The 114,483-nt window shown below is 59.3% G+C and carries 110 protein-coding genes (2 of these 110 running past the window's edge); 79 read left to right on the plus strand and 31 right to left on the minus strand.

The genetic code is table 11. The annotated features are described in order from the left end of the window. Positions 1–490 carry the 3' end of a cobalamin-independent methionine synthase II family protein gene (locus QP802_RS00510; protein ID WP_256008080.1) on the plus strand. It extends 719 nt beyond the left edge of the window, so only the last 490 of its 1,209 coding nucleotides appear in the window; its start codon lies off the left edge, out of view; its stop codon occupies positions 488–490. Positions 491–570: 80 nt separating this feature from the next. Here the strand turns inward: QP802_RS00510 and QP802_RS00515 are convergent, their stop codons facing one another. Then, positions 571–945, minus strand: a complete 375-nt coding sequence (locus tag QP802_RS00515; RefSeq protein WP_256008081.1) for a hypothetical protein — start codon at positions 943–945, stop codon at positions 571–573. 36 nt (positions 946–981) lie between these two features. Continuing rightward, complete coding sequence (locus QP802_RS00520) at positions 982–1,428, minus strand: hypothetical protein (protein WP_284817419.1); 447 nt, start codon at positions 1,426–1,428, stop codon at positions 982–984. Positions 1,429–1,622: 194 nt separating this feature from the next. On the opposite strand from QP802_RS00520, the gene ilvA reads away from it, so the two are divergent. Next, positions 1,623–2,912: a threonine ammonia-lyase IlvA gene (gene ilvA / locus QP802_RS00525; protein ID WP_284817420.1), complete on the plus strand. Its 1,290-nt coding sequence runs from the start codon at positions 1,623–1,625 to the stop codon at positions 2,910–2,912. Here the strand turns inward: ilvA and treZ are convergent. Continuing rightward, complete coding sequence (gene treZ / locus QP802_RS00530; protein ID WP_284817421.1) at positions 2,896–4,680, minus strand: malto-oligosyltrehalose trehalohydrolase; 1,785 nt, start codon at positions 4,678–4,680, stop codon at positions 2,896–2,898. The two genes, ilvA and treZ, sit on opposite strands and share 17 nt — an antisense overlap. A gap of 57 nt (positions 4,681–4,737) precedes the next feature. On the opposite strand from treZ, the gene QP802_RS00535 reads away from it, so the two are divergent. Genes QP802_RS00535 through QP802_RS00545 form a run of 3 tightly spaced genes read left to right on the plus strand, consistent with a single transcriptional unit; the run spans position 4,738 to position 6,022 of the window. After that, positions 4,738–5,382 carry an IMPACT family protein gene (locus tag QP802_RS00535; protein ID WP_070362239.1) on the plus strand — a complete coding sequence of 215 codons (645 nt, stop codon included), beginning with the start codon at positions 4,738–4,740 and terminating at the stop codon, positions 5,380–5,382. Between the two features lie 10 nt (positions 5,383–5,392). Beyond that, the gene (locus QP802_RS00540) at positions 5,393–5,626 is read left to right on the plus strand and encodes a hypothetical protein (protein ID WP_284817422.1); all 234 of its coding nucleotides are present in this window, start codon (positions 5,393–5,395) and stop codon (positions 5,624–5,626) included. 9 nt (positions 5,627–5,635) lie between these two features. Beyond that, positions 5,636–6,022 (plus strand): RNA-binding S4 domain-containing protein, encoded by a 387-nt coding sequence (locus QP802_RS00545; RefSeq protein ID WP_071572478.1) that lies wholly within the window; start codon positions 5,636–5,638, stop codon positions 6,020–6,022. Here QP802_RS00545 and QP802_RS00550 read toward each other — a convergent pair. From QP802_RS00550 to QP802_RS00575, 6 genes are all read right to left on the minus strand, one after another. Further along, complete coding sequence (locus QP802_RS00550; protein WP_284817423.1) at positions 6,019–7,056, minus strand: GTP pyrophosphokinase; 1,038 nt, start codon at positions 7,054–7,056, stop codon at positions 6,019–6,021. The two genes, QP802_RS00545 and QP802_RS00550, sit on opposite strands and share 4 nt — an antisense overlap. A gap of 25 nt (positions 7,057–7,081) precedes the next feature. Further along, positions 7,082–9,589, minus strand: coding sequence for a malto-oligosyltrehalose synthase (gene treY, locus QP802_RS00555; RefSeq protein ID WP_284817424.1), 2,508 nt, complete (start codon positions 9,587–9,589; stop codon positions 7,082–7,084). Positions 9,590–9,636: 47 nt separating this feature from the next. Next, on the minus strand, positions 9,637–10,050 hold the full coding sequence (locus QP802_RS00560; protein ID WP_252930768.1) for a hypothetical protein: 414 nt from the start codon (positions 10,048–10,050) through the stop codon (positions 9,637–9,639). A 227-nt stretch (positions 10,051–10,277) separates the two neighbouring features. Then, positions 10,278–11,681 (minus strand): exonuclease domain-containing protein, encoded by a 1,404-nt coding sequence (locus QP802_RS00565; protein WP_256005158.1) that lies wholly within the window; start codon positions 11,679–11,681, stop codon positions 10,278–10,280. 93 nt (positions 11,682–11,774) lie between these two features. Next, a complete protein-coding gene (gene glgX / locus QP802_RS00570; RefSeq protein WP_256005156.1) occupies positions 11,775–13,958 on the minus strand; it encodes a glycogen debranching protein GlgX in 2,184 nt (727 codons plus the stop codon). Between the two features lie 64 nt (positions 13,959–14,022). Then, entirely contained in the window at positions 14,023–14,592 is a 570-nt protein-coding gene (locus tag QP802_RS00575) for a TetR/AcrR family transcriptional regulator (protein WP_070363475.1), read from the minus strand. Between the two features lie 194 nt (positions 14,593–14,786). On the opposite strand from QP802_RS00575, the gene QP802_RS00580 reads away from it, so the two are divergent. The 16 genes from QP802_RS00580 to pyk all read left to right on the plus strand — a co-directional run bounded on the left by QP802_RS00580 (position 14,787) and on the right by pyk (position 28,160). Further along, complete coding sequence (locus tag QP802_RS00580) at positions 14,787–15,476, plus strand: hypothetical protein (protein ID WP_070362246.1); 690 nt, start codon at positions 14,787–14,789, stop codon at positions 15,474–15,476. Continuing rightward, the gene (locus QP802_RS00585; RefSeq protein WP_284817425.1) at positions 15,467–16,000 is read left to right on the plus strand and encodes a hypothetical protein; all 534 of its coding nucleotides are present in this window, start codon (positions 15,467–15,469) and stop codon (positions 15,998–16,000) included. Before QP802_RS00580 ends, QP802_RS00585 begins: the two co-directional genes overlap by 10 nt. Positions 16,001–16,132: 132 nt before the next feature. Beyond that, positions 16,133–17,446 (plus strand): histidinol dehydrogenase, encoded by a 1,314-nt coding sequence (hisD, locus tag QP802_RS00590; protein WP_070478832.1) that lies wholly within the window; start codon positions 16,133–16,135, stop codon positions 17,444–17,446. A gap of 2 nt (positions 17,447–17,448) precedes the next feature. Then, on the plus strand, positions 17,449–18,579 hold the full coding sequence (locus tag QP802_RS00595) for a histidinol-phosphate transaminase (RefSeq protein WP_284817426.1): 1,131 nt from the start codon (positions 17,449–17,451) through the stop codon (positions 18,577–18,579). Beyond that, positions 18,569–19,171 carry an imidazoleglycerol-phosphate dehydratase HisB gene (gene hisB, locus QP802_RS00600; RefSeq protein WP_284817427.1) on the plus strand — a complete coding sequence of 201 codons (603 nt, stop codon included), beginning with the start codon at positions 18,569–18,571 and terminating at the stop codon, positions 19,169–19,171. The genes QP802_RS00595 and hisB overlap by 11 nt, the downstream gene beginning before the upstream one ends. Continuing rightward, positions 19,172–19,348, plus strand: a complete 177-nt coding sequence (locus QP802_RS00605) for a hypothetical protein (protein WP_168156151.1) — start codon at positions 19,172–19,174, stop codon at positions 19,346–19,348. Positions 19,349–19,424: 76 nt separating this feature from the next. Continuing rightward, positions 19,425–20,651, plus strand: coding sequence for an MFS transporter (locus QP802_RS00610; protein ID WP_083290931.1), 1,227 nt, complete (start codon positions 19,425–19,427; stop codon positions 20,649–20,651). An 11-nt stretch (positions 20,652–20,662) separates the two neighbouring features. Next, positions 20,663–21,316, plus strand: a complete 654-nt coding sequence (gene hisH, locus QP802_RS00615) for an imidazole glycerol phosphate synthase subunit HisH (RefSeq protein WP_256005147.1) — start codon at positions 20,663–20,665, stop codon at positions 21,314–21,316. A gap of 44 nt (positions 21,317–21,360) precedes the next feature. Then, positions 21,361–22,110, plus strand: a complete 750-nt coding sequence (gene priA, locus QP802_RS00620; protein ID WP_284817518.1) for a bifunctional 1-(5-phosphoribosyl)-5-((5-phosphoribosylamino)methylideneamino)imidazole-4-carboxamide isomerase/phosphoribosylanthranilate isomerase PriA — start codon at positions 21,361–21,363, stop codon at positions 22,108–22,110. A gap of 5 nt (positions 22,111–22,115) precedes the next feature. Further along, positions 22,116–22,940, plus strand: coding sequence for an inositol monophosphatase family protein (locus QP802_RS00625; protein ID WP_071572489.1), 825 nt, complete (start codon positions 22,116–22,118; stop codon positions 22,938–22,940). Positions 22,941–23,010: 70 nt separating this feature from the next. Then, entirely contained in the window at positions 23,011–23,784 is a 774-nt protein-coding gene (gene hisF / locus QP802_RS00630; RefSeq protein ID WP_070362253.1) for an imidazole glycerol phosphate synthase subunit HisF, read from the plus strand. Further along, positions 23,784–24,152: a phosphoribosyl-AMP cyclohydrolase gene (hisI, locus tag QP802_RS00635; RefSeq protein ID WP_070362254.1), complete on the plus strand. Its 369-nt coding sequence runs from the start codon at positions 23,784–23,786 to the stop codon at positions 24,150–24,152. The genes hisF and hisI overlap by 1 nt, the downstream gene beginning before the upstream one ends. Beyond that, a complete protein-coding gene (locus tag QP802_RS00640; RefSeq protein ID WP_070362255.1) occupies positions 24,153–24,797 on the plus strand; it encodes a TIGR02234 family membrane protein in 645 nt (214 codons plus the stop codon). 103 nt (positions 24,798–24,900) lie between these two features. Continuing rightward, a complete protein-coding gene (locus QP802_RS00645) occupies positions 24,901–25,695 on the plus strand; it encodes a hypothetical protein (protein WP_070362256.1) in 795 nt (264 codons plus the stop codon). A gap of 18 nt (positions 25,696–25,713) precedes the next feature. Next, entirely contained in the window at positions 25,714–26,604 is an 891-nt protein-coding gene (gene lgt, locus QP802_RS00650) for a prolipoprotein diacylglyceryl transferase (RefSeq protein ID WP_256000302.1), read from the plus strand. Between the two features lie 110 nt (positions 26,605–26,714). Further along, a complete protein-coding gene (gene pyk / locus QP802_RS00655; protein WP_070478976.1) occupies positions 26,715–28,160 on the plus strand; it encodes a pyruvate kinase in 1,446 nt (481 codons plus the stop codon). 142 nt (positions 28,161–28,302) lie between these two features. Here pyk and QP802_RS00660 read toward each other — a convergent pair whose 3' ends face one another. The 3 genes from QP802_RS00660 to QP802_RS00670 all read right to left on the minus strand — a co-directional run bounded on the left by QP802_RS00660 (position 28,303) and on the right by QP802_RS00670 (position 33,441). Then, positions 28,303–30,699: a glycogen/starch/alpha-glucan phosphorylase gene (locus QP802_RS00660; protein ID WP_284817428.1), complete on the minus strand. Its 2,397-nt coding sequence runs from the start codon at positions 30,697–30,699 to the stop codon at positions 28,303–28,305. 65 nt (positions 30,700–30,764) lie between these two features. Beyond that, positions 30,765–32,021 (minus strand): amidohydrolase, encoded by a 1,257-nt coding sequence (locus tag QP802_RS00665; RefSeq protein WP_070362259.1) that lies wholly within the window; start codon positions 32,019–32,021, stop codon positions 30,765–30,767. Between the two features lie 97 nt (positions 32,022–32,118). Beyond that, the gene (locus tag QP802_RS00670) at positions 32,119–33,441 is read right to left on the minus strand and encodes a DUF4921 family protein (RefSeq protein WP_284817429.1); all 1,323 of its coding nucleotides are present in this window, start codon (positions 33,439–33,441) and stop codon (positions 32,119–32,121) included. A gap of 39 nt (positions 33,442–33,480) precedes the next feature. On the opposite strand from QP802_RS00670, the gene QP802_RS00675 reads away from it, so the two are divergent. After that, the gene (locus QP802_RS00675) at positions 33,481–33,879 is read left to right on the plus strand and encodes a hypothetical protein (RefSeq protein WP_070362260.1); all 399 of its coding nucleotides are present in this window, start codon (positions 33,481–33,483) and stop codon (positions 33,877–33,879) included. Here QP802_RS00675 and QP802_RS00680 read toward each other — a convergent pair. Beyond that, positions 33,849–34,973: a glycerate kinase family protein gene (locus QP802_RS00680; RefSeq protein WP_284817430.1), complete on the minus strand. Its 1,125-nt coding sequence runs from the start codon at positions 34,971–34,973 to the stop codon at positions 33,849–33,851. The two genes, QP802_RS00675 and QP802_RS00680, sit on opposite strands and share 31 nt — an antisense overlap. A gap of 74 nt (positions 34,974–35,047) precedes the next feature. On the opposite strand from QP802_RS00680, the gene QP802_RS00685 reads away from it, so the two are divergent. From QP802_RS00685 to smc, 7 genes are all read left to right on the plus strand, one after another. Continuing rightward, positions 35,048–35,779, plus strand: a complete 732-nt coding sequence (locus QP802_RS00685; protein ID WP_070363481.1) for a DivIVA domain-containing protein — start codon at positions 35,048–35,050, stop codon at positions 35,777–35,779. Positions 35,780–35,842: 63 nt separating this feature from the next. Next, complete coding sequence (locus QP802_RS00690; RefSeq protein WP_070362261.1) at positions 35,843–36,379, plus strand: YceD family protein; 537 nt, start codon at positions 35,843–35,845, stop codon at positions 36,377–36,379. Beyond that, positions 36,376–37,161, plus strand: a complete 786-nt coding sequence (gene rnc / locus QP802_RS00695; protein ID WP_284817431.1) for a ribonuclease III — start codon at positions 36,376–36,378, stop codon at positions 37,159–37,161. Before QP802_RS00690 ends, rnc begins: the two co-directional genes overlap by 4 nt. A gap of 3 nt (positions 37,162–37,164) precedes the next feature. Beyond that, positions 37,165–38,001, plus strand: a complete 837-nt coding sequence (gene mutM, locus QP802_RS00700; RefSeq protein WP_284817432.1) for a bifunctional DNA-formamidopyrimidine glycosylase/DNA-(apurinic or apyrimidinic site) lyase — start codon at positions 37,165–37,167, stop codon at positions 37,999–38,001. A gap of 28 nt (positions 38,002–38,029) precedes the next feature. Continuing rightward, positions 38,030–39,565 carry an alanine/glycine:cation symporter family protein gene (locus QP802_RS00705; RefSeq protein WP_256005139.1) on the plus strand — a complete coding sequence of 512 codons (1,536 nt, stop codon included), beginning with the start codon at positions 38,030–38,032 and terminating at the stop codon, positions 39,563–39,565. Positions 39,566–39,568: 3 nt separating this feature from the next. Further along, the gene (locus QP802_RS00710) at positions 39,569–39,853 is read left to right on the plus strand and encodes an acylphosphatase (protein ID WP_071572497.1); all 285 of its coding nucleotides are present in this window, start codon (positions 39,569–39,571) and stop codon (positions 39,851–39,853) included. Between the two features lie 10 nt (positions 39,854–39,863). Further along, positions 39,864–43,328: a chromosome segregation protein SMC gene (gene smc / locus QP802_RS00715; RefSeq protein ID WP_284817433.1), complete on the plus strand. Its 3,465-nt coding sequence runs from the start codon at positions 39,864–39,866 to the stop codon at positions 43,326–43,328. A gap of 15 nt (positions 43,329–43,343) precedes the next feature. Here the strand turns inward: smc and QP802_RS00720 are convergent, their stop codons facing one another. After that, positions 43,344–43,868, minus strand: a complete 525-nt coding sequence (locus QP802_RS00720) for an META domain-containing protein (RefSeq protein WP_070362267.1) — start codon at positions 43,866–43,868, stop codon at positions 43,344–43,346. Positions 43,869–43,946: 78 nt separating this feature from the next. On the opposite strand from QP802_RS00720, the gene ftsY reads away from it, so the two are divergent. Together ftsY and ffh are read left to right on the plus strand one after the other, a co-directional pair. Then, a complete protein-coding gene (ftsY, locus tag QP802_RS00725) occupies positions 43,947–45,530 on the plus strand; it encodes a signal recognition particle-docking protein FtsY (protein ID WP_284817434.1) in 1,584 nt (527 codons plus the stop codon). Positions 45,531–45,625: 95 nt separating this feature from the next. Continuing rightward, positions 45,626–47,227: a signal recognition particle protein gene (gene ffh, locus QP802_RS00730; protein ID WP_256059558.1), complete on the plus strand. Its 1,602-nt coding sequence runs from the start codon at positions 45,626–45,628 to the stop codon at positions 47,225–47,227. Positions 47,228–47,291: 64 nt separating this feature from the next. Here the strand turns inward: ffh and QP802_RS00735 are convergent, their stop codons facing one another. Further along, positions 47,292–49,457, minus strand: coding sequence for an acyltransferase family protein (locus QP802_RS00735; protein WP_284817435.1), 2,166 nt, complete (start codon positions 49,455–49,457; stop codon positions 47,292–47,294). 359 nt (positions 49,458–49,816) lie between these two features. Here QP802_RS00735 and rpsP point away from each other — a divergent pair, with 359 nt between their 5' ends. From rpsP to QP802_RS00795, 12 genes are all read left to right on the plus strand, one after another. Beyond that, positions 49,817–50,311 carry a 30S ribosomal protein S16 gene (gene rpsP / locus QP802_RS00740; protein WP_284817436.1) on the plus strand — a complete coding sequence of 165 codons (495 nt, stop codon included), beginning with the start codon at positions 49,817–49,819 and terminating at the stop codon, positions 50,309–50,311. Positions 50,312–50,400: 89 nt separating this feature from the next. Next, positions 50,401–50,913, plus strand: a complete 513-nt coding sequence (gene rimM / locus QP802_RS00745; protein ID WP_350338457.1) for a ribosome maturation factor RimM — start codon at positions 50,401–50,403, stop codon at positions 50,911–50,913. Then, positions 50,906–52,093 (plus strand): tRNA (guanosine(37)-N1)-methyltransferase TrmD, encoded by a 1,188-nt coding sequence (gene trmD / locus QP802_RS00750; RefSeq protein ID WP_284817437.1) that lies wholly within the window; start codon positions 50,906–50,908, stop codon positions 52,091–52,093. Before rimM ends, trmD begins: the two co-directional genes overlap by 8 nt. A gap of 17 nt (positions 52,094–52,110) precedes the next feature. Next, positions 52,111–54,411, plus strand: coding sequence for a Tex family protein (locus tag QP802_RS00755; protein WP_284817438.1), 2,301 nt, complete (start codon positions 52,111–52,113; stop codon positions 54,409–54,411). A 114-nt stretch (positions 54,412–54,525) separates the two neighbouring features. Beyond that, the gene (gene rplS / locus QP802_RS00760; RefSeq protein WP_070362274.1) at positions 54,526–54,873 is read left to right on the plus strand and encodes a 50S ribosomal protein L19; all 348 of its coding nucleotides are present in this window, start codon (positions 54,526–54,528) and stop codon (positions 54,871–54,873) included. A gap of 119 nt (positions 54,874–54,992) precedes the next feature. Then, on the plus strand, positions 54,993–55,682 hold the full coding sequence (gene lepB / locus QP802_RS00765) for a signal peptidase I (RefSeq protein ID WP_083290932.1): 690 nt from the start codon (positions 54,993–54,995) through the stop codon (positions 55,680–55,682). Between the two features lie 25 nt (positions 55,683–55,707). After that, positions 55,708–56,352, plus strand: a complete 645-nt coding sequence (locus QP802_RS00770; RefSeq protein WP_284817439.1) for a ribonuclease HII — start codon at positions 55,708–55,710, stop codon at positions 56,350–56,352. Continuing rightward, positions 56,349–56,657: a DUF2469 domain-containing protein gene (locus QP802_RS00775; protein ID WP_070362276.1), complete on the plus strand. Its 309-nt coding sequence runs from the start codon at positions 56,349–56,351 to the stop codon at positions 56,655–56,657. The genes QP802_RS00770 and QP802_RS00775 overlap by 4 nt, the downstream gene beginning before the upstream one ends. Positions 56,658–56,802: 145 nt before the next feature. Further along, positions 56,803–57,177, plus strand: coding sequence for a YraN family protein (locus tag QP802_RS00780; protein WP_083329535.1), 375 nt, complete (start codon positions 56,803–56,805; stop codon positions 57,175–57,177). Next, a complete protein-coding gene (locus QP802_RS00785; RefSeq protein ID WP_284817440.1) occupies positions 57,164–58,720 on the plus strand; it encodes a YifB family Mg chelatase-like AAA ATPase in 1,557 nt (518 codons plus the stop codon). The genes QP802_RS00780 and QP802_RS00785 overlap by 14 nt, the downstream gene beginning before the upstream one ends. Then, complete coding sequence (locus QP802_RS00790) at positions 58,717–59,901, plus strand: DNA-processing protein DprA (RefSeq protein ID WP_284817441.1); 1,185 nt, start codon at positions 58,717–58,719, stop codon at positions 59,899–59,901. The genes QP802_RS00785 and QP802_RS00790 overlap by 4 nt, the downstream gene beginning before the upstream one ends. Before the next feature lie 21 nt (positions 59,902–59,922). Beyond that, positions 59,923–60,828: a tyrosine recombinase XerC gene (locus QP802_RS00795; protein ID WP_070478864.1), complete on the plus strand. Its 906-nt coding sequence runs from the start codon at positions 59,923–59,925 to the stop codon at positions 60,826–60,828. Between the two features lie 4 nt (positions 60,829–60,832). Here the strand turns inward: QP802_RS00795 and QP802_RS00800 are convergent, their stop codons facing one another. Continuing rightward, positions 60,833–61,330, minus strand: coding sequence for a M23 family metallopeptidase (locus tag QP802_RS00800; RefSeq protein WP_070362280.1), 498 nt, complete (start codon positions 61,328–61,330; stop codon positions 60,833–60,835). A gap of 302 nt (positions 61,331–61,632) precedes the next feature. Between QP802_RS00800 and rpsB the strand changes: the two genes are divergently transcribed. From rpsB to pyrH, 3 genes are all read left to right on the plus strand, one after another. Next, positions 61,633–62,547: a 30S ribosomal protein S2 gene (rpsB, locus tag QP802_RS00805; protein WP_070362281.1), complete on the plus strand. Its 915-nt coding sequence runs from the start codon at positions 61,633–61,635 to the stop codon at positions 62,545–62,547. 167 nt (positions 62,548–62,714) lie between these two features. After that, positions 62,715–63,533: a translation elongation factor Ts gene (tsf, locus tag QP802_RS00810; protein WP_070362282.1), complete on the plus strand. Its 819-nt coding sequence runs from the start codon at positions 62,715–62,717 to the stop codon at positions 63,531–63,533. Between the two features lie 200 nt (positions 63,534–63,733). Beyond that, positions 63,734–64,417 (plus strand): UMP kinase, encoded by a 684-nt coding sequence (gene pyrH / locus QP802_RS00815; protein WP_070362283.1) that lies wholly within the window; start codon positions 63,734–63,736, stop codon positions 64,415–64,417. A 3-nt stretch (positions 64,418–64,420) separates the two neighbouring features. Here the strand turns inward: pyrH and QP802_RS00820 are convergent, their stop codons facing one another. Next, on the minus strand, positions 64,421–65,512 hold the full coding sequence (locus tag QP802_RS00820) for an amidase family protein (RefSeq protein WP_252930797.1): 1,092 nt from the start codon (positions 65,510–65,512) through the stop codon (positions 64,421–64,423). Positions 65,513–65,649: 137 nt separating this feature from the next. Here QP802_RS00820 and frr point away from each other — a divergent pair, with 137 nt between their 5' ends. From frr to rlmN, 3 genes are read left to right on the plus strand one after another with little or no spacing between them, the layout of a single operon-like run. Beyond that, positions 65,650–66,207: a ribosome recycling factor gene (gene frr, locus QP802_RS00825; RefSeq protein ID WP_070362284.1), complete on the plus strand. Its 558-nt coding sequence runs from the start codon at positions 65,650–65,652 to the stop codon at positions 66,205–66,207. A gap of 12 nt (positions 66,208–66,219) precedes the next feature. Continuing rightward, entirely contained in the window at positions 66,220–67,149 is a 930-nt protein-coding gene (locus QP802_RS00830; RefSeq protein ID WP_083433144.1) for a phosphatidate cytidylyltransferase, read from the plus strand. Between the two features lie 20 nt (positions 67,150–67,169). After that, the gene (gene rlmN, locus QP802_RS00835) at positions 67,170–68,267 is read left to right on the plus strand and encodes a dual-specificity RNA methyltransferase RlmN (RefSeq protein ID WP_070478868.1); all 1,098 of its coding nucleotides are present in this window, start codon (positions 67,170–67,172) and stop codon (positions 68,265–68,267) included. Between the two features lie 93 nt (positions 68,268–68,360). Here the strand turns inward: rlmN and QP802_RS00840 are convergent, their stop codons facing one another. Next, the gene (locus tag QP802_RS00840; RefSeq protein ID WP_070362286.1) at positions 68,361–68,801 is read right to left on the minus strand and encodes a DUF2631 domain-containing protein; all 441 of its coding nucleotides are present in this window, start codon (positions 68,799–68,801) and stop codon (positions 68,361–68,363) included. Between the two features lie 327 nt (positions 68,802–69,128). Between QP802_RS00840 and dxr the strand changes: the two genes are divergently transcribed. The 5 genes from dxr (at position 69,129) to map (ending at position 75,534) form a co-directional block, all read left to right on the plus strand. After that, positions 69,129–70,292 (plus strand): 1-deoxy-D-xylulose-5-phosphate reductoisomerase, encoded by a 1,164-nt coding sequence (gene dxr, locus QP802_RS00845; RefSeq protein WP_070362287.1) that lies wholly within the window; start codon positions 69,129–69,131, stop codon positions 70,290–70,292. A 27-nt stretch (positions 70,293–70,319) separates the two neighbouring features. Next, the gene (locus QP802_RS00850) at positions 70,320–71,528 is read left to right on the plus strand and encodes a M50 family metallopeptidase (protein WP_284817443.1); all 1,209 of its coding nucleotides are present in this window, start codon (positions 70,320–70,322) and stop codon (positions 71,526–71,528) included. 20 nt (positions 71,529–71,548) lie between these two features. Continuing rightward, the gene (gene ispG / locus QP802_RS00855) at positions 71,549–72,712 is read left to right on the plus strand and encodes a flavodoxin-dependent (E)-4-hydroxy-3-methylbut-2-enyl-diphosphate synthase (protein ID WP_070362289.1); all 1,164 of its coding nucleotides are present in this window, start codon (positions 71,549–71,551) and stop codon (positions 72,710–72,712) included. Positions 72,713–72,775: 63 nt separating this feature from the next. Then, positions 72,776–74,599 (plus strand): penicillin-binding transpeptidase domain-containing protein, encoded by a 1,824-nt coding sequence (locus QP802_RS00860; RefSeq protein WP_256059545.1) that lies wholly within the window; start codon positions 72,776–72,778, stop codon positions 74,597–74,599. Between the two features lie 35 nt (positions 74,600–74,634). Further along, positions 74,635–75,534 carry a type I methionyl aminopeptidase gene (map, locus tag QP802_RS00865; protein WP_256059544.1) on the plus strand — a complete coding sequence of 300 codons (900 nt, stop codon included), beginning with the start codon at positions 74,635–74,637 and terminating at the stop codon, positions 75,532–75,534. 130 nt (positions 75,535–75,664) lie between these two features. Here map and QP802_RS00870 read toward each other — a convergent pair whose 3' ends face one another. The 4 genes from QP802_RS00870 to QP802_RS00885 all read right to left on the minus strand — a co-directional run bounded on the left by QP802_RS00870 (position 75,665) and on the right by QP802_RS00885 (position 79,322). Continuing rightward, positions 75,665–76,111 carry a hypothetical protein gene (locus tag QP802_RS00870; RefSeq protein ID WP_284817444.1) on the minus strand — a complete coding sequence of 149 codons (447 nt, stop codon included), beginning with the start codon at positions 76,109–76,111 and terminating at the stop codon, positions 75,665–75,667. 53 nt (positions 76,112–76,164) lie between these two features. Continuing rightward, entirely contained in the window at positions 76,165–76,557 is a 393-nt protein-coding gene (locus QP802_RS00875; RefSeq protein WP_070362292.1) for a hypothetical protein, read from the minus strand. A 344-nt stretch (positions 76,558–76,901) separates the two neighbouring features. Next, positions 76,902–78,314: a mycothione reductase gene (mtr, locus tag QP802_RS00880; RefSeq protein ID WP_284817445.1), complete on the minus strand. Its 1,413-nt coding sequence runs from the start codon at positions 78,312–78,314 to the stop codon at positions 76,902–76,904. 3 nt (positions 78,315–78,317) lie between these two features. Further along, positions 78,318–79,322, minus strand: a complete 1,005-nt coding sequence (locus QP802_RS00885; protein ID WP_256059541.1) for an alpha/beta hydrolase — start codon at positions 79,320–79,322, stop codon at positions 78,318–78,320. A 258-nt stretch (positions 79,323–79,580) separates the two neighbouring features. On the opposite strand from QP802_RS00885, the gene mqo reads away from it, so the two are divergent. Further along, positions 79,581–81,077 carry a malate dehydrogenase (quinone) gene (gene mqo / locus QP802_RS00890; protein WP_070478879.1) on the plus strand — a complete coding sequence of 499 codons (1,497 nt, stop codon included), beginning with the start codon at positions 79,581–79,583 and terminating at the stop codon, positions 81,075–81,077. A 57-nt stretch (positions 81,078–81,134) separates the two neighbouring features. Here mqo and QP802_RS00895 read toward each other — a convergent pair whose 3' ends face one another. After that, complete coding sequence (locus QP802_RS00895) at positions 81,135–82,343, minus strand: protein adenylyltransferase SelO family protein (protein WP_284817446.1); 1,209 nt, start codon at positions 82,341–82,343, stop codon at positions 81,135–81,137. 87 nt (positions 82,344–82,430) lie between these two features. Here QP802_RS00895 and QP802_RS00900 point away from each other — a divergent pair, with 87 nt between their 5' ends. Continuing rightward, positions 82,431–83,399 carry a class I SAM-dependent methyltransferase gene (locus QP802_RS00900; RefSeq protein ID WP_071572522.1) on the plus strand — a complete coding sequence of 323 codons (969 nt, stop codon included), beginning with the start codon at positions 82,431–82,433 and terminating at the stop codon, positions 83,397–83,399. On the opposite strand, the gene QP802_RS00905 is transcribed toward QP802_RS00900, so the two are convergent. From QP802_RS00905 to QP802_RS00915, 3 genes are read right to left on the minus strand one after another with little or no spacing between them, the layout of a single operon-like run. Next, complete coding sequence (locus QP802_RS00905; protein ID WP_284817447.1) at positions 83,374–84,063, minus strand: thermonuclease family protein; 690 nt, start codon at positions 84,061–84,063, stop codon at positions 83,374–83,376. The genes QP802_RS00900 and QP802_RS00905 overlap by 26 nt on opposite strands. Further along, positions 84,060–84,785, minus strand: coding sequence for a DUF1648 domain-containing protein (locus QP802_RS00910; RefSeq protein ID WP_256041694.1), 726 nt, complete (start codon positions 84,783–84,785; stop codon positions 84,060–84,062). The genes QP802_RS00905 and QP802_RS00910 overlap by 4 nt, the downstream gene beginning before the upstream one ends. After that, a complete protein-coding gene (locus tag QP802_RS00915; protein WP_284817448.1) occupies positions 84,786–85,508 on the minus strand; it encodes a YaaA family protein in 723 nt (240 codons plus the stop codon). A gap of 30 nt (positions 85,509–85,538) precedes the next feature. Here QP802_RS00915 and QP802_RS00920 point away from each other — a divergent pair, with 30 nt between their 5' ends. Continuing rightward, the gene (locus tag QP802_RS00920; RefSeq protein WP_284817449.1) at positions 85,539–87,320 is read left to right on the plus strand and encodes a proline--tRNA ligase; all 1,782 of its coding nucleotides are present in this window, start codon (positions 85,539–85,541) and stop codon (positions 87,318–87,320) included. A gap of 20 nt (positions 87,321–87,340) precedes the next feature. Here QP802_RS00920 and QP802_RS00925 read toward each other — a convergent pair whose 3' ends face one another. Further along, positions 87,341–88,156 carry a DUF4439 domain-containing protein gene (locus tag QP802_RS00925; protein WP_284817450.1) on the minus strand — a complete coding sequence of 272 codons (816 nt, stop codon included), beginning with the start codon at positions 88,154–88,156 and terminating at the stop codon, positions 87,341–87,343. Between the two features lie 42 nt (positions 88,157–88,198). Between QP802_RS00925 and rimP the strand changes: the two genes are divergently transcribed. The 9 genes from rimP to QP802_RS00970 all read left to right on the plus strand — a co-directional run bounded on the left by rimP (position 88,199) and on the right by QP802_RS00970 (position 97,433). After that, positions 88,199–88,750 carry a ribosome maturation factor RimP gene (gene rimP, locus QP802_RS00930; RefSeq protein ID WP_256041698.1) on the plus strand — a complete coding sequence of 184 codons (552 nt, stop codon included), beginning with the start codon at positions 88,199–88,201 and terminating at the stop codon, positions 88,748–88,750. 19 nt (positions 88,751–88,769) lie between these two features. Next, the gene (nusA, locus tag QP802_RS00935; RefSeq protein WP_070478894.1) at positions 88,770–89,774 is read left to right on the plus strand and encodes a transcription termination factor NusA; all 1,005 of its coding nucleotides are present in this window, start codon (positions 88,770–88,772) and stop codon (positions 89,772–89,774) included. A 155-nt stretch (positions 89,775–89,929) separates the two neighbouring features. Further along, on the plus strand, positions 89,930–90,244 hold the full coding sequence (locus tag QP802_RS00940; RefSeq protein ID WP_071572529.1) for a YlxR family protein: 315 nt from the start codon (positions 89,930–89,932) through the stop codon (positions 90,242–90,244). 106 nt (positions 90,245–90,350) lie between these two features. After that, the gene (infB, locus tag QP802_RS00945) at positions 90,351–93,080 is read left to right on the plus strand and encodes a translation initiation factor IF-2 (protein WP_284817451.1); all 2,730 of its coding nucleotides are present in this window, start codon (positions 90,351–90,353) and stop codon (positions 93,078–93,080) included. Between the two features lie 136 nt (positions 93,081–93,216). Next, positions 93,217–93,651 (plus strand): 30S ribosome-binding factor RbfA, encoded by a 435-nt coding sequence (gene rbfA, locus QP802_RS00950; RefSeq protein WP_070478897.1) that lies wholly within the window; start codon positions 93,217–93,219, stop codon positions 93,649–93,651. 5 nt (positions 93,652–93,656) lie between these two features. Then, positions 93,657–94,643, plus strand: a complete 987-nt coding sequence (locus QP802_RS00955) for a DHH family phosphoesterase (RefSeq protein WP_284817452.1) — start codon at positions 93,657–93,659, stop codon at positions 94,641–94,643. A gap of 12 nt (positions 94,644–94,655) precedes the next feature. Further along, the gene (locus QP802_RS00960) at positions 94,656–95,969 is read left to right on the plus strand and encodes an MATE family efflux transporter (RefSeq protein ID WP_070478901.1); all 1,314 of its coding nucleotides are present in this window, start codon (positions 94,656–94,658) and stop codon (positions 95,967–95,969) included. Between the two features lie 7 nt (positions 95,970–95,976). Continuing rightward, the gene (locus tag QP802_RS00965) at positions 95,977–96,780 is read left to right on the plus strand and encodes a metallophosphoesterase family protein (RefSeq protein WP_256059533.1); all 804 of its coding nucleotides are present in this window, start codon (positions 95,977–95,979) and stop codon (positions 96,778–96,780) included. Continuing rightward, positions 96,780–97,433 (plus strand): 4'-phosphopantetheinyl transferase family protein, encoded by a 654-nt coding sequence (locus tag QP802_RS00970; protein WP_071572532.1) that lies wholly within the window; start codon positions 96,780–96,782, stop codon positions 97,431–97,433. The genes QP802_RS00965 and QP802_RS00970 overlap by 1 nt, the downstream gene beginning before the upstream one ends. Before the next feature lie 31 nt (positions 97,434–97,464). Here QP802_RS00970 and truB read toward each other — a convergent pair whose 3' ends face one another. Next, positions 97,465–98,358, minus strand: coding sequence for a tRNA pseudouridine(55) synthase TruB (gene truB / locus QP802_RS00975; protein ID WP_070362310.1), 894 nt, complete (start codon positions 98,356–98,358; stop codon positions 97,465–97,467). 30 nt (positions 98,359–98,388) lie between these two features. On the opposite strand from truB, the gene QP802_RS00980 reads away from it, so the two are divergent. The 4 genes from QP802_RS00980 (at position 98,389) to QP802_RS00995 (ending at position 103,198) form a co-directional block, all read left to right on the plus strand. Further along, the gene (locus QP802_RS00980) at positions 98,389–99,381 is read left to right on the plus strand and encodes a bifunctional riboflavin kinase/FAD synthetase (RefSeq protein WP_284817453.1); all 993 of its coding nucleotides are present in this window, start codon (positions 98,389–98,391) and stop codon (positions 99,379–99,381) included. Between the two features lie 38 nt (positions 99,382–99,419). After that, positions 99,420–100,373: a nucleoside hydrolase gene (locus tag QP802_RS00985; RefSeq protein WP_218161309.1), complete on the plus strand. Its 954-nt coding sequence runs from the start codon at positions 99,420–99,422 to the stop codon at positions 100,371–100,373. Between the two features lie 99 nt (positions 100,374–100,472). Then, positions 100,473–100,742, plus strand: coding sequence for a 30S ribosomal protein S15 (gene rpsO, locus QP802_RS00990; RefSeq protein WP_070362312.1), 270 nt, complete (start codon positions 100,473–100,475; stop codon positions 100,740–100,742). A gap of 137 nt (positions 100,743–100,879) precedes the next feature. Then, positions 100,880–103,198, plus strand: coding sequence for a polyribonucleotide nucleotidyltransferase (locus QP802_RS00995; protein WP_070362313.1), 2,319 nt, complete (start codon positions 100,880–100,882; stop codon positions 103,196–103,198). A gap of 60 nt (positions 103,199–103,258) precedes the next feature. Here the strand turns inward: QP802_RS00995 and QP802_RS01000 are convergent, their stop codons facing one another. Beyond that, a complete protein-coding gene (locus tag QP802_RS01000; RefSeq protein ID WP_284817454.1) occupies positions 103,259–103,873 on the minus strand; it encodes an AMIN-like domain-containing (lipo)protein in 615 nt (204 codons plus the stop codon). A gap of 96 nt (positions 103,874–103,969) precedes the next feature. On the opposite strand from QP802_RS01000, the gene dapB reads away from it, so the two are divergent. From dapB to QP802_RS01025, 5 genes are read left to right on the plus strand one after another with little or no spacing between them, the layout of a single operon-like run. Continuing rightward, positions 103,970–104,716, plus strand: a complete 747-nt coding sequence (gene dapB / locus QP802_RS01005) for a 4-hydroxy-tetrahydrodipicolinate reductase (protein ID WP_284817455.1) — start codon at positions 103,970–103,972, stop codon at positions 104,714–104,716. A 36-nt stretch (positions 104,717–104,752) separates the two neighbouring features. Then, positions 104,753–105,472 carry an FAD-dependent thymidylate synthase gene (thyX, locus tag QP802_RS01010; protein WP_255365761.1) on the plus strand — a complete coding sequence of 240 codons (720 nt, stop codon included), beginning with the start codon at positions 104,753–104,755 and terminating at the stop codon, positions 105,470–105,472. A 45-nt stretch (positions 105,473–105,517) separates the two neighbouring features. Next, complete coding sequence (gene dapA / locus QP802_RS01015; protein ID WP_256008109.1) at positions 105,518–106,426, plus strand: 4-hydroxy-tetrahydrodipicolinate synthase; 909 nt, start codon at positions 105,518–105,520, stop codon at positions 106,424–106,426. Between the two features lie 2 nt (positions 106,427–106,428). After that, the gene (locus tag QP802_RS01020; RefSeq protein WP_284817456.1) at positions 106,429–108,441 is read left to right on the plus strand and encodes a ribonuclease J; all 2,013 of its coding nucleotides are present in this window, start codon (positions 106,429–106,431) and stop codon (positions 108,439–108,441) included. 53 nt (positions 108,442–108,494) lie between these two features. After that, the gene (locus QP802_RS01025) at positions 108,495–109,121 is read left to right on the plus strand and encodes a TIGR03085 family metal-binding protein (protein WP_252930816.1); all 627 of its coding nucleotides are present in this window, start codon (positions 108,495–108,497) and stop codon (positions 109,119–109,121) included. Positions 109,122–109,287: 166 nt separating this feature from the next. On the opposite strand, the gene QP802_RS01030 is transcribed toward QP802_RS01025, so the two are convergent. After that, on the minus strand, positions 109,288–109,434 hold the full coding sequence (locus QP802_RS01030; protein ID WP_246814942.1) for a hypothetical protein: 147 nt from the start codon (positions 109,432–109,434) through the stop codon (positions 109,288–109,290). 34 nt (positions 109,435–109,468) lie between these two features. On the opposite strand from QP802_RS01030, the gene QP802_RS01035 reads away from it, so the two are divergent. Beyond that, a complete protein-coding gene (locus tag QP802_RS01035; protein ID WP_256059531.1) occupies positions 109,469–112,219 on the plus strand; it encodes a DNA translocase FtsK in 2,751 nt (916 codons plus the stop codon). A gap of 179 nt (positions 112,220–112,398) precedes the next feature. Continuing rightward, entirely contained in the window at positions 112,399–113,568 is a 1,170-nt protein-coding gene (locus QP802_RS01040; protein WP_284817457.1) for a TerC family protein, read from the plus strand. A 12-nt stretch (positions 113,569–113,580) separates the two neighbouring features. Here the strand turns inward: QP802_RS01040 and QP802_RS01045 are convergent, their stop codons facing one another. Beyond that, positions 113,581–113,868: a YciI family protein gene (locus QP802_RS01045; RefSeq protein ID WP_256020327.1), complete on the minus strand. Its 288-nt coding sequence runs from the start codon at positions 113,866–113,868 to the stop codon at positions 113,581–113,583. 45 nt (positions 113,869–113,913) lie between these two features. On the opposite strand from QP802_RS01045, the gene pgsA reads away from it, so the two are divergent. Together pgsA and QP802_RS01055 are read left to right on the plus strand one after the other, a co-directional pair. Then, on the plus strand, positions 113,914–114,450 hold the full coding sequence (gene pgsA, locus QP802_RS01050) for a CDP-diacylglycerol--glycerol-3-phosphate 3-phosphatidyltransferase (RefSeq protein ID WP_255366188.1): 537 nt from the start codon (positions 113,914–113,916) through the stop codon (positions 114,448–114,450). Continuing rightward, positions 114,450–114,483, plus strand: partial view of a CinA family protein gene (locus QP802_RS01055; RefSeq protein WP_070976737.1) — the start only. Its footprint extends 533 nt past the window's final position; the window shows 34 of its 567 coding nt (coding positions 1–34); it begins with the start codon at positions 114,450–114,452; its stop codon lies beyond the right edge, outside the window. Before pgsA ends, QP802_RS01055 begins: the two co-directional genes overlap by 1 nt.

A 114,483-nucleotide genomic window follows, 5' to 3' on the forward strand; every position in this document is an offset into this window, starting at 1 on the left:
CGAGCCGACCCTGGAAGACTACCGTGCGTGGCTGCGTATTCGTATCGACGCCATCAATGAGTCCATCCGCGACTTGCCGAAGGAACTGACTCGCCTGCACATTTGCTGGGGTTCGTGGCACGGCCCGCACGTTACCGACGTACCGTTCGGCGACATTATCGAGGAGATCCTGCGGGCAGAGGTTGGCGGCTTTTCCTTCGAGGGGGCATCGCCGCGTCACGCGCATGAGTGGCGCGTTTGGCAGGACCACGCGTTGCCAGAGGGCAGCGTTATTTACCCGGGTGTCATTTCGCACAGCACGAACGCTGTCGAGCACCCACAATTGGTTGCGGATAGGATCGTTCAGTTCGCCGAGGTCGTCGGCCCAGAAAACGTTATCGCTTCGGCAGACTGCGGCTTGGGTGGGCGCCTGAACCACCAGATCGCCTGGGCGAAGCTGGAATCACTGGTGAAGGGCGCGGAGATTGCATCACGTCAGCTCTTCGGCTAATCGGAAGTAGCAGAAGCGCTAAGGCCGGTGCCCACCTCGGAAAGAGATGGGCACCGGCCTTAGCGTTACTTGCTACGCAGCTACTTAAGCATGGACTTCAGTTTGTCCTGCGCTCCAGGGATAACCTTGATCGCCGCGGTGATCATCTGAATCAGCCCGACAAAGAGTGCGATGCCAGCCGAGATATAGCTGAAAATCTCGCGAGTTTCATCGGTCATGATGCCTTTGTTGATCGCTTCGGAGCTTGGGCCTTCAGCTTTTCGTGGCTCCGTGGTCTTTGGTACTGGCGAAGCGGTAACCGTCACGGTCACAGCAGGTGCTGTTTCTGTGGCAGTAACACGTGATTGCGTGGTCGGCGTGTCTTGCTTCTCTTGTGCCATCAGTGGGCTTGCCGTGAGGCAAGCACCACCGAGGGCGGTAGTAATGGCAAGAGCGACCAGTGAGCGTGTATTCACGTTCAACTCCCTGTTTGTCTGAAGTAGTGGTGAAGCTTAGAACACCTTCGGCACGTGGACGTGGCCGAGACCCAGGTGGAACTGCGCATTCGCCATGTCGATGAGCTTGTTGAGGCCAGTCGGGTCAGACAGGACGATCAAACCAGTGGTCAGGACAGCCGCGAGGATACCTGCGAAAGCACCGAGGGCGTGGCCCTTGGAGCTGCCGGACGTCTTCGTATTGTTGTTGGTGTTGGTGTCAGGATTCTTGCTGTTGTCGCCTGGCTTTTCGGTCTCGCCTGGCTTCTCCTCGTCCTTCTTGTCGGACTCCTTGCCGGTGTCAGGGGTTTCCTGGGTGTTCTGATCCTTGGTGTCACCAGGGGTCTGCTCGGCGGTTGGAGCCGTGGTGTCCTTCGCTGGGGCGTTCTCCTCTGCGAACGCAGGGGCGACGGTCAACGAGATTGCGGTTGCGGCGGCAACGGCAACGGTGGAAATGCGCTTCATGAAATCTCCTGAAGTTGTTTGAAAGGATAGGAATTCGAGGCGAAACCACAGCAATGTCAATGAAATGCTACGGTCTCCACGAATTGTTGCTAGAAAATCTAGCAGATAATTGACGCTTTTAATAGTTAGAACGCCTGGACTGGCTACGGCAAAGTATCACCTAGACGTGGTGCAGCGGTATACACTTTGCTGTTATGAGTGAACAGGAACAGCCAGCTTTCCACGCGGTACACGCCGCAGACGTTCAAGCAGCGCAGTCGAAGATTTCTGCGGTGATTGAGCCGACACCGTTGCAGTACTGCCCCCGTTTGTCGCAGCAGTACGGTGCCGAGATTTTCCTCAAGCGGGAAGATTTGCAAGACGTTCGTTCCTACAAGATTCGCGGTGCGTATTACAGCATCTCACGGCTCAGTGACGAGGCGCGTGCAGCCGGCGTCGTTGCGGCGTCAGCGGGCAACCACGCTCAGGGTGTGGCCTACGCATGTCGGGCGTTGGGGATCCAGGGCAAGATTTTTGTGCCGAAGCCAACGCCGAAGCAGAAGCGAGACCGAATCCTGGTGCACGGTGGCGAAAACATCGAGTTGGTCGTCGTGGGGGATACGTTTGACGCCGCTGCGGAGGCCGCCCGCAAGGACGCTGCTGAGCGCGGTGCAACCATGGTTGAGCCTTTTGACGCCCGTGATACCGTCATCGGGCAGGGGACAGTTGCGGCGGAGATCGTGTCGCAGTTGTCAGTTATGGGCCGCGAGCTGGACATCATCTTCGTGCCAGTCGGCGGGGGAGGCTTGCTGGCTGGCGTGCTTTCCTACGTGTCCGACATGGTGCCTGGCACTGCGGTCGTAGGCGTTGAGCCCGAGGGCGCACCGTCGCTTGAGGCCGCCCTGGAGGCTGGTCACCCTGTGACGCTCAACGAAATTGAGTCCTTTGTGGACGGCGCTGCTGTGAAGCGCACCGGCGATTTCCCGTTCGCTGTTATTGAGGAAAACCTTGCTCGCACGCACCTGCTGCGTTGCAAAGAAGGCGCGGTGTGCACGTCGATGCTGGAGCTGTACCAAAACGAGGGCATCATCGCGGAGCCTGCGGGCGCGCTGTCTGTGGCGGCACTATCGCAGATGAAGCTGCAGCCGGGCAGCACGGTGGTGTGCATCATCTCTGGTGGCAACAACGACGTGTTGCGCTACGCAGAGGTCATGGAGCGTTCGCTTGTGCACCGCGGACTGAAGCACTACTTTTTGGTGAACTTCCCTCAGGAGCCAGGGCAGCTGCGCACGTTCCTTACCGACATCCTCGGCCCCAACGATGACATCGCGCTGTTCGAATATTTGAAGAAGAACAACAAGGAAACCGGCGCCGCGCTCGTCGGCCTGGAGCTGTCTTGCGCGAGTGATCTTGAGCCGTTGCTTGAGCGGATGGAGGCGTCGGTCATTGATTGCCGACGCCTCCTCCCAGGCACACCAGAGTATGACTTTATTGTGTCGGCATAACCAGGGCGAATGCCCACGGTTCTAAGCGGGTTTCGTCGGCGGAGACCTCGGCGCCACCGAAGGTGTACAGCAGGGTTCCGCCCACTGGGGCGACGGTGCCCTCCGACCCAAAGTTTGCCACCAGCACTGCCTGGTCACCCATGGTTAGCCACGCGTCGTCTGCGCCCTGGGCTGGGCCGTGATCTACGGTCAGCTGGCGGAGGTCGTCGCGCGCCATCGGGTACTGCTTGCGCAGCTCGATGAGTTTCTTGTACGCGCTGAGGATCTCGAGCTGCTCCTCGTCGAAGTTCCAGTCGAGCTTCGCGGAGGTAAACGTTTCCTCCGCGGCAGGATCCGGGACGGCTGAGGAGTCCCACCCCATGCGGGCGAACTCGTTCATGCGCCCCTGGCGGGTCATTTCCAGGAGCTGTGGATCGCTGTGCGAGACAAAGAATGGGAACGGCGTGCGTGCACCGAACTCTTCGCCCATGAAAAGCATCGGGCTGAATGGAGATAAGAGTACGACGGCCGCCTTGAGTACCTGCTTGCGCGCACTGAGATACTGCGACGGGCGGTCACCCTTCGCACGGTTTCCGGTCTGGTCGTGGTCGGTGGTGTAGGTGACCATCTGCCACGGTGCGACGCGGTCAAGGTCGAGCGCCTTGCCGTGGGTACGCTGGCGGTACACGGAGTAGTCCTCGCGGAAGCGGTATCCGTTGCGCAGTGTATCCGCCAGGATTTCGAGCGTGCCATAGTCGGCGTAGTACCCGGCACGCTCGCCGGTGACGAGTGTGTGGATCCCGTGGTGGACGTCGTCTAGCCAGTGGGCGTCGAGTCCGTAGCCGCCGCGTTCTGGGGATTCGAGGAGCCGGGGGTTGTTTTGCTCGGACTCCGCGATGATGGTGCGGGGGATACCAGTGGTGTGTTCGACTTCGTTGGCGACGTTCTTGATTTCTTCCATGATGGAGAACGCCAGGCGGTCGTCGTAGGTCTGCACCGCGTCCAGTCGCAGGCCGTCGACGTGGAACTCGTCGAGCCATTGGCGCACGGCGTCGAGTACATATGCGCGGACCTCATCCGAGTGGGCACCGGACAGGTTGATCACGTCACCCCAGTCGGTGTGCCCTGCGGTTGTGTACGGACCGAAGTTGCCGTTGTAGTTACCTTCGGGGCCGAAGTGGTTGTACACCACGTCGAGGATGACGGCGATACCGCGGGCGTGAGCAGCGTCGATAAGGGTCTTGAGGCCCTCGGGGCCGCCGTACGATTCCTGCACGGCGAACCAGTCCACGCCGTCGTAGCCCCAGTTGCGGGCACCCGCGAAGGGCTGCACCGGCAGCAACTCGATGGAGTTGACGCCAAGTTCGGCAAGGTAATCAAGCTTTTCGACGGCCCCCTCGAATGTCCCCTGTGGCGTGAAGGTGCCCACGTGGAGCTCGTAGAGGACTTGGTCGCGAAGTGCGATGCCTTCCCACGAATCATCCGTCCAATCGAACGTGCTGCTGGTCACCTCTGATGGGCCGTGGACGCCCTCGGGCTGGAAGCGCGAACGAGGGTCGGGTAGTGGCTGTGACCACTCGCCGTCACGAAGCAAGGAGAAGCTGTAGCGCGCACCAATTTCGGGTTGGGCGACTTCGCGCGGAACCACCCACCAGTCCCGGCGGGTCTCGTCACGCTGCATCTCGAGCGTGCGGGGCCCTTCGCTGTCGTGGAGGTGCAGGCGCGCGCCGTGCGCGTTCGGAGCCCACACCCCAAATTGTTGGGGCATCGGAGTGTGCTTGCTAGACATACCACCAACTGTATGGAAGTACCATAACCGTCGCAATGGATTTAGAGTGGAAGCACTATGCGCACATCGTACGAACTGCCCGCCGCCGGTGACATCACCACTCACGAGATCGAGATCAAACGATCCCGATTCATCACTTGGATTGGCCGCACCCAGTCTGAAGCCGAGGCGCGGGCCCTGATCCAGCAGGCCCGTGAGACCTACCCCGATGCACGTCACCATTGCTCCGCATATATTCTGCACGTCGACGACGCCCTGCCCGTCGAACGCTCATCCGACGATGGGGAGCCCTCCGGCACCGCAGGCAAACCGATGCTCGATATGCTGCACGGCTCCGAAATGCTTGACCTCACCGCTGTCGTGATCCGATATTTCGGTGGTATCAAGCTGGGTGCAGGAGGGCTGGTTCACGCCTACTCTGACTCGGTTGGGCAGACGCTTCCACTGGTACCGCGGGTGCTGCGTAGTACAAAGGAACTCGTGCGCGTCGATCTGCCGCACGCGGAGGCAGGTCGCATTGAGGCCGAGCTGCGCAACGCAGGCTTTGACATTGTCAACGTCGAGTACGGTGCCGCCGCCACGTACACGCTGGCGCACGACCCCGGACAACGCGAAGCACTCGACGCGCAACTCGCAGCGAGCACCCAGGGCCGAGCGGAGGCAGAAGAAGCAGGCCGCCAATGGATTGAATCTGCACGCTAAACTGTGAACCATGACTATGCAGCCTCGTCCATCGAATCCGATTGAATCCCGCAAGCAAGCGGTACGCCGTTACTCCAAGAACGCAGTCGTGTGGGCCGGCGGTGGCCTCGGCGCTGGTGTAGCGCTCGGCCTGATTGCCGGTTCGTGGCAACTGTTTATCGTGTGCCTTGTCATTGGCGTGGTTGGTGGCTATATCAACTGGAGCAAGGTGCAAAGGATCGTAAACCATCACGACAGCTACTAAACAAGCACGATGACTAGCCCAAATACCACCGCGACGAGGATCGACGTCTGGCTCTGGGCTGTCCGCATCTTTAAGACGCGCTCGTTGTCCGCGGAGGCGGTTCGCGCCGGACACGCCAAGCTCAATGGCAAAGCAGTCAAGCCCTCAGCACAAGTCGTGCCAGGGGATCGGCTCAAGGTGTGGAAGGACCACCGCTACCTTGACCTGGAAGTCACCCAGACGCTGCAGAAGCGCGCCGGAGCGAAAATCGCCACGACCTGCTATGTAGACCATTCGCCACCTCCTGTGACATCGGAGGTGTTTGGTGCGCTGCCCGTACGGGATCGTGGGGCAGGCCGGCCGACGAAGAAAGAGCGCAGGCAGCTCGACCGCCTGCGGGGACGCAACAGCTTCTAGGCGTTGTCGCCCGAGTGTGTTTGCGGGGCACCGCCCTCACGGAGTTGGGTGAGCCTGCGTGTAAGTTTGCGTTTGCGTAGTAATGGCCGGTTTCCGCTTTCCCACGTGCGGTTGATGTGCTCCTGTCCGTACTTGTTCAGCAGGAGGTCGTCGACAAGCCTGACTTGGCCTGGGGTGAACCGCGTCTGCAGCGTGTTCTGCACGGCTTCGATGTCTGCCGGGTTCGCTAACTCCGCGAGAGCAGAGACTGTTTCGATGCCGTCGGCGCTGAGTAGCTCGTGCAAGAATCTGTAATCGTCAACGCGGGACAGGGGAAACGACGCCCCAAGGATCACGGTGAGCACGCCGGGGAGCGTCTCTGGTGTCAATGCCGCTGCGGTATCGGGAGCGCTCGGGCTCTGTTTTTGCGGGTTGGACAGCTCTGCGATTTGGTCGAACTGCTGATCCGCAAGCTCGATAAGCCCGGCTGCGAGCGTGAACGCGCGATCAATTTGTGGGTCCAGCTCGCCGTGAGAGCGCTTATATCGCACATCGTGCTCGAACTCCGCCCACGCGTGCTGTAGCACCGTCCGTACTTGCACCTCGAAGACTTGCCCGCGGTAGTGTTCGAGCTCCTCGTTATGCTCACCTACCTGGAGTACCAGGTGGTGCGAGCCGTATCCGAACGTGCCCGACACCCTCGTCTCCTGTGCCTTGTCCACGCTTCGGAGCACATCGAATTGATCCGCCAGAAGGCGCAGCACCGCCGGTATTTCGGTGGAATGCATCACGGTGATGCGGGCCCCGATGAGGTCACGGATGTCGTTCCACGGGTCCGGGTACACAATCTTTCCACCACGACGCTTCTTAGCTTTTTCTTTCAGCGAAGGCCAGCTTTTGATGCGGACATCGACGCGGTCAAAGTTGATACCGGCGTCGATCATGAGCTCGTGGAGCGCATGACGAAACTCCTCGGCAACCCCTTCGTGTTGCCGCAGCCACGCGAAGTAGGTGTTGCCGAGTTGCGCGATTGTGTCATTGTGCTTCGTGTTCATCGGCACAACAGTGTACCCACCGTTGCTATTCGACGGCCTCTCGACGCTCCAACAGCGCAGTAGGAAGGTACTCGAGCAGGACACCGACCGGGACAGTGCCGTGAAACTCTCTACCGGTGAACCGCTCGAACCAGGAGCCCTGCGGCAGCGTCAGTGTGGTGTCCTCCCAGCCACCCCGGCGCGCAAGTTCAAGGGGCTTTCGGGTTGCAACCGCAATCACACCAATCTCGGCCGTATCCCGGTGCTCACGAGCGAATCCAACAAAGTGCTGCTGGGATGGGCCGACCGCAAACACCGCGCGGTGCTTCCCCTCGGTAAACAAGGTCGGCGTGGTCTTTCGTGCCGTAAGGCATTCACGGATGACCAGCTGCTTTGCGGCGTCTACAGACTCGGACAGGCCGGGCCAGGACCGGCCCGGCGAACCGGCTTGCTCGCAGCCCAAGAAGTCACCCAGATTGAACTGCGGTTGCTGCCGTGCATCGAGATACCGGTGCAGCGTTTGCGTGCGTGCGGTGTAGTCGATGAAGCTGCGGTTGTCCGGGTCTACGAGTGTGGGTTCGAAAAACTCCATGCCCTGATAAGTATCGGGGACACCTGCGCCAGCCAATTGGAGCACCTTGCGTCCCAGTGATACCGCGACGGCCCCCTCGTGGAGAGTCGCCACGAAGTCCGAAATCAGCGAAGTCGCAGGGCCTGCCAATACCGCATTCACCCAATCCAGTACCTGCTGCTCGTACCCTTCATCGGGGTCGAACCAGCTGGTATGAAGAGCGGCCTCGCGGATCGCCTTCAGCGCATAGTCACGCAACCGTTGCGAAAGCGTCTCTGTCACAACCCCATCCGCGGGCCAAATCCCCACGATGTTCTGCAGTAAGAAATGCGCCGTGGCGTGGTCTGGCGGAGGCAACAGCGCTGTCGTCGTGTTCACTAACTCCGCAAACGCGTTTGGTACTTCGGCGATCTCCAGCATCCGCGCGCGGGTATCTTCGGAGCGCTTCGTATCGTGGGTGCTCAGCGTCGTCATTGTTTGTGGCCACAGCTCAGCACGCTCTTGCTGCAACAAGTGGAACTCTGCCGCACCAACCCCGAAACGGCCAGGAGCGCCTCCTACTTCCTGCAGCGCCACCAACCGGTTCGCCCTATAGAACAACGTGTCCTCGACGCCCTTTGCCATGACTGCGCCACACACCTGCGCAAAGCGGGTGCTTGCCTCACCTTCAGCGAGCAGGGCAGCCGCGATGAGGTCGAGGGCGTCGCGCCGGGAAGGGAAGCGCTGCGCCATATCGGCAACGACCGTCGCGGTAATCCTGGACAGTGATCGGTAATCGGCGCGGTAGACGGGGATGGCTGCGACTAATGCAATAACGGTGTCAACGAGGATTTCGTCAGAGACGGCGGAGCCGGCCGTCGAAAAGTTATCGCGCCGAATAGCGCGCGTGAGACGGCGAACCTCCGCCTGAAGCTCGTGCGTTGCCACCTCACGCTTGAGCTGTAGCGCCGCGGCATCAAGCGCCGCCTGATCCCACGTGGAGCCCGATTGGCGCAGTGCGAGCATACTGAGTGTATCCTCGGCCGTCTGGTTGACGAAGATGCCGTCGAGCTCGCGAAGCGCGTCGTAGCCAGTTGTGCCGTTGACGCGCAGGCGTGGGTCGAGCGGCTCGTCGGCCTCCAAGATCTTCTCGACGACCAGCCAGCGATCGGGACCAACAACATCACGAAGCCGTGACAAGTACCCGAAAGGATCCGTGAGTCCATCCGGGTGGTCGACGCGGACGCCGTCAATCAGATCCTCAGCCACAAGCTGGCGGATGATCGCATGCGTGTGTTCAAAGACCGCGGGGTCCTCTTGTCGGATGCCCGCAAGCCCGTTGACAGAGAAGAATCGGCGATAAGAAATGATGCCGTCGCGCCAAAACATCAGCTTGTAGGACTGACGCTCGTAGACCTCCTTCGGATCGTCGTCGAGGGAAGAGCAGGTGCCTGGCTTGAGTGGGAATACGTTGTCGTAGTAGGCCAGCACGATGCCGCTTTCGGGGTTGTCCTGATCTAAATAGCGCAGCGTGAGAGCATCTTCGTCGTGTTCCTTCCCGAAGATCGGCAGGCCGAGCTTCCCGCCCGCCCCGTTGTCAGCGTGCCAATCGATATCGAAGTAGCGCTCGTACTCAGAGTCGCGACCATGCTTGAGAACGTCCCACCACCAGCTATTGAGCTGCGGGGAAGCGACACCCAGGTGGTTCGGCACGATATCGATTATCACGCCAAGGTTGAGTTTTCTGGCTGCCTCCACGAAGCGCCGGAAGCCTGCTAGTCCACCCAGTTCCGGGTTGACCACAGTCGGGTCAGTGACGTCATAGTTGTGATTCGATGTCGGCAGTGCCTGCAAGATAGGAGAGAGGTACACATGGGAAATACCGAGTGACTCCAAATAGGGCAGACACTGCGCTGCCTGGTCGAAGCCGAACGCGCGACCCGACGGATCGGCTTGTGGGCCACGCAGCTGGAGACGGTAGGTTGATGTAATTGGGGCTTGCAATACGTCCTCCTTGAAGTTACCAGCCACCCTAGTAGCTCAAGACGCACTTAGCTGCGGACGCGAGAATCACAAGAGAGAGGGAAGCCAACCGAATAGCGCATGACGTGCTCCGGATTGGCGAACGCCAGAACTTCCTCCAAGGTGGCGTCGAAGACGAAGAGTTCTTGCTGATCGCGGGAATAGAACAGCAATTCGTTGTGCGGCATGAGTACGCGATCAACGTGAGCATAGAGCGTCGAGAAGAGTTGCGGGTGAGCGAGCCAAGACGCCGCATACCCAGCAGAGCTTTGCACCTGAACTCCCTTCGGTGCTCCGAACCCTAGCGAATTTTCCGCTGGCAGGTAGTCCAAGATCACTCGGCCCTCGAGAAGATCGGTGCTCAGCATGCGCGCAGCTGAGTTCCACGCCTGGTGGACCGTCAAGCCCATCGCGCCAATGGACTGGTGCGTCAGGCCCTCCACCGAATCTGAGTCAAAGACGCACACCAACCCGGGCGCCAAACTGATGTAAGCGGTCGAAGCCCCGAAACCTGGCGTGAGCCACGCACGCGAAGAACTCGACGTGACTTCACAACGTCGGGCCAGACGGGGGAAAATGGGTACAAGCATTGAAGGGGCGCACGGAGCGGGCATATGAGTAGTCATATGTACTTAGACCGTTCAAACCCGCCGATGGTTCCCAAAAAGTTTTAAAACGGTGGCTGCTCGTTCAACCCCAAGGCGTCCAACAACTTGTCGGCCTTCCAGAGTGCTATGTCTTGGCCCTGCTCAATAAGCTGCCGAGCGCGTTTTTCCTTCGAGGTCATTGACCCCCATTCGCCAACAACGAGGATGGTGGTCTTCTTCGTCACGTTCTTGCCCACCTGGCCACCCTGAGCAGCAATGCCTTGCCACAGCGCACCCTTATCAAATGGAGAAAACTCACCGGTCAGCGTGACGTGCTGCCCAAACAATGGCGAGGAAGCATCAGCATCGAGCGCCGGTTCTGGCACCGTGTCCGGGGTTGCCACCGCTTGCCACGGAGCTGGCTTGCGACCCTTGCTCTGCTTCGGCGTGCTCTTTCTAGAGGGGCCCGCTTGGTTGCTTCCAGCAGGTGCAGGAACTGCAGCGGCAGCTGCCTGCATGCCTCCCTTGGCGATGCTTTCTGCTTGCAGTGCACGCCCCGCGCCGGATCGGTCCCTGAGCACTGGAGTCACCCGATGAGAATCGATCGAGCCCAAAGTGAAGCCAGCGTCATGGACAAACCCAACAAGTGAACCCTGGTAGTGCGCCCGACGGGCCAGGCCAACCATGATGCCCGCACAGGCTGCAGCATCCGCGCAGGCGTCGTGGTGCTGCTCCAGCGGCACGCCGAAGTGAGACGCCAAGGTGGGCAACTTGTGGTTCTCAACATCAAGGTCGCACGAGCGCGCCTGCGCCAACGAGCATGCGAAGAGCAACTGTGGCGCATCAATCCCGACTGCACCAGCAGCTTGAAACAGTGCAGTGCTATCAAAATGCGCATTGTGAGCCACAAGGGGGAGGGAACCAGCGAACTCGACAAGTTGCGCAATACAGTCAGCCACACTTGGTGCGTCTGCCACGTCCTCCCGACGAATCCCATGAATAGCGACGTTGTGGGGGTCAAACTCGGCCCACTGCTCCGGAGGCATACACAACCAAGAAACGCGGTCAGTTTCTACACCATCAATGACTTTCACTGCACCGATCTGACAGATAGAACCCCACCTCTGGTTGGCAGTTTCCACATCAAACGCAACGAAATCAAAGCCAGGAAAACCGCTTGAACCGCTTCGCTGCGCGTCCTGCGTCGGGGCGTCGCCACGCTGTGCAGCAGAAATAGCATCCTCGAGCTCGCGCATCGCAGCGCCCGCGCCAGGCGCAAAAACAACGTTTACAACGATGTCGCTACACGTGATACTGACGGTGCCCGTGCTCCAGTCATCGCCTTCGGTCAAGTCAACCTTTGTGATTGCCTCTATCGGAATGCGCGTGGGCTCGCTGGAGCCAGCCAGCGCCGCCTCCAAGGGGGTTGGGGTGACGACCAGCTCCGTATTCGAAACACTCAACGTCGCACGGCTAGCAGTAATCACAGCGTATGGCTCCAATCAAAAATCCGGTAGGCGGGTAGCACACATACTACTCACCCACCGGACATGAAACTGACGGCGGTCAAGCCCCTGGAGTTAGGCGTCCTCGCGAACCGGGGCACCTACCTGCTTCAGCACAACGGTAGAGCGCGCCGGGACGACTGTGGTCTCCGAGGCGCCGATTGTCAGCGTGCTCGCCGGGTAGCCAAGTTGCTCAGTTGTATCGATGAGCACCTCCCAGCTTGATCCGAACTCCTGTGGCAGAAGCGTGAATTCGATGTCTTCGTAGTGGGCGTTGAACATCAGAATGAACGAATCATCTCGCACACGCTGACCGCGAGCATCCGGCTCGGCGATAGCGTCGCCGTTGAAGTACACCATCAAGGCCTTGCCGAAGGCGAAGTCCCAGTCGGACTGCGTCATGAGTTCGCCGGAAGGAACTAGCCAAGCAATCTCGCGGTCGACCACATCCGCGCCAAGCGCACCGCCTTCCAAGAACCGACGCCTGCGGAAGACCGGGTGAGCCTTGCGGATCGCGATCAGGCGCTTTGTGAATTCGTGCAGCTGCTCGCTGTCGTCGAGCTGTGTCCAGTCCATCCACGCAATCTCGTTGTCCTGGCAATAGACGTTGTTGTTGCCACCCTGGGTACGTGCCAGCTCGTCTCCATGAGAGATCATGGGCGTGCCTTGGGAGAGCAGGAGCGTCGTCAAGAAGTTGCGACGCTGCTGGGCGCGCAACTGATTCACCTCGGGGTCATCCGTCGGGCCCTCGACGCCACAGTTCCAGGAACGGTTATGGCTTTCACCGTCGCGATTGTCTTCGCCGTTCGCTTCGTTGTGCTTGTGGTTGTAGGAAACCAAGTCATTGAGCGTGAAGCCGTCGTGTGCAGTGATGAAATTAATTGACGCAGTCGGGCGGCGATCGTTGTGCTGGTACAGGTCCGAAGAACCGGTCAGCCGCGATGCGAACTCACCAAGTGTCGCTGGTTCACCACGCCAGAAGTCGCGCATTGTGTCGCGGTACTTACCATTCCACTCGCTCCACAGCGCAGGGAAGTTACCAACTTGGTAGCCGCCCTCGCCGACATCCCACGGCTCGGCGATCAGCTTGACCTGGGATACAACCGGGTCCTGCTGGACCAGGTCGAAGAACGTTGCCAGACGATCGACGTCAGAGAACTCACGCGCAAGGGTCGAAGCTAGATCGAAACGGAAACCATCGACGTGCATCTCGGTGACCCAGTAACGCAAAGAGTCCATGATGAGCTGCAGCGAGTGAGGGTCGCGCACGTTGAAGGAGTTTCCGGTGCCTGTGTAGTCCATGTAGTGGGACTTGTCGTTGTTCACGAGGCGGTAATAGGCCTCATTGTCGATGCCGCGGAAAGCAATGGTGGGGCCGAGGTGGTTGCCTTCAGCAGTGTGGTTGTACACGACGTCAAGGATGACCTCCATGCCTGCTTCGTGGTACGCCCGCACCATGCCCTTGAACTCGGCGACGGCGTCGCTCGGCTGTGCAGCAGCTGCGTAGTTGTTCTCGGGGGCAAAGAAGCCAAAGGTGTTGTAACCCCAGTAGTTACGCAGACCAAGGTCGCGCAGACGCCCATCCTGCAAGAACTGGTGGACAGGCAGGAGCTCGACAGACGTCACACCCAGATCCTTGAGGTAATTGACCACTGCTGGGTGTGCCATGCCTGCGTAGGTGCCGCGGAGGTTTTCGGGTACGTCAGGGTGCGTCTGGGTCATGCCTTTGACGTGGCATTCGTAGATGACGGTTTCCTCATCCGGGATGCGTGGTGCGCGGTCATCGCCCCAGTCGAAGAACGGGTTGATGACGACAGAGAGCATCGTATGGCCCAGCGAGTCTTCTTCGTTGCGGCCCGTTCCGGGAGCGTCTGCGTTGATGTCATAGGAAAACAGCGAAGAATGCTGTGAGAACTCGCCGTCGAAAGCGCGCGCGTAGGGGTCGACGAGCAACTTGTTCGCGTCGCAGCGCTTGCCGTTCGCTGGATCCCACGGACCATGGACGCGGTAGCCGTAGCGCTGTCCAGGTGTAATTCCTGGAAGGTAGGCGTGCCACACGTGGTTGTCTACCTCTTCAAGTTCGATGCGAGTTTCGGCGCCTTCGTCGTCGATAAGGCAAAGTTCAACCTTCTCCGCAACTCCTGAAAAGAGCGTGAAGTTTGTTCCGGCACCGTCATAGGTAGAACCTAGCGGGTATGGGGAACCAGGCCACACGACGATATCGTTCGCGGGCTTTGGGGAAGTAGAGCTTTGAATCATAAGGAATCACCATAGTGCACCCCCCGGGGGTTCCCGCATTGCGAAACCCTCACCAGCCTGGCAATCAGCAGCCCGCTTGCAGCCCCCGAATGATGAGATCGACGGAAAATGCGAACGAGTCGTCCCTCTCAATGGTCTGTGATTGTGGCAACGTTTCGCTTGCATTCGTAGCCGCTACCAGCTGGGATTCAGTTTGCTGGACGAGGGCACTGCCAAGGATCAGGTGTAGGAGAGCATCGGCGGTTGCGCGGAGCTGAGGTGTCGACGCCCCTTCGACTTCCATAGCCAATGATGTGATGAAAAAGCGCTGGAGTTGGGAGTGTATCGGAGACTCCGGATTGCCTACCGCTGTGACCGTCACCTCAGCACCATCTCGAATGCTGAGCAGGCAGTTACGGAGCATTCTGGCTGCTTCACTCGTGGATGTGGCTGGTGAGGAGGAGGTTGTGAGGGGCGCAACGATGTGCTCTGCCAGGCGAGCCACAAGGTCCTGTTTGCTTGCCACATGCCAATACAGCGCTGACGGTGCGACGTCGAGCTCCTTGGCGATCCTGCGCATTGACACATCGGCTAAGCCATATGACCTGAGTAAATCCATCGCAGTGATCGTGATCTGATCCACGGACAGGTGCATGTGTGCCCATGTTACCTGTCTCACGGTGGAGAGGGGGTGGACGTTTACAACGAGTTCACAGAGAGTGTTCAGATACTTTGTACCGGAGCGTAATTGGGCCAGCAGAAACGAGTGGTTAAAATTGGCATCAACGATTTTTAACGTAACAGGCCGGGTACAACCGTTGTGCTGGTCGCTGTAAGGAGAGATACGTCGTGAGGATTTCCACCACTGGTTCCAAGGTTGCTGCAGCTGCCGTTGTTGCATTGGCAATGTCATTGACTGCGTGTGGCTCTGATGACGAGACCGCGGGCGGCGGACTGTCCACCGCTGCCAGCGCTCCGAATTCGGCGGCTTCTGAGAAAGATAAGGCCGAGAATTCGGCGAAGGAAGAGCCGAAGAAGGACGAAAAGGGCGAGAAGAAGTCCGACGACAAAAAGCAGACGGAGGCACAAGGGGAGCCCGGTGCGATCCCAACGATTGCGAATCCGTTTGAGGACGGAGAGTTCGCTGTTCCAACCTTCGAGCCAATCGAGGGCGGTAAAGAAGGCACCGAAGAGCAGCGCAAGGAAATGGAGGAAGTGGTTCGCAAGGTGACGAACCCGGAGTCCTTCGAAAAGTGGACGCGCGTCATCTTGGATAACTCCTGTAAGAAGATCACCGAACCCGCACTGGAAGAGATGGAGCGCCAAGGCGTTTCCCTCGAGGTGATTGAGCAGGCTGCCCGTATGCAGGAAGAGGCCGGTCAGGCGATTGAGATCCCGAAGACCGAAATTTCCCTGAGCGACGTCCGCGTTGATGGCAACCATGCTTCGGCGACAGTGAAGTCGAATAACTCCGAGGGCGAAAAGACCCAGACCCAGCTCTTCACGCACGAAGACGGTCGCTGGAAGCTGTGCAACTAGCACAGCAGCTCGACTCCAGGCCGCGCGCCACGATCCACGCTGGCGCCGGCCTGCTTTTCGCTGGGCTTGTCAGCGGTGTAATCGGTGGGGCAGCGTGGGCGTGGTTGCGTCCCCCGATAGTGACCGTTGTGTCGGATGGATCGTTCATGATCGATGAAACGGAAACGATCCAGAATGCGCAGTTTGCTGGACTCGGCTGGCTAGCGGTGGTGTTGTTGGTAGTCGGGTTGGTTGTCGGTGTTGCGGGTCGAGCGCGTCGAGGCGGGGGCCAGCTCGCATGGTTTGTCTGGCAGCTCATCGTTGCCGCGCTCGCCGGATACGTTGTATTGGCGGTTGGCGGAATGGTCTCGGGCTGGCTCACAGCTTTGCCTGAGCATGCAGACGGCTTCCAGGACGGTCAACGCTTAAGCGTGTTTCCGATAGTTGCCCCGGGAGTGGCGTTGTGCCTTGCGCCATTCGCCACAGGGCTCGTCGCGTGGTCGAGGATGGTGATCCGCGCAGTCGACACCCCCGAAATAGTGTGAACTACCTTATTCCCTTGGTGAAAGCTCTGGGGTGACGCCTTTTTTGGCCTGAACAGCTTTTTCGCGCCTGTCGGAGAATACAATGGCTGCGGTACGTATTGTGCTCATTTGTTGAATCTGGGAGACACGAAAATGCTGAGAGTTACCGACCTCCGGGGGACAACCCCAACGACCGCCGAACTTCGCAGGGCACTGCCACGTGGTGGCGTTGATGTCCATGCCGTGCTTCCCGCAGTTACGCCGATCGTTGAAGAGGTTCGCGTAGGCGGTGCCGAAAAGGCACTCGAATACGGAGAGAAGTTCGACGGGATCCGTCCAGCATCCGTGCGGGTGCCGTCGGAGGTGATCAAAGAGGCCGTCGACAAGCTTGATCCTGCGCTGCGCTCCGCGCTTGAAGTCGCGATCGAGCGGATTCGCAAGGTACACGCTGAACAGAAGCCGCAGCCACACACTACGACGCTTGCGAATGGCGCAACTGTCACCGAGACATTTATTCCTGTTTCGCGCGTGGGACTTTATGTTCCAGGTGGAAAGGCAGTGTACCCCTCGAGCGTGCTCATGAACGTGATTCCTGCGCAGGAGGCGGGGACGGACAGCATGGTGGTCTGCACTCCTCCTCAGGAGGAGTTCGGCGGCTGGCCGCACCCAACGACGCTCGCCGCGTGCGCGCTGCTCGGCGTCGATGAAGTGTGGGCAGTCGGTGGAGCCCAGGCGATTGCATTGCTGGCGTACGGCGATGATGCCCACGGCCTGGAACCAGTTGATATGGTGACCGGACCGGGGAACATCTACGTTGCTGCCGCGAAGCGCGTAGTCAACGGCACGGTGGGCATTGACGCGGAGGCCGGCCCAAGCGAGATCGCGGTTATCGCCGATGATAGCGCGAATGCGGAATACGTGGCGCTCGATCTGATTTCGCAGGCAGAGCACGACGAGCAAGCAGCTAGTGTGCTTATCACCGACTCAGAGGCCCTGGCGCAGGAAGTCGGCCAACTCGTTGAGCAGCGCTCGAAGGAAACGCTCAACGCTGAGCGTGCCTCTACTGCGCTGGGCGGTAAGCAGTCCGGCATCATCCTGGTCGACGATATTGAGAAGGCTGTCGCAGTCGCAGACGTTTACGCAGCAGAGCACCTGGAGGTGCACACGCGCGATGCTCGCGCGGTTGCGGAGCGAGTTCGAAACGCGGGCGCAATTTTCGTCGGGCCATACTCACCGGTCCCACTCGGTGACTATGCGGCTGGCTCGAACCACGTCTTGCCGACATCCGGGACGGCGCGCTTCAACCCCGGCCTGTCCACCCTGACGTTCCTGAAGCCTGTCAATCTCATCGAGTACGACAAGGCAGCGTTGGCGGAAATTGCTGAGGACATCATGGTGCTGGCTGCGGAAGAGCAGCTTCCTGCACACGGTGAATCCATTAAGGCACGAGGAAACGGAGCTAAGTAAGTATGTCTACTGATCCTTCGACGATCGCGAAGGGCGTCACGCTCGAATCGCTACCACTTCGCGACGAGCTGCAAGGAAAGAACCCATACGGCGCCCCACAGTTGAAAGTGCCTGTCGCGCTGAACACCAACGAGAATCCGTACCCGCCCTCTGAGGCGTTGATTCAGGACCTGGTTGCCGAGGTTGAAGCAGCGGCACGGTCGCTCAACCGCTACCCAGAGCGCGACGCCGTGTTGCTTCGGGAAGACTTGGCCGCATACGTGTCGAAGCAGACGGGCGTCCAGGTCAGCAAAGACAACATTTGGGCCGCAAACGGTTCGAACGAGATTTTGCAGCAGCTGTTGCAAGCTTTCGGTGGCCCCGGACGCAGTGCCATGGGGTTCGTGCCTAGCTACTCGATGCACCCAATCCTTGCGGCGGGCACGCAAACCGAGTTTATCCCGATTGATCGCAACGAATCTTTCGATATCGATGTGCAGCAGGCCGTGCAGGCCGTCGAAAAGCACGCGCCGGACGTTATCTTTATCACTACGCCGAACAATCCAACTGGCGGTGAGACTGCACTCGAAGACATCGAAAAGATTGTTCAGGCTGCACCTGGCATCGTGATTATTGACGAGGCGTACGCTGAGTTCTCGGATTCCCCGTCCGCAACGACGCTGCTGGCAACGTATCCAGAGAAGCTCGTTGTGTCGCGCACGATGTCGAAGGCGTTCGATTTCGCAGGCGCGCGCCTAGGGTACTTCGTTGCAGCACCGGCGTTTATCGACGCCGTCATGCTGGTTCGCTTGCCGTACCACCTCTCGGTGCTCTCGCAGGTTGCCGCACGCGTGGCGCTGAAGCACGCCGGGGACACGCTCGCGACGGTTGACAAGTTGGCGCAGGAGCGCGTGCGCGTGCAAGCAGCACTGGAAGAGATGGGCTACAAGGTTGTGCCGAGCTCGTCGAGTTTCATCTTCTTCGGCCCGTTTGGCGACGCCACTTCGACCCATGCAGCGTGGCAGCAGTTCCTCGACTGTGGCGTACTCATTCGTGACGTTGGCGTCGCAGGTCACCTGCGAGTGACGGTTGGACTTGATAGCGAAAACGATGCCTTCCTAGAGGCAGCAAGAAAGGTACTTCATGGCGAATAGGGTAGGGACCGCACACAGGAAGACGTCTGAATCCGACATCACTGTGTCCATCAATCTCGACGGCACAGGCGTGACTGACATTGACACCGGATTGCCGTTTTTCGATCACATGCTCACCGCATTCGGGGCGCACGGCGCTTTCGATCTCACGGTGAAGGCGAAAGGCGACACGGAGATCGATGCCCACCACACGGTGGAAGACACCGCCATCACGCTCGGGTGGGCCCTGCTGGATGCGATCGGGGACAAGCGTGGCATCCGCCGCTTTGGCTCGATGCTGTTGCCGATGGACGAAACGCTCGTTGAGGCAGTTGTAGACCTGTCTGGGCGTCCGTACTTTGTGATGAACGGTGAGCCGGAGCATATGGATTGGCAGGTCATCGGCGGACACTACGCTACGGTGATAAACCGCCATTTCTTTGAGACGCTTGCGTACAACTCCCGAATGACCTTGCACGTGAATGTGCGCTATGGTCGCGATCCGCACCACATTACGGAAGCCGAATTCAAGGCTGTGGCCCGCAGTTTGCGAGCTGCAGTGGATGCAGACCCAAAGATTACGGGTGTGCCGTCGACAAAGGGTGCGTTATAGGTGGGAGGCATTCCAGCAAGTATGGGGGTGCTTGGCCTCTTCGTGTTGGCGGGTGTGCTCGCAGGCGGAGTGTGGTCAACGTACCAGCGTGGATTGAGGGTGCCGACTGCAGTGTTAGCCTTGGCTACTGCGCTGGCGCTCGCATTCGCGATTATGGCAATGATGGAGGTTATGTAGTTTGAAGTTCTTCCCACCAACACCGCTTACTGTTGAGGAAATCAACTCGGTCTCGAGTGTTTGGAAGGCACGCGGCATGAAGCCCGTTCTGCTCGCGGTGATGGCAGCGTTCGCCGCATGGGCGGTGCTGCTACCGGTGATTCCTACGGCGGTGCTCGATGCAGGAGGAACCGAAACGCTGGCCGGGCTTACCACCGGTGTGTTCATGCTCGCTACAGTGCTTACACAGATGGCGACACCTGCGCTGCTGCGCAAGTTCGGGTTTGGCCTGATTATGGGGCTGTCTTCTTTGCTCTTGGGTGTTCCGGCGTTCGCCTACGCGTTGGGAATGGAAGCCGGAACAGTGCTGACTGTGAGCGCGATCCGCGGTGTTGGGTTTGGCGCGCTGACGGTAGCGGAGGCAGCCGTCGTCGCTGAGTTGGTACCGCGTCGCTTGCTGGGGCGGGCGACCGGCACGCTGGGCATCATGGTGGGCTTGTCTCAGATGGTCGGCTTGCCGACGGGCCTCGCCCTGGTCAACGTCATTGGGTATAACGCGGTGTATTACATTGCAGCGGGCGTAGGCCTCATTTCGTTGGTGGCATGCATGTTCATCCCAGCTGTGCCACAAGCGGACCGCGACGAGTTGAGCGTGGCGCACGTGCACGTACCGATGTGGCGGCTTGTGTTTGTTCCGGGCATGGCCTTGATGTTCGTCACCTCAGCGTATGGCGCAATTACTAACTTCCTTCCCGCGGCGATGCGCGATCTCGATCCGGCCAAGGGAGCGGCGCTTGGCGGTGTGATGCTGGGCGTGATGAACTTCGCTTCTATGTTGTCGCGGTACGCAGCGGGTCAGGTCATGGACCGCAAGGGATACCCAGGCAGCATTCTCATTCCGTGCCAGTTCATTGCTGCAGGTGGTGTCTTTCTCATCGCGCTCATTCTGCTTCTTGATCTGCCGGTGTGGTGGATGGCGTTGGCAGCGTTGATCTACGGTGTTGGATTCGGCGCGGTACAGAACGAGGCGCTCACCTTGATGTTCTATCGCTTGCCCCGTTCGAAGAGCTCTGAGGCCTCTGCGATTTGGAATATCGCATTCGACGGAGGAACAGGTCTGGGGTCGACGATGTACGGCATGTTGCTGACAATGATGATGTTTACCCCGATGTTTGGTCTGGCGGCGGCCGTGATCCTTATTGGCGTAGTTATTACGTTGCTGGATAGGCAGCTGGGCAAGCACCGCGTCGTCGAAGTTAATAACTTGTCCGTGCGGCTGAAAAATGTTCAGCCCCCGCGCCTTTATCGGCGGAACGGGCGCTAGAATTAATCTTCATGACTGCTAACGACATGCCACAACCCCATGTTGCGCTGCTCGACTACGGGGCAGGAAATATCCGATCCGCTCAGCGTGCGCTAGAACAAGTTGGCGCGCGCGTCAGCGTTACTGCCGATCCGGCGATCGCGGTGGAGGCTGACGGCCTGTTAGTGCCGGGGGTTGGCGCGTTTGATGCATGCATGCGTGGGTTGCAGGCAATGCAAGGGGGGCGCATCATCGGACAGCGCCTTGCAGGTGGTCGTCCTGTGCTGGGTATCTGCGTTGGTATGCAAATCCTTTTTGAGCACGGAGTCGAGCATGGCATTGATACCGCTGGATTAGCAGAGTGGCCGGGGACCGTTGAAAAGCTCCAGGCTCCTGTGCTTCCACACATGGGGTGGAACACCGTCGACATAGTTCGCGGCTCGCGCATGTTCGACGGCATTAATATAGACGAGCGCTTTTACTTCGTGCATTCGTACGGCGTTCGCGAATGGACGCTGAAAGCGGATGAGTTCATTGCGCCGCCACTTGTGCACTGGTCGGAGCACGGTGGAGATAAGTTTGTGGCTGCCGTCGAAAATGGTCCGCTCTGGGCGACGCAGTTCCACCCTGAGAAGTCTGGTGACGCAGGACTTCATCTCCTGGAAAACTGGGTGAAGACTCTGTAGCGAGCGCCGAACCTGGCTGAGTTAGATTGGATAAGATGAGCACCATGACTTTTACCTTGTTGCCTGCTGTTGATGTTGTTAAAGGTCAGGCCGTGCGGCTTGACCAGGGGGAAGCTGGGACGGAGAAGGGCTACGGGGATCCCCTGGAGGCTGCTCGTCGCTGGGAAGAGCAGGGGGCGCAGTGGCTGCACTTCGTGGATTTGGACGCCGCGTTTGGGCGTGGCTCGAACCATGAGTTGATGGCGGATATCACTGCGAAGCTGGGTATCGCTGTCGAGCTCACGGGTGGTATTCGTGACGACGCCACGTTGGAGCGGGCCCTTGCCACCGGAGCGAAGCGCGTCAATATTGGTACCGCGGCGCTACAGGATCCGGAGTGGACCTGTAAGGCAATTGAGCGCTACGGCGACAAGATCGCGATTGATATCGCGGTGCGTGAAACTGATGGTGAGTGGCGCACGAAGGGGAACGGCTGGACGTCCGACGGCGGTGATCTGTGGGAGGTTCTGGAGCGGTTCGATGCCGCTGGTTGCAGCCGTTTCGTGGTGACCGACGTGAGCAAGGACGGCACGCTAGCGGGGCCGAATGTTGCACTGTTGCGGGAGGTCGCCGCAGCGACGGACGCTCAGATTACTGCCTCGGGCGGAATCGCGACTCTCGACGACGTCGTAGAAGTGGCCCGGTATACCGATGAAGGGATCGACTCCGTCATTATCGGCAAGGCTCTCTACGAGAAGCGCTTCACGCTGAGTGAGGCGCTGGAGGCCGTCGCAAAGGTATCGAAGGGCGAGTAAACAGCGTGCGGGATCTGCAGGCATACCGAGCTATTGCGTTAGAGGCGGTCGATGAAGCCGCCGAGCTGTTTCGAACACATATCGGTGCAGCTCCAGCGCTCTTTAAGGGCGAAGGTGACTTTGCCACGGAAGCGGATCTCGCCATTGAAACGTTGCTGAGGAAACGCTTGACGGAAGCGACCGGTATCCCCGTGTTCGGGGAGGAACACGGCGGGGACCTCAACGCTGAGGCGTGCTGGGTGCTCGATCCTGTCGACGGCACCTCGAACTACTCGTGTGGCAACCCGATGTGCGCGATCTTGGTAGCGCTCCTTATCGACGGCCAACCGGTCGTCGCGGTGACCGACATGCCTTTGCTGGGGCACCGCATGCATGCGATCTCGGGTGAGCCCGTTGTGCTTGACGGCGACCCATTGCCTGCGCTCCCACAGGGCGTTGATCCTTCGACGACGGCCGCTCAGGTAGGCGTTGCAACCGTTGGTTCGGATGATCGCGCTGCGTTTCCAGCGGAAGGCCGCTTGGCCTTCGTCGGTGAATTGGCTGCCACCTCACTGCGACCACGCATGACTGGCTCAGTGGGCGTGGACTTGGCGTTTGTGGCGTCGGGTGTGTTCCAGGCCAGCGTGAGTTTCTCCCCGCACGTGTGGGATAACGCGGCCGGTGTCTTGTTCGGTCGCTGCGCGGGCGCGACGGTGACTGACGTGTACGGGCAGCCATGGGAGATGTCGTCGATGGGGGCTGTCATTGGTACGAATGCTGCCCATGCGACTGCGCTCGCGACGGTCCAACGGTGCTTTGAAAGCCCTGATAGGCAGAGTGCTTCGCGGTAGTATGTAGTTTCCGGAACGTATTTGCGGGCTGGAGTAGCGTGGCACAAAACATGTATGGAGGGTAATTACCTTGTCTGTTGCAATCCGTGTGATTCCTTGCCTCGACGTGGACGACGGGCGGGTAGTAAAAGGCGTAAATTTTGAAAACCTGCGGGACGCTGGTGATCCCGTAGAGCTTGCTCAGCGGTACGGTCTGGAAGGCGCTGATGAGCTTACTTTTTTGGACGTAACCGCGTCGCGTGAGGGCCGTGGAACGATGCTTGAGGTCGTCCGTAAGACCGCAGAGCAGGTATTTATCCCGTTGACCGTTGGCGGAGGCGTTCGAAGCGTCGAAGACGTCTCTGAGTTGTTGCGTGCTGGCGCGGACAAAGCCAGTGTGAATACAGCGGCGATTCACCGGCCAGAGCTACTGCGTGAGCTCAGCGAGAAGTTTGGAGCGCAGTGCATTGTCTTGTCTGTCGACGCGCGTCGCGTGCCGAATGGTGGGCTTCCGCAGCCGTCTGGGTTTGAAGTGACCACGCACGGTGGTACGCGTTCGGCTGGTCTCGACGCGGTGGAGTGGGCTCGCACTGGACAAGACCTGGGTGTGGGGGAAATCTTGCTGAACTCGATGGACGGAGATGGGACCAAGGAAGGGTTCGATCTCGAGCTGTTGGAAAAGGTTCGAGCAGCGGTAAGCATCCCGGTGATTGCTTCCGGTGGCGCTGGCAAGGCTGCAGACTTCCCGCCAGCAGTAAAAGCGGGCGCAGACGCCGTACTTGCGGCGTCGATCTTCCACTTCGGCGAAGTGAGCATCGCAGAAGTAAAGGATGCGCTTCGGAATGAGGGCTTTGAGGTTCGCTGATGACTGAACTACGACCAGAAGATGCCGTATTGGATCCTGCAATTGCTGCTCGGCTGAAGAAGAACGACCGCGGCCTGGTTCCCGCCGTGGTGCAGGCTGCTGACACCGGTGAGGTCCTCATGATGGCCTGGATGGATGAGCGGGCGCTGGCGTACACGCTGGAAACGCGACGTGGGACGTACTTCTCTCGCTCCCGTAACGAATACTGGGTAAAAGGGCTCACCAGTGGCGCTGTGCAAGAGGTCCGCGAGGTGCGCCTCGACTGCGACGGCGACACCTTGCTGGTGAAGGTGATCCAGACGGATGGTGCCTGCCATACGGGGGACCGTACGTGCTTCGATGCAGATCTGCTGTTGGAGGATATCTAGGTGAATACGGCGAACCGCGTCGGCGCACTGCTGGTGGGCGTCGGTGGCGCGCTGGCGTGGGTGGGGTCCAGAATGGACTGGTTTACTGTCGAAGTTTTCGACGACCGCGCTGGAGCCAGTACCACTACCGTCGATGGTTCAATGTGGTCTACGGAGATCGCGGCAGTGGCGCTCATTCTGATCGTTGCAATGATTGCGATATTCGCGCTGCGGCGAGTTGGGCGTCGAATAGTAGGTGTGGTGGCCGCACTAGGCGCCGTGGGCGCCGGCGTATCGGGCTTGCGAACCTTATTAGCCGAGCCTGACTTGGAGCGTTTGCACACACTGCTGAGTGCCGGAAGCGGGGAGCAGGGAGGAGCAGCCAGTGACGGGGCGATTGCCGCGTGGGCGGAGATCACACAGGTGCAGCAGCATAGCGCTGGCATTTACCTGGTCATCTTGGGGGCGCTCCTGGGGCTTATTGGAGCGCTCACGGTTGTAATGCGGCCCGGTGTAGATTCCGCGAAGCTCAACAAGTATGAGACAGAGGCTGTGCGCCGTGAAAAGCTAGGTGAAGATCTCGAAGCTCGACCGGACTCTGGGCGCGTGATGTGGGACGCCTTGGACTCCGGAATTGACCCTACGGATGATGAGGCACGCCGATAAATATTCGGTATACCCCCGTGAAATTTCATGAACTAAATACGCGCGGGCTACGCTGGCAACTGCAACAATAGGCTTTCACCTCGGAGTCACGCGGGAGGCGAGTATGTGTGCCACGGATGTACACAGCGATCTCTTCGCTGCAGTGCAGCGGCAGGTCGCGCGCCGTGAGTCCTTGGTGTCGTTCCAAGAGGTGAAGGATCGCTCGCGGGCAGCTGCATCTGCGCGCGACGCATACGCGGCCGTTGACTCAGACGGATGCGCAATTATTGCCCAGGTACAGTACAACCAGCACGGCGTCCGGACTACGCAGCAACGGATTCACCGAGCGGCACTTGCCGCAGTGGAGCTTGAGATGCAGGGGGCGCAGCTGCTCGCGTGTTCGGGTGCGCTGTTTGGCCGTGAGGTCGCGAACATTGAGATGGACGCAGCGAGGGCAGCAGTGCATATACCGGTGGTGAGCTTGGATACGATTGTTGATCCGTACCAAGTGCACGAGGCTCGCTGCTATGGAGCCGATGCGCTTGTGCTTCGTGCAGATATTCTTGAGCAGCCGCGACTGGAGGCGTTGCTAGATAGAGCGGAGACGCTTGGCATGTCGGCCTTCGTACAAGTCGGAGACGCTGAGGAGGCGGCACGTGCGCTTCGGGCGGGTGCATCGGTGCTGGCTGTTGTGCCACCGAAACGTCCATCGGGGGAGACTGATCACTTCGCACTGGGTGAGCTTGTTGCAGGCCTTCCGAGCAAGATCCGCGTGGTGATGATGGCGGATGTGTTGACTCCGCGTGATCTGTTTAACGTCGCTGCCGCAGGAGCAGACGCCATTTTGGCGAATGCCGAAGCGGCTATTCCTTCACTTGCTACCGCCGGGCGACACCCCGCGTGCGCTTCCCGCCGATAATCAGGCACACTAGGGGGCGTGCAAACTACGATTCTGGCAAACATTCCCTCGCCACCACAGGGTGTGTGGCACATTGGCTGGCTCCCGGTGAGGGCGTACGCGCTGTGCATCATCACCGGCATTCTGCTTGCAATGTGGGTGGGCACGCGACGCTATCGTGCGCGTGGTGGTGATCCCGACGTGATTTGGGACGCGGCAATTGTCGCTATCCCCATGGGCATCATTGGCGGTCGGCTCTACCACGTGCTGACGGATCATGATAAATACTTCGGCCCCGGCAAAGATCCACTGCAGGCGCTGAACATTACTGCGGGTGGTTTGGGCATCTGGGGCGCAGTCGCACTGGGCGCGGCGAGCGTGTGGTTGCTGCTGCGGTGGAAGAAGATTGCTGTTGGGCCTGTTGCGGATGCGCTGGCGCCAGGCATCGTGTTGGCCCAGGCCGTGGGACGCCTTGGGAACTGGTTCAATCAGGAACTCTATGGTGCTGAAACGACGGTACCGTGGGCGTTGGATATCTACTACCGCGTTGACGAGCAAGGGGCGTTCGCTCCGCTGACAGGGCGTTCTACCGGTGAGGTCATCGCGAGCGTTCACCCGACGTTCCTCTACGAGTTGGTGTGGAATCTGCTTGTGTTTGCTTTCCTGCTTTGGGCAGATAAGCACTTCAGGCTCGGACACGGCAGGGTATTTTGGCTATACGTTGCTGGCTACACGATGGGCCGATTTGCAATCGAGTTGATGCGTACTGACGCCGCAACACTAATTTTGGGGTTGCGTGTGAACACGTGGGTTTCAGGCCTGCTTTTTGTTGTTTCACTTGGGATTTTCTTCCTATTGCCACGTGGGAGAGAAGCCGAGAAAGAACTCGTTCACAACGATAATGATGATACGAATCGTGATTCGGGGTAGGGTGGTATCCGAAGTGGAAGATAGGCCACACGATACGGCAGTGGAGAATTCACACACTATCTGGCCTTGAAACCACCGGTAATTGTTGAATCGCTACTAGGTTGGATCTCGTGGATAGAAGAACAAAGATCGTATGTACGCTTGGCCCTGCTGTGGCCAGCAAAGAAGCAATCCTCGGACTTGTGCGCGACGGCATGGATGTCGCCCGCCTCAACTTCTCCCACGGCGACTATCCGGACCACGAGCAGAACTACCGCTGGGTCCGCGAAGCCACCGATGAAACGGGACACGCAGTTGGCATCCTCGCCGACCTTCAGGGTCCGAAAATCCGTCTTGGGCGCTTTGAAGAAGGCGCCACCGTCTGGGAGACGGGCGAAACGGTCCGCATCACAGTCGATGACGTGCCAGGCACGCACGACCGAGTCTCGACGACTTACAAGAACCTCGCCAAGGACGCGAAGCCGGGCGACCGCCTGCTCGTCGACGACGGCAAGGTCGGTCTGGTCTGTGTCGAAGTCGACGGCAACGACGTTGTCTGCCGCGTGACCGAAGGTGGCCCTGTTTCCAACAACAAGGGTGTTTCCCTGCCGGGGATGGATATCTCCGTCCCGGCGTTGTCTGAGAAGGACAAGGCGGACCTGCGGTTCGCACTCAAGATGGGTGTCGACGTCGTCGCGCTGTCCTTCGTGCGCTCGCCGGCAGATGTTGACCTGGTTCATGAGATCATGGACGAAGTTGGCCGTCGTGTCCCAGTCATCGCGAAGCTGGAGAAGCCAGAAGCAGTCGACGCCCTGGAGTCAATCATCCTGGCATTCGACGCCGTGATGGTTGCCCGTGGCGACCTCGGCGTTGAGATTCCGCTTGAACTTGTTCCAGGTGTGCAGAAGCGCGTCATCCAGATCGCTCGTGAAAACGCGAAGCCGGTCATCGTCGCTACGCAGATGCTGGATTCGATGATTGATAACTCGCGTCCGACGCGTGCTGAGGCTTCCGACGTTGCGAACGCCGTGCTCGACGGTGCAGACGCCGTCATGCTCTCCGGTGAGACCTCCGTTGGCGTTGACCCGCACAACGTGGTCCGTACGATGAGCCGCATTGTCCGCTCCGCTGAGGCTATGGACAAGGTGCCGCCTCTGAACCACATCCCGCGTACCCGCCGTGGTGTGATCTCCTACTCGGCTAACGATGTGGCAAACCGTCTGCATGCACGCGCAATCGTGGCGTTCACCGCGACCGGCGACACCGCTCGACGCGTTGCGCGCCTGCGCCCAGACCTGCCGCTGCTCGTGTTTACTCCGAAGCAGGAGGTTCGCTCGCAGCTCGCACTGACCTGGGGCGTGGAGACCTTCCTGTGCCCGCCGGTGCACAGCACGGATGACATGATCGCCACCGTTGACAAGTACCTGCTGGCGATGGATGAGTACCAGGAGAATGACACCATGGTGATGGTTGCAGGTACCCCTCCAGGAGTTGCAGGCTCGACCAACACGGTCCACGTCCACCAGCTGGGCGAGGAGGCTTACTGGTCGAAGAAGAAGGAAGAGGAACAAGACTAAGTTCCAAATCGGAGAACACCCCGGGCAGCTGCTCCGGGGTGTTTTTCATCTCTCGGCTTGTAGCTCGCTAAATCCATGGGGGACACGCAAAAGGCCTGCCGCGAAGCAACAGCGGCAGGCCTTTTGTAGTAGGAGCTACAGGCTAGTTAATCGGCGTCGGCTCGATCTTCCAGACCTCGTTCGCGTAATCGCGGATCGTGCGGTCAGAGGAGAAACGACCGGATTCGCAGATGTTGATCCAGCACTTGCGTGCCCATGCATCTGGGTCCTCGTAGTACTCCTTGGCCATGCGGTCGCGGGTTGCGCGGTAGTCCGCGAAGTCACCCAGCACGTAGTAGACGTCGGCTTCGTCGAAGCCGAAGCCCTCGAGCAAGGAAGCGCGGATGTTGTGGAACGCGCCGGTGCCGCAGTCGTCCAGGGTGCCGTCGACCAGTGCGTTGAGCACACGGTGCAGGCCTGGGGTCTGCTCGGCGGTAGCCTTCGGGTCGTAGGAGCGCTGCAGCTCAGGCAGATCCTCCTCGAGAGCGCCGAAGATGTAGGCGTTCTCTTCACCGACAGCGTCAACGATTTCCACGTTTGCGCCGTCCATCGTGCCCAAGGTCAGCGCACCGTTCATCATGAACTTCATGTTCGAGGTGCCCGACGCCTCCTTGCCGGCCGTCGAGATCTGCTCGGAAACATCCGTTGCCGGGATGATGTGCTCAGCAGGGGAGACGTTGTAGTTCTCCACGAAGACCACATGCAGGTACTTCGAAACGACTGGGTCGTTGTTCACCAGCTCGCCGATGGCGTTGATGAGCTTGATGATCCCCTTTGCCATCGTGTAACCAGGTGCAGCCTTCGCGCCGAAGATAAAGGTGCGCTTCGGTACGTCGGTCTCGCCGTCTTCCTTGATACGGAAGTACAAGTCGATGATGTACAGAGCGTTCATCAGCTGGCGCTTGTACTCGTGCAGACGCTTGATCTGCGTATCGTAGACGGAGTCCGGGTCGATGACCGAACCCTGACGCTGCTCGATCCAACGAGCGAAGTCTTGCTTGTTAGCAGCCTTGATCTCCCGCAGTTCCTTGAGCACTGCAGGATCATCAGCGTACTTGCGCAGCTCCTTCAGCTTGGACAGGTCCGTGGTCCACTCATCAGAGCCAGACAGGCGGTCGAGCAGGGATGAGAGACGCGGGTTGCACATACGCAGCCAGCGACGTGGGGTGACACCGTTGGTCTTGTTATTGAAGCGCTCTGGGTACATGGAGTACCAGTAGTTGAGCGTGTCACGCTTCAGGATCTCGGTATGCAGCGCAGCCACGCCGTTCACGGAGTACGAGGCGTAGCAGGCGATCCACGCCATGTGCACCTTGCCGTCGTGGACTGGGGAGTAGTGGTGTGCGTCCTCCGGGCCAATGCCACGGGACTCCATGTCGAGGCGGTAGCGGCGGTCAATCTCCAGGACAATTTCCCAGATACGCCAGAACAGCTGCTTGAAGATGGACTCGTCCCAAGTCTCCAGAGCCTCCTGGAGCACGGTGTGGTTCGTGTACGCGAAGGTCTGGGTGGTGACGTTCCACGCCTCATCCCAGCCCAGGCCGTGCTCATCCATGAGCAGGCGCATGAGTTCCGGAACCGCCAGCACCGGGTGGGTGTCGTTGAGCTGCACTGAGTTGTACTCGTGGAACTTGCTCAGATCCTCGCCGTGGTGCTCGATGTAGTTGTCGATCATCTCCTGCAGCGAAGCAGAGACGAAGAAGTACTGCTGGCGTACGCGGAGCACCTTGCCAGCGTACGTGGTGTCGTTCGGGTAGAGCACGCGGGTGATGTCGTGGACAGCCTCGCGCTCCAGGATGGCGTCGGAGAAACGCTGCGAGTTGAACGCATCGTAGTCGAACTCGTGGATTGGGGATGCGTCCCACAGACGAAGGGTACCAACGTTATCGGTGCCGTAGCCGGTAATCGGCATGTCGAACGGTACTGCTCGAACCGTCATGTCGTCGAACTTCACGATGCGCTGCTGGGAGGTGCGCTCAACAACGAACGGGTAGAACGATTCCTTCCAGGAATCTGGGTGCTCCTTCTGGAAGCCATCGACGAACTCCTGGCGGAACAGGCCGTAGCGGTAGAGCAGGCCATAGCCGGTGACTGGGTAGTCCTGCGTCACTGCGGAGTCCAGGAAGCACGCTGCGAGGCGGCCAAGGCCACCGTTGCCCAGCGCGGCATCGTGCTCTGCCTCGAGGACATCGGTCAGGTTGTGGCCGAGCTCTGCTGCTGCAGCCTCAGCCTCTTCCACCATGCCCAGGTTCGTGAGGTTGTTCAGCAGTGCACGGCCTTGCAGGAACTCTGCGGAGAAGTACGCCTGCTGACGAGTAGCCGAGTAGGCCTTTTGGGTTGCATCCCACTTGTCGGCAATCTGCTCCACAACGGCGGCCGAGAGGCCAGTCCAAAACTTGTTATTGGTGGATGCCTGCGGGCTGCGTCCAGAGAAACCACGAACATGGCCGGCGACAGTGTCCTGCAGTGCCGGTACCGATGTTCCTACAGTGTTCTTCATAAAAACCTCAGATCTCTTGATGTGTCGAATTGGAATGCGTCGTGCTCAGCCGGAACGGCGTTGCGCTATGGCTGAGCAAGATACGTCAGAACTGCCGTGAGTCCGGCATTGGTAGCTGCTTTCACCGTGGGTGCGTAGTCCGGCAAGAAGGTCGGCATGTGGTTGACTGGAATGTCTTCCGCGACTCTATTTGCCGCAACGGCTTCATCCCACTGTGCCTTCGGGGTGCACCCGATAAGCCAGTAGAAGTACGGCACGTCAAATGCCAGGGGGATGACTGGGAAGTCCTCAGACACTGTCTTTCGGTCGGCTTCAGCAGACTCATGCTTGAAAACCTCGTCGAAAGACTGGCGGACCTTTGCGTACACCTCGGCGTCATTGCTCATAAGTTCTCCGTGAGCGAAGTACTCGAACGTAGGCGCTTCGGTGGCACCCGATGCTTGCACCTCTGCGCGAACAACCCGCTCGATGGAGGCGTACATCTGCTCTTTTGTCTTGTTTTGATAAAAGCGACAGTTGAGTACGAGTTCCGCGGAGTCGGGGATAATGTTGTTCGTCGTTCCAGCGTGCAAACTGGCAACGGTGACGACTGCGAAGTCAGAAGGATCGACTTCCCGGCCCACGAGACCTTGCAGGCGGGCAATGATCATCGCTGCCGTAAACGTTGGGTCTATGGCGTTGTGTGGCATAGAGCCGTGCGCACTTCGCCCCGGGATCGTAATCCTGATGGAGTCACATGCCGCGAACTGGGGACCCGCTTTTGACATCACGGTTCCCGCAGGTCCGGGCATCACATGCTGGCCAAAGCAGACGTCAGGACGTGGGATGCGTTCCAGAAGTCCGTCATTGACCATCGCTTCTGCCCCTACCCCCAGCTCTTCTCCTGGTTGAAACAGTGCAATGAACGTCCCACGCCAGGCGTGGCGGGTGTTGTCCATAAAACTGCACATACTGAGAAGTGCCGTGGTGTGCATGTCATGGCCGCAAGCATGCATGGTGCCGACGCTCGTGCCGTCCTCAAGACGCACCTTTTTCTTTGAAGCGTATGGAACTTCGGTAGATTCCGTAACTGGGAGCCCATCGAAGTCGGCACGGAACAGTACAGTTGGCCCGTCACCGTTGCGGAAGACCGCACAGATTCCGTAGCCCCCAATCGGTGCAATTACTTCGCAGTCGAACTGGGTAAGTTCGGCGAGGAGCCGTTGGTGCGTCTCCTCTTCTTGCATCGATAGCTCGGGCGTGGTGTGCATGAATTCGTAGAATGCACGCTGCCACGATTCGTCAACGACGTAACTGTTGAGAATATCGTTGATGTTGATCATGTACGTCCCTCTGTGCGTCACTCCGCACGTGCTTGCTTAACTACCATCACATTAAGTAATACCAGTCTTTTGGGAGGAAGGTATAAACAACTTTGGTCTAAAGGACTGGGTTGTAGAGGAGAGAGTTGCGTGACGGGGCACATTCTGTGGCAATACGCAGCGACTTTGTCACATTCCCGGCATCGCGGAGTCGGTAGAGTTTGTCCACCATTTTGTCACGAACATCAAACGGGGAAAGCGTATTGACGTAGATTTTAGTGCCGCCTTCGAACCCCGCGAGTGTAGAAATACGCCACTTAATGTTCACTCTCCATGGCATCGGAAGGTCCAGATCCACAGGCCGGTAGTGCCACTCCTCGTTGCACGCGACCTCAGGTCCCATCGCTGCGTGGATCGCGTGCACGAGGTCCGACAGACCGCGCACTTCCTGCTCCGACTGCTCCCAAGGTGCGCAGGTTGCGGACTTGGAATAGATGGAGACAGTGGGGTAGCGGTGCCCGATGCCTGCGATGGCGATTGCGAAGTCGTTCTCCGCGATCACCAGGTTGTGGTAGAACGCGTAGTTCACTCCCCATTCGTTGTACATGTTGATGTTCTGGCGCAGCTTTGCAATCTCCATCTCGGCCTGCACGCCACGCGCGTCGACGGTGACGAGCTGCTTGTGCAGGTGGTCGAAGGAGGCGCCAGCAGGCGCAAGCCAGTTTTGGAAGACTACGACGTACGGGGAGTAGGGATTCTTTACGACGAGGTCGTGGAGGGAATCAACTGTGAACTTGAAGAAGGCCCCGTGCTCGTCTTCGGTGAGTGTTCCGGAGCTTGCTAGCTGTGTGTCGTCGGTGGCGCCGTCGACGAAGTGGCGTCGAGCAATAATGACGTCGTGACCGCCGCCGAAATACGCGGGCGCGATCTCCAGGAGTGACGCCTCGTCGCGGTCGGGATTCTCTCCGGAGGCCTTGAGGCGGGTGCGAACGATGTCGAGGACGTGGGCCTTGCCAGCGGGGTCCGCGAGGTAGCGGTCCATGTGTTCCTGCTGGGACTGGGGCATGCTGTAGCCGTAGTTCTTTGCCCAGTAGTCGTAGGAGACTATCTCGAAGAGGTTCGGTACGCGGCGGAACTCGGCGGTGGTGGCGTCGAGCTCTTCGGGCATCGCGTTGCGGACGATCTCCCAACCATCCCGGGTGCGAACCATGCGTGACTTCTCTGGTGGGGTGCGAAGCTGCTGGGCGTCACAGAAGTTGCAGTGCTCGTGAAAGTCGGAATCGCTGAGCGGGTGCGGGGTTCCTGAGGGGTGGGAAAGGGGCCGGTTTCCTCTGCCTGGGACCGTCCAAACCTCGGTGCCGGAAAATGGGTTGACTTGCTTGATCGTGCCGTCAGCCATGGTCGTCAGGGCGTCACGATACGAGTGCACTGGAAAAGTCATACCTGCTACGTTACTCCCCGGTGTATTAGCCTGTTCGTCATGGCGATCATTCAGTTCCATGTGCTGGCCCCCGATGCGTCGGCAGAAAAGTTGGCGGAGGCGTACCAGCGCGCAATCGATATTTTGGTGCGGCGCGAAAAACTCACTGCCGGAAATGTTGTGTACACCCCGCATGTAGCGTTGCCTAGCGAGGTCACCGAGGAACTGGAAGCAACATACGTGCAGGACAGGCAGGTCTCGGCTGAAGAAGAGGGTGCCGCCCTCCAGCGCTACGACATCGAGGTTGAAGGCGCGAGGAGCCTGAACAGCCTGGCGATGGGCCTGTCGCGGATTCTGACCCCGCGAGCGCAGCTTCCATCAGACCCCGTCGCGTTGGAGCAGCAAGACCAGTTTGAGACGCCTGCGCTTTACCCCTGGACCGTCGAGGTGTTCAGGTAACGAATCGCCGCCTCGCGGCCTGCGCGGCGGAGTTGCTCACTGGTGTCAGCGATGTTTTCAAGGGGGACTGCGATTGCTTCACCAGCGGGTTCGGCGTCGAAGCTACCCGCCACAATTACGCAGACAGCACCTGCATCAGCGGCAAGGTCGCTTACCGTGCTGGCAACCTTGCCAGCGGCGGTTTGGGCGTCATAGCGTCCCTCGCCGGTGATGACGAGTCCGGACTGTGCGATAAGATCTGCGAGCCCGCTGGCGTTCGCGATGACGGGCGCACCGGGGGAGATGGAGACGTGGCTGGCATCGCCGTGCAGGAGCGTTGATAGCCAGGTGATGCCGATCGCGATTCCACCCGCAGCCCCGAAGGCCGGAGTAGTGGGGTCGAGACCTGCTACTTCGCACAGCCTGGCCAGCCCGCGGTCGAGCTTGGCCACGTCTTCTACGGAAGCGCCCTTCTGAGGTCCAAATACAGCGGCGGAGCTTTCCGGTCCCGTAGCGGGCGAATCCACATCGGTGAGTAGTACCCAGTCGAGCGCGCCTGCGGGAATGTTGACCTTTGCGGTATCAAGGTCCGCGAGGCGCTCGAGGTCGCCGCCGCCAGGCTTGAGTTGATAGCCCTCAGCGTCGACGGGGTTGGCGCCAAGGGCTACGAGGATGCCGGTGCCACCATCGGTGGTTGCCGAGCCACCCAAGCCGAGCACGATCCGTGTTGCGCCACGGGTTTGTGCGTCGGCGATGAGCACTCCGGTGCCGTAGGTATCGCCGGTCAACGGAACTGGTGAATCTGCGACGGCGGGTAGCCCAGAGGCGGCAGCGACGTCGATAAACGCTGTGGTTGAAGCGGCATCATAGGTGTAGGTAGCCTCCGTGAGGCGCCCCGCGGCGTCCGTGGTGGGCAGGGTGATGCGCTCGCCCTCGAACAGTTCGGAGGTGCCTTCGCCGCCGTCGGCCATTGGGGCGAGTTTGATGGTTGCGTCCTTTAATATCTCGCGGACGCCTTCTCCGATCCACGTTGCGGCCTGCTCAGCCGACGCCGTGCCTTTGAATGCGTCTGGGGCGATGGTGACTGTGGTTGGGGTACGCAATGCTTCATCCATGAGGGCAAAGTGTAGTGCATACCTTCCGTTGTGTTGCACACTCAGCGCAGTGGTTCTCGGGTACGATGACCGACATGTATCGCGTTTTTGAAGCACTTGATGAACTCGTCCAAATCGTCGAGCAGGCCTACGGCGTGCCAATATCAAGCTCTTGCCTCGTGCCGCGCAACGAAGTGCTTGCGCTGTTAGACGATATTCGTGACGCAATCCCGAATGAGATGGACGACGCTCAAGATGTCCTCGACCGGCAGGACGCTATCTTGCATGGTGCACAGGAACGCGCGGACGATTTGGTGGCTCAAGCCAATGCAGACGCGAAGCACATTATGGATGAGGCAAACGAGCAGTCTCAAGAAATGATTGACGACGCCCAGTCCCACGCGACCATGCTGGTGACCAACGCTGAAGAGGACTCCCGCGATATGGTCAGCCGCGCACGCGAAGACGCGGAAGCCACCGTGGCGCGAGCACAGGAAGAAGCTCAGCGCCTGGTTGAAAACGGTCAGAAAGAATACCAGCGCTCAATTGATGAGGGCTTGGCGCAGCAGGAACACCTTGTTTCCGAGGCAGAGGTCATGCGTCGCGCAGACGAGGAGGCGCACCGCCTGGTCGAGCAGGCGCACGCGGAGTCCTCGCGTCTGCGCGGGGAGTGCGACGAGTTTGTGGATTCCAAGCTTGCGGAGTTTGAGGAGTCACTTTCCGCAGTGCTTCGCACAGTATCTAAGGACCGTTCTGCGCTCCGGCGTGGCGCCGGCGTCTCAGGCGGCAGCCAACGCGCGGAGCGTTACGACTACGGCGAGCATTAGGAACGCACAAGAGAAAACCAGGTAGCACTTCCGGAAGAAAACCGATGTAGAGTTTGGGTTGCTATGGCTAAAAATCCTTTCATTATTCAAGTAGCTGACGCTCTGCACGGCGACGGCATGCCGGTAGTTGTCCACAACGTGGGCCCAGCTCCCTCCCGCATCGGGCCAGAGATGATCGCAATTCCGGAAGGCCAGGAAGTGGCCGTCGACGCCACCGTGACCCCGCTTGGTTCTGGCGTGATGGTCGACGCCACCGTGACCGCGGTACTGGAAGGGCAGTGCGTACGCTGCCTGCGCACCCTGCAGCCGACGGAAACGCTGCGTGTCTCCCAGGTGTTTTCTAACGGCGACGACTTCATCCAGGGTGATGAAGAAGTAGAGGAAGACGCAGGATCCGGGGATGAGATCATGCGCATCGTGGAAGAAACGGTTGATCTCGAGCAGGCCTTCGTCGACGAAGCTGGCCTCACACTGCCGTTTAACCCGACCTGCCAGCCTGCATGCCCCGAAGACAGCGACGTTCCGGCACCAGACGGCATCAGTGGCGAAGCAACCGACGCGGTGGATCCGCGCTGGGCTGGATTGGAGAAGTTCCTATGAGCCGGCGTTCAAAGAAGAATCGCGTCAGCGGCGAAGAAGCGTGGAACAGCGCGTTCTCCGAAGTAGACCATGCGCCCCTGCTCGAGTGGCTGGGTGTGGATCTGGACGACGAACTGTTGCGACTCGCCTTGACACATCGCTCCTTTGCCAACGAGCACGACTACCTGCCAAATAACGAGCGGCTTGAGTTTCTCGGAGACGCAGTGCTTGGTCTGACCGTAGCCACGAAACTCTTCGAGATCTACCCTTCGAGCTCCGAGTCGGTGCTCTCCCCGATGCGGGCCTCAATTGTGTCACGCTACGGGTTGGCGGATGTCGCCCGTGGCATCGAGCTTGGTAAGTACGTGCTGCTTGGAAAAGGCGAGTTGCATACCGGTGGCAGGGACAAAGAGTCCATCCTCGCCGATACGACGGAGGCGCTCTTTGGCGCGATCTATCGGCAGCACGGATTCGAAGCAGCCCGCGACGTAATTCTTAAGCTCTTCCACGAGAAGCTCCACAACGCGACGGCACACGGCCACAGGCAAGACTGGAAGACTGTGCTGCAGGAACGCCTCGCGGAACGTGGCATCCCAATGGTCGAGTACGTAACGACGTCTGAAGGCCCCGAGCACGACCTCGAATTTACGTCGTACGCGATCATTCTTGGTGAAAACCGCGGACGTGGAGTGGCGCACAACAAAAAGCTCGCCGAGCAAGAAGCAGCCAGGGAAGCAGTGGCGTTCCTTCAGAAGCACCCGGAAGCGCTCGTTCTTGAGCAGCAGACCCACGACAAGGCGTAGCTGATGCCCGAACTGCCGGAAGTTGAGGTCGTGCGTCGTGGCCTGAACGAGCACATTGTTGGCAGGACATTCGACAGTATCGAGGTCGCGCACCCCAGGGCGGTCAGGGAGAACACCGTCGATTTGGCAACAACTCTCCCCGGGCTCCGCGTCACGGGCACCGGACGCCGTGGCAAGTACCTCTGGCTGACGCTGTCCGACGGAGCCTGCCTCCTGGTGCACCTTAGAATGAGCGGCCAGATGCTCGTCGGCGCGCCGGGCAGCGTAGATAGCCCGCATGCGCGAATTCGTGCCAGGATGGGCGACGTTGAGCTGGTATTCGTTGACCAGCGGACATTCGGCTCGTGGCAGTACTGCGAGCTTGACGATGGCATCCCAGAACGTGCAAGCCACATTGCGATGGACCCGTTCGAGGAAGGCTTCGACGTTGATACAACTGCAGAGTTGATGCGGCACAAGCGATCTGCGGTCAAAACGGTGTTGTTGAATCAGGCCGTAGTCAGCGGTATTGGATCCATCTACGCTGACGAGGCAATGTGGGCGGCACGCGTCGCGCCGTGGCAGCGGGCAGATACGCTCAGCCAGGAAACTGCGGTTGAACTCCTCAACGCATCGCGTGCTGTCATGGAGCGAGCTCTTGCACAAGGCGGGACGAGCTTCGACTCCCTATATGTAAACGTCAACGGTGCGTCAGGGTATTTTGCTCGCTCTCTCAACGCGTACGGACGCGCAGGGCAGCCATGCGCTCGTTGCGGGGAAGCAATAGCGAAGACTGTCGTGAACCAGCGGTCGAGTTATTACTGCCCAACATGCCAGGTTCCTGAGCAAAATCACGAATAATCCTGTCATTGCGACTAGGATTCTCCGCATGGAAAAAGCAACCGAGTTCATTGACGGAACTCTCAACGGCATCATCTGGGACATTGTCCCGTGGCTCCTGCTTGCTGCGGGTGTCTATTTCGGGCTGCGTACCTTGTTCGTACAGGTCCGACTACTTCCGGAAATGTTCAAGGCGGTTACCGAAACCCCGAAGGGCAAAGACCGTGACGGACGCGATTTGGACGAAGAATACGGCGGTATTTCTGCGTTCAAGGCGTTTACCATTTCCGCTGCTTCCCGCGTGGGCACGGGCAACATCGCTGGTGTCGCTCTCGCGATCTCGGTTGGCGGGCCTGGCGCAGTGTTCTGGATGTGGATGATCGCCATTGTGGGTGGCGCTACCGCGTTCGTTGAGTCCACGCTCGCACAGCTGTGGAAGACGAAAGACGAAAGCGGCAACTACCACGGTGGTCCCGCCTACTACATGACGCGCGGACTCGGGTGGCGCCCGCTCGCCGTGATCTTCGCTGTTGCGCTCTCGTTCACCTATGGCTTTGTGTACAACGCAATTCAGACGAACTCCATCGTTGAGGCCGTCGGCGGTTCTGTTGGCTCCGACTCGATGACGCTGAAGCTGATTGTGGCAGTGATCCTTGCTGCCCTGACTTCTGCCATCATCTTCGGCGGTGTGACCCGTATCGCGAACTTCACGCAGGTCGTCGTTCCGTTCATGGCGGTCGCCTACATCCTGGTTGGCCTGCTGGTAGTCATTCTGAACATTCAGGAAGTTCCAGGGATGATCGCGCTGATCGTCGGCCACGCCCTGGGGCTGAAGCAGGTTGGTGGTGCGACGCTGGGTATGGCGTTTGTCTGGGGTATGCGCCGTGGTCTGTTCTCGAACGAGGCCGGCCAGGGGTCCGCTCCGAACGCAGCGGCTACTGCGACGGTATCGCACCCGGTGAAGCAGGGACTGGTGCAGACGCTCGGCGTGTACTTCGACACCCTCGTTGTGTGCTCGATTACGGCGTTCGTCGTGCTGCTCGGCCCTGAGATCAACTACGGCTTGGATGATGTACAGGGTGCATCGTTGACGCAGTCCGCCTTGGCGGCAACGGTGGGTGCGTGGGGCACGCACTTCATCACGTTCATTCTCTTCTTCCTGGCGTTCTCGTCAGTGATCGGTAACTACTACCTTGCGCAGGCGAATATTGAGTACCTCTCGGACTCGAAGACGGTGCTGAACATTTTCCGCTGCGGTGTCATCGTCTTTGTGTTCTTCGGAGCGTTCGGCTCGATTCCGCTGGTGTGGTCGCTTGGCGACACGATGGCGGGCACGATGGCCATCATCAACATCATCGCGATCGTCCCGCTTGCGGGTGTCGCCATCAAGCTGCTCAAGAACTACAACGAGCAGCGCGTCCAGGGCATCGACCCGGTGTTCCACCGCGACATGATGCCTGAGGTCAAGAACGTAGAGTTCTGGGACGGCTCCGACCCGGTCACGCGCCGCAGCCTGGAGGACCGCATCACGGCTTCCGAGGCCCGCGCCGTAGGTGAAGACAACGAGCAGGGCGGTTTGAAGTAGCCGATGGCCACCATTCGTATGACCGCGTTTGTGCACGGGCACGTTCAAGGCGTCGGGTTCCGCTGGTGGACCCGCTGCCGGGCCTTGGAGCTCGGCCTACAGGGGTATGCGAAGAATCTTGTCGACGGCCGCGTTGAAGTAGTCGCGGAAGGCGACGAAGGGGACGTCGATACGCTGAAGCGACTACTGGAAGAACAGCCCTCCTCAACGCAACGACCGGGCCACGTGGACATAGTAGTCGCGCAGTACGGTGAGCCTCGTGGGGCGGAAGGCTTCCACGAACGGTAAACTCACCACAATGCATTTGAAATCGTTGACGCTGAAGGGCTTTAAGTCTTTCGCTTCTTCGACGACGATGAAGTTCGAGCCCGGCATCTGCGCTGTTGTCGGACCGAACGGCTCAGGTAAATCGAACGTCGTCGACGCGCTTGCCTGGGTGATGGGGGAGCAGGGTGCGAAGAATCTACGCGGTGGGAAGATGCAGGATGTCATCTTCGCGGGAGCGGGGGACCGCAAGCCACTAGGGCGCGCAGAGGTAACACTCACCTTCGACAACAGCGATAAGCACCTTCCAGTGGACTTCACGGAGGTTGCGATCACGCGACGTATGTTCCGTGATGGAGCCTCCGAGTACGAAATTAACGGCTCGAAAGCCCGGTTGATGGACATTCAGGAGCTGTTGTCGGACTCCGGTATTGGCCGCGAGATGCACATCATCGTCGGGCAGGGCAAGCTGTCTGAGATTTTGGAATCGCGCCCAGAAGAGCGCCGTGCGTTCATCGAGGAAGCCGCCGGCGTGCTGAAGCACCGACGTCGTAAAGAGAAGGCACAGCGCAAGCTGCAGTCGATGCAAGGCAACGTCGACAGGCTGCAGGATCTGACAGATGAGCTTGGCAAGCAGCTCAAGCCGCTGGAGCGCCAGGCCGAAGCCGCGAAGCGCGCCGCGACTGTGCAAGCCACGCTTCGCGACGCCCGGCTCCGCCTCGCCGGCCACCAGATGGTCACGCTGCAGGCAGCGCATGCGCAAAGTGACGAGAGTGCGAAGCTGCTCGAAGAACAGGTCGAGACCGTGACCGCGTCGCTCGAGAGCGCTGAGGAACAGTACGCGCAGCTCGAGGAAGAACAACGGGAGGTACAGCCGCGTGCCCAGGAGTCACAGGAAACTTGGTTTGCACTGTCATCTCTCGAGGAACGGGCGAACGCGACGTTGCGCATCGCACAGGAACGCGCGCACAACCTGAACACGCAGACTGAGTACCACGGGCAAGACCCAGAGGAGCTGCTCGCTCGGGCAGCAGCAGCGGACGAAGAATATGAGGTGGCCATTGAGGCTGCCGAGGAAGCCGCGGAGCGACTTGAGGTTGTTCGGGAAGACGTTGCCGAATACCAGGCTGCGTTCGATGAAGCTGAACGCGAACACGTGGCGCAGATTCAGGCGGTAGCGGATCGCCGTGAGGGCGTTGTGCGGCTGGTGGCGCAAGAGGAGGCGCACCAGCAGGCCGTGCTCGGAGGTGAGCAAGAGGCAACCCGGCTTGAAGAGCAGCTTTCATTCAGCAGCGAGCGGGCCCACAGTGCCCGCGGCGAAGCCGAGGAGGTAGCTGAGAAGATTGCTGAGCTTGAAGCCCGCCGAGGGCCACTCGTCCATGAGTACGAGCAAGCAAGCTCGGAGCTCACTGCCGCCGAGCAGCGCTTTCAGGAGCTACAGACGCAGCAGCGCGAGCATGAGCGGGCGGTGTTTACGCTGCAGTCGAAGATAGAGACGCTGCAGCACCAAATGCCAACACGTACCGCGGAGGAGATGCTCGGGGGCTATCCCGCGCTTGCATCACTGGTGAAGGCTCCTGCTGACCTGGCAGGAGCGCTGGCTGCCGCGCTGGGTGGCTTCAGTGAGGCATTGGTGGGCGAGCGCGACTTGGACGTTGTGGAGCAGCTGCAATCCGCAGATCGTACCAGCATCGTTGAGGCAGTCGGCGGCGCGCTGTGGCGTGTTGAAACCGACGGGTGCTATGACTGGCTCCTCGACCACCTCGACGTCGACGTTTCGGTCGCGGGCCCCGTGGCGCGCCTGTTAGCAGACGTTGTTGTAGTGGAGACGCCGCAGGAGGGCGTGGACGTCGTGAAGGCAGACCCACGACTGCGTGCTGTGACGCGAGAGGGGGCACTATTCGGCGAAGGCTGGATGTCGGTAGGCATCGCGAGCGCGTCTACGGTCGAGGTGAGTGCGCAGGTTGAAGTCGCACAGCGAGACCTACGCACCGCAGAGCACGCGTTGGCGGAGCTCTCGGGCACGTTTGAGGGAGCGCAGCTCGCAGCCGAGGACGCGCGGGTGAATGTTGCGGCGGCGAAGGCAGCGCTGCGCGAGCACGACACCGAGGTTGCTTCGTGGCAGCGTGAGCATCAGCGCTTGGCTGCGCAATCGGACACGGCCGAGCAAGAGCGCGTCCGTGCCGCGCAGCAGCTTGAGGAGGCAGAGCAGCGGCTCGCTCAGCGCCGTGAGCAACTGCTGGAAACCCAGGAGCGTCTTTCTCGCATCGACGACACTCCTGCTGCGGAAGGCCCTTCGCCCGAGGCCCGTGATGCTGCATCCCAGCAACTGACGCAGGCGAAGGCGATCGAACTGGAAGCGGTTCTCGCTGCTCGTGAGACGCAACAGCGCGCTCAGGCGATTGCGGGGAAGGGCGATGCGTTGCGTCGCCAGGCGGAAAACGAGCGCCAGGCAAAAGCGCGTCATGACGCAGCCGTTGCACGACGGCGGTCCCAAGCCCTGCTCGCCGGAGCCGTGAAGGAACACACGGAGGTACTGATCTCGCGAGTCCAGGATGCATTACAGCGAGCCACCGCGCAGCGCGATGAGCTGCAGCGCACGCTTGCTGCGCTGCAGGGCAGGATTCAACAAGAGCGATCGCAGGTCAGCGCTGCTCGTCAGCAGCTGAATCGGTTGAGTGACCGCGCGCACGCCGCAGACATTGCAAGGTCGCAGGCGAAGGTACGTCTTGAGGAAGCTCAGCAGAAGATCGTCGAGTCGCTCGGTATTTCGGTCGATGACTTGCTCGCGAACTTCGCGCCGGGAGAAGACTTTGACGAGTCCACTGAGACCCAGCGACTGCGCCAGGCCGAAAAAGACTTGCGCTCTTTGGGGAAGGTGAACCCGCTGGCTCTCGAAGAGTTTAAGGCGCTTGAGGAACGCTATACGTTCCTCTCTACCCAGCTTGCCGATGTGATTCAGGCTCGAAAGGACTTGCTCGACGTCATCGAGGATGTCGACGCCCACATCCTGCAGCTCTTCACGGATGCATGGCACGACGTGGAGGAGGAGTTTCCACGTGTGTTCCATACGCTGTTTCCCGGTGGGGAAGCCCGCCTGATACTCACGGAACCAGATGACATGCTGCTCACCGGCATCGAGATTGAGGCGCGTCCACCGGGCAAGCGCGTCAAGCGGCTGTCACTGCTTTCAGGTGGGGAGAAGTCGCTGACTGCTCTGGCGTTTCTGGTGGCGATTTTCCGAGCGCGCCCGAGCCCGTTCTACGTGCTGGACGAGGTGGAGGCAGCGCTCGATGACGTGAATCTGCGCCGATTGATCGCGCTGCTCGAGGAGCTGCGGCAGGACTCGCAGCTCATTGTGATCACGCACCAGAAGCCGACCATGAATGTGGCGAACGTGCTCTACGGTGTCACCATGCGCGGTGATGGTGTAACGAGGGTGCTCTCACAAAGAATGCGCCCGGCGGGGTCAGCTCCTGACTCCGATCCGGACGCATAAATAGGGGTGCGGGGCTTAGTTCTTTACAACAAGCTCCAGTGTTCCCTCAGGACCAACTGCGAAGAGTTTATCCTGGCCGAGCACCTTCAGGCTCGTGGTCTGCTTCAGCAAGTCGCTGGTGGTGTTTTCCCAGATGGTGTCCTCAGACGGGCATGCCTTCCTCGTCGTCGGCGTCTTGAACGTGGAGACCGCACCAGTTGCTTCGTCAATGGTGAAGCCGACGCCGTAGCCGTTGCATGGACCGCCTACAAGCACGTAGCCCTTATCTTCCTTGACAAATTGGACAGTAGCGCCGTCATACAACGGCAGCGGTGCCCAGGTGGTGTTCAGTGCGGTGGTGAGCGCCTCACCAGTCGCTGGCACTGCCTCCTTCGGCGCGTCGGTGCCAACGCTCGGCACGTCTACCTTTGAGCTGCCAAGCTGGCCACTTGAGGCAATGATGCCAAGTCCGACGGCCAGCGAAATCAGTGTTGTGAGGACTGGCAGGATCCATTGGGCAACGTCTTGTGGCAGATTCTTCAAAAATGGGGGAGTATTCATAAACCTTATTCAACCACGTTGTTGGCATAAATGGGGTATTCCACACAGTTTTTGGGCGCCTTTGGCACTATGGAAGTCATGACTACGTACTCGTTATGGATTGCAATCGCAGCTGTGGTGCTCGTGATTCTCATTGTGGGCATCATCATTGTTGGCAATAAACGGAAATCGGCAAAGTCTGTTTCCTTTGAAAAGACCGAGGAGCCGAAAGAACTTACCCAGCAGGAGAAGTCTGGAAACTACCAGGCAAAGGGGGGTTTTAATTTCGCTCAAGCAGGAGTGAAGGAAAAGGAACCTATCCCGCGTGTCGACGCCCCCTCCGATCCGAAGCCCGCTCAGGCTGCGCCAATGCCGGAGCCTGAGCCGGTTGTAGAGGACGGGTCGGCGCCTGAGCCTGAGCCTGAGCCGGAGCCGGTTGAGGAAACTCAGTCCGAAAAGCCTGAGCCGGTGGCTGTACCGGAACCGCAGGCCGAGCCTGAACCTGCAGTAGAACCGAAACCTGAGGTTGAGAAGGAGCCGGAACCGACACTGGTCGCGGAAGAGCCGAAGGCACCCGCGCCGGCAGAGCCCGCCTCCGACGAAGCTGACGTCGAACACCACGACATCGAAGAAGCACAAGAGGCAGCTGACGCAGCCGCAGCAACGGTCGACGGGGCGGAACGTGCCCTGGAAGACGGTGCCGAACCGACCGAGGACGCAATTGTCAGCGAACCAGTCTCCTCCGAGCCTGTCGAGGCAATCGCGCCAGCCGCAGGCCGGATGGGCAAGCTGCGCGGGCGCCTGTCGCGCTCGCAGAACGCGATTGGCCAAGGGCTGCTTGGCATTCTTACCGCGGGCGACCTCGACGAGGACGCGTGGGAAGAGATCGAAGACACCCTCATCATGGCGGATATCGGTGCGGATCTGACCATGCGCATTACCGATGCACTGCGTCAGAAGATTGCCGAGCGAGGCGTGGCATCTGAGGCTGAAGCACGCGCAATGCTGCGGGAAACCCTGATCGAAGCCGCGAAGCCAGAGCTCGATCGTTCGATTCACGCAATGCCGAACGAAGGCAAGCCCGCCGTGATCTTGGTAGTCGGCGTCAACGGCACGGGTAAGACCACCACGACGGGCAAGCTTGCACGCGTACTCGTAGCGATGGGCCACTCGGTGGTACTTGGCGCTGCGGATACATTCCGCGCTGCTGCGGCAGACCAACTGGAGACGTGGGGGCGTCGGGTAGGTGCCTCTACGGTTCGCGGAGCAGAAGGCGCGGACCCTGCCTCTGTCGCGTTCGACGCCGTGGCGACCGGCGTGCAAGAGGGTGCGGATGTCGTGCTTGTCGACACAGCGGGCCGTCTGCACACCTCGACTGGCTTGATGGATCAGCTGGGTAAGGTGAAACGGGTCGTCGAAAAGAAATCCACTGTTGATGAGGTGCTCCTGGTACTGGATGCAACGGTTGGACAAAACGGCATTGCGCAGGCGCGAGTGTTCCGTGAGGTCGTCGATATCACCGGTGTGGTGCTGACGAAGCTGGACGGTACCGCGAAGGGCGGCATTGTGTTCCAGGTACAAGAGGAACTGGGCGTGCCGGTCAAACTTGTGGGTCTTGGCGAAGGCGCCGATGACCTCGCGCCGTTTGAAGTAGAGAGCTTTGTGGATGCTCTGCTGGGATAGCCTGGCGTGATGTGAACAGTTGGGCGGAAAGGCGCTAGGCTAGGTGCGTTCTGTCTCATTACCGAAGAATGAATTAGTTAAGGGAGCAACGCACTGTGTTCGAGTCACTGTCTGACCGCTTACAATCAGCGCTTGGAGGCTTGCGCGGCAAAGGCAAGCTCACCGAGGCTGACATTAACGCCACAGCACGTGAGATTCGGATCGCGCTGCTGGAGGCTGACGTCTCGCTGACTGTCGTACGCGCCTTCATTAAGCGCGTGAAAGAGCGCGCTTTGGGCTCCGACGTTTCAGAGGCGCTGAACCCGGCACAGCAAGTGGTCAAGATTGTTGACCAGGAGCTGACCGCCATTTTGGGCGGAGAGACTCGACGCCTCAACTTTGCAAAGACGCCACCGACCGTCATCATGCTGGCAGGTCTACAGGGTGCTGGTAAGACCACCCTGGCAGGTAAGCTGTCCCGCCACCTGGCAAAACAAGGACACACACCGCTGCTGGTGGCCTGTGACCTCCAGCGCCCGGGCGCGGTGCAGCAGCTCCAGATTGTGGGTGAGCGCGCCGAGGTTGCAACGTTCGCTCCGGATCCTGGCACGTCCATCGACTCGTTTGAGCACGAGATGGGCACTTCCCACGGCGACCCTGTCGCGGTGGCGCAGGCTGGTATTGAGCACGCGAAGCAAAACAAGCACGACGTGGTGATCATCGATACCGCGGGCCGTTTGGGTATTGACGAAACGCTGATGACGCAGGCCCGTAACATCCGTGATGCAGTCCAGCCTGATGAAGTCCTGTTTGTGATCGATGCGATGATCGGTCAGGACGCGGTCACGACTGCGCAGGCCTTCGCAGACGGCGTGGACTTTACCGGCGTTGTGCTGACGAAGCTCGACGGTGACGCCCGCGGTGGTGCAGCCCTGTCCATCCGTGAAGTCACCGGCAAGCCGATCCTGTTCGCGTCCACAGGTGAGAAGCTCGATGACTTTGATGTCTTCCACCCGGAGCGCATGTCGAGTCGCATCCTCGGTATGGGCGACCTGCTCTCACTCATTGAGCACGCGGAGACCGTCTTCGACCAGAAGGAAGCTGAGGAGGCCGCGAGCCGACTCGGCACTGGGGAGCTCACGCTTGAAGACTTCCTGAACCAGATGCTGATGATCCGCCGCATGGGCCCGATCGGCAATCTGCTCAAGATGATGCCTGGCGGCAAGCAGATGAACCAGATGGCGGACATGGTTGATGAGAAGCAGCTGGACCGCATCCAGGCAATCATCCGCGGTATGACGCCTGAGGAACGCGCGAACCCGAAGATCCTCAATGCGTCGCGCAGGAAGCGCATCGCTGTTGGTTCCGGCGTGAAAGTCTCTGACGTCAACCAGCTCGTTGAACGCTTTTTCGAGGCGAAGAAGATGATGGGCGCGATGGCCAACCAGTTCGGCCTACCAGGAATGCCGGGCATGGGTGGCGGACGCTCCGCGACGAAGAAGAAGCCCAAGGGACGCAGGGGCAAGAACGGGAAGCGCAAGCCCGCGAAGCGCCGTGGTGGAGGCCCGAAGATGCCGGGCATGCCACAGATGCCGGGAATGCCTGGCATGGAGGATCTGCAGAAGATGCAGGAACAACTTCCTCCAGGTATGGAGGGGCTTGACCTCAACAATCTTGACTTCGGCGCAGCGATGAAGCGCATGGGCAAGAAGAAGTAGTCAGCAAAACGCTGAAGGGCCGGTACGGGCATCCGTACCGGCCCTTTGCTATCGTGCTCGCACGCTACTGCGTAGCGGGTGCGTCCATTTCCAAGCTCGGTGTGGGATCCGTGGCGGGCCCCGGGAGCAGGCCTAGCTCTTCGAAGATCGGCATCAGCTCAGCCCACAGAAGCGGAGCGAGCGTTGCTGCGTAGGCGTTCGAGATGTGGTTCTGGTCGCGGTAGATGTACACGTTGCCACGCTGTGGCGGGCAAAACTTGTCGTCGCAGAACCAGTCAGCGGTATCGATGGACCACTGGTGATTCTCGGGCAAGAGGTACGAGGTTGCTGGGTCCTCGGGCCCGTAGATTGTGCTGCGCAGTGCTGAGCAGTCGCGTTCGGAGGCGCCAGCAACGATGCAGAGGTTCGGGTCCATAGGATCGCCTTCTGGGGTGAACATCCATGGGTTATCGCGCAAACCAACGAACGGGATGCCGTAGTAGGCGAAGTTCTGCCACAGGTTCGCGTAGGCGTCGGGGACCTTGTCCGTGGAAAACGCTGCACCGCCTGCGTGGCCCTCGGGGCGTGTGGAGTTTGAAATCACCAGGTCCGGGTTCATCTCGACGATGTTCTGGAACGCAAGCTCCGACCATTGAGCGCATACATCGCTGACGAACTCGTCTCTGTCGGCACCGCCGATGACAATCGGGCACTCCTGCCGTACGTACGGAATGACCCGGAAGTGGTGCTCTTTCCCGAGCTTGTCGAGGGGCACGACGTACGGCTCGATGTGGGACCCGCCGGTCATCACTACAGTGACGTCGGACTCGAGGTCGCCGTACTGGCAGTCGGGACGAGGCATGTCCGTTGCCGGTTGGGGGATCATGATCATGCACTCGTCTACGCCGATAGGTGGGTAGATGCCCGCAATCAGGGCCGGATCGGGCTGTGGCTTGACGTCTGGGACTTCAGCACCAGCAATGGCGAGGGCGCCCGGGTAAAGGTCCTCCGGAAGATCGCGGTCTGCGTCCTCGATGCGCTGATTCCAAAGCGGTTGGATTGCAAAAATAGTGGCAACGAGCACGGAAACCAGCACGCCGCCGCCTGCGCGGCCAATGCCGGTGCGGGTGCGCAGCGTCGAGCGGGCGTCGATAACCGGTGTATCGGTCGATTGCGGGCGCTTGCGGTGTTGACGCAGCGGGTCTTCTACCAGCAGGTGTGTGACGTGTGCGAGTCCGAGCGAAACCGCGATGACGAGGGTGCCAACCCACCACGGAGGAGTCCCGAACCCTCCAGCAAGAGTGACAATGATGAGCAACGGCCAGTGCCAAAGATAGAGGGAATAGGCGATGCTGCCTAGCCACGTCATCGGCTTCGACGCCAGAATGTTTGAGACCGAGTTCTGGTTGCCACTCATGACAATCAGCGCGGCGCCAGTGAGTGGCAGCAGCGTGACAGGGCCGGGGAACGCGAGTGAAGTGGTGACGACGATGCCGGTAATCGAAATCATCACAACGCCAAGGCCCGCAGTCCACGCGGCTGTGCGCTGTGGCAGGAAACGGCTGGTTGGCACGAAGGTAAGCAACCCACCGAGCGCGAGCTCCCACGCACGGGAGAAGGTGGAGTAGTAGTTCTGGCCCGTACCGACGAAGCCGAAGCGCGCAGCGTATGCGAACGAAGCAACGGTGATAATGGCGAGCAGCGTGATCGCGCCTCGCTTGGCAATGACAGCCGGAACTTTGCACTTCCAGATCAAGAAGGCCAGCAGCGTCCCCAACAAAATGGCGAAAACGTAGAACTGGCCCTGCACACTCATTGACCACAGGTGTTGCAGCGGCGAGGTGTCCTGGCTTGCCGCCGCATAATCCGCATCTTGGGCGATCAGCTCCCAGTTTTGGTAGTACAGCATGGAGGCGGTGAACTGCTTGGAGAGTTCCACGCCCATGAGTTCGGGGGCGAGCAGCATCACGCCAAGCATGGTTGCCAGGACAGTGAGCGCAAGTGCTGGAACGAGGCGTCGAATAGTGCGCCACAGTGGCCACCAGGGGTTGAGGCTTGGGTTTGGGCGCATTGCGTAGCGGATCTGGCCGCCGAGGAAGAAGTATCCAGACAGCAGCAAGAAGACGTCGACGCCGCCTGAGACTCGGCCGACGTAGACGTGGAACAAGACGACTAGTGCGATAGCAAAGCCTCGAAGCCCGTCAAGGTCGACGCGGTATGCGGTTGAGCGTTTCGTGCTCGGTGCAGGCATGCTGAAAAACCTCGTGTACTCTCAGATTGTTTCGCGCCCTCATTACGCTTCATGCTATTTTTCGGCGGGCAACTGAAAAGACGATACCCGCAACAGGCAGGCAAATGGTAACTATCTGCCTAGATAACAAGTCCTGTTTGGGAATTGGTTCGCTATGGGGTAACCTCTTTCAGGTTGATTATCTGTGTATGCAGGTTTTGAACAGGACCAAACTGCGTTCGCGTTGGACCCGTCACGTGCAGAGATGCCCGATGTCGCCCAACCAGTCACGCGCAGGGTAAAGAAGAAGGGTTGAACCGGCCCGCCTATCGTGTTGGCGGGTGTCTGTACTGCCCGGTGACCGTAAAGGAAGAAATTTCATGGCTGTAAAGATTAAGCTGCAGCGCGTCGGTAAGATCCGTAACGCGCAGTACCGTGTTGTCATCGCTGACGCGAAGGCTCGTCGTGATGGCAAGGTTGTCGAGAACATCGGTATCTACCACCCGAAGCAGGAGCCTTCCCTCATCAAGATCGACTCCGAGCGTGCTCAGTACTGGCTCGGCGTTGGTGCGCAGCCGACCGAGCCTGTGCTCGCTCTGCTGAAGATCACCGGCGACTGGCAGAAGCACAAGGGCCTCGACGGTGCTGAGGGCACCCTCAAGGTTGCTGAGTCGAAGCCATCCAAGCTTGACCTGTTCAACAAGGCTCTCGAGGAGGCCAACAACGGCCCGACCGCTGAGGCGATCACTGAGAAGCGCAAGAAGGCAAAGGAAGAGGCTGAGGCCAAGGCTGCCGCAGAGGCTGAGGCAGCTGCAGCTGCTGAGGCTGCGGAGTCCGCTGAAGAGGAGTCCCCAGCTGAGGAGTCCGAGGACTAATCCGAACCTCGCAACGGCACGTTCCCGATCCGTGTGGTCGGAGGGCGTGCCGTTTTTGTTTGCGAAGTGGGCGTCGAAAAGTAGGGTAATTGAGCATGGAGCTACTGATTGGTCGGGTCGTGAAGACTCACGGTATTAAGGGCGAAGTCGCGGTGGAAGTGCACACGGACCAGCCCGAGGTCCGCTTCGCAGTGGGCAGCAAGCTGTGCGGCACGCAAACGGGGAAGGATATTGAACTCACCGTTGCGACGGCCCGCCCGCACAAAGGACGCTTGTTGCTCAGCTTCGAAGAGGTGCCGGACCGTACCGCCGCTGAGGGGCTGCGAGGGCTGAAGTTCTTCGCGGCGCCGCTTGAACGCGGGGAGGACGCGGACCCGGATGAGTTCTACGATCACGAATTGATTGGACTGAATGTGCGTCTTGATGGGGAGGAGATCGGGCAGGTCACAGGTGTGATGCATACGCCGGGGCGCCAGATTCTGGAGGTTGAGTACGACGGCCGTGAGGTCCTCGTGCCGTTCGTGAGCGATATTGTGCCCGAAGTAGATCTGGAGAAGGGCTTCCTGTCGATCACCCCGCCAGAGGGTTTACTCGATGTCTAGGCACACCTTGAGGCTCGACATTGTCACCATTTTCCCCGAATACCTTGAGCCGCTGCGCCACGCGTTGTTGGGCAAGGCGATTGAGCAGGGGATTGTGAGCGTCGGCGTGCATGATCTTCGACAGTGGGGGCTTGGTGTACATAAGTCTGTCGACGCCCCTCCGCTCGGCGGCGGGCCTGGTATGGTGATGCGCCCGGATGTGTGGGGTGAGGCGCTTGATGCCGTGGCAGCTGGCAACGAAGGTGAAGGGTTGCGTTCCGCCGCTCCGCACCGCAATGACAAGGCCCGCCACGATGAGGTCCACGCCGTCGCGCCACGGCCGTATGAAGTTAGTGATGTCCGCGAAGGCGAGTCTGCTGAGCAACCACTGCTGATTGTGCCTACTCCGGCGGGATCTCCGTTTACGCAGCAGGATGCGCAGGCGTGGTCGCGCGAGTCCCACATCGTGTTTGCTTGTGGCCGCTACGAGGGTATTGACCAGCGAGTCTTTGTTGACGCCCAGCAGCGGTACCGGGTGCGCGAGGTCTCTATCGGCGATTACGTGCTCATCGGCGGGGAGGTGGCTACGTTGGTGATCGCGGAGGCAGTCACCCGCCTGATCCCCGGGGTGCTGGGCAATACGCAGAGCCACGAGGACGATAGTTTTTCCGATGGGTTGCTTGAGGGGCCGAGCTACACAAAGCCACGAACGTGGCGCGGGATCGACGCCCCTGACGTGCTCTTTTCGGGTGATCACGCCAAGGTGGAGCGCTACCGACGTGATGCATCGCTGCTGCGCACGCAGCAAGTCCGCCCGGAGCTATTGGACGCCGCCGAGCTCGATGAGGATGACGAGTTTGCGCTGTACGGCCGCGACGTCGTGACGGCAATGCAGGTGCTCGTCGACGAGAAGCACTGGCCGAAGGCGCGCAAGTCTTTGGCCCGTGCGTTGCGCAAGGCCGGCTACCGCGAGCCCAAAATCTCACTGGAGCCGATCGGACCGCACTGCGAGGATGAGTCGATTCTTGAGACCGATTACCTGTTGAAGGAGGGGCACCCGCCTCTTGAGTCTTTGTGCAGGCTCGAGGTGCGCGGCCGCACCGCGCTCGAGCTGGACGCTGCGACGCAAGCAGTGGTCGCAGGCCTGCCCAGAGGTACCTACTGGTACGGATCGACCCGCCTCGTGGATGGGAACGCATAAGCATTAGAATGTCCTGAATGACGTTCATTGCTGAGACCATTGCATCGGAACTCCAGGTAGCGCCGCGCCACGTTGAGGCTGCGCTGCAACTGTTGGCAGAGGGGAATACGGTCCCATTCATTTCTCGCTACCGGAAGGAAGCTACAGGTGGCTTGGATGACACACAGCTGCGCCACATTGAGCAGCGCAATGTGTATTTGATCGAGCTTGAGGAGCGCAAGGCTTCGGTCATTGAGGCGATCGAGGAGCAGGGCAAACTCACTGATGAGCTCAAGGCGCTCATCATGGGTGCGGATACGAAGGCGCGCGTCGAGGATCTCTACCTGCCGTATAAGAAGCGCAGGAAGACCAAGGCGGATATCGCGCGTGAGGCTGGTCTCGAGCCGCTCGTAGAGTTGCTTATTGACGCCCCTTCGGTCGACGCCGAGGCTGAGGCGGCAAGCTATGTCTGTGAGGGGTTCGCCGACACGAAAGCGGTGCTGGACGGTGCCCGCGCGATCTTGGTTGACAGGATCGCCACCGATGCGGATCTCGTCGGCGAGGTCCGCGACAAGGTGTACGAGTCCGGAACGATGCGTTCGAGCGTCGTCGAAGGCAAGGAGAACGAGGGTGCGAAGTTCCGAGACTATTTCGACTTCAGCGAGCCATTCGCCTCGTTGCCGTCGCACCGCATTTTAGCGCTGCTGCGAGGCGAGCAGGAAGGTGTGCTTTCGCTGGATTTGGACGCCGGAGATGATGCGGCGTACGAGGGGATGATCGCGAACAGTTTCGACCTTAACTGTGAAACGAGCCCGTGGTTGGCGAAGGCCGTGCGGTGGGCATGGAAGACAAAGCTGCAGGTCTCTTCTAATTTGGATACACGGATGCGTCTGAAGGAGCGCGCGGATGAGGCGGCTCTGGACGTCTTCAGTACGAATCTTCGCGATGTGTTGCTGGCCGCTCCTGCCGGTCAACGCGCGACCCTGGCGCTGGATCCGGGTTACAGGAACGGCGTAAAAACAGCGACCGTAGATGGCACGGGGAAGGTGCTCGCAACCGCGATCGTCTACCCACACCAGCCGCAGAACCAATGGCAGCAGGCGGTGCAGGTGCTCGCGAACACTGTGGCGGAACACGGCGTGGAGCTCATCGCGATTGGTAACGGCACGGCGTCGCGGGAGACGGAGAAGCTTGCACGAGAGGTCGCGGACATGATCGCAGCAGCGGGCGGGCGCAGGCCTGTTCCGGTGGTGGTGTCGGAATCGGGTGCGTCGGTGTACTCGGCTTCTGAAATCGCGGCTCAGGAGTTTCCGGACATGGATGTGTCACTGCGTTCCGCGGTCTCGATTGGGCGGCGCCTCCAGGACCCGCTTGCGGAGCTGGTCAAGGTCGACCCGAAGTCAATTGGCGTGGGGCAGTACCAGCACGATGTGAATCAGGCGGCGCTCGCGCAGTCGTTGGACGCCGTGGTGGAGGACGCGGTGAACTCAGTCGGGGTGGACGTCAATACGGCGTCGGTACCGCTGCTGGAACGAGTCGCTGGCGTGACGCCGACGATCGCGAAGAACATCGTTGCCTACCGCGATGAACATGGTGTGTTTGCTTCGCGCAAGGAGCTGAAGAAGGTGCCGCGACTTGGGCCGAAGGCCTTCGAGCAGTCGGCCGGCTTCCTACGCATCCAAGGCGGAGAGAATCCGCTTGATGGCTCCGCTGTGCACCCGGAGGCCTACCCCGTTGTGGAGCGCATCGCTCAGCAATCTGGGGTGGACACTGCGGCACTCGTTGGTAACAGCAGAGTGCTGTCGGGTCTTCGTCCGCAAGACTTTGCCGACGACACCTTCGGCGTCCCAACCATCACGGATATCTTTGCCGAGTTGGAAAAGCCGGGCCGGGATCCGCGTCCGGAGTTTAAGACGGCCACATTTAAAGAAGGTGTACACAAGGTGTCTGACCTCCAGCCGGGCATGATTCTGGAAGGGACGGTCACCAACGTCGCCGCGTTCGGTGCGTTTGTGGACGTCGGCGTGCACCAGGATGGCCTCGTGCACGTGTCTGCGATGAGCCATTCTTTTGTGAAGGACCCGCACGAGGTCGTGCGCTCGGGTGAAGTGGTGAAGGTGAAGGTCCTCGAGGTGGACGTGCAGCGCCAGCGAATTAGCCTCACGCTGCGCCTGGATGATGAGCCTGGAAGCGAGCAGAAGCGTGAGTCTTCACGCGGGAAGAAGCCGCAGCAGAAGCCGAGCCGTCAGGGTGGGAAGCGCCAGCGAGGTCGCGCTGGAGGTGCGCCGCAGGGCGGTTCGATGGCGGATGCACTCAAGCGTGCCGGATTTGGGAAGTGACGTGCTCGCATGTACAATCGTGCGGGTTATTGTAAGCGACATGAACCAGCCGAGCGTCCACTTGTGGAAAACGCCGCTAGGGTCCTCTGTCCAGAAACGTAAAGGATTGCTTCAATGAGCAACGGCATTATTGATCTTGTAGACGCAGGCCAGCTGCGCGACGATATCCCTGACTTCCGTCCGGGCGATACCCTCGACGTACACGTCAAGGTTATCGAGGGTTCGGTTACCCGTACCCAGGTCTTCACTGGCTTCGTCGTTCGTCGTCAGGGTGACGGCATCCGTGAGACGTTCACGGTCCGCAAGGTTTCCTTCGGTATCGGTGTTGAGCGTACCTTCCCGGTACACTCCCCGAACCTGGAGAAGATTGAGGTCGTCCGCAAGGGTGACGTACGTCGCGCGAAGCTGTACTACATGCGCGACCTGCGCGGCAAGGCTGCCCGCATCAAGGAGCGCCGCTAAGCGCATACCCGCTTTTTGCACATCACCCCGCACACTTACGCTTCGTAAGGTGCGGGGTGTTTTGTTGCGCTGCTAGAGTGTTGCGGGTGAACGAAAAGAGCGCATCTGAAGAAAAATCCATGCCGTGGTACATCGAAATCCCGATGGTCGTTGTACTCACCTTGGTGTTCATCTTCATTATTCAGACATTCATTGGCCGCCTCTACGTGATTCCGTCTGCGTCGATGGAGCCGACGTTGCATGGACAGGACGGCAAGGGTGATCGCATCTTCGTGGAGAAGGTGTCCTACTACTTCTCCGATCCGGAGCCGGGTGACGTCGTCGTGTTTAAGGGGACTGACTCGTGGAATACCGGCTTCGTCACTAACCGCTCCGACAACCCGGCCATTGCCGGTCTGCAGGAGGTGTCCTCCTGGGTGGGGCTGGTGCCGAAGGATGAGAACACGTTGGTCAAGCGCATCATCGCGAAGGGTGGCCAGACGGTGTCTTGCCAGGAGGGGGATCCGGCGGTGATGGTGGATGGAAAGCCGATCGACCAGTCGTACACGCTGCAGCCGAACTACTACCCGGTGGATCCTGAGACTGGGTCCGACGCTTGCGGTGGGAACTACTTCGGCCCGGTAACTGTCCCTGATGGGAACTACTTCATGATGGGTGATAACCGCACGAATTCCGCTGATTCGCGCTACCACCTTGGTGATGAGTACCAGGGCACGATCCCGGAGGAGAACCTTCGCGGAAAAGTTCTTGCGATTGTGTTCCCACTCCAGCGTTTTGGTGGCGTCGACGACCCGGCGATCCAGCAGTAGCCCGACGCTTGGTGTGTGAGCTGTGGTGCGTCGTTTGAAGCAGCTTCGGACGTACGAGGTGGCGCTTGAAAAGGCCGGTCTCGGACCAGTCGCAGGGGTTGACGAGGCCGGCCGGGGCGCCTGCTTCGGACCACTGACAGTCGCCGCGTGCGTGCTACCACCGCAGCCGATACGGCAACTTGAGGGGTTGACGGATTCCAAGCAGTTGACGGCGAAGCGTCGAGAAGCACTCTTTGACATCATTTGCCAGCACGCGCTCGCATACTCCATCGTGCACGTGCCCGCCAGCGAGATTGATCACCGCGGGGTGCAGCATGCCAACATTGACGGGGCCCGGCGCGCAGTTGCGCAGCTAGAGACGGAGGCGCGGTACGCGCTTGTCGATGCCTTCCATATCGCGGGTTTGCCCGTACCACAACTGCCGATTATCGGCGGTGACGCGAGTGCCCGGTGCATCGCCGCCGCCAGTGTGCTAGCTAAAGTGAGCCGCGACCGTCTCCTCGATGGCTACGCGGAGCAGTACCCGGGGTATGGCTTGGAGCGCCACAAGGGGTATGGCACGAAGGCGCACATGGATGCGGTGCGCCGCCACGGGGCGACGCCGCAACATCGTTATAGTTATGCCAACGTGAGAACTGCCGTTGAGATTTACGAAGGGGGCACCGCATGAGTGCTGAGGATCTGGACAATTACGAGGCTGACGTCGAGCTGTCGCTGTATCGCGAGTATCGCGACGTCGCGAGCCAGTTCTCGTTTGTTGTGGAGACGGAGCGTCGTTTCTACCTTGCGAATGCTGTCGAGTTGATCCCGCACAAAGACGGCAACGATGTGTACTACGAGGTCCGTATGTCGGATTGTTGGGTGTGGGACATGTACCGTGCGGTGCGTTTTGTGCGCTACGTCCGCGTAATTACGTACAAGGATGTCAATATCGAGGAGCTAGACAAGCCGGACATCACGTTCCCTAATTCGTAGTCTGCGTTTCGACGTCCCCTCCGCCCCTCCCGCGTGTTGCCTGTAAGGAACCGCGGGAGGGGTTTTTTGCGTCTAAACACTTACGCCTCTGGTGCGTCTGGAGGTGTGTGCAAACGAACAAGGATGTGAAGAAGGGAACGAAGTTATGCAGAAACCGTGCATGGACCAGTACCAGCTTGGCCGTCTAGGGGAAGATGCCGTACTGGAGGAGTATTTAGCGTTGGGCTACACGTGCCTTGGTAGGCGGGTGCGATTACGGCATGGCGAGATTGACCTGATTATGCAGGACTCTTACGGCACCGTGGTGTTCGTAGAGGTGAAAACTCGTCGTTTACCGGGGTTTGGTTCGGTTGAGGCGGTGCACGCGAAGAAGATGATGGCAATGCGTAACGCGGCTGCTGAGTGGTTGCGCAGCACTGAGGGGTTCTACGAAGTCCGGTTCGACGTCGTGGAGGCGATGTATCACGAGGACGGCTTCGAGTTTGAGTTCATCATGGGGGTCGAAGATGCCGCTTGCTAGTACGTTGAGTGCCACGGTTGAGGGCATTCGGGCGCGCATCGTACGCGTGGAGGCCAACGTCGGGCCGGGGTTACCAGGAATGCATATTGTTGGGCTCGCCGATGCTGCCGTGAAAGAATCCCGCGAGCGAATCCGTACCGCCTGCCGTAATAGTTCACTGCCGTGGCCGAAGACGAAGGCGATGGTGTCGCTGTCGCCGGCGCACCTGCCGAAGGCTGGTTCGCAGTTTGACTTGCCGATTGCGTTGGCGGTGATGGGGAGCCTAGATCCACGCGCTCAACGGGCACTATCGCGAACATTTTTTGTAGGAGAGTTGGCGCTGGATGGCAGCTTGCGGCCTGTACCGGAAGTGCTGCCGATGCTGCTGGCGGCCCAGGAGCTGCTTGTTCAGGAGGGTGGAATTGACCGCATTGTGGTTCCGCGCGCGAACGAGCACCAGGCACAGCTCGTGTCACGCGGAGACATCGTGCTGGCGGACTCGCTGGCGCAGGTGTGGGCGTGGCTGGTCGGGGAAGAGGTGCTTGAAGTAGCTTCTGTGGGTGCGCCAAGCATTGAGCAAGGACGACAGCCGGACTTCGCAGACATCGCAGGGCAAGGCCCCGAGCGAAGGATTATGGAAGTCGCCGCGGCCGGTGCGCATCACATGCTAATGATCGGACCACCCGGCTCAGGCAAGTCCATGCTTGCAGAGCGTCTCCCATCCATCCTCCCCGCAATGGACGTCGAAGAAATGGTCACGTCCACAGCGATTCACGCAGCTGCCGGGATCGCCGGGGGAGAGCTGATTGCGCACCGCCCGTTCATCGCGCCGGACCCGTCGCTTTCCAAGGCGCAACTCATCGGGGGAGGCAGCGGGATTCCTCGCCCCGGCGCGGTCAGTCAAGCCCATAACGGTGTGCTGTTTCTCGACGAAGCCTCTGAGATCGCGTCCGCTACCCTCGATGCGTTGCGCATTCCTCTGGAGAAAGGCGAGGTGCGCCTGCGACGCAGCAACCGTGACGTCGTCTTTCCAGCCGACTTCCAGCTCATCCTCGCGATGAATCCATGCCCGTGTGGAAAACCAGCGAACCGCTGTCGGTGCTCCGGGGCGCAGCGTGCGCGGTATGCGCGAAGTATTTCGGGTCCGCTGCGGGACCGGCTGGATATTGTCTGCAGGACTTCGCTGGATAACGCCGTGCTAAACCCAAACGGGGCAGAGTCTTCCACGGCCATCGCCCAGCGTGTGGCAGAGGCACGGGACCGTGCGGCACATCGGTGGCGGACGTGCGAGGAACACACGAACGGGGCGTTGACGAATGCGCGCGTGCCGGGGCCGTGGCTGCGTCGATACTTCCCGGCGGAAGATTCCGCGATGATGTTCCTCTCCTCGATGCTTGCGCGCGGGGAGGTCAGCCAGCGCGGTATCGACCGCATCCTGAAATTGTCGTGGACCTTGGCCGATCTCACTGGCGCACAATGCCCCCACCTCGGGCACGTCGCTGAGGCCGTCGATCTTCGGGACGACCAGACCTTGCTTTCAGCACATGAGGAGGTATCGGCATGAGCGCGCTTGAATCATGGGCCTACCTCAACCGTGTCATCGAGGGTCCGTCGACGGCGCTATGGGCACTGCGAAACGAAGGCTATACCGCTGACGAAATCGCCGAAGGCGTGCGCACACGAGCGCCCTGGCTCGGTGACCTGGCCGCCGACACCGATGCGAGATACACCTGGGACCAGCCAGCAGAAGACCTAGCTACTGCAGCGGAGCATGGGTACACACTTATCACACCGGAATCGCCCGAGTGGCCTCGCGAACGGATTTATGACTCCTTCAATCTCGGCGCAAAGATGAGTCGGGATGGCGAAGGTGCTCCGATACGTGCAGACGGGGTTCCGCCACACGCCCTCTGGGTTCGAGGCAATACCAACCTGCCGGAGCTATTGGAAAACTCGATCGCGATCGTCGGCACACGAGCGCTGAGCGCATATGGGCATTCAGCCACCCGTGACATCGTGCATGGACTGAAGCGCTGGGGATACACTATCGTCTCCGGCGGTGCACTCGGTATTGATGCGGCAGCCCACGATGCGGCCCTTGAGGGGGGACTGCCAACTGTGGTGTTCGCCGCATGCGGGCCGGGTGTCACCTACCCGAGACGCCACAAACAGCTATTTGATCGCATCGTGGCGGCAGGGGGAGCGATCATCACCGAATACAGCCCTGGCATGGCCCCTGAGAGACACCGCTTCCTCACCCGGAACCGACTCGTCGCTGGGTTCACACAGGCCACGCTAGTAATAGAAGCCGCCTACCGCTCCGGGGCGCTCAGCACGTTGCGCTGGGCGCAGTACTACCAACGCGGGACGCTTGCGGTACCTGGGCCGATAACCACCGCCGGATCTGTCGGCACCAATCTCGCCATCTATAAGGGGGAGGCCACGATGGTGCTCAACGCGACCTACGTCCACGAGGCGATCCGCCTCGAGAACGGACTGGATGCAGAACAAGAACTTGCGGACAACAATGTAGCTTCGCCCCTCCAGCTCCTGACCCGCACCGAGATGCGCATCTACGATGCCACGCCAAAGCATCATCGCGACGGGCTTGTAGCGGAGGAGATTGCAGGTGCCGCCGCGCTATCCCTCCAAGTCACCATCAACACGCTCATTGAGCTGCAAGGTAAGGGACTGATCCAGCGGGAAGGCCAGCTGTGGCGACGAAGCGACACAGCCAAACCCTAAGGTACCGATACAATACGGGACATGAGTAGCAGCCACGATCAGTCGTCCACCCAGTTTCTCACCGCGGTGGACGACTTCATCGATTACTGCCAACACGTCAAAAACCGCGCCGCGGCGACCTGCAAGAGCTACAAATCGGATCTCACCACACTCGCGCCGTACACACCAGATCTCAACGCATTCACCATCGACGCTCTACGCCACTGGCTCGCCGACGCAGTCCAAGCCGGCAAAGCCCGCTCCACCATCTCGCGCCGCACCGCATCCGCGCGCGCCTTCTCCACCTGGGCTTACCAACACGGCTACATCGCAAAGGACGAAGCAGCCCGCCTGCGCACCCCGAAAGAACAGCGCAAACTACCCACCGTGCTCAGCGCCCCCGCTACCGAGGAACTCATCCGCCCCCACGGCGACACACCAGAAGACATCCGCGACACCGCCATCCTCGAACTGCTCTACGCCAGCGCAATCCGCGTCGGCGAACTCGTCGCCCTCAACATCGACGACCTCGACTTCCATACCAACACCGCAAAAGTCACTGGCAAAGGCAACAAACAACGCATCGTTCCCTTCGGAAACAACGCACACGAGGCACTCACCACATGGCTTCACGACGCCCGGCCAGCCCTCGCCAATAGTGCTAACGCGGGGGCCGAACCGCTGTTCGTCGGCACCCAGGGAAAGCGCATCGACCAACGCCAAGTTCGCCGAATCGTCGAGCGCGCCGGGCTGCAAGCGGGGCAGGCGAGTATCACGCCACACTCGTTGCGACACACAGCGGCCACGCAAATGCTTGAAGGCGGCGCCGACCTACGAATGGTGCAAGAAATGCTCGGGCACTCTAGCCTGCAAACCACGCAGATATACACGCACGTCTCCTCACAGCGGCTCACGCAGATTTACAACCAAGCGCACCCCAGGGCATGAGCCTCTAACGGGTTGGCTTCAACCGAATGGTGGGCGTCGATAGGAGGGAAAGCGGATTGATGTAAGTGTCTTTCGCGATGAGTGCGCCCCAGTGCAGCCCGTCCTGGAGATGTGCCTGCGGCCCCGTCGGCCGTGCCAGCGTCCCAATCGCATCGCCGAGTTTTACTTCGTCGCCTTGCCGCACACGCGCGTGTACAGGCTGGTACGTCGTACGGATGCCATCTGGGTGATCAATACTGATAATGGGCGTGCCTGCTACCTTGCCTACGAAAGCGACTGTCCCGTTGTCTGCTGCTAGAACAGTGGCTCCGACGCGTAGCGCAAGATCAACCCCGCGGTGCCCCGGCATCCAGTTCTTCTCCGGGATCTCTGCGGGCCGTGTAATCCGGGTCGCGTAGGGCAGCCCCGTGGTGGGGTCGACGTACGCAAGAACCTGAGGCGCCAAGCACCACGTGCAAAGTAGGGGAGCAATGGCCGCGAGTAAGCGTGTGAACATGTGCATGTTGCCATTGAGCCCTGAAACCGCGGTAGTGGACAAGGCTGTGGGCATGCAGCCTGTGGAGAAAAACTTGCCTGTGGATAAAGCTCAGGGTTTGTGCAGGTCAAATTAGGTAATCGAGGGATAGTCGACTATGCTTGGCAAGGCAACTTTTCGAAGTTGACTACGCGCGCCGAATAACGCCAGCTCAGCGTTGGTCCCACAGTATGAGGGTGTTGAGCGGGTGCGGTGCTAGGGCGAGGGATAAAAACCCTTGCAGTACATGAACATTAACCGAACGAGATTACTCCAAAGGAGAAATTCCCATGGCAGTTGTAACCATGCGCGAACTCCTCGACGCAGGTGTCCACTTTGGCCACCAGACGCGTCGTTGGAACCCGAAGATGCGTCGCTTCATCTTCACCGACCGCAACGGCATTTACATCATCGACTTGCAGCAGACGCTGACCTACATTGACGAGGCTTTCGAGTTCGTCAAGGAGACCGTTGCACACGGCGGCACGATCCTGTTTGTTGGTACGAAGAAGCAGGCGCAGGAGCCTATTCAGGAAGAGGCTCAGCGCGTTGGTATGCCATACGTAACGCACCGCTGGCTCGGTGGCATGCTCACCAACTTCCAGACCGTTTCCAAGCGTATCGCCCGTATGAAGGAGCTCCAGGCTATGGACGCTGCTGAGAACGGCTACGCAGGTCGCGGCAAGAAGGAAGTTCTGATGCTGACCCGCGAGCGCCAGAAGCTCGAGCGTGTCCTCGGTGGCATCGCTGACATGACCAAGGCACCTTCTGCTCTGTGGGTTGTTGACACGAACAAGGAGCACATCGCGGTCAACGAGGCAGAGAAGCTGCGTATCCCGGTTGTTGCTGTTCTTGACACCAACTGTGATCCGGACGACGTCAACTTCCCAATCCCAGGTAACGACGACGCCATCGGCGCGGTCAAGATCCTGACCCACATCATCGGCGAGGCAGTCATCGCTGGTAAGCAGCAGCGCGAGGAGCGTCAGCTGGCTTCCGCACGTGAGGCTGCAGGCGACACCGACGCTAAGCACCAGGCAGAGGTTGCAGAGGCCGCTGCTCAGGCAGCCGCATCCGCTGAGGTTTCCGCTGCAGACGCTGCAAAGGCAGCTGCTGAGGCTGAAGCTGCTGCGCCACAGGAGGTTGCACCAGTCGAGCAGCCACACGCTGTTCGCGCTGCAGAGCAAGCTCAGCAGGCTAAGTAACTCCGCTCGCAGGACGCGCGAAACGTGTATCCTGCATAAGCGAGTGTGACACCCCGCGTCCTGTTCACGTCCTGGATTATGGGCGCGAATTGGGCGTGGGGTGTTTTGCTTGAAGCATAATTTTACGACGTATTTATCCACTACTGTACGAGGAGGATCGCCCGAATATGGCGAACTACACTGCTGCTGACGTAAAGAAGCTGCGCGAAACCACCGGCTCCGGCATGCTCGACTGCAAGAAGGCGCTGGAGGAAACCGGCGGCGACTTCGAGAAGGCTGTTGAGCTGCTCCGCATCAAGGGCGCAAAGGACGTGGGCAAGCGCGCAGAGCGCAATGCTCTCGAGGGCCTCGTCGCTGTCTCCGGCAACACCATCGTCGAAATCAACTCGGAGACGGACTTCGTTGCTAAGAATGACGAGTTCAAGACCATCGCTGGCAAGATTGCTGACGCTGCTGCAGCAGCGAAGGCAAACAGCCAGGAGGAGCTGGCAAACGCTGACGTCGACGGCGAGACCGCTCACGACGTTCTTGAGCGCCTCTCCGCAAAGATTGGCGAGAAGCTGGAGCTGCGCCGTGCTGCCACCATCGAGGGTGAGCAGCTGGCGAAGTACCTGCACCAGCGTTCCGCTGACCTGCCACCAGCTGTTGGCGTTTTGGTTGCTTACAAGGGCGACAACGCTGAGGCTGCACACCAGGTTGCGCTGCAGATCGCTGCGATGAAGGCTCGCTACCTCAAGGAAGAGGACATTCCGGCAGAGGTCGTCGAGAAGGAGCGCGCTGTTCAGGAAGAGATCACCCGCAACGAGGGTAAGCCTGAGGCAGCTATCGAGAAGATCGTCCAGGGCCGCATGGGCGGCTTCTTCAAGGACGTTGTTCTTCTGGACCAGCCGTCACTTGCTGACTCCAAGAAGACCGTGAAGCAGTTCACGGAGGAGAGCGGCATTGAGGTCACCGACTTCGTTCGCTTCGAGGTTGGCCAGGCATAAGCCTGATGCTTTTTACCGTCGGCGTTGAGGGGTTACCCTCCGCCGGCGGTTTCTTTATGCCCGGTTGCTACAAACCGGACTGAGATCGCTAAGATCGGTCGAGAACAGAATTGTCCTCTACGGCTCGAATTGGCCAACTCTCAAGGAGTGTCCTCACAGTGTCAGAACTTGCGTCTACCCGCACAGGATTCAAACGCGTCATGCTCAAGCTGGGCGGTGAAATGTTCGGCGGTGGAAAGGTTGGTATCGATCCGGACGTCGTCGAAAGCGTTGCTGCACAGATTGCCGAAGTCGCCCAGTCCGGAACCGAAGTAGCGGTAGTGATTGGCGGCGGCAACTTCTTCCGCGGTGCAGAGCTGCAAAAGCGTGGCCTTGACCGTGCACGCTCCGACTACATGGGCATGCTCGGCACGGTGATGAACTGCCTGGCGCTCCAGGACTTCCTGCAGCAGAAGGGCGTCGACTGCCGCGTTCAGACTTCCATCAATATGGCGCAGATCGCTGAGCCCTATTTGCCGCTTCGTGCAGTGCGTCACCTGGAGAAGGGGCGCGTCGTCATCTTCGGTGCTGGCATGGGAATGCCGTACTTCTCTACGGATACCACCGCCGCGCAACGCGCCCTGGAAATTGGTTGCGAGGTGCTCCTGATGGCGAAGGGGGTTGACGGAGTCTACGACGACGACCCTCGAACCAACCCAGACGCACAGCTCTACAGCGAGGTTTCTCCCCGCGAGGTGCTCGAAAAGGAACTCAAGGTTGCCGATGCCACCGCGTTTTCGCTGTGCATGGACAACAACATGCCGATCCTCGTGTTCAACCTGCTCAAGGAAGGCAACATTGCCCGCGCGGTATCCGGCGAGCAGATCGGTACCCTTGTTTCCTAAGAATTAATCGGGCAGCCCAAAATGTTCGACGGTGCGCGCTACCGAAAGTAGCGCGCGTCCGCCAACTGTGACTGACCCAAGGTGGAGCGCCCCGACTGCGACAGCGGGGCTGCCCATCACATTGAACAGCGTGCACCAGGGCGTCCACACTGTTTGTTGGTAAAAGCTCTCATCCGGGGCGAGGGAAGAGAAGTAGCCAATTGGTGGGGGATCAAACGCAATCGTGGGGGTGAGCACGATATCCACGTCCCACTCGTGCTGTACGTGTCTTAGTAGGTGCGCGAAGTGGTCATTCGCTGAAAATAGTTCTTCTGGAGTTACTGCGCAACCTTGTGCGTGCATCCATGCGAGGTAGTGATTGTCGAGTGGCTCTACGTTGCGGAAGCTGCTCGTGATGCGGTGTCTGAAGTGCTCAAACGTTGATTGTGCATCCGCATAGGGGCGAAGAGACACTACATCATGGTGTTTCCCGAGCTCACGTGCAGCGGCCTCTAGGGCATCACCGCGGCTCGTTGAAACAGTGGTGTTGGCGAAGAGGCCGTCGATAAGTACTCCGATGCGCAGTTTGCGTACCGCGGTGGGGTGATGTCCGTACAACTCAAACTGGTCTGCGACGCTGCGCGTGATAAAACCATTCGCGACTGCCCCGCGTGTTCCAGGCTTGTAACCAACGGCACCGCAGGCTGCAGCCGGGACTCGCAAGGACCCTCCAGCGTCCGTGCCGTGTGCAGCACGGTACAGCCCACTGCCCACGAGCACTCCGGCGCCTGCTGAAGAACCACCGGGCGTGCACCCAGGGAACATGGGGGACTCTAAAAGTGGTGAGTGGACTTCTTCGGCGTAGCACGTCGCCCCTAGCTCGGCTGTCAGTGACTTTCCAGGGATGGCTGCCCCAGACTCAAGCAGTGCTGCGACGATTGGGCTGTGCTCTTCCGCGATGACGCTGCGTGACGGGTTGCCGTGCGTGGTGGGCATTCCAGCGACATCCGTTCCGTCTTTGATGGGGATTTGCCACGATGAAAGTCGGCCCTCAGCAGTGCGCAATGGAGTCGGGTGTGTATAGACCATCGCGGCACTGGCGGGGGAGTAAAGCATGGGGACAGTCTAGGCGTAACTTGCCTTGAATTCTGCCGTTCCCCGTCAAGCCACGACACGGCTGGGAGTGAAACGCTGGTAGATTGGTGTGCGACTTATTTGTCCCGAACGCTTTGTACAGAAGAAGTGGAGTAAAAATGATTGATGACGTGTTGCTTGATGCCGAAGAGCGTATGAGCGCTTCTGTCGATTTCACCCGCGATGACCTCGTAACGATTCGGACTGGTCGCGCTAACCCTGCCATGTTTAATGGCGTCATGGCTGATTTTTACGGTGCACCAACCCCGATCAACCAGATGGCGACGATCTCTGTTCCGGAGCCACGCATGCTGCTGATCAAGCCGTACGACATGTCAACGCTCAAGGAAATTGAGACTGCCATCCGCAACTCTGATCTCGGCGTCAACCCGACCGATGACGGGCAAGTCATTCGCGTCACGATCCCACAGCTGACGGAAGATCGTCGCCGTGACCTGGTCAAGCAGGCCAAGCAGAAAGGTGAGGACGGCAAGATCGCTATCCGTAACGTCCGCCGTCACGGTATGGAAGCACTGAAGAAGATCCAGAAGGACGGCGACGCCGGCGAGGACGAAGTGCAGACCGCAGAAAAGGCACTGGACAAGACCACCCAGGGCTACGTGGCACAGATCGATGAGCTAGTTCAGCGCAAGGAAGCCGAGCTGATGGAGGTCTAAGCAGACCTTTCGATGAATAGAAAGCACCGCTACGTGAAACACTCGACAGATCAGTCAGGACCATCGGGCTGGCCCCGCATCGCGCCGCCCAAGCCGAAAAATGATGCGGGTCGCGACCTGCCAGCCGCCATCACGACCGGGGTCATCCTCGGCGCTGTGGTGATCGCTGCTGTGTGGGTTGGCCCTATGGCCTGGTATCCGCTTGTCGCCATCGCTGTAGCAGGTGGGATGTGGGAGGTGCTTACCCGTCTGCGGGAAGCGGGCTACCAGCAGCCGCGCACACTGCTGATCATCCTCGGTCAGATCATGGTGTGGTCCTCCGCTGCCTACAAAACCGCTGGCGTAGTTGGCGCTTTCGCGTTCACAGTGCTGTTCCTGATGTTTTGGCGGCTGTTCGACCACGGCAGGCACCAAACGCCGACCAACTATCTCCGCGACACCGCCGTGGGAGTGTTCGTCCTGGCGTGGATTCCACTGTTTGGAAGCTTCGCTGCGATGGTTTCACTTATCGACGAAGGCTCCGTCAGTGGTTCAGCGTTTATTGTCGCGTTCATGTGCTGCGTGGTGGCGTCTGACGTTGGGGGGTACGCTGCAGGCGTGATGTTTGGTGCGCACCCGATGGCGCCGGCTGTAAGCCCGAAGAAGTCCTGGGAAGGATTTGCGGGCTCGATGATATTCGGGATCATTGCAGGCGTCGCGGTGGTCACGCTACTGATCAAGGGCCCGTGGTGGATGGGGATCCTTTTGGGTGCCGCACTGGTTATGTGCGCCACTATGGGTGATCTCGTCGAAAGCCAATTCAAGCGTGAACTCGGTATCAAGGATATGTCCCAGATACTGCCTGGACACGGCGGAATCATGGATCGCTTAGACGGTATGTTGCCAGCAGCGTGCGCAACGTACATTCTGCTCAGCGCTTCCGCATTGATGAATCCGTTCTAACGTGCAAAGATGGGGCAATTATGACTGAGACCCCAACACTGCCACTTCTGACCCCAAAGTTTGGTATGCCGCCGAAGCACTTCGCTGATTTGTCGAGCGAAGAGCGCATCGAGGCCCTGAAGTCTCTTGGTCTGCCGAAGTTCCGTGCGGACCAGATTGCGCGCCACTACTACGGCAAGTTTGAAGCAGATCCCCTCACGATGACGGATCTGCCTGCCGCACAGCGCGAGAAGGTAAAAGAGGCTCTTTTTCCGACGTTGCTGACTCCAGTACGTCGGGTAGAGACCGATGAGGGGGACACCACCAAGACGTTGTGGCGGCTGCATGACGGCATTCTCCTGGAGTCTGTGCTGATGCGGTACAAGGACCGTGCGACTCTGTGTATCTCCTCACAGGCGGGTTGCGGAATGGCTTGTCCGTTCTGTGCGACCGGTCAGGGCGGTCTCGATAGAAACCTGTCAACTGCGGAGATCGTCGATCAGGTGCGAGCTGCAGCAGCCATGATGCAGGAGGAAGGCTCCCGTCTTTCCAACATCGTCTTTATGGGGATGGGAGAGCCGCTGGCGAACTACAAGCGCGTGGTCAGCGCAGTACGCCAGATCACGAGTCCAGCGCCGCAGGGATTCGGGATTTCTCAACGCAACGTCACTGTGTCAACGGTTGGTCTCGCGCCGCAGATTCGAATGCTTGCCGACGAAGGCCTCTCCTGCACGCTCGCGGTTTCCTTGCACACCCCTGATGACGAGCTGCGCGACACACTGGTGCCGATGAACAACAGGTTCTCCGTGCAGGATGTGCTGGACGCAGCCCGCTACTACGCGGATACAACAGGGCGCCGCGTATCGATTGAGTACGCGTTGATTCGTGACATCAACGATCACGATTTCCGCGCCGACATGCTCGGCAGGAAGCTGCATCAGGCGCTAGGGCCGCTGGTACACGTCAACCTTATTCCACTGAACCCAACTCCGGGCTCGAAGTGGGACGCGTCCCCGAAGGCACGCCAGGATGAGTTTGTTCGTCGTGTGATTGCGCAGGGTGTGACGTGCACTGTCCGTGACACGAAGGGTCAGGAGATCGCTGCGGCCTGCGGCCAGCTCGCGGCGGAAGGCGAGTGACGTTGCGCCGAGTTTAGGTGCGCGAAAACGGCGCCACCCTCAACCTGTGAGTGGGGTGGCGCCGTTTATTGCTATTCGGTGTAAAGCGCGAAACTAGTGAATGCTCTGCTGCTGTGCACCGCGCAGTGAATTGAGACGCGCCGGATCGATGTTGAGGGCGCGCAGCTCGCGCTCATCGAGCTCGGCGTATGGGCCGGTCATCGTCTGCTGCGCGTAAATCCAGTCCGGCTCCTTGTGGCCAGCAGGCTTGTTGTGCGAGGTGACCGTGCGCACCTGGCTGAGCTTCGGCTGCAGTCCGTGGAAAATTAGTGCAACTGCAATCAAAACTGCAAATGCGAGCAGCCAAATCGTTTCTACGTGGCCGTGGTGGTTACCGAAGTTGTACGCGAGCAAGAAGATCACCGAGATCCACCCTGCGAGTTGAATCGTGCGCGGCTTGAACGCGCTCCACCCGAAGCGGGCGGAAGGGACGTCAGCTTCAGAAACGCCGTTATATACCTGTGGAGCTTTGTCCTGAGGGTGAGCCACTGCCATTCTCCTTGAGCTGTAGTCGTCCGCATCGGTTCGCATTACTGTGTATGCGCCCGGGGGCGGACATGCTAAATCTGTGTGTACTGTGCATTATCTTTTCATATTGCAGGGCGCGATGGCACTGTGTAGCCCCCAATGAGTTCAAACTTTCGCATCATGTACGTGAGGGCCAGCGGGGGAGGTGCGCTCGTGGGTGCGATGTGTGGTGGTGGGAATGACAGAGTATCCCCACGGTCGTATGTGCACATCTTGTGTATGCACCACGACGAGCGGTGGTCAAAAATACTTTAAGGAGAAACTAAGTATCTATTTTTGTCGTGACGTGCCACAATGGAGGTTGTGAAAAAGGTTCTGATTCTTGGATCGACAGGCTCTATCGGCACACAGGCTCTCGATATCATTCGGAAGCACCCTGAAGACTTTGAGGTTGTCGGCATCGCGGCAGCAGGGCACAACCCTGAGCTTGTTATCCAGCAGGCACAGGAGTTCAATCTGCGCCCAGAACAAATTGCAGTGCAGCAGCTCGACCCTGCGAAAGATGTTTCTCGCGCTGTAGGTGATGTCATTATCACAGGTGAGGACGCCGCTGCGGTTCTCGTTGAGATGCAAGACGCAGACATCGTGTTGAATGCACTTGTCGGTGCGGCAGGTCTTGAGTCGACGCTTGCGACGCTTCGCAAGGATGGCGTGCTAGCTCTGGCGAACAAGGAATCACTGGTTGCTGGCGGTCAATTCGTCATGGAGAAGGTGAAGCCTGGACAGCTCGTGCCGGTCGATTCTGAGCACTCTGCGATGGCCCAGTGCCTGCGCGCAGGGAGCCGTGCTGACGTTTCACGGTTCGTCCTTACTGCTTCGGGAGGCCCGTTCCGGGGGTGGACCCGCGAGCAGATGATGGAGGCAACTCCGCAGCAGGCCGGGCAGCACCCGACGTGGTCGATGGGCACTATGAACACCTTGAACTCCGCCACGATGGTGAACAAGGGACTGGAGCTGATCGAGGCGACGCTGCTGTTTGGTATTGCGCCCGACATTATTGATGTCGTGGTGCACCCGCAGTCGATTGTGCACTCTGCTATCACGTTTGCCGATGGTGCGACGATTGCGCAGGCTTCGCCGCCGTCGATGATGTTGCCGATCTCCCACGCCCTTGCTTGGCCGGAGCGTATCCCGGGTGCACAGCCAGCGCTGGACTTTTCGCAGGCGAGTGAGTGGACGTTTGAGCCGCTCGACGACGAAGCTTTCCCCGCGGTGCGTCTCGCTCGGGAAGCTTCAGCGATGGGGGACCCATACCCAGCGGTGTACAACGCTGCGAATGAGGTGGCGGTGGAAGCATTCCTTGCAGGCAAGATTCGTTTCCCGCACATCGTTGACGTGATTGGATATGTCCTTGACGCGGCAGGGGCGTTTGCTTTTGCGCCGACATCTATCGAAGATATTCTTCACGTGGATGCTGGTGCACGCCGGGCGGCAAAGGAAGTAATCGCCCAGCTGTAAACCAGCCTGAAAGGCAAGGAGCAGCGAGTGGGCGTTGTAGGAATCATACTTTTTGCCCTGGGTATTACAGTCTCTATCGCGCTCCATGAGGCCGGACACATGTTTACCGCACGCGCGTTTGGGATGCGCGTGCGGAGATATTTTGTGGGCTTTGGGCCGAAAGTGTGGTCCGTCAAGAAGGGGGAGACGGAGTACGGCATTGCGGCACTGCCTCTCGGCGGATTTTGCGATATCGCAGGGATGACCGCGCAGGATCCTGTCACTGAGGAGGAAGCTCCCGTTGCGATGTACCGCAAGCCGTGGTGGCAGCGCATTGCCGTGCTGAGCGGTGGCATCGCGATGAACCTGCTGATCGGGGTTGTGGTGCTGTACTTCGTCGCTGTATTTGCTGCAATCCCGAACCCGTACGCTGACCGGACCCCAACCGTAGGTGAGCTGCAGTGCGCTCCCGACCAGATTGATGAGACTCATCTGGCAGAATGCACCGGTAATGGGCCTGGCTATGATGCAGGTTTGCGTGAAGGGGATAAGCTACTCGCCGTTGATGGGGAGGAGCTCACCACGTTTCCAGCGTTGAGGGATTATGTGATGCAGCGTCCGGGGGAAACAGTCACGCTTACTGTGATGCGTAACGAGCAAGAGCTTGATATTGCAGTTCCACTCGCGACCGTGTCCAGGATCGATCCAGCGACCGGTGCGTCCTTTGAAGCGGGGGCGATCGGTGTCACTAGCGCGCCAGTGGAAGACGCGATGCGCCAGTTCGGTCCGCTCGAGGCTGTGCCAGCTACGGCTGCGTTTACGGGCCAGATGCTGAATGCGACTGTCCATGGCCTTATCGCGTTCCCGTCGAAGATTCCTGGTGTTGTGGCTTCAATTTTTGGTGCTGAGCGAGAGCTTGACGGTCCAGTTAGTGTCATCGGCGCTTCTCGCGCAGGCGGGGAGTTAGCGCAACAAAGCATGTGGCCGATGTTCTGGATGATGTTGGCGAGTCTCAACTTCTTCCTCGCGCTGTTCAATTTGATTCCCTTGCCGCCCCTGGATGGTGGGCATATAGCAGTAGTCCTGTATGAGAAGATTAGGGATGCGCTTCGCAGGTTGCGGGGGCTCGATCCTGGTGGCCCTGCGGACTACCGCAAGCTGATGCCGGTGACATACGCGATGGCCGCTGCACTGCTGACGATTGGTGTATTTGTGATGCTTGCGGATGTGGTCAACCCAATCAAGCTGTTTGGGTAGCAGTGCTAGAGTAAGCAACTATGAATCTTCCCATCGGTTTAGGTATTCCTGAAGGCCCAGCGCCAACGCTCGCACCTCGTCGAAAGACTCGTCAGCTGATGGTTGGCGGTGTGGGAGTTGGGTCGGATCACCCGATCACGGTCCAGTCCATGACCACGACGAAGACACACGACATTAATGCTACGCTGCAGCAGATCGCGCAGCTGGCTACCGCGGGCTGTGACATTGTGCGCATTGCCTGCCCGAAGACAGTTGACGCAGATGCTCTTCCAGCGATTGCGGCGAAGTCACCTATCCCGGTGATTGCGGACATCCATTTCCAGCCGAAGTACATCTTCGCAGCGATCGATGCCGGGTGTGCTGCAGTGCGGGTGAACCCGGGCAACATTAAAGAGTTTGATGGTCGTGTGAAGGAAGTCGCTAAGGCTGCAGGGGACGCTGGTATCCCGATTCGCATTGGTGTCAACGGTGGCTCGCTCGATAAGCGCCTGCTGGAGAAGTATGGCCGGGCCACCCCTGAGGCGTTGGTTGAATCCGCGATCTATGAGGCTGGCCTGTTCGAGGAGTACGGCTACGGCGATATCGCCATCTCCGTGAAGCACTCTGACCCAGTGCTCATGGTGGAGGCGTACCGCCAGCTCGCTGAGAAGACCGACTACCCGTTGCACCTCGGCGTGACTGAGGCCGGCCCGAAGTTCATGGGCACTATTAAGTCCTCCGTCGCATTTGGCGCGCTGCTTTCACAGGGCATCGGCGATACAATTCGCGTTTCGCTCTCTGCGGACCCGGTGGAGGAGATCAAGGTCGGTGACCAGATTTTGCAGTCGCTGAACCTGCGCCCGCGAAAGCTTGAGATTGTCTCCTGCCCGTCCTGTGGCCGCGCACAGGTGGATGTGTACAAGCTCGCTGAGGAAGTGACTGCAGGCCTCGAGGGCATGGAGTACCCGCTGCGCGTAGCTGTCATGGGTTGCGTCGTCAATGGTCCTGGCGAGGCCCGCGACGCCGATCTGGGCGTGGCTTCCGGCAATGGCAAGGGGCAGATCTTCGTGAAGGGCGAGGTTGTTGAGACCGTTCCTGAGTCGAAGATCGTCGAGACGCTCATTGCCCATGCGCAGCGAATTGCTGAGGAAGAGGGGCTCGAAGAGGTCGAGGGCGCACGCGCAGAAGTCAAGGTTACGCGCTAGATAGTCTGCTCGCGGGGAGTGGCGCAGGCGACGTTTGCTCAGTGACCTTGGTATTTTAGGTCCATGCAACGTCTCCTCGCTTTGCTCCTGAGCGTAGTTTTCACGGGCGCGCTGGCCACCGCCTGCACACCGCGCCCGAATGATGTTGAGCCCGTCGCTCGTGAGTTTCTTGACGCCCTCGTGAGTCTTGACGGGTCTAATTTTCAAGATCTTGTCGACGTCCCCTCCGACGCCAACGCATCATTCCTAGAAACGGTCGAAGGGCTCCAAGCTGAGGCGCTGGAGGCGACGATCAACGACGTCAATCAAAGTGACAACCTAGCTACCGTCTCGTACCACTTGAGGTGGGGCCTGCCGAAAGAACGTACGGTCGAGTATGACTCGCACATGACGCTGACCCAGATCGGCGAGAAGTGGACCGTTCGTTGGCAGCCCAGCATTTTGCACCCACGTCTTGGTGCGCAGCAACATCTGGAACTGCGCCCTGTGGCCGCATCCAAGGCGAGCGTTGTCTCCTCCGATGGGGTAGAACTCTTGCGGCCTGGTACTGCGTTCCGCATTCTGGTTGAGAAGCATGCCGTGCGTGACATTCCGGACACCGCACGCCGTATTTCGTCCTTCCTCCAAGATGCCCGTGGCAAATCTTCTGCCGTGGCAGACATTCCGGCCGACGAGCTCGAACAGAACCTCGCCCAGGCTCAGGGAACGTATTCGGTTGCGATGGTGCCTGCGGAGTTCGGTGACGCCGCTAAGGCGGCGTTTAGCTCCGTGCCTGGAGTGCGCATCAACGAAGAAGCGGCCATGGTCAACATCGAACCTGATTTTGCGCCGGATATGCTTGCCCGCGTTGGTGAGTTGGTTCGCGAGGACCTTATCGGTGACGACGGCTGGAGCGTGAGCGTGGTCAACGAGCACGGCGCCGTGTTGGAAGACGTTGAGCGACACGCACCTGCACCCGCTCCAGCTATTGAGGTAAGCCTTGACCACAGCGTGCAATTGGCAGCTGAACGAGCGTTGGAGCCCTACGCGGGGCGGCAGGCAATGATTGTTGCTATCCGCCCGTCGGATGGTGCGGTGCTTGCCGTTGCACAGACTCGTGACGCTGACCGTGAAGGCAATCTTGCCACGATGGGCCAGTACCCACCGGGATCGACGTTTAAGATCATTACCGCCGCGGCAGGCCTCGAGCGCCAGGCCCTTACTCCGGGTAGTACCGTGCCCTGCCCGGGTACCATGAACCTCTATGGCAGGACCGTGACGAACTACGCCGGATTCTCTCTCGGCAACGTCTCACTACAGTCGGCATTTGCGCACTCGTGCAACACGACATTCGCCGACATTTCGACGAAGCTCGCCCCGGGTGAGCTTCGAGATATCGGCAAGCAGTTCGGGCTTGGACTCGATATGAAGATCCCTGGCCTGGAGACGATCACCGGCTCCATCCCGGTAGGCGAGGAGCCACTCGACCGAACAGAGGCTGGATACGGACAGGGCCATGACCTTGCGAGCCCGTTCGGGATGGCGCTCGTGGCTGCGTCTGCCGCGAATGGCTCAATGCCGACTCCATACCTGATTAAGGGAGCAGAAACTGAGCTGAGCGAGTCGGCGCCTCGTATGCCGGATGAGGCATGGCACCAGCTGCAGGAAATGATGGCGGCGGTGACCGCTCCGGGGGGTACCGCGGCGGGGATGACCGCCGGTGGTGATATTCGCGGCAAGACCGGTGAAGCCGAAATCAACCAGGGCTCACATTCTTGGTTCACCGGCTACCGTGTCGACGATGACATAGCATTCGCTGCCTTGGTCGTGCTTGGCGGCGGCTCGGAGGCTGCAGTCGCGTTGACGAATTCGATGCTGGTGAATCTCGACCAGTCGCGCGGGGGTTAGTTCGACCTCAGTAGGCAGGTACTACTATGGGGCGCATGAGCAAACGAGGAAAACTAAAGCAAGAAGCGTCCACCCCAATCCGGAAGGTTCCGAAGGACATTGAGCGTCCCGAGTACGCCTGGAAGGGCGACGTACAGGAAAACATCGGCGAGCCGTACGTGCAGGACGCCGAGACGATCGAGAAGATGCGCGAGAGCTCGAAGATCGCAGCGAATGCACTGGCGGTTGCGGGCGCAGCAGTGAAGCCTGGCGTGACGACGGATGAGATCGACCGCGTGGCCCACGAGTACATGCTTGACCACGGAGCGTACCCGTCCACGCTCGGCTACCGTGGCTTCCCGAAGTCCTGCTGCGTGTCTTTGAACGAGATTGTGTGCCACGGCATCCCGGATAGCACTGTGATTGAGGACGGCGACATCGTCAACATTGACGTCACCGCGTATAAGAACGGCGTCCACGGTGATACAAATGCGACGTTCCTCGCTGGCGATGTCACTCAGGAGCATAAGGATCTGGTCCAGCGCACGTATGAGGCGATGATGCGGGGCATCAAGGTGGCGAAGCCCGGCCGTGAGATCAACGTGATCGGCAGGGTTATCGAGTCCTATGCGAAGCGCTTCGGCTACAACGTGGTGACCGACTTCACTGGTCATGGTGTTGGTCCTACGTTCCACAACGGACTCGTGGTGCTCCACTACGACTCGGATGCATACCGGGACATCTTGGAGCCAGGCATGACGCTGACGATCGAACCGATGATCAATCTCGGCGCACTGCCGTACGATATTTGGGATAACGGCTGGACTGTGCAGAACCGCGACGGCAAGTTCACAGCTCAGTTTGAGCACACCTTGGTGATTACGGAGGACGGCAACGAGATCCTCACCATTCCGGACAAGGATGTTGCGGAGGGGCAGCTGATGTTGGGAGTGTAACCAACTCTCAGATATAGCTGATTCGCTGTTGGTGTCGTTGTAAGGCACCAACAGCGATTCTTTTTACCCAAAAGAAAACTGCCCTGTCGCGTGTTGCGACAGGGCAGTGGCGTTTCCTAAGAGGCAGATCTTAGAGCTTGATCAGGCCGTTGTAGGAAGCGAAGTTGAAGCCAGCGATGATCAGGCCAACCAGTGCGCCGATAGAAGCGATGACAGTGCCGTCGATCCAAGCGCGTGCCCACTGAGGGACAGCCGCAGCGTCAGTCTCTTTACCGAACGCATCGGTGACGTAGAAAGGCTTGTCGGTGTCATCGTAGTAGTGGGAGGAACCAGCGCCAGAGAACAGGCCCTTGGTGCCCTCGGAGATGACCTTGCCGGCTTCCTTGTCGCCTTCCTGCTTGCCCGTGAAGATTACCTGGCGGTCAGCCTTAGGCTTAGGCGTCTCGGTGGCGGTTGGGACGGTCTCTGGCTTTGCAGGAGTATCGGTCTTCTCTGCTGCGGAAGCGGTGGCAATGCCGCCAAGAGCGACAGTCAGTGCGGTTGCGGAAGCAACAGCTGCGGTGCGGAAGTTACGCATTGAGTTTCCTTCTTTCGAAATTTATTGATTCAGTTGCGGAAATCCGCGATTACTTACTTGGCTGCTGGCAGACCGTGAACAACGAAGTTGTATGCAGGTCCAACGATCAGGCCGACTGCTGCAGCGACGGAGGTGAACACGGTGAGGACGTAGCCCAGCTGTGCCCACTTTGGCTGCCCTTTAAAGTTATCCTTGGAGGAGCCGAAGATCTCGCGACCGTCTGCAGGGTTTGCCTGGACCTTGCCGTCCTTTTTCTCCCAGGCTTCAAGGCTGTGGCCGATCTTGGTGGAGGAGCCGCCCAGACCCTTGGAATCTTCAATCACCTTCGGGGCGTGGGTGGTGGTCGGAGCTGGTGTGCTCTCTTCAGCAATAGCGACGGTTGCGGAGCCGAATGCTACAGCGACAGCGGTAGCGCCTGCGAGGGCTGCCTTACGGAAATTACGCATGAAACGAAATCCTTCTCTGATAGATACTTACAAGACGTCCGGGTGGAAGTTCGGAGAAATCCAGAACCTGTGAAGGCCCTAGGACCGATAGCAAGCCCCATGTGGACTCTGCCCGGTGTCGGTGACCTACTTTAGACCAACGCGGGCAAGATTGCACAAGTTATCCCAAAAAATTCGTGAGAGAACTTTCAGTAAGCCCGCGTATGGCCTGCTGCACCAACAGGGGAATCGTCGCTCGTGTCACATGTGTTACACATGGTGAAGTCACCTGGGAAAATGTGCTCGCTCATGAGGGTTACCTTGCCTAAACTGACTACTACCCCGTTTTGGGGTGGCGGCAAGTTTTAATCGCCGATAAATACAAGGTCAAGACCAAGAAGCGCGTTTTCGATAACCTCCGGCAGGGCAGGGTGGATCCAGTACTGCTTGCGCACAACTTCTCGAAGGTCCATGTCGAACGCCATGATGGTGATCAGCTGCTGGATGAGCGTGGAGGCTTGTGGACCAATAAGATGGGCACCCAGGAGTCTCCCAGTTTTCTTGTCGGCGACAAGCTTTACAATGCCCGAGGTGTCCTCGAGCGCCCAGCCGTAGGCAACGTCGCCGTAGTTCTGTTGCTTCACGGTGACGTCGTAGCCTGCGTCTTGCGCCTCTTTTTCCGTGAGGCCAACTGTGGTGATCTGTGGCTCGGTGAAAACGGCGAAGGGGACATGCTCGTGCGGCATGACGCGGTACTCGGATACTGGGGCGCCATTCATCGCCGCCAGTAGGTTGTGGCGCACCGCGCGCATCTCCGCGTTGGCCACATGCTTGAGCTGATACGGGGAGGACACGTCACCGAGAGCCCACACGCCAGGGCAGGAGGTGCGCCCGTAACTATCGACGGCCACGCGACCGTCATCTTCCATATCGATGCCCGATGCCTCGAGCGACATCTGGTCGCCGTTCGGGATACGGCCCATGCCAATCAGGAGGTGCTCGCTGGTGATGGTGGTGCCGTCGTCGAGCGTGAGGGTTACACCGTCGTCGTTGTGTTGAGCGTCGCGGACGTTGCCGAAGTGGACGTCGAAACGCTCTTGGGCGAGCTCATTGAAGCGCTGCGTGATGTCCTTATCTAACGTGCGCAGGAATGGTGAGCGATTGATCACCGTGACCTTGGTGCCGAGGGCGTCAAAGACGTGAGCGAACTCCATCGCGATGAAGCCACCGCCAACGATTGTCAGTGATTTGGGGAGCTCCGGCAGGCGCATGATGTCTTCGTTGGTGTGGAACGGCACGTTCTTTGCCCACTCGGGGATGAAGGGGCGCGATCCCGCGGCGATCACAACTTGATCCGCGGAGATCGTGCACGCGTCATCGCCGATACCGGTGGAAATTGTCTTCGGGGCGACGAATCTTGCGTGCTGGTCGAAGACGGTGACGTTGGGGCACTCGTCGCCACGGCGGTAGGCTTCGCCACCCTCAGCGATCTTGTCGATGCGCTCGGTGAAGACGCGGCCGACGATTGAGGGCCAATCGACGCCTCGATATTCGAGGTCAACACCGAGCTTCTTGGACGTGCGGGCCTGGTATGCGGCGTCTGCGGCGAGCACATACATCTTTGTCGGAATGCAGCCGACGTTGAGGCATGTGCCGCCGAAGGTGCCTTTCTCCACGATGGCAACCTTCTTGTCGTCGAACTCTGGGGTAAGGATCGAGTTGCCGGACCCGGTGCCGATAATAATGAGGTCAAAATGCTCGTCTACGTGAATGCTCATTGGTTACTCCTTAGGTGTTGTGAGGGTCTGCAGCCACTGGATGGACGCGCGGTAGGCAGCTGTGCGCGAGTAAGGCTCGGAAAGGAAGACGTCGTGGCGGGCGCCATCGATGGCGACGGTGGTGGTGTCGTCGGCGACGTGGGGCGCCCAGTAGCTGATCTGGTCGACGTCCAAGATGGTATCCGCGGTATCAGCAGCTGGGGTGTACTCGTCTTTCAAAAAAGAATGCGAGGAATGCAGGACCAGCGTTGGAACACCAGCGTTTATCGACCCCGAGTGAATCTTTGCCTGCGCCTGAAGCACAGCGCGCATCCAGCCGAAATATTTCCGATGCCCGGAGATCGGTTTCCACTGCTTGTTGAAGGACCATGAACCATGATCCTCGTAGTGGAGAGATTTACCGTAGGCGGTGAGACTTCCTCCTGGGAGTGGCAGCAGCGGAACAACTTTGCCGAGAGTATTGATGACTGGCTTGAACACCGTCGTCATTGATTTCGGAAACTGCAGGTCCAACCAGGGACTGTTCAGAATGATGCCGGCTACAAGTTCGTGGACTTCGGGGTTGTTGCGGCGCATCTCATCGGCCCACAGTGGCGCGATAAGCCCGCCCGTTGAGTGTGCGAGTAGTACTACCTGGCCGTGTTCCTGGGCTACGTACTGCACCGCTTTCGTGATTTCCGGGAAATAGTGGGACATATCCCGGGTGTAGTGCCAGCGCTCACCTCGCTGTCGAGAGCGCCCGCAGCGACGAAGGTCGAGTGCATAAAATGGATAACCCTGTTCGTGGAAATACTCGGCCACATGATCCTGGAAAAAGTAATCGGACATGCCGTGAATCCACAGTAAGGCTGGTTGTCCAGGTTTGGACGGTGGCGCTGGGCTCGTTCTTACGAGTGTTGCTACGACCGGCTGGTGGGTATCAGGGTCTTCCCCGAGGGGGAGCGTAAGTTGTTCGAATCCGTCCCCCAATATGTCTGGTTGCCAGTGGTTGCTCCTAATTTTGGCCATGTAGGAATGGTAACGGACTGGCTAGGAACTTGCTTGGGCTGCGCAAGTAGCCATGTTTGCCATTTGGTCTAGGGGGTGGGGGCGGGTGTAAGGGGTGGGGTGGCTGCAAGTATGAAGCAAAAACAAAATGTGGGCATAAGGGGTAACGTAAGGTGGAAACTATTCAGCCAACAAGCGTATGGTTAGAGAGGTTACGCACCTGCCTGAGGTGTGCGTTGCACTCGTACAACGATATGGATCGAAGAGGGAATATTACTAATGTCTGAGACGGGCAACATCCAGTACGTTGATGAGGTTGACGTACTGCATATCGGCGCCGGAATTATGAGTGCCACGCTGGGAGCAATGATCCGGGAGCTTGAGCCGGAGTGGACTCAAGCAGTGTATGAGCGACTTGAGGGGCCAGCGCAAGAGTCCTCGTACCCGCTCAACAACGCGGGTACCGGGCACTCTGCGCTGTGTGAGTTGAACTACACGCCTGAAAAGAATGGGCAGATTCAGATTACAAAGGCGCTCGCGATTAATGAGAAGTTCCAGATCGCGCGCCAGTTCTGGTCCCATCAGATCGACAATGGCAAGTTGGGGGACCCAAGCGAGTTCATTCACCCAGTCCCGCACGTTTCGTTCGCGCAGGGGCAGGACCAGATCGACTACCTGCGTCGCCGTTACGAGGCCCTGTCTGCGAACCACATGTTCCCGGGTATGCAGTTCTCGGCGAATGAAGAAAAGTTTGCTGAGAAGCTTCCGCTGATGGCGAAGGGCCGCGACTTTGGTGCTGAGCCTGTTGCAATTTCCTGGATGGACGCGGGTACTGACATTAACTACGGTGCGCTGACTCGCCAGTTTTTCGACGCCTCCGAGAAGGCTGGTACCCAGATCCACTACGGGCACGAAGTAGTGAATCTTAAGCGCGAGGGCAAGCTGTGGAATGTCACCGTCCGCAATGTCCACACAGGCGACAAGCATGTCGCGCGTGCACGTTTCGTGTTCGTAGGTGCAGGCGGCTACGCTCTCGACTTGCTGCGTAAGGCAGGCGTGCCGGAGGTGCACGGTTACGCCGGGTTCCCGATTTCCGGCATGTGGCTGCGTACCAACAACCAGGAGCTGGTCGCGCAGCACCAAGCGAAGGTGTACGGCAAGGCAAAGGTGGGCGCGCCCCCAATGTCCGTTCCGCACCTTGACCTCCGCGTTGTTGACGGTGAGCAGTCACTACTGTTTGGCCCGTACGGTGGTTGGAGCCCGAAGTTCTTGAAGAAGGGCTCGTACTTGGACCTGTTTAAGTCGATTCGTCCGGATAACATTCCGTCCTACCTTGGTGTCGCTGCGTCAAACATCGGCTTGGTGAAGTACCTGGTGGAGGAAGTCTTCCGCGATTTTGACGGCAAGATCGACGTGCTGCGTCAGTACTACCCGGAGGTAAACCCTGCCGACTGGGATGTGGCTGTCGCAGGCCAGCGTGTCCAGGTGATTAAGCCTGCACGTGCACCGAAGTTTGGTTCGCTCGAGTTCGGTACCGCGCTGGTCAACGACCAGGACGGCACGATCGCGGGCATCCTGGGTGCGTCGCCGGGTGCGTCGATTACCCCGGCTGCGATGATTGAGCTGCTGGAGCGCTGCTTCGGCGAGCGCATGGTCTCCTGGGGCGACAAGTTGCGCGAGATGTTCCCGACCTACGGCGTATCGCTGCGCGATGACAAGGCGGCGTATGAGAAGCAGTGGGAGTGGACGCAAAAGACGCTTGGTCTGCAGGCGTAGTAGCAGCTTGAAAGTATCGGCCACACGGCTTCCGGTTGTACCGGCGCCGTGTGGCTTTTACGTTCCGCAGAACGTCGTGAATGCGCCGTCAGGTTCCTTCTCGAGCATCCACGGCTCCCCGGCGTCCGGGTCGTATGGGTGGGTGACTGCCTGGAGCAAAGCGGTGAACGGACTGTAGTCGCCAACGTGCTCGACCGCGTCGAGTGCGTCTTGTAGCGCGAAGTTTTTCGGCACATACAACGGACCTGGGCGTCCGTTGACGCCGTGTTTACGGTTGTAGGCGGCGAGGTCGTCGACACCTCCTAATGCATCGAGGCCTTCCGGTCCGAACCAGCGCTTGGTGGCGCCCTCCCAGCGCTCAGGGATAGTGGTAAGGATCTCGTTGGCCCGTGATTCCGGCATCAGCGGTAAGAGTGCTTCCGCAAGACGTACGAGGTTCCACACAATCACGTTTGGCTGGGCTCCGAAGCAGTAGCGCCCATGCCGATCGATGGATGAGAAGCATGAGTGCGGGTCAAACCCTTGGGTGAAAGCGCAGGGCCCGTAGTCGATGGTTTCGCCGCTGAGTGCGGTGTTGTCCGTGTTCATGACGCCGTGCACGAACCCGTATCTCATCCACTGCGCAACCAGTTCGAGCTGCTTGTCGACGACCACCTCCAGCAGCCTTTCCGCGGAATCGAATCCTGCGGCGTGCACGACGGCTTCCAAGAGCTCATGGGACTGGGTCGCGGCGTACTGCACCGAGCCAACGCGTAGGTGGGAGCGCGCGACGCGGACCACAATGCCCGCTGGAACGGGGCCACTGCTGCGCATGACTGTCTCACCAGTGCTGATAACGGCGAGGGCGCGTGTGGTCGGAACTCCGATTGCGTGCATATGTTCCGAGACCAGGTACTCGCGCAGCATTGCGGTCAGTGGGCCTTGCCCGTCGGAGCCCGGGCGGGAGAAAGGGGTGCGCCCGCTTCCCTTGAGCTGGATCTCGTACCCGTTGCGGTCGCCGAGGAGGGTTGCGCGGCCGTCGCCAAGCAGGGGCACGAACGCGCCGAATTGGTGGCCTGCGTAGGCAGTTGCCACCCCGCCTGTGGCACCGCACATCCAGGCGATGCCCTCATCGCTTCGGAGCCACTCCGTGTCGAGGTCGAGCTCGGACGCGACTGACTCGTTGAGGTAGCTCACCTGGGCGTTGGGGAAGTGCGTGGGCGCCACCGTGCCGACCATGCCTGGGAGTGTTTCCGCAAAGTGTTGGTGGAGCTCGGGGTAATGCATGCCAACAGCCTAAACTGTCTGGGCAAGGAGCAAAAGGAGAGAACATGCAGCAGTACCTGGTGTTGACGCAGTGGGAGGTAAGTGGCCGTGCGCGCGCTTGACCGGCTGATCTGGGAGCAGGCGAGTGAACTCGAGGGGTTCGAGTCAGCCGACATGCTCATCGTGTGCAACGACCCGACCGGGGCGCTTGTGCGTGCCGGGGTGGAAAGCGGGAAGCGTGTCGTCGTCGCGGACACGGACTACTCCCGCTGCCGGCAAGCAGCAGCGTTGGGCGCAGAGGTCGTCGGTGATCAGCGCCTCGACGAGTACCTGGCGGGGTTGTCCGGTTCGTGCGTTGCGTTGGGAGAGATGCCGAAGTCGCTCGCGCGCCTTGACTACCTCGCGCGCAGTATCGCGGGCGCAGGGTTTACGCAGGCGGACGTCGTGTTGGGGGCGAACAACAAGCACCTGAGCCGCACCATGAATGGTGTGCTGGCGCAGTCCTTCGTTGAGGTGCACGCCACGCGGGGTAGAGGTAAATTCCGCTGCCTCGCGGCGCGTGACCCAAAGCCTGTGTCCTACACGCCGGTAGAAGAAAACGGGTTCGTTGCCATCGGAGGCGTCTTCGCGGGGGCGCGGGCGGACTACGGCGGGCAGTTGCTGCGGTCGTGTCTTCCGGACGCCCCCGGCGCGCTATTGGACCTCGGTTGCGGCAATGGGGCTGTTTCGAAGGGGCTTGAGGGGGAGGTGTGTGCCACGGATGCTGATGTGGACGCGGTGCTTTCCGCCCGCGCGATCGGTATTGACGCGACTTGGGATGATGCCGGAAGCAAGTTTGCCGACGCCTCCTTCGACACCGTGGCGCTCAACCCTCCATTTCACGCGGGCACGACCGTGGACACGACGCTGGTGGAGCATCTGCTGAACGCATCGCATCGCCTGTTGAAACCGGGCGGTCAGCTCTTCATAGTGTTCAACTCGCACCTGCCGTACCGTGCCCAGGTCGCGAAGCGTTTTGCACAGGTGGAGCAGGTGGCGAGGAACTCGAAGTTTACGGTGTTGACAGCTCGTCGATAAGGCGTTGCTGTTCGTCGAGGTACTCCATGGCGGGCTCGCGGAACGTGAAGTTTCGCGTGCGCTTCACGCTGTCGCGCAGTGCGTCGACGTAGTGCTGGCAGCGGCCGGCAAGCCCGCGGTCACCGGGGGAGCGCTCGAGCTCCTCGATGCCGGTGGTGAGCATCTCCAACGTCACCTGTTGCGTGGGCTCGGTGAACCAGCACTCGGGCCCCAGCCCGTAGATACCGAGCGAATCGCGCACCGCGGGTGCGGCTTCTGCCTCGAGGCGCTGCGTGAACTTCGTGTTCGGCGCGTACTCGACGACGCGGGCAAACCCCTCGGACACCATCACGGCGTTGACGAATTGGCCGTCGCGAAACACTCCGGCAAGTGTGCGCCCGTAGCGGTCGGTGCGCTCCTGGTCGTATTCGAGGCGTACGCCCGTGCCTTCGGGGAGGAGCTCCTCGAGACGCCGGGTTGCGTCGTCAGCTAAGCACTCGCCACGCTCCGGAGTGTCAATCCCGAGCAGGCGAACGCGCTCTTGCCCAGCGGGGCCGTCGACAACGATTGTGTCGCCATCGACGACGCTCGCTACGCGTACTTCCGGGGCATCGACTTGCTGCCAGACCCAGCTGCCGACAGCGAGCAGCACAATCGCAGCGAGGAGCCCAAACACCTTTTTCATAGCATGGCCACCAGCACGGTGAAGAGCGTGTACACCACGATCGAGACCACCATCCGCATTAAATACTGCTTGCCCAGCCGCTGCCCACGGTTGATGATGATGCGAGTCGGGCGAGACGAAATCGATATTGCGGCCATCGGATCGTTCGGGTCGTTGTACATGCCCACGAGAAACTCGTCATCAGCGCGGTCCATCTCCTCCGCATCGGGTTCGATCTTCTTCGAGGACGTCAGCCGCACCATCAAGATGAGGCTTCCCGCGACAACCAGGATGGTGAACGCCACCCAAATAGCGGGGGCAAGCCACTGCATGTGGGCAAACGCTGGAAGGCGCGTCGTGGCGTCGCTGACCAGAAACGCGACAGCAATCGCCACTGCGAACCACCCCATGAAGCGCCAGGTCATGTGCACAAGCTGTTCCACTCGCTGCGCAACACTCACGGAGTACGGCACGGAGGCGCTTCCAGGAACCGGCTGCGGCTGTGCGAGCTCACGTGGGGGAAGGCATGCAAACATCAACAGGGCAGTCGCCACCGAAACCAGCGGCATCATCAGCACGTGCAGCATCGTCTTCGGCTCCCAACTATCCGCCTGGCCCGACGCGTCAAAATGCGTCGCAACAGGGTCAGGAATACTGTCCCAGTACAGCAGCAACAGCGCCACGTGCGCCAGCAGCACAATGACAGCAACACCCCACGGCTTCCAGTTCACCGGCGCACCCATCTACGTTTCCTCCACCACAAGCGTCAGCACCAAACCATGAACCTCGACAGCATAACCCGCGGCCTCGGCAACCTCGGCGACCTCACGTATCGACGCCACCTCCGGCCCGCACGCCAGCGCCCTGGCCAGCAGCCCCTTGTAGTGCTTATTAAAGTGGCTGACCACCTTGCGCGACCCATCCGGGGCAACGGACTCCACCCGGACCGTCACCGCGCCATCGACAGGCCCAAGCTTCTCGTAGGCGCCAGAACGCATATCCACCACGAACAACTCCTGCGAAAGCGCCTCCGAAACCGCTGACCCCCAGCGTGCCCGCATCGTCGGCAGCGACCCATCCGCAGCAGGCACCTTCGACGAGGCAGAGACCCGGTAGCGCGGAATCATGTCATCAGCACGCACAACACCAAACAGCGCCGAGCCAACCGCCAAACGGCGAATCGCATCATCCGGCAACGTCTCAGGAACCAGCGCGTCATACAGCACCCCCGTATAGCGATAAATCGCAGGCATCACCGGGCCAGTGCGCAGCGACTGATTCTCCACCGCCTCCTCCCGCTTCGTCTTCGGGATCTTGAGCAGCCCCATCATCTCGTCTACGTCCATTGCGGAGAGGTCGTCGAAAAGTGAAGCACGCACCGAATCAAGGGCAGGGAAGGAGACAGACATGGCGTCGCGCTCGCCGCCGGGCGCCTTCGTCTCGGAAGGAGGGAGCAGGATCAACATGCAACTCACCCTAGCGCTAAGATATGCCCCATGATTACACGCCTGTCAGAGCTATTCCTGCGCACACTGCGCGAGGACCCCGCCGATGCCGAAGTCCCTAGCCACAAACTGCTCGTCCGAGCAGGCTACGTCCGTCGCGCCGCGCCGGGCGTCTACAGCTGGCTGCCCCTCGGGCTTCGCACGCTGCGCAAGATCGAGGGCATCGTCCGTGAAGAAATGAACAGCATGGGCGCACAAGAGCTGTTGTTCCCGGCGCTTCTTCCACGCGAACCATACGAGCTGACCAATCGCTGGACCGAATACGGCGACGACCTCTTCCGCTTGCAGGATCGCAAGGGCGCCGACATGCTGCTTGGCCCAACCCACGAAGAGATGTTCACTGCAGCAGTTAAGGACATGTATTCCTCCTACAAGGACTTCCCGGTCACGCTCTACCAAATCCAGACCAAGTACCGCGACGAAGCACGCCCACGCGCCGGGATTCTCCGCGGCCGCGAGTTCGTGATGAAGGACTCATACTCCTTCGATATGTCGGACGAAGGCTTGGACAACTCGTACGCCAAGCATCGCGAGACCTACCAGCGCATCTTTAACCGCGTTGGCATCCGCTACGAGATCTGCAAAGCAACCTCCGGAGCGATGGGTGGCTCCGCATCCGAGGAGTTCCTTGCGTACTCCGAGAACGGTGAGGACACCTTTGCTGTGTCGACCGCGGGAGATTACGCCGCCAACGTTGAGGCAGTGACCACGGTTGCACCTGAACCACGCCCGATTGAAGGGCTGCCGGAGGCCGTCGAGCACGCCACCCCAGCTTCCGAGACCATCGCGGCACTCGTGGAGTGGGCACAGGAGGCAGGAGTGCTTATCGACGGCCGCCCTGCCGAAGCCTCCGACACCCTGAAGTGCATGATGATCAAGGTCGACGACCCACGCGTGCTCGACGACAACGGTAAGCCGGTCGGCCCGCAGCTCGTCGGCGTTGTGATCCCGGGCGATCGCGAGCTCGACGAAAAGCGCCTGGAAGCTTCCCTGGAACCAGCGACGTTTGAGCTGGCCAGCGACGAGGACTTCACCAAGAGCGACTTCCTGGTGAAGGGCTACGTCGGGCCACGCGCACTGCAAGCCAACGGTGTACGCGTCCTCGCGGACCCGCGCGTGGTGGAAGGTTCCGCGTGGATCACCGGTGCAGACGCTCCTCAGAAGCACGTCGTCGGCCTCGTTGCCGGCCGCGACTTCACCGTTGACGGGTTCATCGAAGCCGCCGAGATCAAGGAAGGCGACCCCTCACCGTCCGGCAACGGCACCGTTGAACTCGCCCGTGGCATTGAACTGGGGCACATCTTCCAACTCGGACGCAAGTACACCGAAGCGATGGATGTGCAGATCCTCGACGAAAACGGCAAGCGCGCCGTGCCGACGATGGGCTCCTACGGCATCGGTATCTCGCGCATGATGGCCGTCGTCGCGGAGCAGAAGCACGACGAGAAGGGACTTGTGTGGCCAGTCGCGGTCGCGCCGTACCAGGTGCACGTTGCCGTCGCGAACAAGGACAAGGCAGCCATGGAGGCTGGAGACGCCCTCGTGCAGGAACTCAGCGACAAGGGCATCGAAGTGCTTTACGACGACCGCCCAAAGGTTTCTCCAGGCGTCAAGTTCAAGGATGCCGAATTGCTCGGCATGCCGTTCGTTGTGATCCTCGGTCGCTCGTTCGCCGACGGCATCGTTGAGCTTCGCATCCGCGGCGGCGAGACCCTTGAGGTCCCAGCTGGTGAGGTTGTGGCGAAGCTGCAGCAGCTCATCGCCGAAAGCTAATTCGGCAGTAGCAAGGAGCCTTATGCTTGCTGCGCGTGCGCGGCAAGCATAAGGCTTTGTTGTTTCCACTCGGAAGAGCTGGCTTGGGATACGGTTCCCCTCCAGGTATTGGTGAGCTGGGCGGAGAGGGCGTCGACAAGCGCTTCGGCATCTGCTGCATCATTGAGCGCATCATCGTGGGCGAGTTGATACCCAGCTGCTGCGACTGGAATCGAGTCAGCGTCGCGCAGTGCGGTGCGCAGGAACGCGACGCGCTCATCGGAGGCGTCCTCCAACGCGGCGATACGCGCGTGCAGCGGCGCATCCGCATATGCCTTTGCCAGCCCCAGCCCATAGAGGAACTCGTACTCTGTTTTGAGCGCCGCACTGGCAAGCTCGATATCGCCCTTGTTTTGCAGTGCGGCGACGTCCTCAGCGTCGAGTTCGAGGCCGATTGCCGCGATGATGTCGACGGCCTGCGCCGCAACTAAGTCTCGCGACTGCGCTGGAACCTTCTCCAAAGAAGCTGTCACGGACTGCTCGACGAACTCTTGCAGAGCTGCATCGTTGCTGACACCCACGGCTTCACCAGGACCGGTGGAAAACTCGCAGCTGCGCGGCAACTCCGCGTCAATGTTGCCGCAGAGTCGCGCAACCTCTCCAAAAAGCTCATCCGCCTGCTTGCCACGAAGCTCAGCGAGTGCTGGATCCGAAAGACTGCGCGCATCCGCAGTCGCCTGTTGCGCAAGGCCAAGCACTGCTTTGTCGGGGCGGGGCCCAACAACACCGAGAAGGTCGCACGACGAAAGCGTCAGCGACAACGGCACCGCAAGAACAGCAACCAGCAATTTTTTCACGGGGAAAACGCTAGCACGTTTGCGTCGCGCTATGGTGGGCACATGGCTTTTCCAACTCCCCAAGAACTAGAGACACTCATTGAGCCGCTGGCCCAACGCCACAACATGGACATCGAACACGTCAAGGCAGTGAAGGCTGGCAAGAAATCCCAGATTGTCATCGCGCTTGATGCCGATGCGCGTCCAACGCTGGACGAGCTCGAGGTAGTGTCGAACGAAATCGGGGAGTTCCTCGACGAACAGGAAGAAGTCGGAGCGTTCTCATTCGGTGCTGGTTACACGCTGGAAGTGACCACCCCAGGCGTCGACTTACCGCTCACAGCACCGCGCCACTGGCGTCGTAACCGCGGACGGTTGGTGAAGCTCAACGACACCAACGGCCAGAGTTCTATCTGGCGCATTGGTGCGATGAACTCCGAGGAAACGAAGGTCGCGCTGATCGAGGCAGGGAAGAAGACCCCGGCGGTGCAAATCTTGGAAGTTTCCGAAATGCCGAAATCGGTGGTAGAAATTGAGTTCAACATGCCGCCCGCTGCTGAGCGAGAACTCAGCGAGGCGACGTTTGAAGAAGCAGAAGTAGCAGCAACCCTGTAAGGGATCCGGAGGAAGACAAGTGAATATTGACGTCCAAGTCTTGAAGAACATCGAAGCACAGCAAGGAATTGGGTTCGACGAACTACTCGAGACCATCGCCTCGGCGCTGCTCTTCGCGTACACGGACAACCTGGAGCACCCCCAGGATGAACACCACAAGGCGCGCGTCGACATCGACTCCGAAACCGGTGACGTTGCCGTCATGGTTTCTGAGCTCGACGCTGAGGGCGAAATTATCTCGGAGTACGACGCCACCCCGGTCAACTTTTCTCGAATCGGTGCGAGGGCCGTGCGCGACGCCATCAAGGGCAAGCTATTGGCCGTCGAAGCTGGTCGCGTGTACGAGGAGTACTCCGGCGCTGAAGGTACTGTTGTCTCAGGCATCGTGCAACGGGACGCGCAAGCGGAAGCACGCGGAATCTCCGTGGTGCAGCTTGGAACCGAAGCCGATCCACAGGATGGCCTGCTCATCCCGGCAGAAAAGATCCCTTCCGAAACGCTCAAGCACGGTGACCGCATTAAGGCGTACGTAGTTGGCGTCAATAAGTCTGACCGTCGTGTGCAGGTAAGCCTGTCGCGCACGCACCCTGAGCTCGTGCGCGGGTTGTTCGCGCTTGAGGTCCCGGAAATCGCAGATGGCACCGTTGAGATCGTGGGCATTGCCCGTGAGGCGGGGCACCGCTCCAAGATCGCTGTACGGGCGACGGTGAAGGGTGTCAACGCGAAAGGCGCATGCATCGGCCCGCGCGGCTCGCGTGTCTCAAACGTGATGAAGGAGCTCGGTGGGGAAAAGATCGACATCATCGACTGGGCAGAGGATCCGGCTACGTATGTTGGTAACTCACTGGCGCCATCGAAGGTTGTCAAGGTCGAGGTCGTCGACCCAGTGGCGCAAGTAGCGCGTGTTACCGTGCCCGACTACCAGCTGTCACTTGCGATTGGCAAGGAGGGGCAGAACGCACGTCTGGCTGCTCGCCTTACCGGTTGGAAGATCGACATCCACTCCGACGCAGCCGCGGATTAACGACGCCAGATCCTGGCCTCTGTGTTGGGAATTCACACAACGCTTATAAAAACTTGGCAAAGTGGCGTAGGCTGGTCCGTGGCTAATTTTCCCATCGTGGTGTTGGCCACGCGATAGCCGTTCAGCAATGTCGAGTATGTGGAAGAAGGGTGTGGATGACTTCAGCGAGCGAACGCTCAATCCGTCGTCGCACCTGTATAGCCACAGGCCGGAAACTTCCAGATAGGGAATTGCTCCGGGTTGTTGCTGACGGTACTGTTCCAGGTGTTGTTCTTGCAGATCCCACCCGATCATTACCTGGGCGGGGAGCGTGGATAACCCCTACATGGGATGCATTAAAGCTGGCGGAAGAGCGTAGAGCTTTCTCTCGCGCCCTCCGTCTGTCCGCCCCTGCGGACGTAGGTCATGTACACAAGTACCTCGCTGAAAAGGCGAAAGACCCAACAGAAGTAAGGAAGACCGAACACTGATGAGAACGCAACAATGAAGCAGCATCAGCGATGAAAGTCATAATCAACGTCTAGAGGCCGGTCGCCGTTTCCGGTGCCGCCCTCTAGCCCAACTAAGAGGAGACACGTGCCCGGAAAGCTACGCGTACACGAGCTCGCAAAACGACTCGGCGTAACAAGCAAGGAACTACTCGCCACTCTGAAGGAAGAGGGCGAATTCGTAAAGACAGCTTCCTCCACCATTGAGCCTCCCGTCGTCAAGAAGATGACGGCACTGTACGAGCAAAAGAATGGTGGCGGAGAAGAAGCATCCGCGAAGGATAAGGATGCAGCGAAGCCCGCTGGTAAGGCGTCGAAGCCTGCAGCAGCAAAGCCTGCGGCACCGAAGCCAAGTGCTGCAAAACCTGCAGCACCAAAGCCCGGTGCTGCCACACCAGCCGCTCCAAAGCCCGGCGCTGCTAAGCCAGCTGCCCCGAAGCCTGCAGCAGCAAAGCCAGCGGCACCGAAGCCAAGTGCTGCAAAACCTGCAGCACCGAAGCCGTCGGGTATGCCGCGGCCGATGCCGAAGCCGGGTGGCCGCCCACGGGTAGCCAACAATCCATTTTCTTCCAACACTGGTGGGGCACGACCAGCTCCACGTCCGGGTGGTCGCGGTGCACAGGGTGGCCGTGGTGGTCAGCCTGGTCGCGGTGGCCAAGGTGGCCCACGCCCAGGGCAGAACCAGGGCCAGGGTCGCGGGACTGGCGCGCAGCGTCAAGGTAGCCGTCGTCCGTCCCCAGCAGATATGGCAGCGGCACCATCACCAACGCAAATGCCACGCAAGGCGGCTGGGTCGGACAACCGTGGCGGTCGTGGGCACGGCCGCGGCCGTGGTGGACACGGCCCGGGCGGCCCACAGGGCGGCGGTTTCCGCGGTCGCGGTGGACGTCGTGGCGGAACCGCTGGTGCATTCGGCCGTCCAGGTGGCGCACCAGGGCGTCGTCGTAAGTCGAAGGGTCAGAAGAGGGCCGAGTACGAAGAGATGCACGCACCAAACGTCATCGGTGGCGTACGCCTTCCCGATGGCGGTGGCAAGACTGTGCGTCTGCGTCAGGGCGCGACCTTGGCTGACTTCGCTGACAAGATCGGTACCGAAGCATCGAACCTGGTGCAGGCGCTGTTCAACCTTGGTGAAATGGTAACGGCAACGCAGTCGGTCCCCGAGGAGACGCTGCAGCTACTCGGCGCCGAAATTAACTACGAGGTTAAGATCGTCTCTCCTGAGGACGAGGACCGCGAACTTCTCGAGTCCTTCGACCTCCAGTTCGGTGAGGATGAAGGCACCGAAGAGGACCTTGAACAGCGCCCACCAGTGGTGTCTGTCATGGGTCACGTGGACCACGGTAAGACCCGCTTGCTGGATACAATTCGTCGCGCCAACGTTGGGCGCGGCGAGGCCGGCGGTATTACCCAGGGCATCGGTGCGTACCAGACCACCGTTGAGCTCGAGGGGGTTGAGCGTAAGATCACGTTCCTCGATACCCCAGGTCACGAGGCGTTCACGGCAATGCGTGCCCGCGGTGCGAAGTCGACCGACCTCGCTATCCTCGTTGTCGCTGCTGACGACGGCGTGATGCCACAGACGGTTGAGGCTATCAACCACGCCAAGGCTGCAGACCTGCCTATCGTGGTTGCAGTGAACAAGGTGGATAAGCCGGAGGCTTCGCCGGAGAAGATCCGTGGTCAGCTGACCGAATACGGACTGGTTCCGGAGGAGTACGGCGGTGACACCATGTTCATCGACATCTCCGCGAAGCAGGGCACCGGCATCGATGAACTGCTCGAGGCAGTCTTGCTGACCGCCGACGCAGCTCTCGAGCTGCAGGCGAACCCGGACATGGATGCACAGGGCGTGGCTATCGAGTCGCACCTCGACCGTGGCCGTGGCCCAGTCTCCACCGTTATCGTGCAGCGCGGTACGTTGCGCGTCGGCGACTCCATCGTTGTGGGCGGCAACTTCGGCCGTGTCCGCCGAATGGTCGACGAGTGGGGCAACGACGTTGAAAAGGCTGGCCCGTCCCGCCCGGTACAGGTACAAGGCCTCAATGGCGTTCCTGGTCCAGGCGACAACCTCCTGGTAGTCGAGGACGACCGTGTTGCCCGCCAGATCGCTGCGCAGCGCGACGCTCGTCATCGCGCCGCTATGCAGGCACGCAACAAGAAGCGCGTCTCTCTGGAGAACCTGGATCAGGCGCTCAAGGAGACCAGCCAGCTCAACCTCATCCTCAAGGGCGACAACGCCGGTTCGGTGGAAGCTCTGGAGGAGGCGCTGCTCAAGATCGAGGTCGACGACGAAGTCGAGGTAAACATCATCGACCGTGGCGTCGGTGCTGTTACCCAGACCAACGTCGTGCTCGCGGCCGCTTCCGACGCTGTCATCGTGGCATTCAATGTCCGTGCTGAGGGCAAGGCTACGGAAGAAGCCAACAACGAGGGCGTCGAGATCCGTTACTACTCGGTGATCTACAAGGCGATCGAGGAAGTCGAGGCAGCCCTGAAGGGCATGCTGAAGCCGATCTACGAAGAGAAGGACCTGGGCAAGGCCGAGATCCGTCAGATCTTCAAGGCGTCTTCTGTCGGCCTCATCGCAGGCTGCATGGTTACCGAAGGCAAGGTCAAGCGTGGAGCGAAGATTCGCCTCGTGCGCGACGGCAATGTTGTTACCTCGGACGCGACCATCGACTCGCTGCGACGCGAGAAGGACGACGCAACAGAGGTTGCAAAGGGCTACGAGTGCGGCATGGTGCTGTCCTACCCGGACATCCAGGTCGACGACATCATCGAGGCATACGAGATGGTGGAAGTCCCCCGCGACTAGTCGGTAGAGAGAAAACGGCCCTGCTCTTTCGCAAACGCGAAGTGAGCAGGGCCGTTTCTTTTCTTGAAGTAGTGGGCTGCGTCGTAGCAGGGTAGACTGTTCGGAGGTTTAGTGCCAATGAAGTAAAGGAGACGAAATGTCAGAGAACCCTCGCGCGCAGCGCCTGGCGAAGCAGATCCAAATGATCGTCGCTTCGGCGATAGAGCGTGAAGTGAAAGACCGTCGCCTCGAATTGGTGACTATTACGGACGTCCGGATGACCGGCGACCTACATGATGCGACTGTCTACTACACGGTACGCGGAAAGAATATCGACGACGAGCCGGATTACGATCAGGCTGCAGAGGCGCTGTACCGTCACCGAGGACAGATCCGCAAGATTGTTGGCGACCAGTTGAGTGTCCGCTTTACTCCTACGATTGAGTTCAAGCTTGATACGGTGCCGGAGTCCTCGGCACGGATGGAAGAACTGCTGGAGAAAGCTCGTCGTCGCGATGCAGAGCTGGCGCGACTGCGAGAGAGCGCCCAGCCAGCAGGTGAGGAAAACCCGTATAAGACGATTGAAGAGTAGGCACTATGGCGTTGTTATTTCCCCAAGCAGAGGCCGAATTTAACAAAGTTGCTGGCGCCATTAAGAACGCGTCGAATGTTGCGGTGCTGGCCCATATCAAGCCCGATGCTGATGCGATTGGATCGGCGTGCGCTCTTGTTCGAGGATTGCGGCAGATCGGAATTGAAGCCAGTGCTTACATCGGCCAGCCATTCCCGCACGCAAATAACCTGCGCTCTATTCCGGGGGTTGATGAGGTCATCTATGGGGAAGCGTTACCAGCGGATGGGCTGATCGTCACGGTTGATTGTGCCTCGGTAGACCGAACGGGATGCTACCAATCTGAGCTTATGGCGCAGCAAGAGCGGGTGATCGTGCTTGACCATCACCGTTCGAATGACGGGTTCGGAGCGCGGAACCTCATTATCGATTCTGAATCGACGACGACTATCATCCGGGAGCTGTTTACGTACCTCGGCGTCGAGTTAGACGCTGAACTAGCCTATTGCCTGTATTCCGGGCTTGTCACCGACACAGGTAATTTCCGTTGGGGTTCCCCGAGAATGCATACGCTTGCTGGAGAGTTGTTGGAATTCGGGCTCAATCCAAGGAACATATCCCTGCAGCTTTCGGACGAGATGACGGCCGATGACCTACGTTTGATGGGTAGTGCATTAGCAAGCTTGGAATCACGTCAAGTCGATGATCTCACAGTTTCGTTCATGTGTATTGATGAAGCTGCGATGCAAGCGATGAGCCAAACTGCCGTTGAAGCCGTAATTGATTACGCGCGTGTCCTCGTTGGCAGTGACGTCGGGGTTGTACTCAAGCAGTTCCACTCGGATCGGTGGGGGATTTCCTTGCGCTCGACAAAGGTAGATGTCTCCGTCGTTGCAAGTGCGCTCGGCGGGGGTGGTCACCGCCCAGCTGCGGGGTACTCGGCGCAAGGAACGAAAGAACAGGTACAAGATCGGCTTCTCGCTGCATTGCATGACGCTTACGTTGCGGAGTAAGGCTGCTCCTGTATGACGAATACACATGGTGTGCGGGCGCGTGACATTTTTGCCTTGGCGCTACCGGCCCTCGGCGTGCTTGCGGCGAATCCTCTGTATTTGCTGCTGGATACTGCTGTGGTTGGAAGGCTGGGCACGGTTGAGCTTGCGGCGCTCGCTGCTGGTACTGCGGTGCAATCTACGGTGACCACGCAGCTGACGTTTCTTTCCTACGGCACTACCGCGCGTAGCTCGCGTCTTTACGGCGCAGGTCGGCGTGCTGATGCGGTCGCGGAAGGCGTCCAGGCTTCGTGGGTGGCAATACTCGTGGGCCTCGGATTGGCGTCGATTATTTGGCTGTTCGCCGAACCCATCGCGTTTGCGTTGACTCAGAATGCGGAAACGTCTGCTGACGCGGCGCAGTGGATGCATGTCGCGGCGGTCGCTATTCCGCTGACGCTGCTGATTATGGCAGGTAATGGTTGGATGCGAGGAGTGCAAAACACCAGGCTACCGTTTGTGTTGACGCTGTGCGGTCTTGTACCCGGGGCGGTTCTATTGCCTTTGCTTGTTGACCACTTTGGGCTGGTGGGCTCTGCTGTGGCCAACGTAATAGGAATGGGAATTACCGCTTCACTATTCGTTGGGGCGCTTGTAAAGGAACATCGAGGAGAGGGCGCTGTTTGGCGCCCACAGTGGAATGTCATTGCCCATCAGTTGGTGCTTGGACGTGACTTGATTTTGCGCTCCGCCTCCTTTCAGATTTCGTTGCTCGCCGCTACTGCAGTCGCTGGTCGTTTTGGTGTCTTCGCATTGGCCGCGCACCAGGTGTTGCTGCAGTTGTGGAACTTCCTGAGCCTCGTGCTGGACTCGCTCGCAATTGCAGCTCAGACGCTTACAGGGGCTGCACTTGGGCAGGGAAACGTGGAGCGCGCAAGAGGGACAGGTGCAGCTGTTACGCGCTACGCTACGGTGTTTGCGGTTGTGCTCGCTGCGGTTTTTCTTGTGTTCGATGGGCCAATCCAGTCGATTTTTACGCATGATCCTGGCATGGCAGACGCGCTGGCTGTCCCTTGGCGGTGGTTGGTGGCGATGATCGTTGTGGGGGGTGCGGTGTTTGCGCTCGACGGGGTGCTGCTTGGAGCGAGTGACGCTGTCTTCCTGCGCAACCTTTCGATTGGCGCAATGCTCGGTGGATTTTTGCCTTTGACGTTGTTGTCCATGTGGCTGGGGTGGGGTCTCGCGGGTGTGTGGGCCGGCTATTTTGTCTCAGTCGTGTTGCGTCTGGTGGGAGTGCTGTGGCGGTTCCGTTCGATGAAGTGGGCGCGCACCGGGGTAGAGGAGTGAGTACGTCATGCTAGGTCCGACACTGTGGGCGGTCAGCGACCTGCATGCTGCAGTAAAGGCGAATCAGGCCAAGATCGACCGCATTCAACCGCGGCATGAGGGGGATTGGCTGATTGTCGCGGGTGATGTTGCAGAGAAATTTGAGCTGATAGTCAACGTGATGGGTGTACTTGCTCAACGGTTTGAGAAAGTCATCTGGGCCCCTGGAAACCACGAGCTGTTCTCTAGCGAGCGATCACGCTACAGAGGCCGTGATAAGTACGTTGCGCTAGTCCAGGCAATGCGAGAACTCGGCGTTGTAACGCCTGAGGACCCGTACCCGGTATTCCACGGCATTACGGTGGCGCCACTGTTTACTCTGTACGACTACTCGTTTCGCCCTCAGCATTTAAGTGTCGACGCCGCGCTGAAGAAAGCTCGCGACAACAACATTCTGATGACGGACGAGTTTGCTATCCGCCCATTTGTAGATACTCGTGCGTGGTGCTGGGAGCGCTTGGCGTACACAACGAAGCGCCTTTCTCGCGTGCACGGTAAGACGATCTTGGTCAACCACTGGCCACTGGTAAAGGAGCCAACGCACCGCCTGTTCTACGGGGACATTGCCATGTGGTGCGGGACCCGGCACACGCGCAGTTGGCCTAAGCGGTTCCAGGCACAGGCCGTAGTCTACGGACACCTTCATATCCCGGGGACCGTACATGTAGACGGCATTCCGCATATTGAAGTGTCGTTGGGGTACCCCAGGGAGTGGCAGCGCTGGCCAGAGGAACATCGTTGGCCGTACCCAGTCTGGGAGGTGAACCGCTAGTGCGCGATCTGTCATTATTCCCTCCCTCTGCGCGGTTCGTCTCTCTTCGAACCGATGACGGCCATAATCTCCGCAATTACGATAATCTCGACGAGCAGGAGAAAGGCGTTGTCCGCGGAGCGGTCGATATCCGGAAAGGGGAGTTCGGCGATGCCCGTTGGTGTGCGCACCGCGCCCTCGACGAACTAGGGGTCGAAGGTCCTCACCGCATCATGCGGGGCGAAGCTGGGATGCCGTTGTGGCCCGAGGGCGTGTGTGGCTCATTGACGCATACGGATGGTTTTCGTGCGGCGGTCGTTGCGCCACTCAACAAGGTGCGCTCTATCGGTATTGATGCTGAGCTGGCGGAGCCGCTTCCGGAAGGCGTATTGCCCCAAATCGCGTGCCCAACCGAGCTTGAGATGTTGGACGCACTTCGGGCAGAGGGCTGCTTCTGGGCTGATCGGCTGCTGTTCTGCGCGAAAGAGGCCACATATAAGTGTTGGTTCCCGTTGGCGCGAAAGATGTTGGAATTCGATCAGGCGGAAATCTATATCCGGCCGAACGGAACATTTGTTTCGTACATTCTCGAGCGGCCGACGCCCGCTCCGTTCTTTGAGGGGCGCTGGGTGCACCGGGCTGGCTACGTCATCACTTCTGCGTTTCTGTTGTAGCGACAAACGCGAAAAACGGCGTTAGCGCTGACTACAGCGTGGATGGGCGCGCGACAAACACCGTGGCAAGACGCTTCTTGGATTCTTTCACAAGGGCGACGACGCGGCCGTCGTCACGTTGTGCAGCGTGTACACCCGAAAGTCCGCGAGGTTCGAGCCATTTGCCCATAGCGAGGGCGTCGTATTCATCGTTGGTGACGGGCAGTACCGGCCAACAGGTAGCGCAGGCTTCGTCGAGGGTGAGGCTGAAGCGCGGGTGAGCCTGGATGTCTTCCAGCTCCAATGCGTGCTCGAGGTTAAAGGGCCCGACTGTGGTTCGGCGAAGCGCAGTCAGGTGCCCGCCGGTGTGTAGGGTCTCACCTAGATCGCGTGCGAGCGCGCGAATGTACGTCCCCGAGGAGCAGTGCACACGGACATCGACGTCAATCCAGGTATCGACGCGAGCGATGCCCAAAATGCTGTACTCATGAATTGTTACTGGTCGGGCTGGGATCTCGACATCGTGTCCTTCGCGGACGAGCTGATGTGCGCGCTTGCCGTCGATTTTGATTGCGGACACGCTTGAGGGACGCTGCATGATATCGCCGCGGAAGCTGTCGATGGCGTCGATAATGTCGGCGTCAGTGACTGCATCGGTGGGGGAGGTGCTGACGACCTCGCCCTCGGCGTCATCCGTCGTGGTGGCGGCACCGAGCCGAATGGTTGCCTCGTACGTCTTGGTTTCCGCGACGAGGTGGGCGAGGAGCTTTGTGCCACGCTCGATACCGACAACCAGTACTCCAGTCGCCATCGGATCCAAGGTGCCGGCATGACCAACTTTGCGGGTCCCGAAAGCACGGCGAAGGCGTGCGACCACGTCGTGGCTTGTGAGGCCTTGTGGCTTATCGATGACAACAATTCCAGATGTAGCGAGGGGATCACTCATAGCTCTTTAGTATGCCGTACGCTATTGCACGTGGATATTTTGCACGGTCTTAATGCTGTACCGGAATCGTTTGGTGCTCTCGACGGCACCGTGTTGACGATAGGGGTCTTTGACGGGGTCCACCGCGGTCACCAGATGCTGATCAAAGCAGCTGTTGATGAGGCGAAGCGTCTCCAGGTGCCATGCGTGGTGATGACATTTGAGCCGCACCCGGTAGCAGTATTTCGTCCAGAAGCCGCGCCCACGGCGCTGATGCCACTCGAGGAGCGGGCGCGGCTCATCGCTGAGCTTGGCGTGGACGCGCTGATTGTTATCGATTTCCGCAAAGAGCTTGCGGGGGAGAGTGCACAAGACTATTTCGGCAAAATAGTGATGGGCACCTTGCATGCTCGTCACGTCTTTGTGGGCGAGAATTTTACGTTCGGACGAGATGCTTCCGGCACGTCGCAGACGATGGTGCAGCTCGGTGAGCAGAATGGTGTTGATGTGACGGTAGTCCGCCTGCTGAAAGAGGGCGCGACAAGAATTTGTTCAACGGCGATTCGGGACGAGCTCGCACAGGGCAACATCAGTGTGGCTAAGGACTACATGGGCAGGCCGTTCTCCGTCGTGGGTCCGATCGAGCGGGGTGCTGGGCGAGGAGGTCGCGAGCTCGGTTACCCGACCGCGAATCAGTATGTTGCTGATGTTTCTGCCCTCCCGAAAGATGGGGTGTACGCGGGGTGGCTCATAATTATCGACGATGCCCCCATCGGCGGGAACATGGTTCCGGGAAAGCGCTACCCGGCTGCGATTTCAGTCGGCACTAATCCGACGTTCGGTGACAAGCGGCGCAGTGTCGAGTCCTACGTGCTTGATAGAGATGCTGACCTCTACGATCGGATGGCCCGCGTCGAATTTGTGGCGAAGGTTCGCGACATGGTCAAGTTCGATTCCGTTGACGAGCTTCTGGAGCACATGGCTCGGGACGTTTCCCGGACCCGCGAACTCTTAAGCGAGCCTGTTGCTGATTCCGTAGAATAAAGCCGTTGCTGATCTGTGTTGCTTGAGAGGTTTTTGCTGTGACCATCAAGATGATTCTCGACGTAGACACCGGTATCGACGACGCGTTGGCGTTGGCATACGCTATGGCTTCACCTGAAGTGGAACTTGTCGGCGTGACATCGACATATGGAAACGTCACGGTGGCTGATAGCGTTCGCAACAGTCTCGCGATTCTCGAGCTATTCGGGCGCACCGATATTCCCGTGTTCGCTGGCCCGACGCATGCTCGTGCCAAGGACAGCTTTGAAGTGTTGGAAATTTCGCAGTTCATTCACGGCGTAAACGGTATAGGGGAGGCGCAACTTCCGGATGCCCATCGCGCTGTCGAGGAAGCCTCCGCGGTGGACTTCATGGTCGATGCGTTCCACCGCTACGGCGACGAATTAGTGATTGTTCCTGTCGGGCCTCTGACGACGGTCGCAGCTGCCATGGAAGCCGATAAAGACTTTGCAGACAGTGCCAGGATTGTGATGATGGGCGGTGCGCTGACCGTGCCGGGAAACGTCAATACGTGTACTGAGGCGAACATCAATCAGGACCCCGAAGCTGCTGATTTTGTGATGCGCAGGGCGCAGAACCTCACCATGATCGGGCTCGATGTCACTTTGCAGACGCTGTTGACGTCGAAAGAAACCGCGGTGTGGAAGGAGTTGGGCACGTCTCAAGGCGACTTCTTGGCAGAGGCGACTGACTTTTACATCAAGGCATATGAAACAACTTCGCCGCATCTTGGTGGGTGCGGGCTGCATGACCCGTTGGCGGTAGCAGTTGCGATAGATCCCAGCCTGGTTGACTGCATTGGTATAAACCTGCGCACGGACCTCGAAGAGCCAACTCGTGGACGAACGATCGGGGACCCGGAGCGCCTGAACGACCCGAAGAAGACGAGTCAGGTTGCAGTTGGTGTCGACGTTGATCGATTCCTCGATGAGTTCATGACGCGTTTGACCAACCTGGCGCGCAGCAGCTAAAGTAGTCCAGGCTTTGTGCGCATTGAGACTGTGGTTCGCAGCAGTTGCAGCACGAAGTGGTCAAAGTATATGCGGACTGAAACAAATGAGGAGTTTTTCATGGCGCTGAACGCTGAGAAAAAGGCAGAGATTCTGAAGACCTACGGTGTGCACGAGACTGACACCGGTTCCCCGGAGGCACAGGTTGCGCTGCTCACCGAGCGCATCAACAACCTGACTGAGCACCTGAAGTTCCACCAGCACGACCACCACTCCCGTCGTGGCCTGCTGCTGCTGGTTGGTCGCCGTCGTGGTCTGCTGAAGTACCTGCGTGAGAACAACGTCGAGCGCTACCGTGACCTGATTGCTCGTCTCGGCCTGCGTCGTTAAGACGATCACGTCATAAGGCTTCAAACCCCCGCTCTGGCTTTCAGGGCGGGGGTTTAGCTGTGTCTGGAGCGTGGTGAAATCCCTTGCAGGGTGGTAGAGTGTGCTTCGTTCTAAATGACACAAAAACGGCGACATCGATGATCGCCCGGAGATCCAAGGAGAGGGATCAATTGAGCAGTTTTAAGCCGAGAAATTCGTACGAAATCCACGTTGATGAAGAGTATGGGGTTACCGAAGCAGTAGCGTCGCTCGACAATGGTGATTTCGGTTCTCGCACCATTCGTTTTGAGACGGGCCAGTTGGCTCGCCAGGCAGATGGCTCGGTGACGACCTACCTGGACGATGACACCATGATGCTTGCGACGACTACGGCGTCGAATAACCCCCGCGAAGGCTTTGATTTCTTCCCTCTGACCGTTGATGTCGAGGAGCGAATGTATGCCGCGGGCCGTATCCCGGGCTCGTTCTTCCGCCGCGAAGGCCGCCCATCCACCGAGGCGATCCTGGCTTGCCGTCTCATCGACCGCCCACTGCGCCCAACCTTCGTGAAGGGGCTGCGCAACGAGGTTCAGGTCGTGATTACCGTCCTGTCGATCGCCCCGGAAGAATACTACGACGTTGTCGCTATCAACGGAGCTTCCGCGGCAACGCAGCTTTCTGGCCTGCCGGTTTCCGGCCCCGTTGGTGGTGTGCGTATGGCATTGATCGCTGACGATAAACACCCAGAAGGCCAGTGGGTTGCATTCCCGAATCACGAGCAGCACCAGCGTGCCATCTTCGAGATGGTTGTTGCGGGCCGCATTGTTGAGCGCAAGCGTGGCCGTAAGACGGAAGCGGATGTTGCAATCATGATGGTTGAGGCAGGAGCTGGCGCGAACGTCGTCAAGCTGATCGCTGACGGCGCACCTGCACCTACCGAGGAAACCGTCGCAGACGGTCTGGAGGCTGCGAAACCGTACATCAAGACGCTGTGTGAGGCGCAGCGCGACCTTGCAGCTCAGTTCGACAAGGAACGCAAGGAGTTTCCGCTATTCCCGGCATACACCGATGAGGTGTTTGAAGCAGTGGAGAAGAAGGCATCGAAGAAGCTCGCTTCCTTCTTGACCATCGCTGGCAAGCAGGAGCGCGAAGAGAAGATCAACGCGTACATCGAGGACATCGAAGAAGATGTGCTTGACCGCCTCGACGTCGACGAAGATGACGACGATGTTGCTGCTGTGGTGAAGGAGATTCGCGCGGCGTACAACGCACTGCAGAAGGAGATCGTTCGAGGCAAGATCCTGAAGGATGGCTATCGTATCGACGGTCGCAGCGTGACCGCGATCCGTGACCTTGGTGTTGAAGTCGAACTCGTCCCGCGTGCGCATGGTTCGGCACTGTTCGAGCGCGGCGAGACCCAGATCCTTGGTGTGACGACGCTTGACATGTTGAAGATGGAACAGCCAATCGATTCGCTGAGCCCTGAGACTTCGAAGCGTTACATTCACCACTACAACTTCCCACCGTATTCGACTGGTGAAACAGGTCGTGTTGGCTCCCCGAAGCGCCGCGAAATCGGTCACGGTGCGCTTGCAGAGCGCGCGTTGTTGCCAGTGATACCTTCGCGCGAGGACTTCCCGTACACGATTCGCCAGGTTTCTGAGGCGCTGAGCTCCAACGGTTCGACGTCGATGGGCTCCGTTTGCGCATCGACGTTGTCGCTGTACAACGCTGGTGTGCCACTGGCTGCTCCGGTCGCGGGTATTGCGATGGGCCTTGTGTCGGGTGACGTCGATGGTGAGACGAAGTACGTCGCTCTGACGGACATTCTGGGCGCGGAAGATGCGTTCGGCGATATGGACTTCAAGGTGGCAGGCACCCGCGAGTTCATCACCGCCCTGCAGCTTGATACCAAGCTGGACGGCATTCCTTCTGACGTGCTCGCTTCGGCTCTGAAGCAGGCGCATGATGCTCGGGAGACCATCCTGGACACGATGGCAGAGGTCATCGATTCGCCGGATGATATGAGCTCGTTGGCGCCGAAAATCACCACGGTGAAGGTTCCTGTTTCCAAGATTGGTGAGGTCATTGGCCCGAAGGGCAAGATGATCAACTCGATTACCGAGGAAACCGGCGCGGACATCTCGATTGAAGAGGACGGAACCGTGTACGTCTCGGCAACCAGTGGCGAAGCAGCAGACGCCGCGATCGACAAGATCAACGCAATTGCTAACCCACAGTTGCCGAAGGTAGGCGAGCACTACCTGGGTACCGTGGTCAAAACCGTTGCATTCGGCGCGTTCGTTTCGATCGTCCCGGGAACCGACGGCCTGATTCATATCTCGAACTTGGGTGGCAACAAGCGCATCGAGAAGGTCGAGGACGTTGTCAACGTCGGTGACAAGATCGAGGTCGAGATTCGTGATATTGATAATCGCGGCAAGATCTCCCTTGTTCCTGTTGAGCAGGACAAGTAGTCTCACCGCTTAAAGAAGTGGCCAGGGCGTAAATGCCCTGGCCACTACGCGTTTGCCGAGCTAACGGTGGACGTCAATAACTAGCCGTGTTGGACTTTCCAACACCGTAGCCTCAAACGAACGCTGCCGGTCGAGTCCGATGAAGAACTGCGACTGGTTTTCAAACGTGCCGCCGTTGGTGATCCCAGCGACGTTGCCGGTTGCCAGCTGATACGGGCCAGCGGAGATAAGATCAGGGTTGCTCGGGAGTCGATCCATCGGTGTGCCTTCGATGAGCACCTCCAAGATGTCGTTACCGGAGACCGCGAGCTCGTGGCCGGAGGCCTGCTGGAGTGCCTTATCGGTGTACTGAATTCGGTATCCAGGTAGGCCATCGCCTGAGAACTCGAAGACGACGCGGTCATAAGTCTCATGGCTACCGACTCGAACATCCTGGAGCGTTAGCTCAGGGGCACCTTCGGGTGGAGCGAAGGTGTTGAGAGCGACTGGGGCTGCGGGAGATGCGGCAGCCGATACCGTTGACTCCGTAGCAGATGCGTCTTGTGTAGTGGTAGCTGCAACGCTTTCAGGGGACGCGGTCGCTGCGGACGGCTCTGTCACTTCGGAGCCCGTGCCGCACGCGGTGAGCAGTGCAGCCACGGCGAAGACACCGGGGAGGATCAAGCTACTCTTCATGCTTTTCGAGTGTACCGAACCACACCTGCCGCACGGCGCGCTACAGTGACAGCAGTAGAACGAACGCAACTCGCAAAGCAGAATTGAGGAATGGATATGACAATCAAAGTCGGTGTTTTGGGAGCGCATGGGCGCGTTGGTACCGCAGTTGTAACGGGCGTGCGCGCGGCTGATGATCTTGAACTTGTGGCCGAGATCGATAAAGACGACAGCTTAGAAAAACTGTTGGACGCTGGTGCCGAAGTTATCGTCGACTTCACCACTCCAGATTCGGTAATGAGCAATCTCGAGTTCTGTATCAAGCACAGCATCCACTGTGTAGTGGGCACAACAGGATTTGACGACGATCGCTACGACCAAGTACGCAGCTGGTGTGCTGCTTCGCAGGGCACTGGCGTTCTCATTGCGCCTAACTTCGCCATCTCAGCTGTATTGACGATGTCCTTTGCTCGCCAGGCGGCCAAGTTCTTCGAGTCAGCCGAGGTAGTTGAGTACCACCATCCGAACAAGCTGGATGCACCGTCCGGCACTGCGGTAAAGACAGCGCAAGGGATTGCAGAGGCCCGAAAGGCCGCCGGAATGCAACCTTGTCCGGATGCCACTGTGCAGGAACTCGATGGAGCGCGCGGCACGGATATCGATGGCGTCCGAGTCCACGCTGTGCGTATGACCGGAATGGTTGCGCATGAGGAAGTTATCTTCGGCACCGTCGATCAGTCGTTGACTATCCGCCAAGATTCCTATGGGCGTGATTCGTTCGTACCGGGTGTATTGCTCGGCGTGCGAAACGTCATGGATCATCCAGGCCTCACGATCGGCCTTGACAAGTTCCTCGGGCTGTAACAGATGCAGCCGCAGCGCCAACTCAGCATCCAGCTCGTGGCAGCATCAACGTTCGAACCGCCAGCCGGACTGGGCTGGCGGCCTTCATCTGGTGCAGCGGCGGCGGATGCTGTCGTCGAATTTGCAGGCAGGGCAAGCTATGACTCCTTCGGTGACAATGAGTCTCACACTTCGAGCACGGACGCCTTCCTGCATCACGTCATTGATACCGGCAACCTCTCGCTGCTCGAGCACGCAAGCGTGACGCTGTATATTCAGGGAATCTCAATGGCCACCAGCCATGAGATATTGCGGCACCGAGACTTTTCAATCAGCGAGCTTTCACAGTACTCCTTACCTGAAGAGCAAAGAGGAGTCGTGGTTCCTAGCGTCGTACAGCGCGACGAGCAACTTCAACGGTTTTTCGAGCACGCGATTGAAGACGCTGCGTTTGTGCACGACGAATTGCATAACGCGGTGGAAGCAAGTCTGACGGATGAGAAGAATGTGCTACTGCGCAAGCAACAGGTACGCGAGGCAGCTATGGCACTTGCTCCGGCTGCGAGAGAAACCCGACTTGTTGTCAGCGGCAACCTCCGGACTTGGCGGAATTTTGTTGCGACCAGGGCAGGTGAGCACAGTGGGGAGGAGCTACGAGCGGTCGCCGTGAGGTGTCTGGAACTTTTGAGTGAGTGCGCACCCGTCTTGTTCGAGGACTTCGTTGTCACAACGCTGCCGGACGGGACTAAGAAGGCAACAACCCAGTACAAAACATAGCGGTGGAGTTACATTCAGCCAGCAAAAAGGGTACGCTCTTTTGGCATGGGCACTTCTATGAAAGCTAATATCGGTGCTGACGTTTTCGGCACAGTCTGCGTCGCAATGGTCACGCCGTTCGATAAGCATGGCGAGCTAGACGTTAAGGCAGGACGAGCATTAGCTGCCCACCTTGTCGGCAATGGCATTGATGCCCTCGTGCTTGCGGGCACGACGGGCGAATCGCCAACGACAACCAGTGAAGAGAAAGTCGCGTTACTGAAAGCGGTGCGTGAAGAAGTTGGCGATAGCGCCAAACTTATCGCCGGAGTAGGCACGAACGATACCCGAAAGTCCGTCGCATTGGCGAAGGAAGCTGCTGAGGCAGGGGCTGATGGCCTCTTGGTTGTCACGCCGTATTACTCGAAGCCGTCTCAAGACGGCGTGTTTGCGCACTTCCGGGAGATCGCGTCTGCAACTTCGTTGCCGATCTGCCTCTACGACATTCCAGGACGCTCTGCGATTCCGATTGCCTCGGACACCATTGCGAAGTTGGCGGAATTGCCAACCGTAGTTGCGATGAAGGACGCGAAAGGCGACTTCTTCGAGGCAGCACCGTTGATCCAATCAACAGGTCTGGCATGGTATTCCGGAGACGACCCGCTGAACCTGCCGTGGCTGGCCATGGGGGCAACCGGTGTGATCTCGGTTGTAGGCCACGCAGCACCGCAAGCATTGCGCGAGCTCATCACAAGCTTCGAGGAAGGCGACCTCGTCCGTGCGCGGGAAATTAACGCCAACGTCATCGACGTTCTCGCACATCAACAGGCGATTCTCGGTGGCACAACATTTGCAAAGGCTGCCCTGCGTCTGCAGGGCATTGAAGTAGGCGAACCACGCCTGCCAGTGGTCGGAGCGACCTCTGAGCAGGTGGAGGTTCTCAGAGAAGATTTGAAGAAGGCTGGAGTCCTTTAAGTATGAACGAACCCCGTACACGCTCACGCAAAGTGACGCGTAAAGCAGGGCCACCTGAGGCCACTGAACAGAAGCCGGTGTTTCAGGCACCGAAGCAGGCCGCAGGAACCGCAAGTAATGAAGATGACAAGGGCTCTGAGAAGTCACAGCGGGATAGCAAGTCCCGGAACTCGAACGGAAATGGCGGTAACGGCAGGAATCGCCGACGCGGCCGTGGACGCGGTAACAACGGCGGTGGCCGTCGCAACCCGGTGAAGTCGATGCAGGGCGCAGACTTGACGAAGCGCCTCCCGGCTCCTCCGAAGGCACCGAAGGGGACCCTGCGTATTTACGCCTTGGGTGGTATTTCCGAAATCGGTCGTAATATGACGGTGTTTGAATACAACGGACGCCTGCTCATCGTTGACTGTGGTGTGCTGTTCCCGAACTCCGGTGAACCAGGCGTTGATCTTGTGCTGCCTGACTTTGGTCCGATTGAAAAGAAGTTGGACAAGGTCGAGGCCCTGGTTGTCACTCATGGACACGAAGACCACATTGGCGCAATCCCGTGGCTGTTGAAGCTGCGCCCGGATATCCCGATTTACTCGTCGCGTTTCACCAATGCGCTGATTGCTGCGAAGACGAAGGAGCACCGTCAGCGTCCGAAGTTGCATGAGGTGAACAAGGATTCTTCCGTCAACTTGGGCCCATTCCACGTGCGTTTCTGGCACGTGAATCACTCCATTCCGCAGTGTCTCGGCCTGTCTATTAAGACCGGCGCGGGTCATGTGGTGATGACCGGTGACGTCAAGGTGGACCAGACTCCGTACGATGGAATGCCGACGGACCTGCCGGCGCTGTCGCGTTACGGTGACGAAGGCGTCGATCTGTTTATGTGCGACTCCACGAACGCTACGGTGCCGGGTATTTCTGCATCCGAGGCCGGTATCGAGGAGACACTGACGCGTTTGGTGAGCCAGGCGAAGCAGCGCGTTGTGATTGCTTCGTTTGCTTCCAACGTTGCTCGCGTCCAAATGGCAGTCAACGCGGCTGTAGCGAATGGTCGCAAGGTTGCTTTCAACGGCCGCTCCATGTTGAGAAATATGGAAATCGCCGAGAAGATGAGCCTGCTGAAGGCTCCGAAGAACACGATTATCCCTATCGAAGAAGCTGCCAAGATGGCGCCGCATAAGGTTGTGCTGATCACAACGGGTACGCAGGGCGAGCCGATGGCTGCGCTTTCGCGTATGTCGCGCCGTGAACACCGCCAGATCACCATCCGCGACGGTGACATGATCATCCTGTCGTCTTCCCTGATCCCAGGTAATGAGGAGGCTGTGTTCGCGACGATCAACAACCTCGCACAAATCGGTGCGACTGTGGTGACGAACTCCGAAGCTCATGTCCACGCTTCTGGCCACGGCTACGCCGGTGAGCTTCTCTTCCTGTACAACGCAGCACGCCCGACTTGCGCTATGCCTGTGCACGGTGAGTGGCGCCACATGCGCGCGAACAAGGAGCTCGCTATTGCGACCGGTGTGAAGCCGGAGAATACCGCACTTGCTCAAAATGGTGTTGTGGTTGACATGACGAAGGGCAAGATCAAGGTTGTTGGCCAGTACCAGGTCGGACAGCTTTATGTTGATGGCGCGACGATGGGCGACGTTGACCCGGACGTGCTGGCAGACCGCAGCTCGCTTGCCTCAGGTGGCGTTGTCTCGATTACCTGCGTGATCGACGACCGCACAAGTAGCCTCATTGAGGTACCGCGCGTCTCCACCACTGGTTTCTCTGAAGACGACCGTGACTTCAATAAGAAGGTCGTCGAGCGTGTCCAGGAAGTTATGGGTGATTTGGCTGCAGAAGGGGAGAATGACCCGTACCGCATGGTGCAGCAGCTTCGTCGTCAGCTCTCGCGAACGATTGAGCAGAAGTACAAGCGTGAGCCAGTCATTCTTCCAACCGTGGTTCCAACCGCGGCGGATATTGGACCGGCAGAAGACGCTGATGTTCAAGCAACACGAGAGTCGCTTTAATACCTGACACTTTTGTGAGCAGAACTATGGGCCCTGGCACTATGCTAGGGCCCATGTCATTTGCAAAGACTGAACGAAATCAACTTGCTGAACTGTTACTCGAAGTCGGGCCTGAAGCACCGACGCTGTGCGAGGGCTGGAACACTCGAGATTTGGCGACGCACCTCTACATCCGTGAACGAAGGCCATTAGCTGCCATCGGAATATTCGTAAAGCGAGCGAGGAAGTTTTTGGAGGCGGAGGAAGCCCGACTTGCATCATGGTCGTACGAGGATCTTGTGCGTCTCTGGGCCATCGGTCCGCCTTCGCTTTTCAAGCCGAGTGACGACACGTTAAATACAGCCGAGCACTTTATTCACCACGAAGACGTTCGTCGTGGTGGGGGTAAGGTCGAACCACGGCAGTTTAGCGCCGTCACCAACAAAGAACTTTTGAAGCTTGCGAAGCGGTTTGGTTCAGTCACGCTGAAGGGTGTTGCGGTACCTGTGATTTTGACGCCCCCGGACTTGCCTCCTGCCGTCATTGGCGAAGGCGTCGGCGTTTCAAAGCAGGGCGATAACGTCGTCCGCGTATACGGCGAACCCGGGGAACTTTTGTTGTGGGCCGCCGGTCGCAGCGCGGTCGAAGTGGATGTAACCGGTGCGGTCGAAGCTCTTGCTGGAGTAGATATCAAGTTGTAGTACTTGATTCATTCGCCTGTAACAACATCTGTGGTTTTAGAGTGGCGGATGGTAATAATGGTGCGCAAGGTACTAGTGTGTAGCACATGTCTGCCAGAAAACCAGCGCCACGAAATACGCGAGCTTCGACAGGCCCGCGGGACCGTGCACGTTCAACGACGAGCCGTTACGGTGCCCCAGCGTCGATGACGCATCCACCGACCTCGTCCATGGTCGCGGCAGAGACTGCCGATGAACGGGTCGGGTCCGCGACGAGAGTCGTCGGAAGCTCAATTGGCAGTGCAGTTCGCGGAGCTGGTTCGTTGCTTACCAAACTTCGACCACACCGTAAGGAGAGTTTTGACAGCGTGCCCGACGCAAACGGATACGATGACGAGGACGACAACTTCGATTTTCTTGATGACGGCCCCTCTGCTGAGGCGCCGCAACGTGAAGAGCACTCACGAAAATCCAGTCGCTCGTTGGGCATCTCGCGTGGCAACGTTGACGCGTACGGTTTAGTGCTCATTGGCCTTGCCGCGATCCTGGGCGCCTCCGTGTGGATGGATATCGCTGGCCCGATAGGCAACGTTATTGCGCAGGGTGTTCACTGGGCAATTGGTGCTGGTGCGCTCCTGCTTCCTGTGATTTTGGTCTGCATCGCTATCGCTCTCATGCTGAACGTGAAGGCAGAACCGGCAGTACGTGCCAGGGTGGCGTCGGGCCTGTTGATTATTGGTGTTGCGATGCTTGGCATGATTCATGTCTTCGCTGGCAACCCTGCAGATTGGGAATCCCGCAAGATCGCCGGTGGGGTAGTGGGCACGTTCACCGGTGGTTTGCTCGCCGCTGGATTCTCCTCTTATGTGGCAGTCCCGCTGCTGGGACTTGTCATTGTTTATGGTGCGCTTCGTACAACCGGTATTACTGTGCGTGAGGCCTATGACTTTTTCACTGCGTGGCTTAGCTCGGTATTCCAGCGGCCCGAGACTGACGATGAGTCGGATCCTTACAGTGATGTAGGCCGGGACATTGACGCTATCGCAGAGGGGCGCCCGCGCACGTCGGCAAAGCGCTCGCGGGTTGAGCCTGAATCGAGGAGCCCACGTACCGGTCTTTCTCCACGTACAGCGGCAAAGAAACCAAGGGTTTCTGGGTTTTCGTCTTTCTCGGAGAAGTTGCGAAAGGCCTCCACGCCGCTGGATAACTACCCGGCGGAGCCAGCGTCAGCGCCTCAAGCACAGGGTGATGAGACAGAGGTTTTCGATTTCGGTGAAGACTTCGATACGCAGGAAGGCAGCGACGCCACTACGGTCATTGAACGTCCTGCGACGAAGGCGGCGTCGAAACGTCAGCCTGCGCAACCCGAGGAGACGAAGATTCTGCCCCGGCCTACGCTTGAGGAGGCTCAACGGGATGCCGTCGATCAGTCGCGAGACGCAGTTCGCCAGGCGGTCGTAGCGCGTTCAGGGAAGGACCCAAGCGCAACTCCACCTGAGGCGCCGAAGGATGGCCACGCGAAGAAGATCGACAGGAATTCCACCTACGTCGTTCCAACAACCGATTTGCTGCTCGCTGGCCAAGCGCCGAAGACTCGCACCGAAGCTAACGATCGCATGATCGAAGCCATTACAGAGGTCTTCGAGGAGTTCAAGGTCAATGCTATGGTGACGGGCTTCTCCCGTGGTCCGACCGTGACCCGCTACGAAGTAGAGCTTGGGCCCGGCGTCAAGGTGTCGAAGATTACCAACTTGCAGTCCAATCTTGCCTATGCAGTCGCGACCGATAACGTTCGTTTGTTGACGCCAATTCCCGGCAAATCTGCCGTCGGCATTGAGGTGCCGAATCAGGACCGTGAAATGGTTCGTCTGCGCGATGTCCTCGAAGCGCCGAATGTTGCTGCAGACGATGACCCTATGCTCATCGGCTTAGGCAAGGACATCGAGGGCGACTTTATTGCATCTTCGGTGCAGAAGATGCCGCACTTGCTTGTTGCGGGTTCTACGGGCTCCGGTAAGTCGGCGTTCGTGAACTCGATGTTGGTTTCCTTGCTGACGCGCGCAACACCTGAAGAAGTACGCCTGATCCTCATCGACCCAAAGATGGTGGAGCTCACTCCGTACGAGGGGATTCCACATCTGATCACGCCAATTATCACGCAGCCGAAGAAGGCATCAGCGGCACTGCAGTGGCTGGTGGAGGAGATGGAGCAGCGGTACATGGACATGAAGACCGCTCGTGTCCGCCACATCAAGGACTTCAACAAGAAGGTGAAGAGCGGTGAAATCACTGCTCCTGCAGGCTCTCAGCGCGAGATGCGACCCTACCCGTTCATCGTCTGTGTCGTCGACGAGCTTGCCGATCTCATGATGACCGCGCCGAAGGAGATCGAGGACTCGATCGTCCGCATTACGCAGAAGGCCCGCGCAGCAGGTATCCACCTTGTCTTGGCTACGCAGCGACCTTCGGTGGACGTCGTCACGGGCTTGATCAAGACGAACGTGCCGTCCAGGCTCGCGTTTGCAACATCTTCACTTACTGACTCACGCGTCATCCTCGACCAGGGTGGCGCGGAGAAGCTCATCGGCATGGGCGACGGTCTCTTCATCCCGCAGGGCGCCGGCAAGCCGCAACGCATGCAAGGTGCGTTTGTGTCTGACGCTGAAATCCAAGCCGTCGTGGACGCTGCCAAGAGCCAGGACGAACCACAGTACGTCGAGGGCGTTACGGAAGAGAAGGAGTCCGAGAAGAAAGTTATCGACGACGACATCGGCAAGGACCTGGACGACCTGCTGGAAGCCGTTGAACTCGTTGTTACGGCGCAGCTCGGATCGACCTCGATGCTGCAGCGTAAGCTGCGTATCGGGTTTGCGAAGGCCGGTCGACTGATGGATTTGATGGAGTCCCGTGGCATCGTTGGGCCGTCGGAAGGCTCCAAGGCTCGTGAAGTGCTGGTGAAGCCAGAGGAGCTCGAGACCATTCTTTGGATGCTCAAGGGTGCGGATCCCGCGGACGCACCGAAGGACGTCGACGCGCAACTTGGTGATGACGCCACTGCAGATGAAGATGACGTTAAGACGGTCGAAGCAACCTACAATCCCACCGGTGGAGCCGTATAACTGGTAGCGACTCCTCTTGATGGTGTAGCCTGGCATTCGCATTGGAGGGGAGTACCCCGCAAGTGCCTCGAATCGTCAACACGGAACATACGTATCCCGGTTGAGGCAGCCGCGTAGCTACGTGGTGGGGGAGACCTCCGGTCTTTCTTTGTCCTATGCAACGACCGGAGGTAACCACGTTGAGTGTCCCCCTATGGATATGGCTGCTCACTGCAGCAATCATTCTGGGCTTTTTCGCCTTTGACTTTCTTACTCACGTTCGCCAGGCCCACGAGCCAACTATCAAAGAATCGGGCTTTTGGACGCTGTTCTACATGACGATGGCAGCGATCTGTGGCGGTGCGATCTGGTGGGAGTGGGACGGCGAGCACGGCGTCCAGTTCTTCACTGGCTACATCACTGAGCTTGCGCTGTCCGTGGACAACTTGTTCGTCTTTGCGCTGATCATGGGTGCGTTCAAGATTCCAAGGAAGTATCAGCAAAAGGTGCTGCTCCTGGGCATTGTTATCGCGTTGGTATGCCGCTTGCTGTTTATTCTGCTCGGCGCAGCACTTATCGAGGCGTGGAGCGACGTCTTCTACATCTTCGCAGCGTTCTTGATCTACACGGCTGTCAAGCTCGTCTACGACGAAGCGACTGATGCACCTGAAACAGATCCGAACGATATGGCTGTCGTGAAGGCACTCCGTAAAGTCGTCCCAGTCACGAGCTCCTACCACGGTGACAAGCTGTGGTCGAAGACGAAGGAGGGCAAGTCCGCAGCGACCCCGCTGTTCGTCGCACTGCTCTCCATCGGGTTTATCGACGTAATGTTTGCGTTTGATTCGATCCCAGCAATCTACGGGATTACCTCTGAGGCGTACATCGTATTTACCGCGAATGCGTTCGCACTCATGGGCCTTCGCCAGATGTTCTTCCTGCTTTCTGGCTTGTTGGACCGTGTGGTGTATCTGTCGTACGGGTTGGGCGTGATTCTTGGCTTTATCGGCATCAAACTGTTGCTTCACGCGCTACACGAGAACAACCTGCCGTTTGTCAATGGCGGTGAGAATGTGAGCGTGCCGGAGGTCGGCACCGTTGCATCGCTCGGCTTCATTGTGGCAGTACTGGTGATTACCGTGCTGTGCTCCATGGTGAAAGACCGAGCGGATATCAAGGCAGGGCGGCGGGACCCGAACGGTCCGAGCTGGCACATTGACTATGACGACCACGGCAATCGCCGGAAAGTCGACAACCAGGGCCACCACATCGAGTGGATTGATGACCCTGCAACGTCGGGCAAGGGGGATCACACCGCCACTGGTTCCCGCGAGACGGATCACCTCCATGTACAGCGCGGGAGGAAGTAGAACTTCCGCGGTCTAAGGGAACACCCGGGAAACCGGGTTCCACTCGTGGACCTCGCGGCTGAGTAGAGCGTTGTTCTGCCAGTAGGGGTCCTGGTTCATGAGTGATACTGCCTCCGCAGCGTCGGCAGTATCTGGTAATTGCACGATGATTAGGGCCTTGCCGGCGTCGACTAGCGGGCCAGATCCGACAATCCTTCCGAGCTCTAGCTGCTTCGCGATGAACTCGCGGTGTGCGGGGCGCGTAGCATCTACGAGGTCCGTATTATCTGAGTACGTGTAATGGAATGCAAAATATTTCATAACACGCAGTCTAAGGGAAAGCATGGGATAGGTAGGGTAGAGGGCGTGACTGAAAAACCATCGAACTGGAACGTACCCAACGTCTTGACGTCGTTGCGAATCATTTTTATCCCCGTCTTCGCATGGTTGGCACTGGACCAGCGATGGGGTGCGGCGTTCGGTGTGTTCGTTGCGCTGATGCTCACGGACAAGCTAGACGGAACAATCGCCCGTACCTACAACCTGATTACCGACTTCGGGAAAATTGCGGACCCGATCGCGGACAAGGCCCTGATGATTACGGCACTTGTAGTACTCAACGTGGCGTCCAACCTTCCTGTGTGGATGACTATCGTCATCGTGGTCCGCGAGCTCGGCATCACCATGTGGAGAATGTGGATGCTGCGCAACGACCATGTCGTTCCCGCGTCCAAGGGTGGCAAGGTGAAGACGGTGCTCCAGACGGTAGGTGTGGCGCTTTACCTGTGCCCGCTGCCTTCCTGGATGGACGCGCCTTCCTACGTTGTAATGGTGTTGGCCGTAGTCGTCACCGTGGTGACCGGCGTGCAATACCTTGTCGATGCTCGCAAGGTGAATAACTAATGCGAGGTACTGCATCCGATGTGATTGCGGAAC

Source organism: Corynebacterium sp. UMB10119B, assembly GCF_030228125.1.
In the GTDB taxonomy this organism is placed as follows: Bacteria; Actinomycetota; Actinomycetes; order Mycobacteriales; family Mycobacteriaceae; genus Corynebacterium; species Corynebacterium pseudogenitalium.

What these genes read in the sequence shown, in the direction of transcription:
- QP802_RS00830 (WP_083433144.1), top strand. Translation starts at nt 66,220, where the DNA reads ATGAATAGAAAGCACCGCTACGTGAAACACTCGACAGATCAGTCAGGA.
- QP802_RS00520 (WP_284817419.1), bottom strand. Translation starts at nt 1,428, where the DNA reads ATGAAGCGCATTTCCACCGTTGCCGTTGCCGCCGCAACCGCAATCTCG.
- priA (WP_284817518.1), top strand. Translation starts at nt 21,361, where the DNA reads ATGACTTTTACCTTGTTGCCTGCTGTTGATGTTGTTAAAGGTCAGGCC.
- QP802_RS00820 (WP_252930797.1), bottom strand. Translation starts at nt 65,512, where the DNA reads ATGCTTTACTCCCCCGCCAGTGCCGCGATGGTCTATACACACCCGACT.
- QP802_RS00755 (WP_284817438.1), top strand. Translation starts at nt 52,111, where the DNA reads ATGACGTTCATTGCTGAGACCATTGCATCGGAACTCCAGGTAGCGCCG.
- rplS (WP_070362274.1), top strand. Translation starts at nt 54,526, where the DNA reads ATGAGCAACGGCATTATTGATCTTGTAGACGCAGGCCAGCTGCGCGAC.
- QP802_RS00965 (WP_256059533.1), top strand. Translation starts at nt 95,977, where the DNA reads ATGCTAGGTCCGACACTGTGGGCGGTCAGCGACCTGCATGCTGCAGTA.
- QP802_RS00840 (WP_070362286.1), bottom strand. Translation starts at nt 68,801, where the DNA reads ATGGCAGTGGCTCACCCTCAGGACAAAGCTCCACAGGTATATAACGGC.
- rlmN (WP_070478868.1), top strand. Translation starts at nt 67,170, where the DNA reads ATGACTGAGACCCCAACACTGCCACTTCTGACCCCAAAGTTTGGTATG.
- glgX (WP_256005156.1), bottom strand. Translation starts at nt 13,958, where the DNA reads ATGATTCAAAGCTCTACTTCCCCAAAGCCCGCGAACGATATCGTCGTG.
- QP802_RS00915 (WP_284817448.1), bottom strand. Translation starts at nt 85,508, where the DNA reads ATGTTGATCCTGCTCCCTCCTTCCGAGACGAAGGCGCCCGGCGGCGAG.
- dapA (WP_256008109.1), top strand. Translation starts at nt 105,518, where the DNA reads ATGGGCACTTCTATGAAAGCTAATATCGGTGCTGACGTTTTCGGCACA.
- hisH (WP_256005147.1), top strand. Translation starts at nt 20,663, where the DNA reads ATGACTGCTAACGACATGCCACAACCCCATGTTGCGCTGCTCGACTAC.
- rpsB (WP_070362281.1), top strand. Translation starts at nt 61,633, where the DNA reads ATGGCAGTTGTAACCATGCGCGAACTCCTCGACGCAGGTGTCCACTTT.
- tsf (WP_070362282.1), top strand. Translation starts at nt 62,715, where the DNA reads ATGGCGAACTACACTGCTGCTGACGTAAAGAAGCTGCGCGAAACCACC.
- QP802_RS00675 (WP_070362260.1), top strand. Translation starts at nt 33,481, where the DNA reads ATGGCGATCATTCAGTTCCATGTGCTGGCCCCCGATGCGTCGGCAGAA.
- QP802_RS00735 (WP_284817435.1), bottom strand. Translation starts at nt 49,457, where the DNA reads ATGCCTGCACCGAGCACGAAACGCTCAACCGCATACCGCGTCGACCTT.
- QP802_RS00535 (WP_070362239.1), top strand. Translation starts at nt 4,738, where the DNA reads ATGCGCACATCGTACGAACTGCCCGCCGCCGGTGACATCACCACTCAC.
- QP802_RS00705 (WP_256005139.1), top strand. Translation starts at nt 38,030, where the DNA reads ATGGAAAAAGCAACCGAGTTCATTGACGGAACTCTCAACGGCATCATC.
- QP802_RS00875 (WP_070362292.1), bottom strand. Translation starts at nt 76,557, where the DNA reads ATGCGTAATTTCCGTAAGGCAGCCCTCGCAGGCGCTACCGCTGTCGCT.
- QP802_RS00540 (WP_284817422.1), top strand. Translation starts at nt 5,393, where the DNA reads ATGACTATGCAGCCTCGTCCATCGAATCCGATTGAATCCCGCAAGCAA.
- ftsY (WP_284817434.1), top strand. Translation starts at nt 43,947, where the DNA reads ATGACTACGTACTCGTTATGGATTGCAATCGCAGCTGTGGTGCTCGTG.
- QP802_RS00690 (WP_070362261.1), top strand. Translation starts at nt 35,843, where the DNA reads ATGGCTAAAAATCCTTTCATTATTCAAGTAGCTGACGCTCTGCACGGC.
- QP802_RS00660 (WP_284817428.1), bottom strand. Translation starts at nt 30,699, where the DNA reads ATGAAGAACACTGTAGGAACATCGGTACCGGCACTGCAGGACACTGTC.
- dxr (WP_070362287.1), top strand. Translation starts at nt 69,129, where the DNA reads ATGGAGGTTGTGAAAAAGGTTCTGATTCTTGGATCGACAGGCTCTATC.
- QP802_RS00720 (WP_070362267.1), bottom strand. Translation starts at nt 43,868, where the DNA reads ATGAATACTCCCCCATTTTTGAAGAATCTGCCACAAGACGTTGCCCAA.
- QP802_RS00920 (WP_284817449.1), top strand. Translation starts at nt 85,539, where the DNA reads ATGATTACACGCCTGTCAGAGCTATTCCTGCGCACACTGCGCGAGGAC.
- QP802_RS01020 (WP_284817456.1), top strand. Translation starts at nt 106,429, where the DNA reads ATGAACGAACCCCGTACACGCTCACGCAAAGTGACGCGTAAAGCAGGG.
- rimP (WP_256041698.1), top strand. Translation starts at nt 88,199, where the DNA reads ATGGCTTTTCCAACTCCCCAAGAACTAGAGACACTCATTGAGCCGCTG.
- QP802_RS01045 (WP_256020327.1), bottom strand. Translation starts at nt 113,868, where the DNA reads ATGAAATATTTTGCATTCCATTACACGTACTCAGATAATACGGACCTC.
- QP802_RS00940 (WP_071572529.1), top strand. Translation starts at nt 89,930, where the DNA reads ATGACTTCAGCGAGCGAACGCTCAATCCGTCGTCGCACCTGTATAGCC.
- QP802_RS00680 (WP_284817430.1), bottom strand. Translation starts at nt 34,973, where the DNA reads ATGGATGAAGCATTGCGTACCCCAACCACAGTCACCATCGCCCCAGAC.
- QP802_RS00645 (WP_070362256.1), top strand. Translation starts at nt 24,901, where the DNA reads ATGTGTGCCACGGATGTACACAGCGATCTCTTCGCTGCAGTGCAGCGG.
- QP802_RS01025 (WP_252930816.1), top strand. Translation starts at nt 108,495, where the DNA reads ATGTCATTTGCAAAGACTGAACGAAATCAACTTGCTGAACTGTTACTC.
- QP802_RS00575 (WP_070363475.1), bottom strand. Translation starts at nt 14,592, where the DNA reads ATGCACCTGTCCGTGGATCAGATCACGATCACTGCGATGGATTTACTC.
- QP802_RS00885 (WP_256059541.1), bottom strand. Translation starts at nt 79,322, where the DNA reads ATGGCCAAAATTAGGAGCAACCACTGGCAACCAGACATATTGGGGGAC.
- ispG (WP_070362289.1), top strand. Translation starts at nt 71,549, where the DNA reads ATGAATCTTCCCATCGGTTTAGGTATTCCTGAAGGCCCAGCGCCAACG.
- dapB (WP_284817455.1), top strand. Translation starts at nt 103,970, where the DNA reads ATGACAATCAAAGTCGGTGTTTTGGGAGCGCATGGGCGCGTTGGTACC.
- rnc (WP_284817431.1), top strand. Translation starts at nt 36,376, where the DNA reads ATGAGCCGGCGTTCAAAGAAGAATCGCGTCAGCGGCGAAGAAGCGTGG.
- ilvA (WP_284817420.1), top strand. Translation starts at nt 1,623, where the DNA reads ATGAGTGAACAGGAACAGCCAGCTTTCCACGCGGTACACGCCGCAGAC.
- mtr (WP_284817445.1), bottom strand. Translation starts at nt 78,314, where the DNA reads ATGAGCATTCACGTAGACGAGCATTTTGACCTCATTATTATCGGCACC.
- QP802_RS00790 (WP_284817441.1), top strand. Translation starts at nt 58,717, where the DNA reads ATGAGCGCGCTTGAATCATGGGCCTACCTCAACCGTGTCATCGAGGGT.
- QP802_RS00905 (WP_284817447.1), bottom strand. Translation starts at nt 84,063, where the DNA reads ATGAAAAAGGTGTTTGGGCTCCTCGCTGCGATTGTGCTGCTCGCTGTC.
- QP802_RS00800 (WP_070362280.1), bottom strand. Translation starts at nt 61,330, where the DNA reads ATGCACATGTTCACACGCTTACTCGCGGCCATTGCTCCCCTACTTTGC.
- QP802_RS00595 (WP_284817426.1), top strand. Translation starts at nt 17,449, where the DNA reads ATGTCTACTGATCCTTCGACGATCGCGAAGGGCGTCACGCTCGAATCG.
- QP802_RS00710 (WP_071572497.1), top strand. Translation starts at nt 39,569, where the DNA reads ATGGCCACCATTCGTATGACCGCGTTTGTGCACGGGCACGTTCAAGGC.
- trmD (WP_284817437.1), top strand. Translation starts at nt 50,906, where the DNA reads ATGTCTAGGCACACCTTGAGGCTCGACATTGTCACCATTTTCCCCGAA.
- treZ (WP_284817421.1), bottom strand. Translation starts at nt 4,680, where the DNA reads ATGTCTAGCAAGCACACTCCGATGCCCCAACAATTTGGGGTGTGGGCT.
- QP802_RS00610 (WP_083290931.1), top strand. Translation starts at nt 19,425, where the DNA reads ATGAAGCCCGTTCTGCTCGCGGTGATGGCAGCGTTCGCCGCATGGGCG.
- QP802_RS00995 (WP_070362313.1), top strand. Translation starts at nt 100,880, where the DNA reads ATGATCGCCCGGAGATCCAAGGAGAGGGATCAATTGAGCAGTTTTAAG.
- smc (WP_284817433.1), top strand. Translation starts at nt 39,864, where the DNA reads ATGCATTTGAAATCGTTGACGCTGAAGGGCTTTAAGTCTTTCGCTTCT.
- rbfA (WP_070478897.1), top strand. Translation starts at nt 93,217, where the DNA reads ATGTCAGAGAACCCTCGCGCGCAGCGCCTGGCGAAGCAGATCCAAATG.
- QP802_RS00775 (WP_070362276.1), top strand. Translation starts at nt 56,349, where the DNA reads ATGAGTGCTGAGGATCTGGACAATTACGAGGCTGACGTCGAGCTGTCG.
- QP802_RS00795 (WP_070478864.1), top strand. Translation starts at nt 59,923, where the DNA reads ATGAGTAGCAGCCACGATCAGTCGTCCACCCAGTTTCTCACCGCGGTG.
- QP802_RS00895 (WP_284817446.1), bottom strand. Translation starts at nt 82,343, where the DNA reads ATGCATTACCCCGAGCTCCACCAACACTTTGCGGAAACACTCCCAGGC.
- pyrH (WP_070362283.1), top strand. Translation starts at nt 63,734, where the DNA reads ATGCTCAAGCTGGGCGGTGAAATGTTCGGCGGTGGAAAGGTTGGTATC.
- QP802_RS00910 (WP_256041694.1), bottom strand. Translation starts at nt 84,785, where the DNA reads ATGGGTGCGCCGGTGAACTGGAAGCCGTGGGGTGTTGCTGTCATTGTG.
- QP802_RS00785 (WP_284817440.1), top strand. Translation starts at nt 57,164, where the DNA reads ATGCCGCTTGCTAGTACGTTGAGTGCCACGGTTGAGGGCATTCGGGCG.
- QP802_RS00670 (WP_284817429.1), bottom strand. Translation starts at nt 33,441, where the DNA reads ATGACTTTTCCAGTGCACTCGTATCGTGACGCCCTGACGACCATGGCT.
- QP802_RS00955 (WP_284817452.1), top strand. Translation starts at nt 93,657, where the DNA reads ATGGCGTTGTTATTTCCCCAAGCAGAGGCCGAATTTAACAAAGTTGCT.
- QP802_RS00685 (WP_070363481.1), top strand. Translation starts at nt 35,048, where the DNA reads ATGTATCGCGTTTTTGAAGCACTTGATGAACTCGTCCAAATCGTCGAG.
- truB (WP_070362310.1), bottom strand. Translation starts at nt 98,358, where the DNA reads ATGAGTGATCCCCTCGCTACATCTGGAATTGTTGTCATCGATAAGCCA.
- QP802_RS01000 (WP_284817454.1), bottom strand. Translation starts at nt 103,873, where the DNA reads ATGAAGAGTAGCTTGATCCTCCCCGGTGTCTTCGCCGTGGCTGCACTG.
- hisD (WP_070478832.1), top strand. Translation starts at nt 16,133, where the DNA reads ATGCTGAGAGTTACCGACCTCCGGGGGACAACCCCAACGACCGCCGAA.
- mqo (WP_070478879.1), top strand. Translation starts at nt 79,581, where the DNA reads ATGTCTGAGACGGGCAACATCCAGTACGTTGATGAGGTTGACGTACTG.
- rpsO (WP_070362312.1), top strand. Translation starts at nt 100,473, where the DNA reads ATGGCGCTGAACGCTGAGAAAAAGGCAGAGATTCTGAAGACCTACGGT.
- QP802_RS00550 (WP_284817423.1), bottom strand. Translation starts at nt 7,056, where the DNA reads ATGAACACGAAGCACAATGACACAATCGCGCAACTCGGCAACACCTAC.
- QP802_RS00960 (WP_070478901.1), top strand. Translation starts at nt 94,656, where the DNA reads ATGACGAATACACATGGTGTGCGGGCGCGTGACATTTTTGCCTTGGCG.
- frr (WP_070362284.1), top strand. Translation starts at nt 65,650, where the DNA reads ATGATTGATGACGTGTTGCTTGATGCCGAAGAGCGTATGAGCGCTTCT.
- lepB (WP_083290932.1), top strand. Translation starts at nt 54,993, where the DNA reads ATGCCGTGGTACATCGAAATCCCGATGGTCGTTGTACTCACCTTGGTG.
- map (WP_256059544.1), top strand. Translation starts at nt 74,635, where the DNA reads ATGAGCAAACGAGGAAAACTAAAGCAAGAAGCGTCCACCCCAATCCGG.
- QP802_RS00545 (WP_071572478.1), top strand. Translation starts at nt 5,636, where the DNA reads ATGACTAGCCCAAATACCACCGCGACGAGGATCGACGTCTGGCTCTGG.
- QP802_RS00860 (WP_256059545.1), top strand. Translation starts at nt 72,776, where the DNA reads ATGCAACGTCTCCTCGCTTTGCTCCTGAGCGTAGTTTTCACGGGCGCG.
- rpsP (WP_284817436.1), top strand. Translation starts at nt 49,817, where the DNA reads ATGGCTGTAAAGATTAAGCTGCAGCGCGTCGGTAAGATCCGTAACGCG.
- QP802_RS00780 (WP_083329535.1), top strand. Translation starts at nt 56,803, where the DNA reads ATGCAGAAACCGTGCATGGACCAGTACCAGCTTGGCCGTCTAGGGGAA.
- QP802_RS00870 (WP_284817444.1), bottom strand. Translation starts at nt 76,111, where the DNA reads ATGCGTAACTTCCGCACCGCAGCTGTTGCTTCCGCAACCGCACTGACT.
- mutM (WP_284817432.1), top strand. Translation starts at nt 37,165, where the DNA reads ATGCCCGAACTGCCGGAAGTTGAGGTCGTGCGTCGTGGCCTGAACGAG.
- hisI (WP_070362254.1), top strand. Translation starts at nt 23,784, where the DNA reads ATGACTGAACTACGACCAGAAGATGCCGTATTGGATCCTGCAATTGCT.
- hisB (WP_284817427.1), top strand. Translation starts at nt 18,569, where the DNA reads ATGGCGAATAGGGTAGGGACCGCACACAGGAAGACGTCTGAATCCGAC.
- QP802_RS00665 (WP_070362259.1), bottom strand. Translation starts at nt 32,021, where the DNA reads ATGATCAACATCAACGATATTCTCAACAGTTACGTCGTTGACGAATCG.